This window comes from Plantactinospora endophytica, from assembly GCF_016862915.1.
In the GTDB taxonomy this organism is placed as follows: domain Bacteria; phylum Actinomycetota; class Actinomycetes; order Mycobacteriales; family Micromonosporaceae; genus Plantactinospora; species Plantactinospora endophytica.
Genome location: NZ_BONW01000022.1, coordinates 55,170 through 170,512, shown reverse-complemented (window position 1 = coordinate 170,512; position 115,343 = coordinate 55,170). Strand labels below are relative to the sequence as shown.

The window sequence follows — 115,343 nt, the reverse complement described above, 5'->3', positions numbered from 1 at the left end:
CTGTACGCCGGCACAGGCGGCGCTGGCCTGGCTGCTCGCCCAGGGCGACGACGTCCTGCCGATTCCCGGCACCAAGCGGGTCCGCTATCTGGAGGAGAACGCCGCCGCCGAGGAGCTGCGGCTGACCGGCGACCAGGTGGCCCGACTCTCGGCCGCGGTGCCGCCCGGGGCGGCGGCCGGAGAACGGTACCCGGAACAATCAATGCGATTTCTCGGCAAATAAGGGATGAAGAGAATGAAACGCCCAGGCAGCGCGTGATCGGGCGTTGCGTCATGATCGGACCTGCGGCACGATGACGCCGTGGATCACGGTCCGTTACTGCAACTCGGGTTCCTCGACGACTGGACGGACCGGTTGCGCAGGATGCCCGGCCCGCCCGTCGTGGCGGTGCTGCTGCGCGGCAGCTATGCCCGGGGCGCCGCCACCGCGTACAGCGACGTGGACATCGATGTCCTGGTCAGCGGTGGCCCGTACGCCGCGTACCCGGCCTATCTGGTGGAGGCCGGCGACCGGCTCGCCCACCTGTCGGTGGCGGTACGGGACGTCCGATCCTGGCTCGACCGGCTCGACCGGCCCGCCGAGTGGTCCTTCGGGCTGCCGGTCGTCGCACCGGCACGGTTACTCTGGGCACACGGCGCCTGGCGCTCGTCCGTCGACCTGACCGAGATCCGCCAGCGTCCCGCCGACCCGGATCTGGAGGAACTGGTCGCCGCGCTCGGCAAGGTGGGCGGGGCGTGCACGGCCGGCGCCGAGTACGACGCCCGGCTCGCCGCCGCCGAACTGGCCCGGCGCTGCCCGTCGGTGCTCCGGCTGGCGAACCGGGCGGTCACGGTCGCCAGCCGGCGGGACGCGCTGGCCGCCGCGCTGAACCTGCCGGTCGCGCCGGACGGCTACCGCGACGACATGCTCACCTGCCTCGGGCTGCGCCCCGACTCCCTGCCCCGGCTGCACGCCGCCGCGCACCGCCTGGTGGCCGGGGCGGTGGCGCTGGCCCGCCCGTACGCCGACGAGCTCGCCGGGGTGGTCGGCGCCGACCTCGCCACCGCCCTGCACGACGGTCGGCTGGACCGCTACGTCGACCAGCTCGCCCGTCCCGACCGGCCCGAGGCGTCCACCCCGCCCCGCCCCGCCGCCCGGCCGGCCGGCCCCGCCGACCGGGACGCCGAGCCGATCGACCGGGACCCCGAGCCGATCGGCCGGGAAACCGAGCCGGCCGAGCCGATCGACCGGCGGGTCGGGACGGAGGCCAGCGGCAGGCGGGAGCCAACGATCGGCGGCGGGCCGGATCGGGCGACCGGCGGCGGCCAGGAGCCGACGATCGGCGGCGGGCCCGACCATGCGGTCGGTGGCGGGCTGGACCGGGCGATCGGTGGGAGGCAGGAGCCGGACGGCGGCGTGGCGCGGGCCACTTCGGCGGGCGGAGGCGGGGACGGGGCGACGGTACCGGTGCCGCGTGCGAAAGAATCGGGAACTATGCCCGTACCCGATCTCTCCCCGGCCGCCCCGGCGACCGCGCCCGGGCCCGATCCGGCCGGCCCCGCCCGGCCCACGGCCCTCGATCCGGCGATCGCCGCGCGGCTGCGCCGCACCCCCGACGGACTCGTCGCCGCCGTGGTCCGGGCGCACGACTCCGGCGACGTGCTGATGGTCGCCTGGATGGACGACGAGGCGCTGCACCGGACCCTCACCACCGGCCGGGCCACCTACTGGTCGCGCAGCCGGCGGGAATACTGGGTCAAGGGCGAGACCTCCGGGCACCACCAGTACGTCCGGGCGGTGGCGCTGGACTGCGACGGCGACGCCGTGCTGGTCAGCGTCGACCAGGTGGGCGTGGCCTGCCACACCGGAAGCTGGACCTGTTTCTCCGACGAACTGCCGGTCACCGGGGCCAGTGCCGGCTCCGCCGGGCCGGCGTCATGACCGAAGCTGGAGCGGTGACCCGATGACGACCGGTGCGGTGAGTCCGGACGAGGCGACCTTCCGTGAACTGGCCCGCACGAGGCGGGTGGTGCCGGTGGTCCGGCGGCTGCTCGCCGACGGGGAGACCCCGGTGGGGGTCTACCGGAAACTGGCCGGCGGGCCGGGGACGTTCCTGTTGGAGTCGGCGGAGCAGGGTGCCGGCGCGGCCGGGATCGCCTGGTCGCGCTACTCCTTCGTCGGGGTACGCAGCAGCGCCACCCTGGTCGAGCGGGGCGGCCAGGCGCACTGGCTCGGTACCCCGCCCGCCGGCCTGCCGACCGGTGGCGACCCGATGACGGCGCTGCGGGCCACCGTGGCCGCGCTGACCGGCCCGGCCGCCGTCGGCCCGCTCGGCACCGATCGGGACTCCCTGCCACCACTGCTCGGCGGCATGGTCGGCTACCTCGGCTACGACGTCGTACGCCGGTTCGAGCGGCTGCCGTCGCTGACCGAGGACGACCTGCGGCTGCCCGAACTGGGCATGATGCTCGCCACCGACCTGGTCGTGCTGGACCACTTCGAGGGCTCCGCCATCCTGGTGGCGAACGCCCTGCTGCCGGCACCGACGCACGCCGACGGGGACGCGTCGACTGCCGACGCGGGCGCCACCGGTGCCGGGACGGCGGGAGACGACCCGGAGCGGGCGGCCCAGGTGACGGCGGCGTACCACCAGGCGGTGGGCCGGCTGGACGCGATGACGACCGCGCTGTCCCGGCCGATCCCGCCGATGATCGCCACCGTCGACCGGCCGTCTCCCGGCGAGGTGTTCAGCCGGACCGCCGAGGGGGAGTACCCGAAGGCGGTCGAGGAGGCGAAGGAGGCGATCCGGGCCGGCGAGTGCTTCCAGATCGTGCTGGCCCAGCGCTTCGAGCGGGAGACCCCGGCCGACCCGCTGGACGTCTACCGGGTGCTTCGGGCCACCAACCCCAGCCCGTACATGTACCTGCTCCGGTTCGACGACTTCGACATCGTCGGCTCGTCCCCGGAGGCGCACCTCAAGGTCAGCGCGGGTGCCGACGGCGAGCGCCGGGCGATGCTGCACCCGATCGCCGGCACCCGGCCCCGGGGCAGCAGCCCGGCCGACGACGGTCGGCTGGCCGCCGAGCTGATCACCGACCCCAAGGAGCGGGCCGAGCACGTGATGCTGGTCGACCTCGGCCGCAACGACCTGGGCCGGGTCTGCCGGCCGGGCACGGTCGAGGTGCCGGAGTTCGCCACCATCGAGCGGTACAGCCACGTGATGCACATCGTCTCGACCGTGGTCGGGACACTCCGCGACGACCAGACCGCGTTCGACGCGCTGGCCGCCACCTTTCCGGCCGGCACGCTCTCCGGCGCACCCAAGGTACGCGCGATGGAGATCATCGAGGAGTTGGAGCCGACCCGGCGCGGCCTGTACGGCGGTACGGTCGGCTACTTCGGCTTCGGTGGCGACCTGGACATGGCGATCGCGATCCGGACCGCGCTGATCCGGGGCGGGCGGGCGTACGTGCAGGCCGGTGCCGGGATCGTCGCCGACTCCGACCCGGCCGCCGAGGACCGGGAGACCAGGAGCAAGGCGGCTGCCGTACTCGCCGCGATCGCGGCTGCCGAAACACTACGGCCGGCCCGGTGAGTACCGACGGCACACCCGGCCCGTCGCCCGTCGACCCGGCACGGTCGGCGGGTCGGCGGGAGTTGACGTACGCCGTGTTGTGCTGCCTGCTCGGCGCCGGCCTGGCGGTCTTCGCGGCGACCCGGACGTGGTCGGTCGAGTTGACCGCCCGTCCGGCGCCGCTGCCGCCGGACCGGGTCACCCGGACCGGCGGCGACCTGTTGCCCTGGCTGCCGGCGCTGGCCCTGGTCGGGTTGGCCGCCGCCGGAGCGGTGCTCGGCACCCGGGGGGTCGGGCGCCGGCTGGTCGGCGGGCTGCTGGCGGCCTGCGGCATCGGGGTGGCGGTCGGCGCCGGGTACGCCGGGTTCGGCACCGGCGACGAGGTGGGTCCCGGCTGGCCGCTGCTCTGTGTGCTCGGCGGCCTGCTGGCCGGGGCGGCCGGCGGGTTCACGGCGCTGCGCGGCGGCGGATGGCCGGTGATGGGTGCCCGCTACGAGCGGTCCCGGCCGGTGCCGGCGGGCCGGGAGACAACGGCGCTCGCCCCCGACGGCCGGCTCGACGGCCGGCGGACGACGGCCGCCTGGGACGCGCTGGACCGGGGCGAGGATCCGACGGCCGGCTGACGTCCCGACAGGGTCAGTTGACGATCGGCGGGATCAGTCGACGCCCCGACGGTCGGCTGAGAACCCGACCGGGCGAGTTTACGAACCGACCGTTGGCCGACGACCTGGCCTGGTGAGTTGAAACCCGGCCGGATGAGTTGACAACCCGGCCGTTGGTTGACGACCCGACAGGTCAGCCGACCGGTTGCCGCGCGTCGGCGGTGCCGGGGCGGACAACCTCTGTGGTGCTGCGGCCGACCTCGGCGCTGCCGTGGGCGATCTTGGTGGTGCCGGGGCCGACCTCCGGGGCCGGCGGCGGGGCGACGGCGAGCGCTGCCACCAGGGCGCGGATCTCGTCGCGCCGCAGTGCCCGGTCCCGGTCGGCGCAGATCGCCTCCCAGGCGTTGCCCCGGGCGGTCCGGATCCGGGCGTCGCCGATCATCGCCCGCTCCACGCTCTGCACCACGCCGACGGCGACGGAGAGTACGGCCCGGGGGATGGTGGTCAGGTCGATGGTCGAGCCAGGCTTCGCAGCGCTCATGGTCTTCCCCGCACGGAAATCGATCCGACTGGTCGGCGGCGGCCCCGCGACCAGTGTGCCCGACGTTGATGGTGCCCACCCGGTGTTTCCGGTGGGTGACCCCCGGATCAACGTTCATCCCGGGCCCGTTCACCATCCGGGACAACCCTCGCCGGCCGACGGTACTTCCTTGACCTCCGTCACAGCCGTACCGTTCCGGACGCCCGGCGGAGGCGGTCGGCAGCGCTCCCGCAGGTCGGAGCCGGCGTACCGGCGCCGCCCCGGCAGCCGATGGCGGAGCGTGATATTTCCCTCACCGGGCCGGGCATTATGCCGCAGCCCATTCCGTGAAGCACGCCATACCCCCGAGGGCGTCCCGTCCCGTGGCGACGCCTAGCATCGGCCCATGACACCCGGAGAGGGGAGTCCGTTGGTGACTGCTGAGCATCCGCACGCCGCGGGGGACGAAGCCGGATCGGCCCCGTCCGCCAACGTGCTCGACGAGATTCTCGCCGGAGTCCGCGAGGACGTCGCACGCCGGCAAGAAGAGGTCTCGCTCGAGAAGATCAAGCAACTCGCGGCGGCAGCCGCACCACCCCGGGACGCGTACGCGGCACTGCGCCGCCCGGGCGTCGGGGTGATCGCCGAGGTGAAGCGCTCCTCGCCGTCCAAGGGGCAGCTCGCCGAGATCGCCGACCCGGCCGACCTGGCCGGTGAATACGCCGCCGGTGGGGCACGCTGCATCAGCGTACTCACCGAGGGGCGGTGGTTCGGCGGCTCGCTGGACGACCTGGCGGCGGTCCGGAGCGCGGTGGACATCCCCGTGCTGCGCAAGGACTTCGTCGTCTCCAGCTACCAGGTGCACGAGGCCCGGGCGCACGGCGCCGACCTGGTCCTGCTGATCGTCGCCGCACTCGAACAGAACGTGCTGGTCGGCCTGCTGGAGCGGATCGAGTCGCTGGGCATGACCGCACTGGTCGAGGTGCACGACGAGGAGGAGGCGGACCGCGCCCTGGAGGCCGGTGCCCGGGTGATCGGGGTGAACGCCCGCAACCTGCGCACCCTGGAGGTCGACCGGTCGGTCTTCGAACGGATCGCCCCCGGCCTGCCGAACAAGGTGGTCAAGATCGCCGAGTCCGGGGTACGCGGCCCGCACGACCTGATCCGGTACGCCTCCGCCGGCGCCGACGCCGTACTCGTCGGCGAGGGGCTGGTCACCCAGAAGAGTCCCCGGGAGGCGGTGGCCGAGCTGGTCAACGCCGGCAACCACCCCGCCACCCCCCGGCCGGTCCGATGAGCCACCCGGCCGTTCCGACGAGCGCGAGGAGTGAGCCGATGTCGCGAGCCCCGCAGTTCCGCGTCGGTGGGAGCACGGCATGAGCGCCCCCACCCTGCCGGACAGCTCCGCCCAGATGCCGGACGGTGCCGGCCACTTCGGCCCGTACGGCGGCCGGTTCGTTCCCGAGGCCCTGGTGGCGGCATTGGACGAGCTGGACGCGGCGTACCGGAAGGCGCTCTCCGACGAGTCCTTCCAGTCCGACCTCGCCCGGATGATGTCCGAGTACGCCAACACCCCGTCCCGGCTCTACCCGGCCGAGCGACTCTCCGCCCGGGTCGGGGCGCGGATCCTGCTCAAGCGGGAGGACCTGAACCACACCGGCGCGCACAAGGTCCGCAACGTACTCGGCCAGGCGCTGCTGACCAAGCGGATGGGCAAGCCCCGGGTGATCGCCGAGACCGGTGCCGGTCAGCACGGCGTGGCCAGCGCGACCGCCGCCGCCTACCTCGACCTCGAGTGCGTGGTCTACATGGGCGAGGTGGACACCGCGCGGCAGGCGCTGAACGTGGCCCGGATGCGGATGCTCGGCGCCACCGTCGTACCGGTCACCTCCGGCTCCCGCACCCTCAAGGACGCCTTGAACGAGGCGCTGCGGGACTGGGTCGCCAACGTGGACCGGACGCACTACATCATCGGCACCACCGCCGGCCCGGCCCCGTTCCCGGAGATGGTCCGGGAGTTCGTCCGGGGCATCGGGGTGGAGGCCCGGCAGCAGTGCCTGGACGCCACCGGCGCGTTGCCGGACGCCGTCACCGCCTGCGTCGGCGGCGGCTCCAACGCGCTCGGCATCTTCCACGCCTTCGTTCCCGACACCGACGTCCGGCTCTACGGCTTCGAGGCCGGCGGCGACGGGATCGAGACCGGCCGGCACGCCTCCAGCATCACCGGCGGCTCGTCCGGGGTGTTGCACGGCACCCGCACCTACGTGCTCCAGGACGAGGACGGCCAGACCGTCGAGTCGCACTCGATCTCGGCCGGGCTGGACTATCCCGGGGTCGGCCCCGAGCACGCCTGGCTCAACGACATCGGCCGGGCCCGATACTCGCCGGTCACCGACGCGGAGGCGATGGACGCGTTCCAGTTGCTCTGCCGGACCGAGGGGATCATCCCGGCGATCGAGAGCGCGCACGCGCTCGCCGGGACACTCAAGATCATCCCCGAGCTGGCCGCCGAACTCGGGCGCGAACCCACCATCGTGGTCAACCTCTCCGGCCGGGGTGACAAGGACGTGCACACCGCCGGGGAATACTTCGGAATCCTCGACGGGGAGCGGTGATGAGCGAGACAGCGGGGGCTGCCGACCGGAGCATCGGGGTCGCGTTCGAGAAGGCGAAGGCCGAGGGGCGGGCACTGCTGATCGGCTGCATGCCGGCCGGCTTCCCGACCGTGCCCGGCAGCATCGCCGCGATGCGGGCGATGGTGGACGCCGGGGTCGACGTGATCGAGGTCGAGATCCCGTACTCCGACCCGGTGATGGACGGGCCGGTGATCCAGCGGGCCAGCGACATCGCCCTGGCCGGCGGCGTACGGGTCGCCGACACGTTGCGGATCATCGAGGCGGTGGCCGCGACCGGCGCCCCGGTGGTCACCATGACCTACTGGAACCCGATCGAGCGCTACGGCGTCGACGCCTTCGCCCGGGACCTGGCCGCCGCCGGCGGCACCGGCCTGATCACTCCGGACCTGATTCCGGAGGAGGCCGGTGAGTGGCTGGCCGCCTCCGACGCGTACGGGCTGGACCGGACGTTCCTGGTCGCGCCCTCGTCGACCGACCGGCGGCTGGCGATGACCGTCGCGCACTGCCGGGGCTTCGTCTACGCCACCGCCCTGATGGGGGTGACCGGCGCCCGGACGAAGACGTCGGAGGCGGCACCGACCCTGGTCGGCCGGGTCCGGGCGGTCAGCGGGCTGCCCGTCGGGGTCGGCCTCGGCGTCGGCACCGGAGCACAGGCCGCCGAGGTCGGCAGGTACGCCGACGGGGTGATCGTGGGCAGCGCGCTGATCCGTTGCGTGCTGGAGGCCGCCGACGAGACGGCCGGCCTGGCCGCGCTCGGTACCCTCAGCACCGAACTCGCCGAGGGTGTCCGCAGCGTCCGCCGCTGACCCACCAGCCTCGCCCCGCTGACCCCGCCCCGCCACGGTGGGCCGCCCGATCTCGCGCTGCCGACCGCACGCGTCGCCGGCGGGCGGGCGGGCCTTCCGGGCCTACCGGAAAACGGTCGGCGGGGCGCTTCGGCGTGTCCAGCGGGACGATCCGGCCGGAAATCACCTGTGGTCGACAACCGGACCGGGGTGCCGCCGGCCGGGGTAACGACGGTAGCCTGTGCACCCGTGACCCTCGCCTCGCTCTCTCCTCAGGCGGCCCTGCCGAGCCCCGCCACCGCCGTGTGGCAGCTCGGGCCGGTGCCGGTCCGGGCCTACGCGCTCTGCATCGTGCTCGGAATCGTGGTCGCCTGCGTGGTGACCGAGCTGCGACTGCGCCGCCGGGGCGTCGCCCCGTGGGCGGTGCTGGACATCGCGGTCTGGGCGGTGCCGTTCGGCATCGTCGGTGCCCGGATATACCACGTGATCACCTCACCCGGCGCCTACTTCGGCGAGGGCGGTGACCCGGTCCGGGCTCTCTACATCTGGGAGGGCGGGCTCGGCGTCTGGGGCGCCATCGCGGGCGGCGCGGTCGGTGCCTGGCTGGCCGTCCGGCAACTCGGCCTGCCGCTGACCGCGGTGGCCGACGCTGCTGCCCCGGGCCTGCCGCTGGCCCAGGCGGTCGGCCGGATCGGCAACTGGTTCAACAACGAGCTGTTCGGCGGGCCGACCACGCTGCCCTGGGGCCTGGAGATCCACCGGATGGATCCGGCGAACCCGGGGCACGCGCTCCGCGACGACAGCGGCAACCCCATCCTCGAACAGGGGCTGTTCCACCCGACCTTCCTCTACGAGGCGCTCTGGAACGTCGGCGTCGCCGGCCTGGTGCTGCTGCTCGACCGGCGGTTCAAATTCGGTCGGGGCCGCGCCTTCGCGCTCTACGTGATGGGCTACACCGCCGGCCGGTTCTGGATCGAGATGATGCGTACCGACGAGGCGAACGAGATCCTCGGCACCCGGTTGAACGTCTGGACTGCCGCCCTCGTCTTCCTCGGCGCGCTGGTCTACTTCGTCCGGGTGCGCGGCCCGCAGGAGTTCCTGGTGCCGGTCGGTGGCGTGGCCGCCCCGCTGGCCGGGGGCGGGGCCGCCGGTGGTGACGTGTCCCAGGTCGACGTCTCCCGGGAGCCGGCCGCGGTCGGGATACCCAGCGCGTACCAGGTGGTGACCGAGGAGGAGTTCCGGCGCTACCGGGAGACCGGCGAGGTGCCGCCCGCACCGGCTCCGGCCGGACAGCTCGACCCGGACGACGACTCCGACGGCGACGACGACGATCGGACCGGCGTCGACGGCGAGCCCGTGCCGGCCAGTGCGGCAGCGTCGCCGGAGAGCGCCGGGGAACCGGCCGGTGCCGGGCAGCCGGCCGACCGGGACGGCGAGCCGGCCGACGCCGGGGCCGCCCCGGGAACCGCCGACCGGGATCGTTGAGCGGGGGAGCCGGCCCGATGCGTACGGCTGTGGTGGTGGGCGCCGGAATCGGCGGGCTGGCGACCGCAGGCGCGCTGGCCCGGTCCGGATGGCAGGTGACCCTGCTCGAACGGGACGACCGGGTCCGCGCCGGGCGTACCGCGCTGGTGCTCTGGCCCAACGGGGTACGCGCGCTGCGTGCTCTCGGCCTCGGGGAGGGGCTGGCCGCGATCGCGACTCCGCTGCCGGACGTCGGGGTCCGGCGCCCCGACGGGCAGTGGCTGGTCCAGCCGCGCCCCGGGCTCGGCGAGCGCGCACCTGTGGTCGTACACCGGGAGGACCTGCACGACGCGCTGGTCGCCGGCCTCGGCGACCGGGTGGAGATCCGGACCGGGGTCGAGGTCCGGACGGTGCGGGCCGAGGACGGCGAGCGTCCCGCGGTCGGCGACGGGCGCGGCAGCTACGAGGCCGACCTGGTGGTCGCGGCCGACGGCATCGACAGCGCGGTACGCCGCCGGCTCGCGCCGGAGGCCACCGTGGTCAGCTCCGGCTGCGCCGCCTGGCGGGCGGTCATCCCCTGGTACCGGGCACCCCAGCTCCCGGCCGACCGGCCGGTGGACGGCGAGACCCTCGGCGCCGGTTACCGGTTCGTCGCGGCCTCGCTCGGCGACCGGGGCGCGTCCGGCGGCTCCACCCGGGGCGGCATCTACTGGGTGGCGACGGCGGCCGGCGCGTCCCGCCCCGAGTCGCCGGCCACCCAGCTCAGCCTGCTCCGGCGCTGGTTCGCGAACTGGCCGGCCCCGATCGGCGACCTGCTCGCCGCCACCGAGCCGGAGGACCTGGTCCAGCAGGAGGTACGCGAGCTGCGCCCGCTGCCCCGCACCTACGGCTTCCCGATCGGCACCGGTGGGGTGGTGCTGCTCGGCGACTCCGCGCACGCCATGCCGCACCACCTGGGTCAGGGCGCCTGCCTCGCGCTCGAGGACGCCGCCACGCTGCGCTCGGTGGTCCGGGAGGCGATTCCCGGTCCGGCGCTGCGGGAGGCGGTCGAGGCGTACAGCCGGCAGCGTCGTCCCCGGACCGTCACCGTGGTCCGGCAGACCCGGCGGATGTCGGCGGTGTTGCAGGCCCGGGGCCGGCTGGCGCTGCGGGCCCGGGACGCCGCCCTCGGCACCATCACGCCCCGGCTGCTGGGCAGCGCGGCCAGCGTCGCGGCCCAGTGGCGGCCACCGGAGTGATCGACCGGGGGTCGGCCGCCGGGTGACCCCCGGCGGATCTTCGGATGCCGGAGCCGGACCCGGTCGACGGGGCGGTGTCCGAATCGAACCTGGCCGCTGCCCGAGCGGATCCCGCCGGACCGTCCGGTTCGTCGGCTAACCGACCGGTCGGGAGGATGCCCCGCACGCCGCCGCGTCGCGCACACTACCCGGGAGCGAAGGTGAGGGCTCCCAGTTGCGGCACAGCGTGCCTGATCAACATGCCAGGACCGAGCGGTGGCAGGCCGCCCGGGGCGGAGTACGGCTGCTCGGGCCGGTCCGACTGGTCGGACCCCGGGGGCCGGTCGCGCTGCCGGACGGCGCGGCGGCACTGCTCGGCCTGCTCGCCCTGCGGCCGAACGAGCCCGTACCGGAAGCCGAACTGCTGGCCGCACTCGCCGGCCGGGACGCGCTGGCCCGGGCCGGTGCCCGTCCCCTGGACCGGCCGGCCGCACTGCTGGCGACCACGCTGGCCGGCTGCGGTGCACCGGGCACGCTGGAGATCCGGCCCACCGGATACCTGCTCCGGATGCCCAGCGGTCGGATCGACGCGACCCGGTTCACCCGGCTGCTCGGCCGGGCCCGGCGTCGCATGGCGGCCGGTGAGCTGCGTGCCGCCGGCCGGCTGTTCCGGGCCGCCCTGGCCGTCTGGCCCGACCCGGTGGCACCCGCCCGGCACGTCCCGGCCGGGACACCGGAGCCGCTGGCCGCCGCTCGCGTCCAGTCCGCTGCCGGAGCGGCCCCGGACGCGCTGCACCGGGTGCCGATGGTCGAGGGCGGGCGGCCGGCGGTGGAGGCTGCGGTCCAGCGGGTATCGGCGGTCGAGGACGGGCTGCCGGCGGTGGAGGCTGCGGTGCGCCGGGTGTCGGCGGTCGAGGGCGGGCGGCCGGGGGCGGAGGCCGGTGCCGGATCCTGCGACCTCTTCCGGCTCTGTCCCTCGGGATGGGCCGAGGTCGAGTTGGCTCGGCTGCGGCAGGCCCGGGTCGACGCCTTCGAGGAGCGTTGGGAGTGCGCGCTGCGGCTCGCCGTGACCGCGCACACCGCCGCCGGTGGCCCGGTCGCGGACCGGGCCGTGGTGGCCGCCGGGGCGACCGCCGCCCGGGTGGCCCGGGCCGGGGTCGCCGAGCTGACCTCGGCGGTGGCCGTGCACCCGCTGCGGGCCCGGCTGTGGGAGCTGCTGCTCGTCGCCGCGTACCTGGACGGCGGGCGCCGGGCCGCCGCCGAGGTGTACGGGCGGGCCCGGGAGGTCTTCCTGGAGCAGTTGGGCGTCGAGCCGGCCGGCCGGGTGTGCGTACTCGCGGCGGCGGTGCGCGGTGGCGAGCTGCCCGAGGACTGGGCGACGGCGTCCCGGCCGGCAGCCGTCCCGGAGGTTGCCGCCGGCCCGCCGGTGTCCCGGCCGCGTCCGGCCGCCCGGCTGCCGGTACCGCTGACCGCCCTGCTCGGCCGCGACGAACTGCTCGACGTCGTCGCCGAGCGTCTGCGCGGGCACCGCCTCGTCACGCTCACCGGCACCGGCGGGGCGGGCAAGACCCGGTTGGCGGTCGCGGCGGCGGGCGCGGTCACCGACCGGCCGGTCTGGTTCGTCGACCTGACCTCGGTGGAGAGCCCGGTACGGGTGCCGCAGGCGGTGGCGGCGGCGCTCGGCGTACCGGACGTGGGGCGGGACCTCGTCGACGCGCTCGCCACCGACCTCGGCCCGGTCCGGGCACTGCTGGTGCTGGACAACTGCGAACACCTGGTCACCGGCTGTGCGGAGCTGGTGGACCGGCTGCTGTCCCGCTGTCCGGAGCTGCGGGTGCTGGCGACCAGTCGGGTGGCGCTGCGGCTGCCCGCCGAGTCGCGGGTCCGGGTACCGACGCTCGCCGTACCCGAGGCGGACGGCGGGCACAGTCTTGCGGCACTGGCCGCCCATCCGGCCACCCGGCTCTTCCTCGAACGGGCCCGGGAGTTCGCCGGTCGGCCGATCCCGGAGGGCAGTGCCGACGCGGTTGCCCGGCTCTGTGTCGACCTGGACGGGCTGCCGTTGGCGATCGAGCTGGCCGCGGCCCGTACGCCGATGCTGACGGTGCACGAGATCATCGCCCGGCTGCACACCGACGTACGGCTGCTGCGCAGCCCCGACCCGAGACCACCGGACCGGCACCGCAGCGTCGCCGAGGCGGTCGAGTCCAGTCTGGCCCTGTTGGACGCCGACGCCTGCCGGCTGTTCGACCGGCTCTCGGTCTGCCTGGGCGGATTCGACGCCGAGGCGGCTCGGGCGATCGGTGGCCCGTCGGCGTCGGCCGCCCTGGCCGCGCTCGTCGAGGCGTCCCTGGTGGAACCAGTACCGCCGGGTCCGGCGGAGCCGCGCGATCCGACCGATCCGACGGACCCGACCGACCCGACCGATCCGACCAACCCGACCGATCCGACCGGATCGGCCACGCCAGCAGCTCCGCCCAAAACAACGGCTTCGGTCCTGCCGGCGGGTTCGGTCGGTCTGCCGGAGCGGGGTGGTCAGTCGGGTTCGGTCGCGCCGCCGGGGCAGACCGGGACGATCGAGCCGGCCGGCCGGACCCGTTACCGGATGCTGGCGCCGATCCGGCGGCACGCGTTGGCCCGGCTGGTCGCCTCCGGTGCCGAGGTGGGCGCCCGGCAGGCGCTGGCGACGTACTGCCTGAACCTGGCGGCGCGGGCCGACGCCCGGCTGCGTGGCGCCGCCCGGGACTGGTGGCTGGCCCGGCTGCGTGCCGAGGAGCCGAACCTGCGGTCCGCGATGGTCTGGCTGGCCGAGGCCGGTGCCGGCGGGCCCGCGCACGGCGACCTGCGGCTGGCCGCCGCGCTGTCGATGTACTGCCGGCTGGAGGGGAACTACCGGGAGGGGCACGGCTGGCTGGCCGCCGCGCTGGCCCGGCATCCGGACGCCCCGGCCGCGCTGCGGGTCCGGGCCGGTATCGGTGCGGCCATGCTGGCGATGCTGGCCTGCGACTATCCGGCCGCGACCCGGCACGCCGAGCTGGCCCGGGCGGCCTGCCAACTCACCCGGAACCGGCGGGCCGAGGCGCAGGTGGAGCAGATTCTCGGCTCGGTGGCCCGGGAGCAGGGCCGGTACGCCGAGTCCGCCTCCCACCTGGCCGTCGCCGGTGCCATCTTCGCCGACTGCGACGACGAGTGGGGCGAGGCGCAGATCACCGAACTGCGCGGCTTCACCGCCTGGCTCGCGGGTGACCTGGACCGGGCCGACTCGCGGCTGTGGGCGAGCCTGCGCCGGCACGAGCGGCTCGGTGACGCGCTGGCCGCCGCGAGCGCGCTGATGAACCTCGGTGCGGTCGCGCTCTACCGGGGCGACGTCGACCGGGCGTCGGCACTGCTGGACGTGGCCCTGAACCGGTACTCCGCGATCGGCTTCCCGGAGGGGGTCGGCTGGGCGCACAACCTGCGTGGCCTGGTCGACCTGCGTGGTGGGCGTACCCGGCGGGCCGCCCGGCACCTGCGGCTCAGCCTGGCCGCGCACCGCCAGGTCGGCGACCGGTGGCGTACCGCCAGTGTGCTGGAGGCGCTCGCCGAGGTGGCCCGGCAGGACGGCGACCCGGTGCGCGGTGCCCGGCTGCTCGGTGCGGCCGACCGGATCCGGGAGGAGATCGGTGCGCCGGTACCGGCCTGCGAGCGGGCGGACACCGAGGCGACCGAGCGGGCCCTGCGGGCCCAGTTGGACGCCCCGCCCCACCAGCTTCTGGTACCCGGTGGCGGCGGCTTCGCCCTGGCGCACCGGTACGGCCGGGAGGCGCCGCTGGACGCCGTACTGGCCGGTGGTGCCGGGGCCGGTCGGCGGTCGGGTCAGTGGCCGGAGTCGGCGTTCGGGTCGTAGGTGGTCGGCAGCTTGCCGAGCACTCCGTTGACGATGTGGATCCGCCCGCCGGCGACCCGGTAGTCGGCACAGACGCTCTGCACCTGCTCGCCGATCCGGGCCATCGTGCCGGCCGCGCTGACCGGCACCGTGCTGCCGTCGAGGGTACGCAGGGTGCCGTCGGAGACCAGGTCGGCCAGTGGGCGCGCGCCGGCCACCAGGTGTGCCCGGACCAGTTCGCGCAGCTCGTCTTTGCGGTGGATCATCAGGTCGTCGAGGTTCTCCTCGGAGAACTTCTTTCCGAACGCGTCGTCGGTGGGGGCCAGGATGGTCACCCCGCCGGGGGCGCGCAGTTCGGCGCCGAGGTCCGCCGCGCGTACCGCCGCCTCGAAGCGGGTGAGCACCGGGATCCACTGCAACGCCACGTCGCCGGGCTGGTCGGCCAGCGCGTCCGGGTTGCCCGGGTCGGTGCCGGACGGCAGCGCCGCGCAGAGCGGGCCGCTGACCCCGGAGCCGGCCGCCGCCGCGTCCGGGCTGTCCGGGCCGTCGTCGGTGCAGCCGGCGACAGTGCCGGCCAGCAGCGCGGTCGCGGCCAGCGCCAGCGCCGCCCGGGACCGGGTCCGGCCGATCCGGGTACGCCCGGCCGCACGCCGTCCGGCGGAGCCGGCTGCCGGAGTCGACGGGATGGACGGCTCGGACACGACAACCTCCACGACGGACGGACGGATCGACGGCTGGACGGATGCCGTACCGGTGGGCCGGGCGTCGGCGGCCCGACCCACCGGTACGGCGGGTGGTGCGTGGTTCTTCCGTTACACGCCGCTGGTCACGGCGCACACCGGAGCACGGCGCCGCTGGTCACAGCGTCGCGCACTGGCCCGACTTCGGGCCGTTCACCGAGTTGGCGACTCCGACGTTGGTGGGCGTCGGGCTGTTCGCCGCACAGCTGAGCGGACCGCTCACCGAGTTGCCGGCGATCAGGGCCGGGTCGCTGCCGGTGTTGTTCGCTGCCACCGAGACCGGGCCGGAGATCGTGTTGCCGACCAGCGAGACCGCGCCGGTGGTGCCGGAGATCGACACCGGGCCGCGTACGGTGCTGTCGCCGAGGAAGACGCCGGTGGCGCCGGCCGCGCTGACCGGGCCGCTGATCGTCGTACCGGTGGCGATGAAGGTGGCGCCGGGCCGGATGGTGACCGGTCCGTTCACCGTCGCGTCCTCCAGACAGGCGAAGCCACTGATGGTCAGCGGCCCGTTGTGCCGGCCGGTACGGGTCGGGTAGACCCGGGTGCCGTCCACCCACTCCTCGGCGCCCTGGGCGTCGAGCAGCAGCGGGATCAGGCCCCGCTCCGGCTGGGCCAGCGGCACGTAGTACCCGTCGCTGCCCTTGACGACCTTCCAGCCGTGCGCGGCGATCCGCTGCGCCACGGTGGCACCGACGTCGTTCGGACCGTCGGTACGCGCCCCGTTGTACTGCTCCTCGGTGAGCTTGTACGCACACGGCGCGTCGTCCAGGATCATCTCCGGCTCGGGCAGGTCGTCGCGCGGGCCCGCCTCACCGGGGTGCGGTGCCGGGTGCAGCGGGATCGGCCGGGAGCCCCGGAAGACGAGCCGCCCCTCGTTCGACGCCTGGAACTCGATCGCCTCGCCCCGGGCCTTCTTGATCGCCGGCAGGTTGGCCCGGTGGTAGTCGAGGAACTGGCTGAACGTCCAGAGCGCCGAGTACGTCTTGCGGCGCCGGTTGTTCGCCGAGTTGCCCTCGTCCGGCCGGGTCTGCCCGCCGGAGCTGCGCAGCTCCAGCAGCGAGTTGACGGTGTTCTTCAGGCCGAGCGTGTTGCGCAGGATGGTCTCCTCGCTCAGCCCGACGCTGCTGCCGCCCTGGCAGCCGTACGGGCAGGCCCACCAGCCGTCCTTGGCGCCCTCGACGTACATGTGACCCTCGATCATGTCCATCGACTCGTCGAAGATCTGCTTCGCCACGTTCTGGTGCCGGGGCGGAAGCATCGGCAGGTCACCGGCGGTGGAGTTGCCGTACTCGTGCCCGTCGTAGCCGGCCACCGGCCGGTAGTCGCGCAGCATCCGGACGTACGCCGCGGTCTCCGGCTGACGGATCAGCGAGTAGTCGCGGTTGAGGTCCTGCCCGGTCGAGTTGCCCCGGGTGTTGGCGGCCCGGCCGTCGCCGTTGATGGTCGGCACGATCAGCACGGTGGTGTGCTTGAGCAGGTCGACCGTCTTGGCGTCGGTGCCGAAGGCCAGCTTGCGGGCCAGCACCAGGCAGGCTTCCCGGTCACCGGGCTCGTTGCCGTGCACGTTGCAGTTGACCGCCAGCGGCGAGGTCGCGGCGACCGCCGCCGGGGTGGCCGGCGGTGCCGGGTAGCCGATCACCAGCATGTTGATCGGCCGGTCCAGCACGGTACGGCCGATCTCCACCACCCGGACCCGGTCGCTGAGCCGGTCGATCTCGGCGGTGTAGGCGTACTCGTTGACGTCGCTGGTGTACTGCGCCGCCTTGGTGGTCTCCCACTGGGTACGCAGGTTCTCGCCGGGGACGGCCGGGTTGCCCCACGGCACCAGCGTGGTGCCGGTGACCGGTGCCGAGTACGGCTGCTCGGCGGTGCCGATCCGGGCCCGTACCCGCCACTGGAACCGCAGGCCGGGGTCGAAGCCGGCGTCGGCGAAGGTCGGCGACTCGTTGTTGATCTGACGGTTCGGCCGCCAGACGCCGACCACCACCGCCGGGCCGGTCGCCACGTCCGAGGCGTCGACCGGGGTGCGCTCGATCTGGTAGTCGGTGGCACCGGGCACCGGGGTCCAGGCGACGGTGGCGTACCCGTCGGCCTGGGTGACGCGCAGCCCGGTGACCTGGTTGGGCTCCGCCGCCGTCGTGCCGGGTACCGCCGTGCTCGGCTGGCCGAGCGCCACCGAGGGCGCCGTGACGGCGCCGAGGCTGGCAGCCAGCAATGTGGACAGTACGACGACCGTCGGTTTCCTTATTCGCATCTGAACTCCGAGGGGGAGGAGTTGGGGGGACAGCATTCGGGGTCATCATGATCCCCGACGTGCGACGATGCAATGATCTTGAGGATGTCTTGAGCATCCTCGACCGTCCCCGCCAGCGCCTTCCGCCGAAAGTCCCGCCCCGACTCCTCCGGGGAGTTGGGCAGTCCGCCGGGTCAGCCCACCGGAGCGGGCTCGGCGATGCAGGCGGTGCCGATCCGGCGGAACCCGACCCGCAGGTAGACCCGGGCGATCTCCTCGCTGCCGGCGGAGAGGAAGATCAGGTTAGTACCGTCGTCGAGCAGCCGGCGGGCCAGCGCGGCGGTGACCGCAGCGCCCAGGCCCCGGCGCCGCGCCGTGGGCAGGGTGGCGATGCCGGCGATCTCGGCGACCTCCGCCACCCGCAGCGCCATCCCGCTGGCCACCGCGCCCTGGCCGGGCAGCTCGACCACGGCGGAGATCCGCCGGCCGGCCGCCGTCCGGGTGCGCTCCTCGTCCAGCGAGTCCACCGGCAGCTCGACCAGGGCGGTGTCCCGGGCGGCCGGACCGGCGGTGCCGACCTCGGTGCCGGGTGCGGCGAAGCCGACCGCCGCGACCGCGCGCCGGGCCGCCACGTCGGCGGCGAACGTCGGCGCCTGCGGGTCGAGGATCCGCACCGGTGTCGTGGTGGCGAAGTCGCCGGGCGGGGGCAGGGCGGCCGGGTCGAGCACCATCAGCGGCGCCTCCAGCACCGCCAACCCCGCCGACCGGGCCACCGCGAGCAGGTCCGGGTGGTTCTCGTGTACCCACTCGAACGCCTCCGGCAGGCCCAGGTCGCGCTGGCGCTGCCGGACCGCCGTCACGTCGGCGGCCGACGGCGGATCCGTGGCGTCCAGCCTCGGTCGGGCGTAGAATGGCCATCCCGCCCCGTCGCGGACGAAGAGAACCAGTCCGCCGAAGTCCTCGGTGTGTGCCCCGTCACGCGGCACCGCATCGTAAAAGCGTTCCAACCGGTCAAACGGCTCGTCTCGTACAGATGCCACCGGGGGAGCGTACACGTACGGGATCCCGGACATGTGATCAATTCCGCTGCCTGTGATCGGTCGAACTGGTGGACCCCGACGACCCCTGCCGTAGTATCGAGAGACCCAGCAGGGCCGACGTCGTCCCGACCTAATGATTGAACGTGAGTGACGACAGGAGCCCCGGTGGCCTTTCCGTACCCCCAGGAACCGCACCTCTCCTCGTCGGCGGGTGCCGACTCCGCGTCGACCGGCCCCGCCCGCGTCCCGGAGCACACCGGCCCGACAGCCCGGCCGCCGGAGCCGCAGGGGCTCTACGACCCGGCTGCGGAGCGGGACGCCTGCGGGGTGGCCTTCGTCGCCGACCTGCACGGTCGCCGCTCCCACGACGTCGTCGCGAAGGGCCTCGCCGCGCTCTGCCGGCTGGACCACCGGGGTGCCCGGGGCGCCGAGCAGAACACCGGCGACGGCGCCGGGATCATGCTCCAGGTGCCGGACGAGTTCCTCCGGCAGGTCGTCGACTTCCCGCTCCCGCCCGCCGGCCAGTACGCGACAGGTCTGGTCTTCCTGCCCACCGACCCGGACGACGAGGCCCGGGCCAGGACCGTGCTGGAGAAGTACGCCCTGGTCGAGGGGGCCGAGATCCTGGGCTGGCGGGACGTACCGGTCCGCGCGGGTGACCTCGGCGAGACCGCCCTGGCCGCCCGACCGGTGATCCGGCAGGTCTTCCTCGCCGCGCACCGGCTGACCGGTTCGGTGGCCGGCCGGGCCGGCGCCCCGCTGACCGGCCTCGACCTGGACCGGGTGGCGTTCTGCGTCCGCAAGCAGGCCGAACGGGAGACCGCCGAGCGGGGCGTACCGGCGTACTTCCCGTCGCTGTCCGCCCGGACCATGGTCTACAAGGGCATGCTCACCCCGGACCAGCTTCCGGAGTTCTTCCCGGACCTGACCGATCCCCGGGTGGCCAGCGCGATCGCGCTGGTTCATTCACGTTTCTCCACCAACACCTTCCCGTCCTGGCCGCTGGCCCACCCCTACCGGTTCATCGCGCACAACGGCGAGATCAACACCATCCGGGGCAACAAGAACTGGATGCAGGCCCGGGAGGCGTTGCTGGCCAGCCCGGACATCCCCGGCAACCTGAAGCGGCTCTTCCCGATCTGCACCCCGGCCGCCTCCGACTCGGCCAACTTCGACGAGGTGCTCGAACTGCTGCACCTGGCCGGTCGCAGCCTGCCGCACGCGGTGCTGATGATGATTCCGGAAGCCTGGGAGAACGACCCCGACATGGCTCCGGCCAAGCGGGCGTTCTACCGCTTCCACGCCAGCCTGATGGAGCCGTGGGACGGCCCCGCCTCGGTCGCCTTCACCGACGGCTCGCTGGTCGGCGCGGTGCTGGACCGCAACGGGCTGCGCCCGGGCCGCTGGTGGCTCACCTCGGACGGGCTGGTGGTGCTCGGCAGCGAGGCGGGGGTACTCGACCTCGATCCGGCGAGCGTGGTCGCCAAGGGGCGGCTCCAGCCGGGCCGGATGTTCCTGGTCGACACCGTCGCCGGCCGGATCGTGCTGGACGACGAGATCAAGTCCGCGCTCGCCGCCGAGCACCCGTACGACGACTGGCTGCACGCCGGCCTGATCGACCTGGCCGATCTGCCGCCGCGCCGGCACACCGTCTACGGCCACCAGTCCGTCCGGCGCCGCCAGCAGACCTTCGGCTACACCGAGGAGGAGCTGAAGATCCTGCTCGGGCCGATGGCCCGGGCCGGTGCCGAGCCGGTCGGCTCGATGGGCACCGACACCCCGATCTCGCCGCTCTCCACCCGGCCCCGGCTGCTCTACGACTACTTCCACCAGCTCTTCGCCCAGGTCACCAACCCGCCGCTGGACGCCATCCGGGAGGAGTTGGTGACCAGCCTCCAGGCGACCATCGGGCCGGAGGGGAACCTGCTCGACCCGACCCCGGCGAGCTGCCGGCAGGTCGTGCTGCCCTACCCGGTGATCGACAACGACGAGCTGGCCAAGATCCTCAAGATCGACGCCGACGGCGACCTGCCCGGCTTCAAGGGAGTCCGGGTCTCCGGGCTCTACCGGGTCCGGGACGGCGCGGCCGGCCTGAAGGCCCGGCTGACCGAGATTTGCCGGCACGTCTCCGAGGCGATCGAGGACGGGGTACGCATCCTGGTCCTCTCCGACCGGGACTCCACCGCCGATCTGGCACCGATCCCGTCGCTGCTGCTCACCGCCGCCGTGCACCAGCACCTGGTGCGGGAGCAGACCCGTACCCAGGCCGCGCTGATCGTGGAGTCCGGCGACTGCCGGGAGGTGCACCACACCGCGCTGCTGATCGGGTACGGCGCCGCGGCGGTCAACCCGTACCTCGCCTTCGAGTCGGTCGAGGACCTGATCAGCACCGGTGCGCTGGTCGGCGTCGAGCCGGCGACGGCGGTACGCAACTACGTCAAGGCGCTCGGCAAGGGCGTACTCAAGATCATGTCGAAGATGGGCATCTCGACGGTCTCGTCGTACTGCGGCGCGCAGGTCTTCGAGGCGGTCGGGCTGGACAACCGGCTGCTCCAGCGCTACTTCGCCGGCACGCCCGGCAAGATCGGCGGAGTCGGGCTCACCGAGATCCACGCCGAGGTCGCCGCCCGGCACGCGCGGGCGTACGCCGAGAACACCGGCCAGCTCACCCACCGGCCGCTGGAGGTCGGCGGCGAATACCAGTGGCGCCGCGAAGGTGAACTGCACCTGTTCAACCCGGAGACGGTCTTCCTGCTCCAGCACGCCACCCGGTCCCGGCAGTACGACGTGTTCCGCGACTACACCGCCAAGGTCGACGCGCTGGCCGAGCAGGCCGGCTCGCTGCGCGGGCTGTTCCGGCTCCGCACCGGGGTACGCGAGCCGGTGCCGCTTTCCGAGGTCGAGCCGGCCAGCGAGATCGTCAAGCGGTTCGCCACCGGCGCCATGTCGTACGGGTCGATCTCGGCCGAGGCGCACGAGACCCTCGCGATCGCGATGAACCGGCTCGGCGGCAAGTCCAACACCGGCGAGGGCGGCGAGGACGTCGAACGGCTGCACGACCCGACCCGGCGCTCCGCCGTCAAGCAGGTGGCCAGCGGTCGCTTCGGCGTGACAAGTGAATATCTGGTCAACGCCGACGACATCCAGATCAAGATGGCCCAGGGCGCCAAGCCCGGCGAGGGCGGGCAGCTCCCCGGCAACAAGGTCTGGCCGTGGATCGCCCGCACCCGGCACGCCACCCCGGGCGTCGGACTGATCTCCCCGCCGCCGCACCACGACATCTACTCGATCGAGGACCTGGCCCAGCTCGTACACGACCTGAAGAGCGTGAACCCGGCCGCCCGGGTACACGTCAAGCTGGTCAGCGAGGTCGGGGTCGGCACCGTCGCGGCCGGCGTCGCCAAGCTCAAGGCCGACGTCATCCTGATCTCCGGGCACGACGGCGGCACCGGCGCCTCCCCGCTCAACTCCCTCAAGCACGCCGGCACGCCGTGGGAGCTGGGCCTGGCCGAGGCGCAGCAGACGCTGCTGCTCAACAAGCTCCGCGACCGGGTCACCGTGCAGGTCGACGGCCAGCTCAAGACCGGCCGGGACATCGTCGTCGCGGCGCTGCTCGGCGCCGAGGAGTACGGCTTCGCCACCGCACCGCTGATCGTCGCCGGCTGCGTGATGATGCGGGTCTGCCACCTGGACACCTGCCCGGTCGGCATCGCCACCCAGAACCCGGTACTCCGGGAGCGCTACACCGGCCGCCCCGAGTTCGTGGAGAACTTCTTCCTCTTCCTCGCCGAGGAGGTCCGGGGCTACCTCGCCGAGCTGGGCTTCCGGTCGCTGGAGGAGGCGATCGGCGCCACCGAGCTGCTCGACTTCGCCCCGGCGCTCGACCACTGGAAGGCGCACGGGCTCGACCTGCGACCGGTGCTGCACGTACCCGAGCTGCCGGCCGGAGCCGCCCGGCGCGGCGTACGGGCCCAGGACCACGGGCTGGACCGCTCGCTCGACAACGAACTCCTCGCCCTGGCCGAGCCGGCGTTGACCGACGGCACTCCGGTCCGGGCGGCGGTGGCGGTACGCAACGAGCACCGCAGCGTCGGCGCGATGCTCGGCGGCGCGGTCACCCGGCGGTACGGCGGTGCCGGGCTGCCGGCCGACACCATCGAGTTCGACCTCACCGGCACCGCCGGCCAGTCGTTCGGCGCCTTCCTGCCCAGCGGCGTGACGCTGCGGCTGGCCGGTGACGCCAACGACTACGTCGGCAAGGGACTCTCCGGTGGCCGGATCGTGGTCCGTCCCGATCCGGCGGCACCCTTCGCCGGCGGCCTGGACGCGCCCGCCGGCCCGAACGGCCGGGCCGAGGACCAGATCATCGCCGGCAACACCATCCTGTACGGCGCCACCGGCGGCGAACTCTTCCTCCGTGGCCGGGTCGGCGAGCGCTTCGCGGTACGCAACTCGGGCGCGGTGACCGTGGTCGAGGGGTTGGGCGACCACGGCTGCGAGTACATGACCGGCGGCGTCGTGGTGGTGCTCGGCGGGACCGGGCGGAACTTCGCCGCCGGCATGTCCGGCGGTACGGCCTTCGTCTGGCAACTCGACAGCCGTCGGGTCAACCCCGAACTGGTCGACCTGGCCCCGCTCACCGACGACGAGCGGGTCACCCTCTACGACCTGGTGCAGCGGCACTTCGCCGAGACCGACTCCTCGGTCGCGGAGGGGCTGCTCAAGCGCTGGCCGGAGGCGGTACGCGAGTTCACCGCCGTGGTACCCCGGGACTACAAGCGGGTCATGGAGATCATGCGGATTGCCCAGGCCGAGGGGCGGGACGTGGACGAGGCGGTGATGGGCGCGCTGGCCACACCCGGCGTACCGGCCCAGGCCGCCGCCGCCACACCGCCGCCGGTCCCGCCCACGTCCCCGGTCCGACCGGTCGGCACCGGGTCGCGCCCGTCCCAGGAGGTGGCTCGTGCCTGACCCGAGTGGATTCCTCAAGCACGACCGGAAGCTGCCGGCCCGCCGGCCCGTGCCGGTGCGGATCTCCGACTGGCGCGAGGTCTACCCGTCCGCCGACGACGGCCTGATCCGCGACCAGGCCACCCGGTGCATGGACTGCGGCATCCCGTTCTGCCACGACGGCTGCCCGCTGGGCAATCGCATCCCGGACTGGAACGACCTGGTCCGGACCGGCAACTGGGCGACCGCGATCGAGTCGCTGCACGCCACCAACAACTTCCCGGAGTTCACCGGGCGGCTCTGCCCGGCGCCGTGCGAGGCGGCCTGCGTACTCGGGATCAACGGTGGGGCACCGGTGACCATCAAGCAGGTCGAGGTCGAGATCGTCAACCGCGCCTTCGACCTGGACCTGGTGATCCCGCAGGAGCCGCCGGCACCGACGGGCCGCTCCGTCGCGGTGGTCGGCTCCGGCCCGGCCGGACTCGCCGCCGCGCAGCAGCTCGTCCGGGCCGGGCACGCGGTGACGGTGTACGAGCGCGACGACGCGATCGGCGGCCTGCTCCGGTACGGCATCCCCGACTTCAAGCTGGAGAAGGAGCACGTCGACCGGCGGTTGGCCCAGCTCACCGCCGAGGGGGTGCGGTTCCGGACCGGCGTCAACGTCGGGGTCGACGTCACCGCCGAGCAGCTCCGGGCCGAGCACGACGCCGTACTGCTCGCCTGCGGTGCGCTTGCCGGCCGGGACACCCCGGCGACCCCGGGCCGCTCGCTGCGCGGCGTGCACCAGGCGATGGAGCACCTGGTGGCGGCGAACATCGCGGTCGCTTCGGCGGCCGGCGGCCAGCCCAGTGTCAGCGGCCGGGAGTCGACGACCCCGATCGACGCGGCCGGCAAGCACGTGGTGATCATCGGTGGTGGCGACACCGCCGCCGACTGCCTGGGCGTGGCGCACCGGCAGGGCACGGCCGGCGTACACCAGCTCGACCTCTATCCGCGACCGCCGCAGGAGCGCGACGAGGCCCGCGACCCGTGGCCGACCTGGCCGTGGATCCTCCGCGAGTACCCGGCGCACGAGGAGGGCGGCGAGCGGGTCTTCGCGGTCGCCGTCCAGGAGTTCGTCGACGACGGCACCGGCCAGGTACGCGCGGTCCGGATCGCCGAGGTGACCGTCGAGAAGCGGGACGGCCAGCGGATCCTGACCGTGCTGCCCGGCTCCGAGCGGGAGCTGCCGGCCGACCTGGTACTGCTGGCGATCGGCTTCGAGGGCACCGAGGAGCAGCCGCTGCTCGACCAGCTCGGCGTGGTACGCAACCGGCGCGGCGCGATCGACGCCGACCCGGAGTGGCAGGCCGGTACCCCGGGCGTCTTCGTCGCCGGTGACATGCACCGGGGCGCCTCGCTGATCGTCTGGGCGATCGCCGAGGGCCGGGCCGCCGCCGCCGCGATCCACCGCTACCTGGGCGGCGGCAGCGAACTGCCGGCCCCGGTGGCGTCGTCAACACAACCGCTGGCCGTCCCGGCCCGCTGACGGTCCTGGCCAGGGTCTCCGGGCGGGAACGCTACCCCGCCCGGACCCGCCGGCCGGTCATCGCGCGCTGGCCGGCCGCCGACCTGGGGTCGGGTTCCGGTGCGGAGCTGCGGCCCTCAGCGTCGGCACACGATCTCGCCGTGCAGCACGACGAACCAGCCGTCCGGGGCGGCGGCCCACCGTAGCCACCCCTGCGAGATCCGGTCCAGGTCGTCCTCGGTGGCCATGCCCGCCGTCACCACCTGCCGGGCCAGGTCGGACCGTCGGATCCGCTCCGCCCACATCCCGCCCCACCACTGTCGGTCCTCGGGGCTGGCGAAGCACCAGGTGCTCGCCGTCGCCGCCACGTCGGTGAACCCGGCGGCGTGCGCCCAGGACAGCAGGCGCCGGCCGGCGTCCGGCTCGCCGCCGTTGGCGCGGGCGGCCCGGCGGTACAGGGCGAGCCACTCGTCCAGTTCGGGAACCTGGGGAAACCAGGTGAAGCCGGCGTAGTCGCTGTCCCGGGCGGCGACGATGCCACCGGGCCGGCAGACCCGGCGCATCTCGCGCAGCGCCAGCACCGGGTCGGCGACGTGCTGGAGCACCTGGTGGGCGTGGACCACGTCGAAGGCGTCGTCCGGGAGGTCGAGCGCGTGTACGTCGGCGACGGCGAAGTCGACGTTCTCCCGCCGACGTGTCCGTGCCTCCGTCCGGGCGAGTTGCAGCGCGTCGTCGGTGATCTCGACGGCGGTGACCCGGCCGGGCAGCACCCGGGCGGCCAGGTCGACGGTGATCGTGCCCGGTCCGCAGCCGACGTCGAGCAGGGACATCCCCGGGGTGAGGTGCGCAAGCAGATGCCCGGCCGAGTTCTCGGCGGTACGCCACCGGTGCGATCGCAGTACGGACTCGTGGTGCCCGTGGGTGTAGACGTTCCGGGCTCGCGTCATCTCGTTCCACCCCCGAACGGCCGTCCGGCCGACGGTCCGAGCCTAGAATACGTGTCCAATATATAGAACATATGTCCCGTATAATGAGAGCGCCTGGTGGTGTCCGGTGTCGCGCCGGTCGGGTCGGTGTCGCGCCAGTTCGGGTCGGGTCGGGTCGGTCGGTTCGGTCACCGGCGGTTCCCGCCTGCGCCGTCGTCGACCCGGGCCGGGTGACGTGGCCGCATGATGAGGGCCGCCACGTGGTACGTGCACGGTGTTGGTCCGGGGTTGGCATAGCCGTGGATCACGTCGGCCGCGAAGTAGACCGAGTCCCCGGCGGAGAGTTCGACGGTCTCGTCGCCGACCGTCAGGCGCAGTTCCCCCGAGTCGACCGCCACGAACTCGTGCGAGCCGGGGGCGTACCCGGGATAGCTGCCGGCGTCACAGCCGGGCGGCAGGGTGGAGCGGATCCACTCGAAGTTGACCCCCGGAACGACCGGCGTGAGGATGACCCGCCGCCATCCGCCTGGTTCGTCGGCGATGTCCTGGTCGGCGGCGCGTCGCACGACGAGGCGTTGGTCGCGGGTCGGGGCGACCAGCGTGCTCAGGGGCACGCCGAGGCCCTCGGCGATGCGGGCCAGCACCACGACGGTCGGCGCCTTCAGGCCGCGTTCGACCGAGGACAGCATGCTCACGCTCACCGAGGCGGCGTCGGCCAGCGACTGGAGCGTCAGCTGGCGGTCGGATCGCAGTTGCTGGATGCGGCGGCCGAACTCGACGAGATCCATGTTTGCTATAGTAGCGTTCATATTCCCTATAGAGAAACCGGGGTCCGGGATGACGACCGATGGGGTGACCATCTGCTCGGCGACGGCCGCCGACGCTCCGGCGATCGCCGGCATTTTCGGGTACTACGTGATCAACAGCGTCGCGACGTTCGAGGAGACGCCGCCGACGGCGGCCGACTGGTGGCGCAGACTCGACGCCCTGACCGCACGCGGACTGCCGTTCCTGGCGGCGAAGACCGGCGACGAGGTGAACGGCTTCGCGTACGCGGCCCCGTGGCGACCGAAGCCGGCATACCGGCAGACGGTGGAGGACACCATCTACCTGGCGCCGGAGGTGACCGGCAAGGGCGTCGGTCGGGCACTGCTGGCCGCCCTGCTGCAACGCTGCCGGGAACGGGACGTCCGCCAGGTCGTCGCGGTCATCGCCGACACCGGAGATCCCGCGTCGACCGCTCTGCACCGCTCGGCCGGCTTCGCGCAGGTCGGCCGGCTCGTCTCCGTGGGCTACAAGCACGGCCGGTGGATCGACACCGTGCTGATGCAACGCGACCTCGCCGCCCCGGATCACGGCGGCAGGTGAGCCCCGACGAAGGTGAGCATCCGGGTGCCCGGTGGAACCGTCGGGGTGGCTCGGTCGGTGAACCGGTGAACCGGTCGGTGCGAACTCCGACATCGGCGTCCGGGGCGGAGCGCCTGCCTGTCGGCCGCTGTTCGGGTCAACCGGCGGCGGGCGCGTCCAGCACCTGACGCAGCGCGTTGTCGAGTGCGGTCCGGGTGCTCGGCGCGAGGTGTCCGAAGAGCTGTCGACCCACCTCCGCCGCGGTGCGCCGGGCCTGCGTGACCCGCTGCCGACCCTCGTCGGTCAGGTGGATGGCGTGGGCACGCCGGTCGCCCGGTACGGCCTTCCGCTCCGCCAGCCGCTGCCGTTCGAGGTCGTCGACGATCCGGCCCAGCGACGACTTGTCCAGGTCGAGCAGATCGCCGAGCTGACGTTGGGTCAGCGGCCCCACACCGTCGAGTACGGCCAGCGTGGCGAAGTGCCGTTCCTCGAACCCGAGCGGGCGGAGGGCGTCGTTGAGGAGCTTCTGCGCGTACCGGTGCACGGTGCTGATCTGCATGGCCGTGATGACGTCGGCCGGCAGGAAGTCGAGCCGGGACGCGTCGGCCTGGGATCGCACGGAACTCATCCCTGGATCCTAGGGCGGTGACCAGATACTCTCATCTGAGAAGTTCTCGGCGGGTCCTTTTTTCTGGACCGGCTGATCCTTTCCCTGGAGGAACCTTGACCCGGAATGCGGCCACCCTGCGCACGGCGACCGACCCCCGGCTGCGCATCACGATCGTGCTGACCTGGGTACTGGTGCTGGAGCACCTGTACGCACTGGTCACCCCGCCGTACCAGCTCGGCGTCGAACACGCCTTCCACCTCAGCTTCGGCATCGCGTACGCCTGGTTGGCGCTCCGGCTGCCCGCCGGTCGGCCCTGGCACCGGAACCTGTTGACGATCCTGCTCGCCGTGCAGTTCGTCGGCAGGTTCTTCGTCTTCGCCGCCATCCCCGACACCTGGATCAGGATCAGCCTGATCCCCGGCGCGCTGGTCACCCTGGTGCTGGTGACGCTGCTCTGGGTGGCTCGCCGACCGCCGGTCCCGGCGAGCACGGGATCGCGGTGATCGCGGGACTGTGGGATCGCGGTCATCGCGGTTCATCGCGATGACCGCGATGACCGTGGGGGATCGGCCCTCGACGCCCGGTGGGACTGCCTGATTCGGAGACTGTCGACCTGCCCCGCCTGTGCGCCCACCCGGTGCCGGGCCGGCCCTGCCGAGCCGCCTCGCTTCCGCCTGTGCCGCTTCGCTTCCGCCTGTGCCGCTTCGCTTCCGCCTGTGCCGCCTCGCTTCCGCCTGTGCCGGTTCCGCTTCCGCCTGTGGTCGGGCCTCGTTCCTGCCGCTGTGGCCTGGCCTCGCATGCCGGTTGCTGGCGGTGCCCCGTTTGTGCACCCAGGTCTACAGTCCGCACAGCAGACCCTGCCGGCCGGCACCGGCCAACCCTGGCGCCGACGGCACATGCCCGACAGCAGACGTCCGGCACCACGTGCGCGACACCACACGAGCAACGGCACCCGCCCGAGCCCGCCTCGGCCGCTCGCTCAGGTGGCGAGCACCGCCTGCATCTCGTGTCGGCGACCGGCGGCCAGCTCGGTCAGCAGCGTGGGCGCCTCGTCGAACGGCAGCACCGCCGAGACCAGATGCTCGCGTACCAGGTCGCCGTGCTCGCGGAGCAGGGCGACGGTCTCCGCCGACAGGCGGTCGCGGTCCCAGGTGGGGGCCAGCCCGCGCGGTACCCGGCCGATCTGCGCGCAGCGCAGCGACAGCCCGTTGTGGTGGAACTCCTCGCCCAGCCGCACCTGCTCCGCGCCGCCCTGGTAGAACGCGAGGTCGACGACCGTGCCCTGCGGGCGGAGCAGCCGCAGCGCCAGGTGCAGCGCCGACGCCTGGCCCCGGCACTGGAAGACCACGTCGGCGCCCCGGTCGTCGGCCGCGTGCCGCCACCGGGTCTTCAACACCACCGCCGGATCGTCGGCCGTCGGGTCGAGCGTCTCCAGGCCGAGCGCCTCGGCCACCGCCCGCCGCTGCGGCGTCGGATCGAGTACGACCACCGAGGCGGCACCGGCCCGGCGGGCGAACAGGCCGGTGAGCAGGGCCACCACTCCCGCCCCGGTGACCGCCACCCGGCGGCCCCGCACCCCGTCGCCGAGCTCCCGCACCGAGCTGCCGTACAGGTCGGCGGCGGCGTGCAGCAGCCCGTTGGCGCAGATCGGCCCCATGTGGGCCAGGTAGATCCCGAGCAGCGGATCCAGCTCGGCCGGTACCGGCACCACCCGGTCGACCAGCGGATCGCCCCGGTACGCCGTGCGGTGCCCGTACGTCATCGCCACCACCGCACCCTCGGCGACCGCCGACGTACGGCTGCCGGTGACCCGGCCGACCTCCATGTAACCGAGCCGGGTCACCGGGTACGGCGTGGCCGGCGCATCCTCGACGAACAGCCCGAGGGTGCCGTCCCAGCCGGCCGACAGGTACGGGTTGGTGCCCTTGACGTAGCTCAACTCGGTACCCGAGGAGATCCCGGTGAACAGGGTCTCGACCCGGAACGTGCCGTCGGTGAGCGGCTCCGGCTCCTCGTCCCGGAACAGCACCTCGTGCGGCCCGGTGACCACCACGTTCCGCTCCGGCGCCGAGTCCGGTCCCCGCTCAGACACCGGCCGGCTCCAGCGGCGGGATCCGGACCGGTCGACCGGTCACGGCCGACTCGGCGACCGCCAGCGCCAGCAGGTGGGTCCGGAGCCCCTCCGCGTACGGCACCCGGATGTCGGCGCCGATGCCCCGGACCGCGTCGACGAAGGCGCGGTCCACGCTCGTCCGGCCCTGCTCCAGGTCACCGGGCATCCGGCGTTCACCGTCGGCGTCGCGAACCAGCAGGCCGTCCTCGCCGACCGACAGGGCCAGGCCGTCGGCGTACACCTCAAGGCCGGCCCGGTGTTTCCAGCCCAGCGCGCAGGTGGTGCCGAGCGTGCCCACCGCGCCGGTCGCGAACCGCAGCGCGGCGGCGGTCGCGCCGTCCACGTCCGCGCCGTCCACGTCCGGCGGCGTGCCGTTTCCGACCGCCCACACCTCGGTCACCTCGCCGACGAGATACCGGGCCAGGTCGAGGACGTGCGCCGCCTGTTCCACGATCGGGCCGCCGGACCGGTCCCGGCGCGGCCACCAGCCGACCGGGGGCACCTTGTCCAGCCAGACGCCGCCGACCAGCCGGGCCGGGCGGTCGGCCAGGATCAGCCGGGCCTCGTCGACGGCGGCCAGATAACGCCAGTAGTGCCCGACCGCCGTCACCGCGCCGCGCTGCTCGACCAGCCGGTCGATCCGCGTCGCCGTCTCCCGGTCCAGCGCCAGCGGCTTCTCCACGAACAGGGCCGCCCCGGCGGCCAGCACGGCCTCCTCGGTCTCGCCGTGCGCGAACGGCGGCACACAGACGTACACCGCGTCCAGGTCCGCCGAGAGCAGCGCCGGGACGTCGGCGAAGACCCGGGCCTCCGTCGTACCGGCCAGCCGGGCCGCCGCCTCCGCGACCACGTCGGTGACCCCGACGATCCGTACGTCGTCGAAGCCCGCCAGCACCCGTGCGTGCCGCTGCGCGACCCCGCCCGCGCCGACCAGCCCCACCCGGCAGACCCGCATCTCCGACCTCCCGTCCCGACCCGGACCTACGCCTTCTCCGGACCCGACCGACGGGAAACCTCCGGCCGGCACCGGAAACGAATCGTTCACCGGGGCGGTGCGGGGGCGTCGTCAAACGGCGATCAAGCTGTTAGCCGGCACCGGGGTTCGCCCGACCTGCCGGGGGTAAAGGGTCGGTCGGTCCGGCCTTCCGGATCGCGACATTGGGGGGTGCGCCCGTGCGGCGTTCAGAAGCGACCGTTCCACCCATCGTAGAAGCGTGGACCACGTACCGTACCGAAAACTCGGCGAAGTGGACGGTGCGCCGGCTGCTGAAGATCAAGGGGGAGCAGCGGATCAGCGTGGTGCTGCCGGCCCGCAACGAGGAGGCCACCGTCGGGTCGATCGTCGGCACGCTGCGCCGGCAGCTGGTCGACCGGGCTCCGCTGATCGACGAGTTGATCGTGGTCGACTCCCGCTCCACGGACGCGACCGCGGCGGTGGCCGCCGCCGCCGGAGCCCGGGTGGTGAGCCAGGACGAGATGACCCGGGGACTGCCCCGGCTGGACGGCAAGGGCGACGCGCTCTGGTCCGGCCTGGCCGCCGCCACCGGCGACATCGTCGCGTTCGTCGACGCCGACCTGCGCCGCTTCTCGGCACGGTTCGTCACCGGGCTGGTCGGGCCGCTGCTCGCCGACCCGACCGTGGCATTCGTCAAAGGCTTCTACCACCGGCCGCTGGTCCGCGCCGCCACCGCCGGCCCAGCCGCCACCGCCACCGCCGGCCCAGCCGCCACCGCCACCGTCGGCACCGGCGCTCCCGGAGTCGTCGAGCCGGACGGCGGCGGTCGGGTCACCGAGCTGATGGCCCGGCCCCTGATCAGCATGTTCTGGCCCGAGCTGGCCGGCTTCGTCCAGCCGCTGGCCGGCGAGTACGCCGGTCGCCGGGAGATCCTCGAACAGATCCCGTTCGTCTCCGGGTACGGCGTCGAGATCGCGATGCTGATCGACCTGCTTGACCTGGTCGGGCTGGACGCCCTGGCGCAGGTCGACCTCGGCGAGCGGTTCCACCGGCACCAGGACGTCGAGGCGCTGGGCCGGATGTCGGCGCAGATCCTCTACACCGTCTGGTCCCGGCTGCACCGACGCGGACTGGTCGCCGAGCCGGTGCCGCCGGCCGCCGTACTCACCCAGTTCCGGCGCGGCTCCGACCGGGTACTGCCCAAGCTGGAGCGGGAGATCGTCGTCACCGACGTGGCGGTCGCCGAACGTCCACCGCTGGCCAGCCTGTCCCGGCGGGTACGGGCGGCCCGTGGTCGGGCCCGTCGACTGGCGGTGGCCGGCGGATGAGTCTCACCGTCCTGGTCAACGCCGGCCCGTGGCTGCCGGTGCCGCCGAACGGGTACGGCGGGATCGAGAACGTGATCGCCACCCTGGTACCCGAACTGCGCCGGCTCGGCGTACGGGTGCTGCTGGCCACCGTCGGCAGCAGCGAACTGCCGGTCGACGAGCAGCTCGCCGTCTTCCCCGACGGTCAGTTCGGCAGCCTGCAACGGCCGTACAACCAGGCGTGCGGGGTGGTGCAGAGCCACCTGCACGCGGTGGTCCGGACACTGCGGGAGCGGGACGACGTCGACCTGGTGCACGACCACGTGGAGGCGGCCGGCCTGGCCACCCTGGCCGCGCTCGGCCCGGACGCCCCGCCGGTGCTGCACACCCTGCACTGGGACCTGACCAAGCACCCCGAGCTGTACGGCGGCTTCGACGGCGGCGACCGGGTACGCGTCAACGGCGTCTCCGCCGACCAGCTCTCCCGGGCTCCGGAGGCGCTCCGGGCGCACTCGGTCGGGCACGTGCACCTGGCCACCCCGCTGGCGGACGGGGCGGACCGGCGCCGCCCGGCGGAGAAGTCCGGCCACGTCGTCGTACTCGGCCGGATCAACCCGGGCAAGGGGCAGGATCTCGCCGCCCGGCTGGCCCACCGGGCCGGCTTCGACCTGGTGCTCGCCGGGCCGGTCGGCCCGTACCGGCAGCCGGCGGAGCTGGCCGCCGCCGAGCACGATCCGGTGGCGGCGGCCAACCCCGACGTCCGGTACTGGCGGGAGCGGGTCGCCCCGCACGTGGACGGGGTACGGGTGCGCTGGGTCGGCACCGTCGCCGGCCGGCAGCGCGACGAACTGGTCGCCACCGCCCGGGCGTCGCTCTTTCCGCTGCGCTGGGCCGAGCCGGGCGGTACCGCCGTCGTCGAGTCGCTGGCCCTCGGCACTCCGGTCGTCGCGCTGGCCGAGGGCTGCCTGCCGGAGCTGGTCCGGCACGGCGACACCGGGCTGCTCACCTCCGACGAGGACGAACTCGCGGATCTCGTGCACGCCGCCGGCCAGATCGATCCGCGCCGATGTGCGGTCGAGGCGGCCCGGCGCTTCACCCCGGCGGCGATGGCCCGCTCGTACCTGACCCTCTACGACCGGGTACGCCGGCCGGATCTCCCGGCGTCATCCGGTTCGGACGGTCGATCCGGCGCCATCCCGGACGTGTCGACCCGCCGGCCCGGTGTTCTCGGCGGGCCGGCCGCAGATCCGCTTCCGGCGGTGCGCCCGGCGCGCGCCAGCCGCGCCTCTTCCGGGTTAGTGTTCGGTGACCGTGCGGCCCGTCCCGTCGATCCGGGGGAGCCTGTGGTGCCGCACGGCCGGTGACCACAGAGGCTGAAGGCGGGTTGGGGGCAGGGTGGGACTCGCAGCCACATTCGGGCGGGCGGTGGCCGCCCACCGGCAGGCCCGGGCGCACCTGGACGCGGCCCGGCACGGGCTGGCCCGGTTCCAACCGCCGCCCGACTCCGGCGAGAGCGCCGACATCGTGGCCCGGCTGCGCCGGGTCGGCGAGGCGGTCGGCGGCGAGCCGGAGCCGGCCCGGTTCTTCGCCGGCCCGCTGCCGGTACGGCTCGGCGTGGCGAGCACCGTGGACGGTGACTTTCCGGCCGTCGTGCCGCTCAGTGGCGGTACCCATCTGGCGATCGACGCCGACGCCCGGGACGGCCGGGTCGCCGCGCTGCTGCGTACCCTGGTGGTCCGGTTGTTGGCTGCGGCGCCGCCCGGTTCGGTGCGGGTGTCCGCCCTGGACAGCGCCGCGCTCGGGGCGACCTTCCTGCCGTTGCAGGTGCTTGTCGACGCCGGGGCGGTGCCGCCGCCGGCCACCACCGAGGCGGAGATCGGCACCGCGCTCGACGCCGCCGAACGGCACGCCCGGGCCGCCCAGCAGGCCACCACGGGTACCCCGGAACTGCTGCTCCTGGTCGCCGCCTCGCTGCCGGAGGGCCGGGCGCTCGGCCGGCTCGCCGCGCTGACCCACGCCGGCCCGACCGCCGGGGTGTGCGTGATCGTCGGCGGATATCCGTCCCGGACGGTCGGCGCGGCCCCACCGCCGCTGGGCGGCACCACACACGTCCGACTCGACCCGCAGGGGTACGCCTGGATCGGCGACCCGCCCGGCCATCCGTTCAGTTCGGACGGCACCGGCCTGGCCGCCCCGGTACGCCTCGACGGCGAGCCGCCGGCCGGTGCGGTCGCGGCCCTCGCCGACCGGCTCGGTGAGATCTACCGGCGCGAGTCGAGTTTCGGGTTCACCGACCTGCTGCCGGCCCGGCCGTGGGCCGAGTCGTCCGGCAACGGGCTGCGTGCGGTGGTCGGCCGCGCCGGTCGGGAGCCGGTGATCTGCGCCTTCGACGACCAGACCCCGCACTGGCTGGTCGGCGGCCGGACCGGTGCCGGCAAGACGGTCTTCCTGCTCGACGTCCTCTACGGGCTCGCCGCCCGCTACTCGCCGGACGAACTGTCGCTCTACCTGCTCGACTTCAAGGAGGGCGTCAGCTTCACCGAGTTCGTCCCGACCGGCCGCGACCCGTCGTGGATCCCGCACGCCCGGGCGGTCGGCATCGAGTCCGACCGGGAGTACGGCGTCGCCGTCCTCCGCGAGCTGCGCCGGGAGCTGAACCGGCGGGCGTCGGCGCTGAAGCGGCACGGCGTGACGAAGCTGGCCGACCTGCCCCGGGACGGCAAACCGGTGCCCCGGGTCGTGGCGGTGATCGACGAGTTCCACGTGCTCTTCGCCGGCAACGACGCGGTGGCCAGGGAGGCGGTGGCGCTGCTGGAGGAGCTGGCCCGCAAGGGCCGTTCCTACGGCATCCACCTGGTGCTGGCCAGCCAGAGCATGACCGGGATCGAGGCGCTCTACGGAAAGGCCGACTCGATCTTCGGGCAGTTCCCGCTCCGGGTCGCCCTGCCTGGCGGCGGCGGAGTGCTGGACACCCTCAACGACGCCGCCGGCCCGCTGCCGATCGGCTCCGCGATCGTCAACCCGGCCGCCGGGCTGGCCGCCGCGAACACCGTGGTCCGGTTCCCGGACGCGCACGCCAGCGCCGCCGAGGTGGCCCAGCTCCGGCACGAGCTGTGGCAGGCCCGCAAGCCGGGCTCGCGACCACCGGCGGTCTTCAAGGGGTACGAGTCGGCGCAGGTCGAGGACGATCCGACGTACCGGGGACTGGTCCCGGGTGGACGGCGGCCGTTGGCGCTGGTCGGGCGTACCGTCGACGTGGACCTGACCTCGGCGCTGTTTCCGCTGGACGCCACCCCCGGGCGGCACCTGGCGGTGGTCGGCACCTCGCCGGTCGGGGCGAGCGTGCTGCACGCCGCCACGATCAGCCTGGCCCGGCAGCACGCGCCGGGCAGCGCCCGGTTCCTGGTCGCCCCGCTGGTCGCGGTCGCCGACGAGATCGCCGAGGAGACGATCGCCGGGCTGGCCGGGGCCGGTCATCCGGTGGACCGGCTCGACGCCGCCGGCCTCCGCGAGGAACTGCGCAAACTCGCCGTCCAGCCGGCCGACGGCCCGCCGGCCCGGACCTTCCTGATCGGGTACGGCATGGACGGCGCCAGCGGCGTCCTCGGCGCCCGGGACGAGAACTACCGGTCCGGGCTGGACGACCTCCAGGCGACGCTCCGGCAGGGCCCGGCGTACGGGGTGCACCTGCTCGGCTGGTGGCGTGGGCTGCGCCGGCTCTCCGACGACATCGGCGGGTCGAGCAACCGGGACGACGTCGCCTGCCTGGTGGCGCTGAACGTGCCCGGATCCGAGCTGAGCATGTATCTCGGCCAGCACGACCTCTCCTACACCCCGAGGGCCAACCGGGCACTGCTGGTGGACCGGCACGACCAGCGGGTACGCCTGATCGTGCCGTTCACCCGGGACGGGTACGAGGCCGACGAGGAGGGACACTGAGGTGGCGAGCTTCGCCGAGTACGCGGCCCTGGCCCGGCACCTGCACGAGCTGCGGCGCAGTGGTGAGCAGACCGCCGCCCAGCTCGCCGAGGCGCGTGGCGCGACCGGTGCCGCCGTCGACCGGCTCGACCAGCGGCTGGCGGTACAGCAGCAGCGGTTGACCGCCCTCGGCCAGATGATCGGCAAGTCGATGCCGTCGGCCCCGTCGTCCGCCCCGCCGATGCCCGGCCCACCGATGCCCGGTCCGCCGCCTCCGGGAGCCGGCTACTATCCGCCGCCTGGTTCACCCGGCCATCCCACCGTGCCGGCCCAGTACGCCGGGCCGGACCAGGTCGAGCCGCCGGAGCCACCACCACCGGCCGGGCACGTCTACCGGCCGGCCGGACTCGACAATCCGTCAGGCGCCCCGGGTGCTGCGGGCGCGTCGGCTTCCCCGGGCGCATGGGGATCTCCGGGCGCGTCCGGGTCTCCGGGCTCGCCAGGTTTTCCAGGTTCGTCAGCCTCTTCGGGCTCCCCAGCTTCTCCGGGCTCCCCAGCTTCTTCGGGTTCGCCGGGTTCTTCGGGGTCGCGAGCTTCTTCGGGCGATCCGGGGAGCGGGGCGGATCCGGCGGCCGGTGCGGCGTACCCGGAACTGCCGGCCGGTCCGGCGCGGCGGGCGCTGCCGGCGACCCCGGCCGGCGGCCCGGTGCCCGGCCCGCGACTGCCCCCGGACGTGGCACCGACGGGTGTCGGCCCGGTCTCCGCCGCAGGCGGCCCGGGGCTGCCGCCGGCCCCGCCGGTCGATCCGCTGCGCGAACTGGACCTGGCCCGGCAGTCGGCGGACGGTGCCGACGTTCTGATCGTGCAGACCGAGACGATGGCCCAACAGGCGCCACTGTTCCCGTCGATGTCACCGCTGGCCCGGGCGACGACTGTCTACCTGATCTGCGCCGGGCTGCTCACCGTGATCATCTGGATCGTGCTCACCGTCGCCGAGGTGCAGGGCACGAAGGGCCTCAACGCCAGCACCTTCGCGGTCTTCTCGTGGAGCTGCGCCGGGCTGCCGACGATGGTCTTCTTCCTCGGCTATCTCGCACTCAGCGTCTGGGGCAAGCCTCGGATGATCGTCGGCCGACCCGCCCGGTACGCCAAGCTCGGCTTCGGAATCTGCTTCCTGGCCGCACCGTTCGCCTTCCTCACCTACTACCTGGTCTGAGGCTTGTTCCGCCTGCTGGTCTGAGGCTTGTGCCGTCTCCTGGTGCGGGGCGTGTGTCGGCTGTCCTGGCTCGATGCCGGGGCTGGGCTGGGGCTGACCTCGGCAGGTGTCCCGGGTCAGGGCCGGGGCGCGGGCTGACGTCGGCGCGGCAGCGCGGCGAGGGCGGAGAGCATCACCAGGACGGTGATGCCGAGCGCCGCCGGATAGCCGGTACCGGCGGCGACGAGACCGAACCCGGCCGCGCCGAGGCCGATTCCGGCATCGAAGGCCAGGTTCCAGACCGCGCTGACCGTGCCGTAGCCGGCCGTCGACACCTGCCGCAGCATGCCGGTCAGACTGGCGCACTGCGCGACGCCGAAGCCCGCACCGAAGAGCAGCATCCCGACGACGACCGTGACAGGGTGCCCCGTGACGGCGAGGATCGCGACCCCCGACGCTGAGACGACCACGCCGTAGGCGAGCAGCGGAGTGTCCGGGTGCCGGTCCAGGTACCGGCCGGCCCACCAGCGGGTCAACGGTGTGGTGACCGCCTGCGCGAGCAGGGCGAACGCGATCAGGTTCACCGACGCGTCGGTGAGTACGGACGGCAGGAAGGTGACGACGATGCCGGAGGCGAGGGCCACTCCGGCGAACGCCGTTGCCGGTCGGGTGAGCGCCGGGTTGCGCAGTCCGGCCAGCATTCCCAACGGCTGCTCCGGTTCGGCGCGGCGGCCGGGTAGCCCGGTCGCGGCGGCGAGCCCGGCGAGTGCAGCCAGGGTGCTGAGGACGAAGACGCTGGGATAGCCGACCCGGTCGACCAGCCACACCCCCACCGGAAGACCGATGATGCCGGGTATCCCGACGACGACGCCGTACAGGCCGAGGGCCTCGCCGCGCCGCTGTGCCGGGGCCAGCTCCGCGACCAGCGCGCTGCCCAGCACGACCGTGACCGCAAACCCGAGGCCCCGGACGAAGCAGACCAGCAGGATCGCCGGCAGACCGGTGGCGACCAGCAGCAGCAGTGCGGGTGCGCCGAGTAACAGCAGACCGGCGAGCAGGACGCTCCGCTGCCCGAACCTGGCGGCCAGCCGGGGGATGGCCAGCTCGGCCAGTACGGTGGAGAGCATCAGTGTCCCGGTGACCAGGCCGGCACCGACGTCACCGGCACCGGTCGAGGTGGCGTAGAGCGGTACGACGGTCAGCAGCAGGTAGAAACTCACCATGGCGCCGGCGCTGGCCACGAAGGCCAGCAGCAGCGGCCTGGTCACCAGCGGCGGCCTGGCGCTTCCGCCTGTGATCGTCAGGGCTGTGGTGCTGGAGGTCGTGCTGCTCATGTCGTCGACCCTAGGAGGGGGAACCGGCCCGCGCTAAGGTCCAATTCCATGGTGGTTGAGTGGGCCGGTTCGGGTCCGGAGCTGCTCGTGCCGTTGGACCGGGACAGCCGCGAACCGCTGCGCGCACAGTTGGAGGGCGCACTCCGGGACGCGATCCGCTGCGGTCGGCTCCGGGCCGGCGAGCGGCTGCCGTCCTCCCGTGAACTCGCCCGGCAACTCGGCGTCAGCCGGGGTCTGGTCCAGGACTGCTACGGCCAACTGCACGCCGAGGGCTATCTGAGCACCCGTACCGGATCCGCCACCCGGGTCGCCCCGCTCCCCGCCGGGACGTTGGCTCCGGTCGCGGCGCCGGCCGCGGTGACCCGGCCGTTGCGCGCCGACTTCGCCGCAGGCGTACCCGATCTCGCCAGCTTTCCGCGCGCGGAGTGGCTGGCGGCGCAGCGCGAGGCGTGCCGGCTCGCCCCGAACGCCGCCTTCGGCTACGGCGACTCCGGCGGCAACCCGACCTTCCGGGAGACGATCGCCGGCTACCTGCGCCGGGTCCGGGCGGCGCACGCCGACCCCGACAACGTCGTCGCCTGCGGCGGCTTCGCCCAGGGCCTCAACCTGGCCCTCGGCGTCCTGCGGCAGGCCGGTCACCGACGGGTCGCGTTCGAGGATCCCGGGTACGGCGACGACAGCGCCCTGGCCGCCACCGCCCGCGCCGGCCTACGAGCCGTACCGGTACCGGTCGACGCCGACGGGATCGACGTCGACGCGCTTGCCGGCAGCGGGGTGCGCGCCGTGGTGGTCACCCCGGCCCACCAGTGGCCGACCGGGGTGGTGATGGCGCCGGAGCGGAGACGGGCGCTGGTCGCCTGGGCGATCCGGCACGACGCAATCATCGTGGAGGACGACTACGACGCCGAGTTCCGCTACGACCGGGAACCTGTCGGCAGCCTCCAGGGTCTCGCCCCCGACCATGTGATCACGATCGGCACGGTCAGCAAGACGCTCGCCCCGGCGATCCGGCTCGGCTGGATGCTCTGCCCGCCGGCTCTGAACAGCGCGATCGTCGACGACAAGCGGCTCGCCGACCGGGGATCGTCGCTGCTGGACCAGCTCACCGTCGCCACGCTGATCAATTCCGGCCGCTACGACCGGCACCTGCGCCGGATGCGCAGCCGGTACGCCGCCCGCCGCCAGGCCCTCGTCTCCGCCCTCGCGGCGTACGCCCCGACCGTCACGCTGACCGGGCTGGCGGCGGGTTTCCACGCCGTGGCCCACCTGCCGGTGGATGTCGACGAGCGGACGGTCATCGAGCGGGCGCGGGCGCAGCGGATCGGCCTGTACGGGATGAGCGGCTACCGGGCCGACGGGTCGAGTACGCCACCGCAACTCGTACTCGGCTTCGGGAACCTGACCGAGGACATGATCCAGGATGCCGTGCGGACGATCGGCACGCTCCTCTAGGCGTCGGATCGGGCGGGCGTGTCCGGCTCGGTACCGTCCTCGTCGGTTTCGCCCGGCGCGTCGGTTGCTGCGTGGCTCGTTGCGTCTTGCCTTACGTCGTTCGTCGTCTCATTCGGCGCGTCGTCCAGCGGGTCAGCGGTTACGTCGTCCGTCACGTCGCCTTCGGCGTCGGCGAGGAAGCGGTCGAGTTCGGCGCGGGACAGGCCCTCGTCATCGAGAAGGCCGATGAGCAGCAGCGTCTGCGCCGTGTGCGTCTGTGAGTGCAACGGCTCCGGTGTTGGTTCGCCGGCCAGGGTCGCCCAGAGCAGCGACTCGGCCAGCCTCGGATCGAGGTCGTAGCCGGTGTGATGGTAGCGCTCCCGCACGCTCGCCACGAACCGGATCACCGGGGCGCGATCCTGCCCGTCGGGCCGGAAACGCCGGTGCGCGGCGAGCCGGAACGCGGTGTCGACGAGGAGGCCGTAACGGTGCCAGTCCGGCTCGTCGAACCGGTCGATCCGGTGCTGGTGGTCGCGTACCTTGCCGATGGCGAGGTCGCGCAGCCCGGCGGCGTAGCGGCTCACCACAGGGGGCTCCGATGGTGGTCGAGTTGGCGTTGTCGGCGTAGCCGGGCGAGCAAGCCCCGCCAACCGGTCCATGGGTGCAAGGTGAGCAGCACGGCTCCGGCCGTCCTCGCCCCGGCCGCGATGACCATGGGTGGAACGGCGACGGTTGTTGCCGGTCGGAGTTCCGCTGCTGGTCGAAGCGCCTGGCTGGGATTGGCGAGCGCGGCGGCGTACCGGTCAATGGCTCGGGCGCCGATCGCCAGCCGGGCGGTGACCAGATCGAGGCGGGCGGCGGCTGTGCGCCACCGGTCGGCGGCGAGCAGGGCCGGCCGGTCGGCGCTGGTCCGGCGGAGCCGGTCCTCGGCGGCGGCGAGCTGGCGTCGAACCCGCCCGGCCGCCTCCCCGGCCCGCGCGGCGTCCGCCCGGGCCGCCGCCAATCCGTCGAGCACGTCCCGGACGTTCGTAGGGATGGCGTCGGGCAGCTTCCGGGCCTCGGCGATGCCGGAATAGACCAGCCCGAGCGCCGACCAGGCATCGGTGAGCGCGTCGCCCCAACGTGCCAGCCCGGCGGACGGGAGCGGATGCTCGACTCCGGAGAGTTGCCGGCCGGCCCGGTCGAGCGCGGACTCGACGGCCAGGCAGGCGGCCCGCAACTCGTCGGCGGGGAGCGGGGCGCTCACGTCTCCGGTCATCATCGGGAGCTGCCGGTGGCCGTAGTGGTGCGGCCGTTGGTTCGTCGTCCGCTGCGTGTGGTGGGCCAGCGTCCGCCGGGCGGCGACCAGGGTCGCGCACGGCCCGGGCCGCCCACACCCCAGACACACCCCCGTGTACGCGCAGACGGCGTGCCCGAGCACCACCCGCCGCGCCTCCGCCATCCGGGCACGCGCAAAGGCCGCGTACGCGGTCCGGGATAGGGCGGTCACGAGGTGGTCCCGGGGTGGGGGATGGGATCCATTGGTGCCTCCCGTCTGGCCGGAGAGAGCCGAGTAAGGGCAGGTGGGGGCACCCGGCCGGCCCGGGAGAGTAGGCCGGCCGGGCTCTGCGCGATGGAACAAACCAGCCCGTGGGTTGCAGACCTGGGAGCCGGTCGAAGGGAAGCATATATAACAGGTGATGTACGCGCAAGCATTGGGCTGCTATTGCTTGCTATATAAGGTTCGGCGTGATCAAATGGCGGTGCAGACCTGGGAGTCACTATGCCCGCCAAGCCCAAATGGGCGCAGATCGTCGACAGCATCCGCGCCCAGATCGCCACCGGCGATCTTCGTCCCGGCGACAAGTTGCCGTCCACGAGTGAGCTGTGCAAACAGTACGACGTGTCAGCGATCGTGGTCCGTCAGGCGATCAACGCCCTCAAAGTCGAAGGCGTTGTTGAGGGTGTTGGCGGGGTCGGCGTGTTCGTGGTGGAGGACTCGGGTTCAGTCGGCTGAGCCAGGCTGTCTCGGGCGGTCCGTTCAACCGGGCAGGTTGGGACATGCCGACCTATATAGGCTCGGTCAGATGCCGGTAGCGTGGTTCTTGGTCGACTCGACAGCCCCTGGCTGAGGGACGCAGCCTCGTGTAGTCCTTGCCTTCACTTTTCAACGGTCGCCATCGTCGGCACCCTCCACGTTATAACCGGCTGCGGCCCCGTCGACCGTATCGAATCCGCCATTGGCGGCCGGGATCGACGCCGCAGGTCAGCCGTCAAGATTCTTGGAGATTTATGGCTCGCAGCGAGCCATAAATCTCCAAGAATCTTGGGACTTGCCGCGTTACTGGCGCGCTACCGGTCCAAAGTCGTCGCGTGGACCCGTCAACGCTCGATATAGGTCTGGGTCGGCGTGGATCTCGGCGGTATGCCGCCACTCGACTAGCAGTTGCGACACCGGTGTGGTGTTACCGACCGCTGCGGCGGCCTCCGTCGTAGCCACGAACTCATCGGACATCGTGTCGACGTCGGCGGTCGGCAGGAACCGGACCCAGGGCAGCGCGGAGGGTAGTACCTTGCGTACGAGATCTGGATTGCGGCGGGCGATGCCCGGCAAGCAGCCTGGCGGTCACATCGATTACTTCGGCTTCGGCTTCGGCGCGGTCGGCCGACATCAGTACCAGGTCAGCCGCATCGCGCCGACGCAGGCGCACGGCTCGGGCGCGGGTTAGTCGGTCGGTGGTCTCTGCAGGCTGCCGCAACAGCTCGGAGAAGGGCACCGACTCCAGCGGAGCAGCAGACACACATCAACACTGATTTAGAATTAGCTCGTCCACCTAGCGATCGGCCCGCAACGGTCCGTGATGACCGCGCCCCCGGTTACCCGAGCTTGCAGGTCTTCTCGATCTCGTCGTTGATGGGGCGCATGTGTGCGGTGTGGTACTCCGCTGGATCGGGCGCCGCCGCGCCGTCGTCCATCCGCTTGGCCCACCCTTCGATCGCGGTCCGCAGGGTGCCATCCGCAGCCTGCGGCGCCAGCTCCCGCAGTTTCGTCGCGGCGGTCGTGTAGAGAGGCCGCAGCCGTTGACCGAACTCCGCAGGGGTGATCTGCCCGCTGCTCATCTCCTTGGCGTCACGGAGGGCGGCACCGCTGAATCCGCCGATGGCAGCAACCACCTGCATGCACACCGCCAGCGAAGCCTCCTCGACGTTCAACGATGGTCCCGCCGACGCGGCCGGCGTGCCCGATGGCGACTGATCCGTGCTGTCGCCGCTCTGACAGGCGGCCGATACTCCGGCGACGCGACGAGGAGGCTCGCAGCCAGCAGGCGCTTGGTGGTGTCAGCGAATCGCCTCACAACATCTCCGTCCGTCGACATGACGCACAATCTCCGTGGCATTGATGCCGCCTCGCCGCACCGTCCAAGCGCGCCGATTCGGTACCCGCACCGGCCTCTCGGTACCCAAGGGATCGCACTACCGGGCCCGGACCGTGTTGCTTGCCCAGATCACCTTGGCGTCGCTCACTCGGTAGAGCACCAGGTTCCCGTCGTGTTGCATGATCAGCCGGGCCGGGCCGCTGCCGCCCGTACCGGTGGGCCAGACAACGGTGCCGTCCGCCCGCCGGAGCACCACGTTGCCGTCGGGCTGGTTGACCAGTGCCACGCCGTCCCGGGTACCGGTGGCCCAGTAGGCCGCACCGTGCTGCTGGTACATGACGAGGTTTCCGTCGTCCTGCAAGGAGAGCTGGTAGCGGTGCGGGTAGCCGGTGACCACTTCGGAGAGCAGGTTGGCCCATCGGCGCATGGTCTGGCCGCTTTCCAGTACTGGCCGCCACTGCTCGCTCAGCGCGTCGCGCAGGTCCGGGAACAGGATGTCCTTCTCGGTGAAGTCCCGGTTCACCACACCGAAGTTGCATTCCGGATCGGCGCTGTCCGTGCAGGCGTCCCGGTACGAGAACAGGAACAGCGGGCCGGTGTAAGTCAGTGACCGCCACAGGTGGACGCCCTGCACCACGTGATCGCGGAGGGTGGCCCGGGGAATCACCGTGGTGCCCGCCGTCGGGTAGCCCCACTCCGTACCCCAGATCTTCTTCGCGCCGTCGCCCCACTTGACCATGATCGAGCGGACGTACGCGAGTTCGCCGCAGGCGGGGGACTCGCCGGGTGGCCCGAACTGGTTCCACCATCGGGTACGGCACTCCGGTCGAGCCGGCCCGAAGCCGACGCTCCAGGCCGGGTACGGATGGTGTGTCACCGCGTCGAAGTAGCCGCCGTACCCGTTGGCGTACGCCCAGTCCAGCCAGGCGCCGGACTCTCTCGGGTTGCTGGTCTCGGTGTTCGGGGTGCCGTTGCCGGACGCACCGGCCAGCACCACGCACGACTCGCACGCCGCGTGAATCCGCTGGTAGGCGAGCTTGGCCAACTGCCAGTAGCGCAGCCGGGCGTCACCGTCGTAGTTGCCGTACCCGGAGTGGGTGCTGGTAGCGGCGTTGTTCGGCTCGTTCCACACCTCGTACGCGAAGACCCTGCCGGCGTACCGTTCGACCGTCCGGTCGACGATCGCGGTCCAGTCGGCGTCGCTAGTCGGGAACCACTTGTCGTCGGCGTGCCCGCCGTTCGCCCACGGCGGCGCGTACGCCAGCACCACCAGGACCCGGATGCCCCGGGCGGTGGCGGCGTCGACCAGCGTGTCGAGCTTGTCCCAGCGCAGCGCGCAGGTCCGGCACTCCTGCACGTACCACCAGTTCAGGTCCACCCGCACCATCGGCGATCGGCCGGGCAGGTAGGCCACCATCCCGTCGAGCCGGCGGCCCAGGTCGCCGTCGACCACCCCGTGCCCCTCGGCGAAGCCGACATCGGCCGACGTGTACGTGACGGCCGCCGCGCGGCCGTCGACGGCGACGGGCACCGAGACGGAGGCCCATCCGGCGGCGGAGGCCGGTCCGGCAGCCACCGGTGCGGTCGGCGCCAGCGTCGCCGCCGACGCCAAACAGGCCACCAGCAAACGGTACGTGAACCCGACCGACCACGATGGACGGACAGCACGACGGCGCAACGGCATGGCGAATTCCTACCACCACCGGCCCGATCCGCGCCGCCCCACCGACAGAATCCCACCGGCACAACCCCACCGACACAACCCGCGATACAGCCCCATTGATACAGCCCCACCCATACAGCTCCGCGACACAGTCTCAGCGACGCAATCCGCGACCAGCGAGCCGACTCAGTCGTCGTCGTGGAACGTCAGGCCGCAGTGCCGGCACCTTCGTCCCCACCACTCCGTCTCCCAGTCGTGGTTCTGGTCGAGTCGGGCGATGTCGCCGCAGACCACGCAGAGAAAGGCGTACTGGCAGTCGGCGGTGTCGTAGCCCCTGCGGCGGTGTGCCGGTATCTCCCGGATCGGCACGGTACGCACGCCCGGCGTCGTGTGCGAGAGCCACCGCTTTTCGTGTCCGTACCGAAGGCAGACCCTGACCCGCTCGCAGAGCCGATCCCCGTCGCCGGCCTCGCCGTACTCGTGCTCGATCTCGGCGGGCAGGAGCTTACGTCCGCAGTCGCAGCGCGGCTGTCGACGGCACGGGTTGGCGGGGTCGACGGCGGTCAGGTGCGGCATCTCCGGCTGGAAGTGCAGGGTGATCAGGCACATCATCCGGCGGAACGATCCGACGGACCGAACCAGCGGTGCAGGTGAGCTCATCGGCCACCTCCCGACCGACCGTCCACTTCAGAAGGACTGTCGCCACCGTATGTCGACCGAGCGCGTCGGGGCAGGTGCGAACGGTGACGGCCAGGTGTACCGATCCGGAACGGCTGCCGACGTACCCGATGACCGGGTGCCTGACCACCGACGGACGCCGATGCGACCCCGGGACGGACGACGGCGCACGGCGGGGGATCCGCCGTGCGCCGTCCAACACTGTCGAACGGTAGACAAGAGGCCCGGTCAGTTCCAGGGGTTGCCCGCCTGGTCGTTGATGTGCGCCCAGAACCGGGTGTTGGTGGGCAGGGTGCCGTGTCCCCAGAGGTTCCAACCGCTGCGCAGCCGCAGCGGCGGGATCGGGCCGGGGAAGGGGCGCCGGAGGAAGTAGTACCCGTCGTGGAATTCGGCCATCTTCCAGCCGCCGCCGAAGGTGCTCGCGCAGATCCAGTCGGCCTCGGCCGGGCTGGTCAGCCGGGTACCGGAGACCGGCGCGGTGAGCGCCATCGAGCCGCCGGACCACCCGTTGTACTGGTCGGGGGTGATCCCGGCCGGGATCGGGGCGTCCCACTGTGCCAGGCACAGGATCGGCAGGGTGGCGCTGGCCGGGGTGTCTCCCTGGTAGGGGTTGGTCTGCTCGTCGGAGCCGACCAGCAGCACGTTGTCGCCCCGCTGCTCCTTGACCCGCCAGGTCATCGCCGAGTGCGTGCCGGGGCTGTTGGCGAAGAGCAGCCGGTTCGGCGAGCCACGGAGGTCGGAGATCACGTTCGGGGTGGCGGTGTCGGTGAGCCAGGCGGAGACTTCGGCCGGCGCGGCGTTCGGGTGCCGCTCCAGGTAGAGGGCGGCGGCGCCGGCCACGTGCGGGCTGGCCATCGAGGTGCCGCTGGCCACCTGGGCGGCGCCGTCCGAGGCGATGCCGGCGGAGAGGATGTCCGAGCCGGGGGCGAACAGGGCCACGCACTGGCCGAAGTTCGAGAACCAGCTACGGGCGTCGCCGGAGTCGCTGGCGGCGACGGTGACGACGTTCGGCAGGTACGCGGGAGACGAGCCGCAGGCGTCGACGGCGTCGTTGCCGGCGGCGACGACGTACGTCACGCCGGACGCGATCGAGTTGCTGACCGCCGCGTCCAGGGCCGGCTGCGGCGGCCCGCCGAGGCTCATGTTCGCCACCGACGGGCCGGTGCGGTTGGCGGTGACCCAGTCGACCCCGGCGATCACCGTCGCCGTGCTGGCGTACGGCGAGCAGCCGAAGACCCGTACCGGCACCAGCCGTACTCCCTTGGCCACCCCCCAGGCGGCGGAGCCGACCGTGCCGGCGACGTGCGTGCCGTGCCCGTGGCAGTCGTTGGTACCCCAGCCGTCGTTGACCGCGGTGAACCCGGCGGCCACCCGCCCGCCGAACTCGGCGTGGCTGGCCCTGATGCCGCTGTCGATGACGTAGACGGTGACGCCGGCACCGGCCCGGAGGTACTCGTAGGTGTTGTTCAGTGGCCGGTGGTGCTGGTCGACCCGGTCCAGGCCCCAGGTGACCGGAGTCTGGGTGATGTCGAGACTTACCTGCTGGTCGGCGGCGACGTAGGCCACCTCGGGGTCGTTGCGCAGCGCGTCGACCTGGGCCGGGGTCAGTTTGGCGGAGAAGCCGTTGAGCGCGCTCCGGTAGCGGTGTTCCACGGTCGCGCCGAGTGCCGTCGCCCGGGACACGGCGCTGGCGCTGCGCGCGGCGGCGGCCGACCCCGGCTTTCCGTTCAGTACGACGACGTAGCTTCCGGCCACCGCTTTGCCGGTCGCGGCGTGCAGTGGGGCGGGTCCGCCCGGCCGGGTGGGCGCGGCGCCGGCCGCCGCGCCGGGCGCGACGAGGCTTCCGGCCAGCAGCGCGAGGACGGCGGCGGTGGCCGTGACGCCGCCCCGTCGGTGCCAGGTCGGCGTTGCTCCGGCGCGGTCTGGCACCGATCGTCGGCTCCGGACCGAGCCGGGCAGGCGAACAGGATCGTCTGACATGGACAGTCTCCCTTCCCGCAGAACACCGTCCGGGCCACCCCGGGGGCGGAGCACCGGAGGGGGACCGGGTGGCGGACAAGGTGCGACGTCGTCGTCGCGTCGCCGCCACACCTCCGGGAGATCCGACCGGCAGCACCGGGCCGTACCCGGCGATGGTGGCGGATCGACGGGCGTAGTGATCCGTATTCCGGACAGGAGCAGAAATCGACAGACAACTGTTGATCACTTAACGCCGCGCACTAGGCTTCGACCGTTGGCGGAGACCGGGGGGTCCCAGCACGATGGCGCACCGCTCGACCGGGCCGGTCTTCGACCTGCCGCCACTGGACGTGTCCGGGGTACGCACCCTGCCCGACCTGGCCACGGTGCTGCGGGCACTGCGCCGCAGGCACGCCCGGCAGCGTCGGGACGGCGAGTTGACGTACCGCGAGCTGGCCGCCAGGACCGGCTGGTCGACGGCGGCGGTCGCAGAGTATTTGACCGGCAAGACCCTGCCGCCGACCGACCGGTTCGACATCCTGGTCGGGCTGCTCGGCGCCACTCCGGTCGAGCAGGGGATGCTGGCCACCGCCCGGGACCGGGTCGCCGAACAGCACCGGCGTGCCCCGCGCCGCTCGCCGGCCAGGTCGGGCCAACGGTCGGTACCCCGGCAGTTGCCGGCCGACGTCTTCGCCTTCATGGGCCGGGGCGACCAGCTCGCCCACCTCGACGCCATGCTGGCCGGCCCGGCGCCGACCGCAGTGGTGATCTCGGCCGTCTCCGGTACCGCCGGAGTCGGCAAGACCGCGCTGGCCGTGCACTGGGCGCACCGGGTCGCCGACCGCTTCCCCGACGGCCAGCTCTACGTGAACCTGCGCGGGTACGACCCGGAGCAGCCGATGCCGCCGACCGACGCGCTGGCCCGACTGCTCACCTCGTTGCGGGTGACCGGGGCGGAGATCCCGATCGACGTCGAGGACCGGGCCGCCCGCTACCGCACCCAGTTGGCCGGCCGCCGGATGCTCATCGTGCTGGACAACGCGGCAACGGTGGAGCAGGTCCGTCCGCTGCTGCCCGGTACCCCCTCCTGCGCGGTCGTGGTGACCAGCCGGGACCGGCTCGCCGGCCTGGTGGCCCGGGACGGCGCCCGCCGGGTCGACCTCGACCTGCTGCCGCTGCCCGACGCGGTGGCGCTGCTGCGCCACCTGGTCGGGGCGCGGGCCGAGGCCGAACCCGAGGCGGTCGCCACCCTGGCACACCTGTGCGCGCGGCTGCCGCTGGCGCTCCGGGTCGCCGCCGAGCGGGCCGCCGCCCACCCGGCCGCCACGCTGGCGGAGCTGACCGCCGAGCTGGCCGACCGGCAGCGCCGGCTGGAGCTGATGGACGCCGACGGAGACCCGAGAGCGGCGGTCACCGCCGTCTTCTCCTGGTCGGTGCAACACCTGCCGCCGTCGGCGGCCCGCACCTTCCGGATGCTGGGCCTGCATCCCGGCACGGACTTCGACGAGTACGCTGCCGCCGCCCTGTCCGGCACCGATCCGGCCGCCGCCCGGGCCGACCTGGACGTGCTGGCCCGGGCACACCTGCTGCATCCCGTCGCCACCGGCCGGTACGCCATGCACGACCTGCTGCGCGCCTACGCCAGCCACCTCGCCGCCACCCACGAGTCCGACGCCGGTCGACATGCCGCGCTGGGCCGGCTCTTCGACACCTACCTCGGTACCGTGCACACCGCGACGGAGCTGCTCGACCTGACCGACCCCCGCCGTCCGCCCCGGGCCGGCACCCCGGCGGTCCCCGGCCGACCGCTGTTCAACCCGGAGACCGCCCGGGCCTGGCTGGACGCCGAGCTGCCCAACCTGGCCGCCGTCGTCACGCACACCGGAGCCGAGGGCTGGCCGGCGCACACCATCGACCTGTCGGCCCTGCTGTACCGCTATCTCGACGGCGGGCACTACGCCACCGCGCTGACCATCCACACCCAGGCGTACCAGGCCGCCGAGTTGACCGGTGACCAGTCCGGGCAGGCGCATGCGCTGCTCGGCATCGGCGTCACCCACCTGCACCTGTGCCAGTACGAGCGGGCCGTCGACCATCTCCGGCGGGCCCTGGCGGTGGCGGAGCGGGTCGACGACCGTACCCAGCGGGCGCGGGTGTTGACCGTCCTCGGCAACCTCGAACGGCTGCGGGGACGGCCCGAACCGGCCGCCGACTACCTACGGCGGGCGATGGACCTCGCCGAGGCGACCGACGACGACGCCCAGCAGGCCCTCGCACTGAGCAACCTCGGTACCGTCGACGCGCAGCAGGGCCGCTACGAGCCGGCGGCCGAGCACTTCGCCCGGGCCGCCGAACTGGCCAACCGGGCCGGCAACCGGCTCGGCGAGGCGACCGCGTTGACCAATCTCGGGCTCGCCGAGCAGCGGTTGGAGCGGCACCGGTCGGCCGCCGACCACCTCCGGCAGGCGCTGGCCGTGTTCCGGCAGCTCGGGCACCGGCAGGGGCAGGCCAACTCGCTGGACAACCTCGGCAGCGTGCACCTGAGCCTCGGTCAGCCGCACCAGGCCGTCGAGTACTTCACCGAGGCGCTCGGGCTGTGCCGCGAGATCGACGACCGGGAGGTACGCGCCTGGGTGCTGAACGGGCTCGGTGAGGCCGCCCGCGCCACCGGCCGGCCCGCCGACGCCGTCGCACACCACACCGAGGCGCTCGGCATCGCGGCCGAGATCGGCGCCCGGGAGCCGCAGGCCCGCGCGCACACCGGCCTCGGGTACGCCCACCGGGAACTCGGTGACCTGGCTCGGGCACGGCAGCACTTCGCGCACGCCCTCACCGGCTACACCGAACTCGACTCGCTGGAGGCCGAGAACGTCCGTACCGTGCTCGCCACGCTGCCCGCCACCGAGGACGGCTGACCGGACCGTCAACCGAGGACGGCTGACCGGACTGCACCGAGGACGGCTGACCGGACCGCCACAGCCGGGGAGTTGACCTCGACCGTGGTGGAGGTGCTGGAATCGGCGGGTGAATCTGCACGGACTGCGGGTCGTCGTCACCGGGGCGGGCCGGGGCACCGGACGTACCCTGGCACTGGCCTTCGCCGAACGCGGCGCGCACGTCGTCGTCTCGGCCCGGGACCAGGCGGCGGCCGGACGCACCGCGGAGCTGGTCGCCGCAGGCGGTTCCGGCTCCGCCGAGGCGCACCGCTGCGACCTGGCCGACCCCGACTCGGTACGCGGCTTCGCGGCGGCGCTGGCCGACCGGACCGACCGGATCGACGTACTGGTCAACAACGGCGCCAACTACCTGCCCGGGGCCGGCCTGGACGACGCCTCCGACGACGACATCGTCGCCACCATCGCCGGTGCGGCGACCGGCACGGTGCTGCTCACCCGGCACCTGCTGCCGCTGCTCCGCGCCTCGGACCGGCCGGACGTCGTCAACCTAATCTCCGCCTGCGGCGAGCCGGGCCACCACCGGTCGGAGGCGCATCCGGCCTACTACGCGGCCAAACACGCCCAGGCCGGGTTCGCCGACATCCTGTCGCACCGGCTCCGGGCCGAGGGAATCCGCGTCATCTCGCTGTATCCGCCGGACTTCGTCCAGGACGGGCCGCGCGGCGCGGGCGACCCGCTGACTGCCCGGTCGGTGGTGGAGTGTGTGCTGTTCGCGGTCGGCCAGCCCCGGGACTGCTTCATCCAGGAGTTCCACTTCGAACAGGTGTGACGTGCCGGTGGATCGGTTCCCTGCCTCGTGACTCGGCAGGTCCGGCGAATCGGTCCCGGGGCCGACCCAGTCCAGCGGGGCGGAACGGATCATGGCCTGGGCGTGCTCCTCGGCGTCAGGGGGCGTTCGGGCCGGCCTGCGGGTCCGGGGCGTAGAACTGGCTGGTGTTGGCGACCATCGCCGCCACCGCGTCCGGGTGGTCGCCGTCGGCCACCGCCGCCGCGCCCCACGCGTTGCTGCTCAGCGTCATGAACTCCCGCGCCTCCCGCGACTCGCCCCAGACCTCCGGGTCGGTGACGGGGCTGCCGCCCAGATAGAGGCCCAGGCCGAGCAGGGACAGGTCCCAGCCGACACCGGCCGCGCCGGGGCCGTACTCGGCCCACCGCTCCGGGTCGATGACGGCGACGTGTTCGAGTTCGAGGGTGGCCCGCTCGGCGTCCGCGCCCTCCGCTGGCGAGAGCCGTACCTCGACCTCGCTGAATCCGCCTTCGACCGGCTCGCCGAAGATCCAGGTCAGCCGGAACAGCCGGGGCGGTTCGCAGCGGATGATCTCGCCGCCCGCGTTCCCCTGGACCTGGTACCGGCCGCCGAGGGTGAGGTCACCGCTGACCGGCGCGAACCACCGGGGCAGCCGTTCGGGGTTGGTGACCGCGTCCCAGAGGTCGTCCACGGACGTGTCGTACGTCCGGCGGAGCAGCACGGTACGCGCCTCGCCGGCCGGCGTCTCCACCCGCCCGACCGTCCGGTGGATCGCATTGATCTCGTCGACGATGTCCACCTGTCACTCCTTCACCCTGGCCGCCCGAGTCGGAACGGGTGGCAGCGTATCAGGAGCAACTTATATAAGCGAACTCTGTGTCAGGTCGGCGTGGCCGTCGTGCCCGACCGCCGGTCGTGCCCGCCGCCCCTACCGCACTCCGACCACGAACTCGGTGTCCCGGCTGACGCCCCGATAGCTGACCGTCGCGGTGACCGTGGCGACCCCGATCGACACCGCCCGGATCGCACCCGACCCGTCCACCGCCACCACCTGCGGGCGGTTGCTCCGGTACCGCACGGTCGCGCCGGCCGGCAGCGGCGTGCTGGCGCCCTCGGCGCGGTAGCCGTACCGGGTGTCGTCGGTCATCGCGATCGTCAGCTTCGGGGACAGGACGGTGCCGGGGGAGACCAGGGTCGGCGCGGTCGCGGTGACGACCGACAACGCCGGGCGCAGGGCACCGCCGACGGTCACCGTCGCCCGCAGCCGCCGGTCGGTGTCCGCGCTGGACCGGCCGACCTGGAAGGAGTACGTCCCCGCGTCGACCACCCACCGCCCGGCCCGCTCGTCGAAGAAGGCGAGGTCGGCGACGGGTACCCGGAATGCGACCCGTCGGGTCTGCCCCGGCCGCAGGGTCACCTTCTCGAACCCGGCCAGCCGTTTCGCCGGACGTTCCTTTGCGGCCGGTGCGCCCGGCGTACCCGCGTAGAGCTGGACCACCTCGGCACCCGGCCGCCGGCCGGTGTTGGTGACGTCGACGCTGATCCGGACCGTACCGTTCGCGTCCACCGACCGCCGGTCCACCCGCAGCGTCGCGTAGCCGAACTCGCTGTAGCCGAGCCCGTGGCCGAACGGGTACGACACCTCGCCGTCGAAGTACATGTACGTCCGCCCGGGACGACCGTCCCCGCCCCGGATCGCGTAGTCGTCGATCGGCGGGAGCTGCCCCGCGTCGCGGTACCAGGTGAACGGCAGGCGCCCGCTCGGGTTGCGCGCCCCGAGCAGGACGTCGGCGAGCGCCTCGCCCTTGCGCTGCCCGTTGTGGGAACTCCACAGGATCGCCGGCACCGCACCCTCGAACGCGGTCACGTCGACCTGGCCGACCGTCTCCAGGTAGACGATCGTGTTCGGGTTCCGGGCCGCCACCTGGCTGATCAGGGACTCCTGTGCGCCGGGCAACTCCAGGTCGCGCCGGTCGACGTCCTCCCGGGAGTGCCGCTCGTCGGTGCCGGCGTACACGATCACCGCGTCGTAGTCGGCGGCGGCGGCCACCGAGGCCGGGTCCACCTCGGCCAGGCTGTTCCGGGTGACCCCGGGCAGGTGGTCGACGACCGCGCCCGGGTTGATCCGCTGGATCGCCGCCTTCAGCCCCTGGTACCCGTTGACCTCGTTGGCCTGCCCGGCACTGGCCTGGATGCTGGAGTAGCCGCCGAGGTACATGCTCGGCGGGTTGGCGTAGTGCCCGAGCACCGCCACCCGGTACGGCCCGGCGGCCGGCACCCGCAGCGGCAGCACCGGATTTCCTGCACCGGACCGGTTTCGCCGTGCCTCGTTCTTCAGCAGCACGATGCTCTCCGCGCCGACCTCGCGAGCCATCGCCAGCCGGTCCGGCGTCTGGGTGACCGCGCCGTTGGCGTCCGAGTTGGTCCAGGTGCCGGCCGCGACCCGGGACCGGGCTGCGGTCACCCACGGTACGTCCTCCGGCCGGTCGAACTCGCCGAGCCGGATCCGGGTGGTCAGCAGCCGGGCCAGCGAGGCGTCCACGTGCTCCTCGGTGTAGCGGCCGTACGGGGTGTCGATGCCGCGCGCGATCGCCTCCGGGAGGGTGTTGGCGTAGCTCCACTGGTCGTGGTAGCCCTGCTGGCAGTTCAGGTCCTCGCCGGCCGCGTTGGCGAAGGCGTGCCGTTCGACGTGGTCGAGCGGGGCCGGGTGCCCCGCCGGCTGCCAGCGGTGGCCGTGCTGGATTTCCCGGATCGAGTCGCAGTCCGAGGTGAAGAATCCGTCGAAGCCGAAGGTCTGCCGGGCCAGCTCGGCCATCAGATAGCCGCTGGCCGACGTCGGCACCCCGTTGACCCGGTTGTACGAGGTCATGATGGACGCCGGTGAGCTGCGCTCCACCACCTCCCGGAACTGCGCGGTGTAGTACTCGCGCAGCGTCCGGTCGTCCATCTCGGCGGTACCCCGGAGCCGGTCGAACTCGCTGTTGTTGGCGGCGTAGTGCTTGAGCGTGGTGCTGGTCTTCAGGTAGCCGCCGCTTTCCGGCCGCAGCCGGCCGGACCGGTCCTTGCCCTCCATGCCGTTCACGAACTGTGCGGCGAGCGCGGCGGTGAGCAGCGGGTCCTCGCTGAACGCCTCGTCGTTGCGGCCCCAGCGCGGGTCGCGGGCGAGGTTGACGGTGGGGGAGTAGAAGTTCAGGTCGAGCCGGTTGTCCCGGACCACCTCGCGGGCCTCGTCCGAGATCAGCGTCGCCTGCCGGTGGACCAGGTCGGGGTTCCAGGTGGCGCCGAGCGACAGGTCGACCGGGTAGGACGTGGTGTTGACCAGGGTCGGCGGGTTGGCGTCGTGCAGGGTGCCTTCCCGGGCGACGCCGTGCGCGGCCTCGTTCCACCAGCCGTAAGCGGTGATGCCGAGGCGGGGCAGCGCCGCCGACTGGCTGCTGACCAGCTGGGCGACCTTCTCGGCCAGCGTCATCCGGGAGACCAGGTCGACCGCGCGCTCCTGCGGCGAGTACGACCGGTCGAGGTAGATGGCCCGGCCGTCGCCGCTGGTCCCGGTGGGGACCGCCGCCTCCGGCTCGTCCGTGCAACCGCTGCCGCTCACGAGTACGACGGCCACGGCCGCCGCCGCCCAGGCACGCGCTCGCATCCCGTTGTCCCCCTCCGCCGGCACGGTGCACCCCGGGCGAAGGTAGGACTCGTATCGATGCACGTCAAGGTGCGTGTAGGTCGGGGTGTAGGTGGTGGTCGACCGGTGCCGCCGCGTGGTACCGATCGGCACCACGCGGCGGGGAACCAACCGGTCAGACTCCCAGTGCGCGGAGTCGGGGTAGCCCGGACAGGGCTGCGGGACGGCTGGTGTTGCGGGTGGCGGCGTACTCCGCCTCGGCGCGGACGGGTTCGGCCGGGGCGGTGACCCACCCGGACTGGCCCCAGTCGCCGTTGTAGGCGGTGCACTCCCACCACTTCTCGCGCGGGGACCCCGGTTCCTTGTTCCCCTTCTTCACACAGTTCGTCGGGGTGAGCTTGGCGACGACCGCCTCGTAGCTGCGGATCTGGTCCTGGATGATCAGGTTGATGCCGTTGGGCAGGTTGGCCCGACCACGGGCGGCGATCACGATGGCGAACAGCGAGGGCAGTACGTGGCCGATGTTGTCGACCGCCTGCGGGGTCTGCACGGTGTTGACGTACGCGGTCGCCAGCGTCGCGCACGCCGTGGCGTTCTGTGCCCAGATCTGCCGCACCGTGTTCGACATGTTCTCGATGTCGGAGAACTCGATCGTGTGCTGCCGGGCGCAGGCCTGCACGTCGGCGGCGGCGATCGCGTCGGTGTGCGCGATGATGTCGTTCTTCGCGGACTCGACGGCGGCGACGATCTCCTGGACGGCCGCCCGCAGCGCGGAGTCGTCGGAGCCGCCGCCGGACAGCAGGTGCCCGGCGACCGTGACCACCAGGCTGACCCAGTCGAACGCCATCACCTGCATGCCTTCGGTACGCGGTGCCGCCTGGGCCGGTGCGGCGGCGGGTACCGCCGTGACCGTCACCGCGACGGCCAGGCCGGCTGCTACCAGGGAATTGCGCAGTCGTTTTCTCACGTTGCCCTCCTACTGTCCCTGTCCGGCGAGGATGTGTCTGGCCGCCGCCCAGCTCGAGTTCTTGGCGGCTTCGAGCTTGAGGTTGTCCAGGTTGACCGGCCCGCTGTGCCAGGTGTCGCCGACCTTGTGGTCGATGGCGACGGCCGTCTCGCCGTTGGCCGCCGTGCACTCGTGCCGGACGTAGATCCGCCCGGGAATGGGCTCGGGGTCGCTGACCCGGGTGCACGTCGGTTCCAGGTCGGCCACGATCCGCTGGTTGAGCCGGCGGTAGTCGGCATCGAACTCGTCGAGCCCCCCGGTCCAGTCGATGTCGGTACGCACGGCCAGGTTGACCGGGTAGAGCACCTGCGCGCCGAGACCGATCTGGTCCTTGGCCTTCCGCCCGACCGCCCCGTACTTGTGGTACGCGTTCTCCGCGTAGCGGGCGACGGCCATGGCGAACACTTCCACCGTGATCTCGTTGTCCCGCATGTTGTGGTAGTTGAGCATTTCCTTCCGGACCAGGCTGGCGTGCGAGAGCACCTCTTTCGCCTCAAGGCCGTCGATGTGGTCCTTCACCTCGTTCTCCAGGTCGCCGAGCGCGCCGGTCACGATCCGGACGAACTCGACGATCTGTTCTGGAGTCGCGCTGCCGGACCGGTAGATGGCCCAGCCGATCAGGGCGGCGTCCACGATCGGGCTGCTGATGCCGTCGGCGTTGGCCCGGGCCGGATGTGCCGGCCCGGTCAGCAGCATCGCGAGCGCGACGGCAGGGGCCGCGATGCCACGTATGAGCTTCCTCCACATGGCGGACAGTTTTTCGGCACCGTGTGTGGTGCGTCTTCGTGAGCGGTGCGCAAGCCTGCGGTGACGTTTGTCAATCCGCGTAGTGGTCCACGGCGAGGGTCCGCGCTACCGTCGCACTCAACAACCGCACCCCGACGGTCGACCCGGGATCGATGCCGGTGACCCCGCGTACCCGGCGCAGCCGGTAGTCCAGCGTGCGCGGATGGATGTGCAGCGCGGCGGCGGTACTCGTCCGGTTCATGTCGTGGACGTAGTAGGCGCGCAGCGTCGCGACCAGGTCCGGGCCGGCGGCCAGCGCCTTCGCGTAGCTGCGTAACCATCCGTCGACTGCCGGTGTGCGGGCCAGCGCCATCTCCACGAAGAGGTCCGCGACCTCCGGCAGCCGCTCCGGACGGTCCTGCGGCGGGGCCACCCGGCTCGCCTCCCGGGCCCACGCCAGCGTCTCGGCCAGTCGACCCACCGCACCCTCCGCCGAGCCCACACCGCACGGCTGCCCGATCAGCGCGGTCGCCTGGCGTACCCGTTGCAGGATCTTGGGCTTCGGATCGTTGGCGGGGGTGAGCACGGCGACCTCGTCGGCGCCGAGCCAGGTCACCGGAATCCGGTCCCCGGCGAACGCGGCGACCACCTCGGCCTGCGTCTCCGCAGCCACCGGCCGTGCCATCGTCAGGACCGAGACGTGGTACCGCCCGGCGAGGCGCAGGTCGGCGACGAACGGCTCCACCGACTCGTCGGCGAGCAGGGCACGGGCCAGGATCTCCAGCCGGGTCGACAACATCCGCGCCGTACCCACGCCACGGGTGTAACCGCGCAGGTAGGCGCTCCGGGCCCGGACGCCCTGGGCACCGAGCCAGCCGACCAACCGCAGCAGGTCGGCGACGTCCTCGGGACGGGCCAGATCGTGCACCTCGCGCACCATCATCGCGGTGTGCAGGCCGAGTACCTGCTGCTGCGAGGGGACCGACAGTCCCACCTCGGCCCGCTGACGGCCGACCGAGGCGATGCCGGCCAGATCCTCCTCGCTCAGCGGCACCCCCGCCGAGGCGAGGTCGAGCGACCGGCGCCGGATGAACACCGCGAAGTCGTACATCCCGATGCGGTCGTCGACGCCGGGAACCATCGCCTGGTATTCGCTGACCTCGTTCGTGTACGTCTCGACCGCATGCCGCGCGTTGACCTCGATCCGCTCGCGCAACCTGTTGAACAGTGCACTCATCGATGCGGCTCCTCCCCGTCCCAGACGCTTCGGAGCGATGACGGTTACGGATGGGTCGATACGGCGTCGACCGTAACAGATATCTCCTGCCTTCCTGACTGGCTGTGTAGACCCTTCCTGTCAGTGGTTCTCGATGTTTGATCCATTCGTCCGGGCCTGGCCTGGTCACGGTGCAGAGCCCGGGTCAGCGAGGCACTTCGCCTCGCCAGCGGGATTACGAGTCGCGCTGGCGGGTTCAGCGGCGACGCGGTACCCAGTAGAGGATCTGGCCGGCGAGCGCCGCCGGATGGACGTCGGGACGTTCCTCCAACGCTCGGGCGAGATGGGCGGCGAGGTACACCATCAGGCCCACCCGGTTACGCCGGAACGAGGTCACCAGCGCGAGTCGTGCCTGGTGGCAGGGCCAGGGACTGCCGCACGACCGGCAGGCGTACGACGGGTGCGCGGGGACGTGCACGAGCCAGCGCTCCTGCGGCCCGATCACGGCTACACCCGACCGGCTCGTTCGGCGGGGGAGTGCCACTCCTCGAACCGGCCCCGGTTGCGCATCCGTGGCGTGGACGATGTCGGCGGGGGTGGCTTGGGTGCCTCCGGGCAGCTCCAGCGACGACCGCATCGGCAGTACCGCCACAGCCGCCGCCAGTCCCGTCGATGAGGTCGTTGTCCCCGCCTTTTCAACATCATCGGGTCACCTTCCGGTCTCGGGGGAGATGTGGAAGACGGGGACCGCCAGTGCCTCTGAATCGGTCCCCGTCTCCGACGAAGGTCGACAACTGCCACCGGGAGCGGATCTGCGGGACGTACTTCCGGCATGTCGATCGGCCGTTGTTATGGCACCTTCGTCTGCCCTCCACCCTGGACTGGCAACCACCTGGAGCGGAATATAAATAGGCGAGAGTATTGAAGGATACTGGCTAATTGATCTGGAGTCGGGTGGAGTACGTGACTGACCTTCGGGAGATTCTCAGAGAGCAGCGGACACGAGCCAAGCGGACCCGCGATCAAGTCGGGGCGGCTGTTGGTCTCAGTGGGGCATCGATCGCGGCATTCGAGCAGGGCCGCATGATCCCCCAGCCTGACACCGCAGAACGCCTTGACGAGCATTTCAAGACCGGTGACAAGATTCGTCGTGCAGCCAAGGAAGCCCAGGAGGATGCCCGGCCGACCTGGCTGCGTCCCTGGACAGAGCACGAGCAGCGCGCGACCATGCTCCGCTGTTTCGAGCACAGCCTGATTCCGGGGTTGTTACAGACCGAGGATTACACCCGCGCGTTGCTGCAAAGCGGCAGGTTGCCGGACGAGGTGATCGATCGGACGGTTCAGGTTCGGCGTGACCGGCAGGCCGCCACCATCGATCGGCCGAAGCCACCGATGCTGTCCGCCGTCATCGGCGAAGTGGCGCTGACCTATGGACCGGCCGACGTCCTCAAAGGGCAGTTGGCGCATCTGGTCGAGGCGAGCCTCCGGCCCCAGGTACAAATCCTGATTGTGCCCCGAGCCGCTGGCCTGCACCCTGGCTTGGCGGGTGCATTCGTTCTGGCGACGCTCCCGTCCCGGATGCGGGCCGTCTATCTTGACGATCAACTTCGCGGACGTACGGTAAGTGAGGGTGCGGACGTGGACGAACTAGAGCGGTCGTGGGAGATCGTTCAGGGTTTGGCCCTGCCCGTAAGCTTGTCACGAGACCTGATCACTAAGGCGGTCAACGACCATGACTGAGCTGAACTGGCGCAAGAGCAGCCGCAGCAGCACCAACCAAGGCAACTGTGTCGAGGTGGCCGACAACCTCCCGGGCCGCGTGCTCGTACGGGACACCAAGGATCGCGAAGGTGGCACCCTGACGTTCAGGTCTGCCTCCTGGCAGGCGTTTATCGAGCTCGCGAAGCGGCCTGGTTTGGTCGGCTGAGCGTTACGGCAGAGTCGAGGAGGCGACCAGCGATCATGACTGAACTGACGCCGGCCTGACGCAAGAGCAGCCGCAGCAGCGGCAACCAAGGCAACTGTGTCGAGGTGGCCGACAACCTCCCCGGCCGCGTGCTCGTACGGGACACGAAGGATCGCGACGGCGCCACCCTGACGTTCGGGCCCGCCGTCTGGCAGGCGTTTATCAACTCGACGAAGAGGACCGGCTCGATCGGCTGAACGCCATGGCAGAGTGAGGAGGCGACCGATCATCATGACTGACCTGACGCCGATCTGGCGCAAAAGCAGCCGTAGTGGCACCAACCAGGGCAACTGTGTGGAGGTGGCCGACAACCTTCCCGGCCGTGTGCTGGTGCGGGACACCAAGGATCGTGATGGCGGGACCCTGATCTTCGAGGCGGCGGGCTGGCAGGCATTCGTCGATCTGGCGAGAGTGATCGGTCCCGCCGGCTGACCTGCCAGAACTGTTGCGACAGAAGAAGCCCTCAGCCTTTGTGCTGAGGGCTTCTTTCGTATCTTCAGGACAGCACGCGGTAGGTCACGTGGGTGACCAGGCTTGCCGAGTGCGACTTCACCTGTTCGAGCTTGAGCGGCGGCACGCCCTCGAACAGTCGCGTACCGGCGCCGAGCGTGAGCGGCACGATGTGCAGCCGCAGTTCGTCGATCAGGCCGGCGGCCAGGTACTGGTTGATAGTGGTCGCGCCGCCCATGATCGCGACATCGCCGTCGCCGGCCGCCTCGCGCGCCCGGGTCAGGGCGGATTCGATCCCGTCGGTGACGAAGTGGAAGGTGGTGCCGCCCTCCATTGGCTGCGGCTCGCGGGCGTGGTGGGTGAGCACGAAGACCGGTGCGTGGTACGGCGGATTGTCGCCCCACCAGCCGATCCACGGCCGATCCCACTCGCCGCGTACCGGGCCGAACATGTTGCGTCCCATGATGAACGCCTTGGCGGCGAGGATTTGGTCGATCTCCTCCCGGTTCTCCTCGGACGACTCGGAGTACCAGGCGTGCAGCTTGTCAGCCCAGCCGTCGCCGCCGTCGTCCCCAAACGGCCGCTCCTCGGTCTGGTTGAGCCCGGCCGAGTACCCGTCGGCCGAGATCGTGAGGTTGCAGATCACCCTGCCGTTATCTCTGCGGTCCCTGTTCATCGCGTCGTCCCCTTGCTCACGGTCGTGCTCCCAAGCGGCATCTCGTCGCACCGGCCCACGATGTGGAACAGCCGTCAGGAATCTTGGCAAGTTGTGGCTCGCTCCGAACCACAACTCGCCAAGAATCTTGGGACCCACCGGTGCAGGTGCTGCACGTTCGTTCGGGATCAGCATGGGGCGGATCTGGTATGACGTCCAATGCCAATCGAGCACCGAAAGCATTGATAACGTTGATGAATGCTGAACATGGTGCAGCTCAGAGTGCTGGCTACGGTGGCTCGACACGGGTCGGTGACCGAGGCGGCGAGGGAGCTGCACTACTCGCAGCCGTCGGTGAGCCACCACCTGTCGCGGCTGGAAGCGGCGACCGGGGTCAGGCTCGTGCAGCGGGTCGGCCGTGGGATCCGACTGACGCCGGAAGGGCGGCTGCTGGCCAACCGGGCAGCCGAGATCGTGGGACGGGTCGACGCGGCGACCAACGAGCTCGCGGCACAGGTCGGCTTGCAGGCGGGACGGGTGAGGCTGGCCGCCAACGCGTCGGCGCTGAGCACGATCGTGCCCACGGCGGCGGCCACGCTGGCGCAGGCGTACCCGGGACTTGAGCTGAGCCTGGTCGAGCGGCATCCGGTCGAGGCGCTACAGATGCTGCGACACGGCGAGATCGACGTCGCGCTCGTCTTCCGGCACGCCGACGCGTCGGTCGAGGACGAGGGATTCCGCCTCCTCCACATCGGAGACGACTCGATCTACCTCGTCAGCCGGCGACCCGACGACAGCCTGGCGAACCACCGCCACTCTGCCTGGATCGGCGGTTGCGAACGGTGTCAGGAGGAGTTGCTCGCCGCCTGCCGGCGCGAAGGATTCGCACCCCGCATCGGCTCGCTGAGCGACGACATGATCGTCGTGCAGTCGCTGGTCGCCGCCGGCATCGGTGTCGCCATCCTGCCCGGCCTCGCGCTCCAGGCGCATCACCGGCCCGGCGTGCACGCCAGCGAACTTCCCGACTTCCGGCGCCGGATCTACGCCGCCACCTACGGCGACCCACCCGACCCGCCCGCCGTCGCCGCCGTACTCGCGGCACTCGCCGAGGCGACCACGACGAGGGGTTCCCGGGATCTCGCGGAGCTTCCGGGAACCCCTCCGCCGCCGCTTACTGGGTCAGCTCGGCCACCTGTTCGGCGGTGAGCCGGCCCCGGGACTCGTCGGGCGCGGGCGCCGCCAGCGTGCCCCGGGCGGACCGGGCCGCCGCCACGGCAGGCGGGTCGGCCGGTCGCCGCCAGTGCCAGTCGGTGACCTCCTGGTACGCGGCCACCACCGACAACAACCTTTCCTCGCCGTACGGCAGCCCCCCGAGGATGGTGCCGATCGGCACTCCGGCGGCGGTGAAGCCGATCGGGAAGCCGATCTCGGGCAGGCCGAGGATGTCGAACGGCACCGGACCGGTCTGCACCACCACGTCGCAGACGTCGAAGAGCTGGTCGAGTACCCGTTCCAGGAAGAGCAGCTTGGCCCGCTGCCCGGTGATGAACTCGTTACCGCCGAGCAGCGCCCCCTGCAACCAGCTCGTCACCGAGACCCCGAACCCGCGCAGGTCGGTACGCAGGTACGGCATGAACGGCTCGCTGCGCTCCGGCAGCCGGATGTTGTTGAAGGTGTTGCCGCCGAGCCGGTCCCAGTCCTCCGGCAGGGTCACGTCGACCAGGGTCACGCCGGGGATCTTCGCCAGCTCGGCCAGGAACGCCTGTCGGGCCAGCGCGCTCGCCGAGGTGCCGGTGGCGTAACCGGGAAGTACTCCGATCCGGGTCTTCCAGCGCAGTTTGACCTGCTTGCCGGCGTACACCGGGGTGGCCGCCTCGATCAGCCGGGGGACCGGCGGCAGGCCCTGGCTGCGCGGGTCGGCCGGGTCCTCGCCGGCCATCGCGGTCAGCATGATCGCGGCGTCCCTGGCGTCCCGGGCCAGCGGGCCGGGGTGGTCCCGGGTGTAGCTGAGCGGGATGATCCCGTTCAGCGAGACCCGGCCCATGGTCGGCTTGAGCCCGGTCAGGTTCTGTGCGTTCGACGGTGCGGTGATCGAGCCGCCGGTCTGGGTGCCGATGCCGGAGCTGGCCAGCCGGCCGGCGACCGCCGTGGCGGTACCGGTCGACGAGCCGCCCGGGTCGGTGTTCGGGTTCGTCGGCGTCCAGGCGTTGACCGTCGTCACGATCCCGGCCGGGGTGGTGGCCCGGGTGGTGGCCAGCGGACCCATCTGGGTCTTGCCGAGCACGATCCCGCCGGCCGCCTTCAGCCTGGCCACCGCCGTCGCGTCGAACGGCGGCACGAAGTCCTGGAACAGGTAGGAGTTGGCGGTGGTCGGTACCCCGGCGGTGTAGTAGTTGTCCTTGATCGCCAACGGAATGCCGTGTAGTGCACCGGAGTGCGGTCGCCGGCCGGCGCTGCGGGCGGCGGCCCGCGCCGCGTCGGCGAGTACCAGGTTGAACGCCTGGTAGGTCCCGTCGTGCGCCCCGATCCGGGCCAGGTACGCCTCGACCAGCTCCTCCGGGCTGAGTCGGCGGGCCCGGATCAGCCAGGCCGCCTCGGCGATGGTCAGCTCGGTCGGGTCGGCCAGCGCCTCGGGCCGGGGCCGCCGGTACGCCTCCGGCCGGTCCAGGGCCGGGTTCGGTTTGCCGGAGCCGCCGCCGTGTCCGGCCGGGCCGGTGGCGTCGGGGGAGAAGGCGCCGGCCACCTCGGGCAGTGCGACGGCACCGCCGACCGCCCCGGCGGCAGCCAGCGCGGCGGCGCGGGCGAGGAAGGCCCGCCGGTCGACGGCAGTGTCCTGGGGTGCGAAGTCCATGGTCATCACCGCCGCCATTGAGTGCTGATCGAGGGGTAGAGCATCGGCGCCGGCTGCTGGGACAGCGCCTTGGCCAGCGCCGGGTCCGTGCCGGCCGGGGCCGGCATCTGGTACGCGGCCAGCTCGGCCACGGTGCCCCGGACGAACGAGCGCAGCGAGGCGAGTACGGAGTCCCGGCCCGGCGATCCGGTCTCCGGGTCGGCGGTGGTGCCGGGCGGTAGCTGGTCGAGATCGATGCCCAGGCTGGCGAGCCGGGCCCGGATCAGGGTGTTGAGTTCGGCGTCGGTGGGCGGGGTCGGTGCCATGGCGCTCCTCGCGACGATCGGTGTGACTCGGGCGGTGAAGTGGTAACTCGGGCGGTGAAGTTATGACTCGGGCGGTGACGTGGTGACTCGGGGGGCGATGCGTCGACCGGGCGGTCCGGTGCCGAACGTCAGAAGTTCCGGAGGGCTCCGTCGGAGGTTCGGCAGGAGTTCGTCAGGAGTTCCGGGAGAAGTCGACGACCAGCGGGTTCCGGTTGTTGATCAACTACATCGCGCACTGACTGTCGGCGCGCACGATATCGGGGTGATAACGGCAAGATCACGTCGCGGTGAACTGACTGCCGGCGGCGTACAATTTTTCCTCGGGCGTCGCAGGTCGACCGCGCTTGGACCCGGACCATCCATGGCCGGGAGCACGTGGGTAGCGCGGCGGGAGTAGGCTCGGCGCCGCGCGGTCGCTGACGCCCGCCAACCACGTCCCGGTGTGACGACCCGCCGGTCACTTCCCAGCCGCGTGACGTTGGCCAATACTTCGGCATCCCGAGGGTCCGGCGGGCCGATCCGAGAGAGAGACTAGCCTGATGGCCGTGACACGCCGCGCGAAGATCGTCTGCACGCTTGGTCCCGCGACCTCCTCACCGGAGCGCATCCGCGGACTCGTCGAGGCGGGCATGGACGTAGCCCGGCTCAACTTCAGCCACGGCAGCCATGCCGACCACGAGCAGGTCTACCACCTGGTCCGCGAGGCCGCCCGGACCACCGGTCGCGCCGTCGCCGTCCTCGCCGACCTGCAAGGCCCCAAGATCCGGCTCGGCCGGTTCGCCGACGGCCCGCACGAGTGGCGGACCGGCGACTCGGTGGTGATCACCGGGGACGACATCCTCGGCACCCGGGACCGGGTCTCCTGCACCTACGAGAAGCTGCCGGCCGAGGTGAAGCCGGGCGACCGGCTGCTGATCGACGACGGCCGGGTCGCGGTCGAGGTCAGCGACGTGCAGGGCAACGACATCCGGGTACTCGTCACCGAGGGTGGCGCGGTCTCCAACAACAAGGGCGTCTCGCTGCCCAACGTCGCGGTCAGCGTGCCGGCGATGTCGGACAAGGACACCGAGGACCTGCGCTTCGCGCTCGGGCTCGGCGTCGACATGGTGGCGATGTCCTTCGTCCGCTCGCCCGACGACATCAAGCTGGCGCACAGCATCATGCACGAGGTCGGGGTGCACCGGCCGGTGATGGCGAAGGTGGAGAAGCCCGAGGCGGTGATCCACCTGGAGGCGATCGTCAACGCCTTCGACGGCATCATGGTGGCCCGCGGCGACCTCGGTGTCGAGCTGCCGCTCGACCAGGTGCCGCTGGTGCAGAAGCGGGCCGTGCAGCTCTGCCGGGAGAACGCCAAGCCGGTCATCGTGGCCACCCAGATGCTCGACTCCATGATCGAGAACTCCCGGCCGACCCGCGCGGAGGCGTCCGACGTCGCCAACGCGGTGCTGGACGGCGCGGACGCGGTGATGCTCTCCGGCGAGACCAGCGTCGGGAAATATCCGGTGCTCACGGTCAGCACCATGGCCAAGATCGTTACCACCACCGAGTCCGGCTCGATCGGGGTGCCCCGGCTCCAGCACGACCCGCGTACCCACGGTGGGGCGCTGACCGTCGCCGCCTCGCAGATCGCCAAGGCGATCGGGGCCAAGGCACTGGTCGCGTTCTCGCAGACCGGTGACACCGTGCGTCGGCTCTCCCGGCTGCACTGCGACCTGCCGCTGCTGGCCTTCACCCCGGTACCCGAGGTCCGCGACCTGCTCGCCCTCTCCTGGGGCGTGCAGACCTTCCTGATGCCGTTCGTGCAGCACACCGACGACATGTTCCGGCAGGTCGACCAGGCGCTGATCGGGCTCAGCCACGCCAACCCGGGCGACTACGTGGTGATCGTCGCCGGTACCCCGTCCGGCACCCCCGGTTCCACCAACACCCTGCGGGTGCACCAGCTCGGCTCGCTGGTCGACCCGGCTACGGTGGCCCGGGCCGGGCAGTGACCTCGGGCGGCACCGGCGAGGCGGTCGTCGGGCAGGCGGCGGTCGACCAGCTTCTGGACGTACTCGACCTCCGCCAGCTCGACGAGATGACCTTCCGGGGGATGAGCCCGCCGGTCGGCCCGCAGCGGGTGTACGGCGGCCAGGTCGCCGGCCAGGCCCTGGTCGCCGCCGGCCGGACGGTCGACCCGAGCCGGTTCGTGCACTCGCTGCACGGCTACTTCGTCCGGCCCGGCGATCCGGCCGAGCCGATCGAATACCAGGTGGAGAACATCCGGGACGGCCGCTCCTTCTCGGTACGCCGCTCCGTCGCCCTCCAGCACGGCAAGACGATCTTCTTCATGTCCGCCTCCTTCCACCGGGAGGAGGAGGGGCTGGACCACCACGCCCCGGTGCCGGTCGACGTGCCGGCACCGGAGGCGCTGCCGACCATGACCGACCGGCTGGCCCGCTATCCGGAACGGCTCGGCATCTGGGCGATGATCCCGCGCCCGATCGACGTCCGCTACGTCGGCGAGCCCGGCTGGGTACGCCCCGGCGACCGCCCGGCCGACCCGCACCAGCGGGTCTGGATGCGGATCGACGGCAAGTTGCCGGACGACCCGCTGCTGCATGCCTGCGCGCTCACCTACGCCTCCGACCTGACCCTGCTCGACTCGGTGCTCTCGGTGCACGGCGAGGTGTGGGGTCCGGGTGGCCTGGTCGGGGCGAGCCTCGACCACGCGCTCTGGTTCCACCGCCGGTTCCGGGCCGACGAGTGGTTCCTCTACGACTGCTGGAGCCCGTCCGCCTCCGGCGGGCGGGGGCTGGCGACGGGCCGGATGTTCACGGTCGACGGGCGGCAGATCGCGAGCGCGGTGCAGGAAGGGCTGCTCCGCCGGGTCGGCGCCTGAGCGGGCCGGATAATCTTTCGGACATGCGTCTCTCCGCCCGGGTCGACTATGCGCTGCGTGCCGTTGCCGAGATCGCCGCACGGGCGGAGGCGGGCGGGCCGGATCCGCGCTCGGCGGCGGGTGGCCGGTCCCGCCCGACCGGCGGGGCCGGTGACGGCGCCGTGGCCGAGCCGAACCCGCGCCCGGCGCCGCTGACCGCCGAGCAGATCGCCCGGGCCCAGGACATCCCGCCGAAGTTCCTGGAGAGCATCCTGCTGCAACTGCGTCGGGGCGGCATCGTGCACGCCCAGCGGGGCCCGGAGGGCGGCTACTGGCTGGCCCGGCCGGCGACGGAGGTCTCGCTCGCCGAGGTGATCCGGGTGATCGACGGTCCGCTGGCCAACGTCCGGGGGCACCGCCCGGAGGACCTCGGCTACGCCGGTGCGGCCCGCGCTCTCCAGGAGGTCTGGATCGCGCTGCGGGCCAGCGAGCGGGAGATCCTCGAACTGGTCACCATCGCCGACGTGGCGAACGGCAAGCTGCCGGACCGGGTACGGGAGTTGGTGGCCGACCCGGCCGCCTGGACCTGACCCCTCCCGCCTCCCGCCTCCCGCCTTCTGCTTTCCGCTTTCCGTCTCCCGCTGCTCCTTCCTGCCTTCTGTTCCTTTTCTCCGGCCGTCGGCGGCACCGGGCCGCCGGAATAATCGGCTTGAGTCTCCAGCGGCTGGAAGGTTGATGCTCTTCCCGTGAACGACCGCACCGAGCTGTTCACCATCGGACAGCTCGCCCGACGTACCGGCCTGCCGGTCAAGACCATCCGCTTCTGGTCGGACATCGACGTCATCCCGCCGACCGGCCGGTCGACGGGCGGCTACCGGCTGTACGACGCCGAGGCGGTGGCCCGGCTGGAACTGGTCCGGACCCTGCGCGACCTCGGGCTCGACCTGGCGACCGTGCAACGGATCCTGGCCCGGCAGAGCACGCTGGCCGACGTCGCCCGGGTACACGTACGCGCCCTGGACACGGAGATCCGCACGCTCCAGTTGCGTCGGGCCGTGCTGCGGTCGATCGCCCGACGGAACAGCACGACCGAGGAGATGAGCGTGATGAACAGGTTGGCCCGGCTCTCCGCCCGGGAGCGGCAGGCGATGATCGACGACTTCGTGGACCGTGCGTTCGCGGGCATCGAGCCGTACGAGGCCGGGGCGAGGATCGCCGAGGGGATGCGGCAGTTGCCTGCCGAACTGCCCGACGATCCCCGTCCGGAGCAGGTGGACGCCTGGCTCGAACTCGCCGAACTCGTCGCCGATCCGGACTTCTCCGAGCGGGTCCGGCAGATGGCGGTGGCCGGTGCCCAGCCGGCCGGTGAGCGGGCCGGGCCGCCGCCGTACGACCCGGCGGCGGTGATCGAGCACGCCGGCCGCGCGCTCGACGGCGGCGTCGCCCCGGATTCGGCCGAGGGCCGGGCGGTCCTGGACCGGATCGTGCCGCCGGAACTGACCGCCGCCGAGCGGGTCCGGCTCGCCGACGACGTGGCGGTCTTCAGCGACGCCCGGGTCGAGCGGTACTGGCACCTGCTGGGTGTGCTCAACGACCGGCCGCCGTTCCCGCCCCAGGTGCCGACGTTCGAGTGGTTCATGGCCGCACTGCGCGCCTCCGCCTGAGCCGCCCCCGCCCGGGTGCCGAGCGCGTCCCGACGGGGTGCCGAGCGCGTCCAGATCGGGTGGCGGGCGCATCAAGGTTGGGTGGCGAGCGCGGCCCGACCGGGTGGCGGTTCTGGAACCGGAACCGCCACCCGGCGAGGGCTCAGGAGGGCCGGCTCGGCAGTGCCGCCGCCGTGTCGCCGATCAGCCGCCAGGTCTGCGCCACGTGCTCCTCCCGGGTGTACGGCGAACCGACCACCAGCCGGAGCGTGTACCGGCCGCCGACCCGGGTGTGCGTCAGGTACGCCCGCCCGGTCGCGTTGACCCGGGACAGCAGTTCGGCGTTTGCCACGTCGTCGGCGTCGTCGTCCCCGGTGGGCCGCAGCCGGAAGCAGACCAGGGCGAACGGATGCGCCCCGACCACCTCGAACCGCTCGTCGGCGCGTACCCAGGCGGCGAACCGGTCGGCCAGCGCGACCGCCTCCCGGATGTGTGCGCGCAGCCCTTCGGCGCCGTACCAGCGCAGCACGAACCAGAGTTTCAGGGCCCGGAACCGTCGGCCGAGCGACACCTGCCAGTCCCGGTAGTCGAGTACCGCACCGGACTCGGTGGCCGCGTTGCGCAGGTACTCCGGCAGCACGGTCAGCGCCGCCACCAGTTCGGCCCGGTCCGCCACCCAGAACGCGTCGCAGTCGAAGCCGGTGAGCAGCCACTTGTGCGGGTCGAAGCAGTACGAGTCGGCGTACTCCAGCCCGGCGTGTGACCAGCGCAGCTCGGGGCAGACGGCGGCGGAGCCGGCGTACGCGGCGTCGACGTGCAGCCAGAGCCCGTACTCCCGGCACAGCTCGCCGATCGCCGGGATCGGGTCGATCGCGTTGGTGGAGGTGGTGCCGATCGTCGCCACCACGGCGGCCGGTACCAGCCCGGCGGCCAGGTCCGCCTCGATCGCCGTACGCAGTGCCGCCGGGTCCAGCGCCAGCGTCTCCGGGTCGACCGCGACCGTACGTAGTCCCGCGTCGCCGAGCCCGGCGATCCGGACCGCCTTCTCGATCGCCGAGTGGCCCTGGGTGGAGGTGTAGACCCGGTACGCCCGCTCCACCCCGTGCCCCCGCCAGCGCCCGCCACCGGCCCGGTGCAGCGCCGCCAGTATTGCGATCAGGATCGCCGACGACGCGGAGTCCTGGATGACCCCGCCGCCGGGGCCGGTGGACCGGAACCGGGCCGGCAGGTCGAGCAGTTCCGCCAGCCAGTCCAGCACCACCGTCTCCACCTCGGTACACGCCGGACTGGTCGACCACAACATCCCCTGTACGCCGAGACCGGCGCTCAGCAGGTCGCCGAGCACGCTCGGCCCGGAGGTGTTCGCCGGGAAGTAGCCGAAGAACCGGGGATGCTGCCAGTGGGTGAGGCCGGGGGCGATCACCGTGTCCAGGTCGGCGAGCAGCCGGTCGAACGGTTCGCCCTGTTCGGGCGGGCCGGCCGGCAACCGGGCGGCGACGGTGCCGGGCGGGTCGGCGGAGGTGACCGGCCGCTGGTCCAGTGTGGACCAGTAGTCGGCGATCCAGTCGACGACCGCGTACCCGTGTCGCCGGAACTCGTCCGGGGTCATGTGTGTGGCCATGACCCCGAGTCGACCAGTCCGAACGGCGTCGATCAAGGAGCGCGGGAAGGCCGCTGCCCATGCCGGAGTGCCCCCCTCCCACGGTCGGGAGGCCGCCGGTCAGGAGTGCAGGACCTGCGGCGCGGGTGCGGTGCTGGCCCGGACGGTCAGCCGGGGCGGCAGCAGGGTGCCCTCGGGTACCGGCTCGTCCTCCAGCTTGCGCATCAGCAGCGACACCGCCTGCCGGCCCACCTCCTCGGCCGGGATCAGCACCGAGGTCAGCGCCGGACTGGCCCGTTCGGCGACCTCGTCCGGGCAGATCGCCACCACCGACATGTCGTCCGGTACCCGCCGGCCGAGCGCCGGCAGCGCGGCCAGCACCTGGCCGACCGCCGCCTCGTTGTGCACCACCAGCGCCGACAGGTCCGGCTGGCGGTCCAGCAGCCCGGCCAGTTCCCGGGCGACCGCGTCGAGGTTCTCCTCGCAGGGCTGTGCGGTCGCCTCGATGCCGTGCCGGTGCGCGGTCTCGGCGAACCCGGCCCGGGTGCGGTGGGCGAAACCGGTGTCCCGGTCGTAGACCACCGCCGGGGCGCCGAGCAGCGCGATCCGGCGGTGGCCGAGTCCGGCCAGGTGCTCGACGCACGCCTGACCGGCCCGGTAGAAGTCCAGGTCAACGCAGGTCAGCCCGGCCGGGTCGGCGGGGAAGCCGATCAGCACGCTGGGCCGCTCCAGGTCGCGGAGCAGCGGTACCCGGGCGTCGTGCATCTCGACGTCCATCAGCACGATGCCGTCGACCATCGCGCTGGCGGCGATCCGGCGCAGCCCCGTCGGCCCCTCGTCGGCGGTCATCAGCAGTACGTCGTGGTCGAACTGCCGGGCCGTGGTCACCACGGCGGTGGCGAACTGCATCAGCACCGGCAGGTGCATGCCGGAGCGCAGCGGCAGCACGAGCGCGATCACGTTGGCCCGTTTGCTGGCCAGGGCGCGGGCCCCGGCGTTCGGGTGGTAGCCGAGGCTGCGCACGCTGGCGAGTACCCGTTCCCGGGTGGACGCCGAGATGGCCCGCTTGCCGCTGAGCACGTACGACACCGTGCTGACCGCGACTCCGGCGTGCCGGGCCACGTCGGCGATGGTCACCATGTCCGCCCGCTTGGCGGGTCCGGCGGGGAACTGCCGGGGCGCCGGTCGCGAGGTGGGGCGCGACGATTCGGACACTAGGCGCCTCCAGTTCCCGTCCCGGTACGCTCGCCGTCCGCCCCAGCTTCGAAGGTCAGCCAACTCACCGTAGCGCCCGGGGCGTCGAACAGCAGATAAAGATCGCGTACCCCGGTCGCCCCGCCGTGCCAGCGACCGGTCACCTCCCGGGTCGGCTCGTGGTCCGGCGACGCCGCGTCGGTGTGGGTGCCGGTGCCGGGCTCGGGATCACCGGTACGGGTGGCCGGGATGGTGACCGTGCCGGCGACCGGGCCACGTACCGGGTCGTCCAGCCGGAGCACGAGTTCGGCCCCGTCCGGTAGCGGCCGTCGGTTGCCCACCCGGGCGGCCACGCCCCGGATTCCGGCACCGAAGTCCACTCCGGAGAACCGGATCCAGCCGCCGGCCTCCCGGGCGACCACGGCGGCACCGTCCGGGCCGTCCGGCAGCGACTCGGTGTCGGCGTACTCGTCGTGGTCGGCCGCCCACAGTGGACCGTCCAGTGCCTGGCGGGGGCGGACCGGCTCGCCGTGCACCGCCAGGGTGGCGGTCAGCGCGAAGTCGGCGCTGGACCGGCCGACCGCGACGGTGTGCCGGGCGTCCTCCACCACGTACCGGCCCCGGCTCACGTCCCAGTGCGCGAGTTCGGCGGCGCGGAGCCGAAGTCGTACCGTGGTGTACGCGCCCGGGGCCAGGCTGACCCGGGCGAAGCCACGGAGCTGGCGCAGCGGCTGCTTGACCCGGGAACGCCGCTGCCGGGTGTAGAGCTGGACCACCTCGTCGCCCGGTCGCGAACCGACGTTGGTCACCCGCACGCTGACCTCGATCTCTCCGGCCGCGTCCACCTCGTCCGCGCTCAGCCGCAGGTCAGAGTAGGCGAAGTCGGCGTAACTCAGCCCGTGGCCGAACGGGTAGAGCGGGGTGCCCCGATGGTAGAGGTACGTAGTGTCGGTGGCTATCACGTCGTAGTCGAACAGGTCGGGCAGCTCGGCCGCGTCGCGGTACCAGGTCTGGGTCAACCGGCCACCGGGGTCGGCGTCCCCGGCGAGTACGGCGGCCAGCGCGGCGCCGTACTCCTGGCCGCCGTGCGCCGACCAGACGATTGCCGGCAGGTGCTCGTCGGCCCAGTTCAGCGCGTACGGGTAGCTGCTGCTGACCACCAGCACGGTACGCGGGTTCGCCTCGTACACCGCCCGGAGCAGGTTCTCCTGGGCTGCCGGCAGGGCCAGGTCGGCCCGGTCCTCGGTTTCCCGGCCGCAGACCATCGGGTGGTTGCCGAGCACCACCACGGCCACGTCGGCGTCCCGGGCCAGCGCCGCCGCCTCGGCCGCACCGTCGCCGACCAGCTCGACGGTGAAGCCGGTGCCGTCGGCGGGGTCGTCCGCGTCGGCCCGGAGCGCACCGTCCGGGCCGACCCGGACGTACCGGTCGCTGGCCAGGTGGTGCAGCACCCGGTCGCCGGCCGCCCGGTCGACCAGCCGGAACGTCTCCCGGACGATCCAGCCGCCCGGGCCGGGCCGGTCGTTGACCAGCAGCCCGTCGTCGTCGGCGCCGACGTGCCGGCCGTTGGCGACGCTGCGCAGCGCGAGGACGTCCTGGCCCCAGTCGAAGACCTCGAACCAGCCCTCCGCCGGGACCGCCTCCGTGTCCCCCTCGGCCGTGCCGTGCAGGCGCAGGGCGGCACCCTCCGGATCGGCGGCGGCCCGGACGTGGCCGTCGGCGGTACGCAGCACGATCCGGTCCGCACCGCAGTGCTGCACCGTGCGCGCCGGGGCGAACCGGGCGGCCAGCCCGTCCCGGGCGGTGATCGCGTACGGCAGGGTGCCGCTGTACCAGTCCTCGTAGAGCGTGTCGGCCAACGGACCGAGTACGGCCAGCCGGGTGATCCGGCTCGGATCCAGCGGGAGCAGCGCCCCGACACCGGGCCGGGCCACGTTGCGGAGCAGCACGACGGACTGCCGGGCCGCCTCCCGGGCCAGATCCTGGTGTGCCGGGCAGTTGATCACGTCAGCGGTGGTCGCCGCGTACGGGTTCCGCTCCGGTGGGTCGAGGTCACCGAGCCGGAACCGTACGGCGAGGATCCGTCGGACGGCGGTGTCCAGGTCGGACTCGTCCAGCAGCCCGCGTCGCAGCGCCTCGGTCAGCCGCTCGACGGTGGGCCCGGAGTCCTCGCTGTCCTCGGTGAAGCTGTCGATGCCGGCCCGCAGCGCGGCGGCGTAACCGCTCGGGTGGTCGGGGTGGTAGCCCTGCGCACCGGCGATGTTGGAGACGGCTCCGGCGTCGCTGACCACCAGCACCTCGTCACTGGTCCACCGGCGCAGTTCGGTGCCGATCAGCGGACTCAGGTGCGCCGGCCGCCCGTTGACCAGGTTGTACGACGCCATCACCGCCACCGCCGCACCGGTGGCGATGGGTGCCCGGAAGGCGGGCAGCTCGTACTCGTACAGCACCCGGGGCGGCAGGTTGCTGGAGGTGGTGCAGCGGTCGGTCTCGTTGTTGTAGCCGAGGAAGTGCTTCAGGGTCGGTGCCGTCTTCAGGTAGTCGGGGTGGTCGCCGCGCAGTCCCCGGGCGTAAGCGGTGCCGAGCCAACTGGTCAGCCACGGGTCCTCGGCGTAGCCCTCCTCGTTGCGTCCCCAGCGTGGATCGCGCAGCGGGTTGACCACCGGGGCCCAGACGTTCAGCCCGACCCGGGTGGGGTCCTTCTGGTGCAGCCCGCGCACCTCGTCGCCGACCGCCGACCCGACGGCCCGGATCAGGTCGGGATTCCAGGTGCTGCCCAGCCCGAGCGCCTGCGGGAAGACGGTGGCCGGGCCGAGCCAGGCCAGGCCGTGCAGCGCCTCGGTACCGGTGCGGAAGGCCGGCATCCCGAGCCGGGGTACGGCGGCCTGGTGCTGGTGCAGCAGCGCGATCTTCTCTGCCCGGGTGAGCTGGCCGAGCAGATTCGCCACCCGTACGTCGAGTGGCTGTTCGGGGTCGCGGAACGGGGCGTCGCCCATGGTCGGTCACCTTCCATGATCTTCGACTGGCGCTGCGTGCGGCGGTGGAGACCGGGGTGGTGGCGACAGTCGAAGCGCTTCGAATCCGGCGGGGGATGGAGCGGCAGCGGGTGCCCCGGCCGACAGCCCGGGAAGCTCGAAGCGCTTCGACGGCCGGGGAAAAGACGCTCCACCGTGGATAGCGGTTTCCCGCAGGTTACGGGGGAGCATTTCGAGGCTTCCACCAGCCGTCGTACGGGTCAAGAGGTTGCGCCGAACGGATTGGCGTACGTCGGTCTCCACCGGTACCGCCAGCCCTGGTCGCGGCGACAGTCCCGGCTGGTCAGTGGCCGGCGGCCGGCGCGAGACTGCTCGACCTGCGGTGCCTACCCGGCCCGTGCGGTCTGGTCGGTCAGTGGTGTCCGGCCGGGAGCGGGGGCGCGTCGGCGGGCGGTGTGGTCGGAGTGGCGGTCGCGTCCGGGTCGGCGGCGGTGGCGTCGGTGGTCGGGTCCGGTTCCGGGTCGCTGGGCGAGGTGCTCGACCGGGTGGGTGACTTCCGGGAGACCCGGGCGGACGGGCCGGGATCGCGGGCGACGGCGCGGTCCGGGTCGCGCAGCGGCAGCCGGCCCGCATCGACGGTCTCCAGGGTCCGGGCCGCCCCGCCGGCCGCCGCCGCGCCGGTGCCGAGTGCCGAGGCGAGCAGCCGGGCACCGCCGGCCTCCGGGGCCAGCGTCCGGGCCAGCAGTTCGGTCTCGGCGGCGGGCAGCAGCCAGGGCGCCAGCGTGGCGAAGTAACCGCCCAGCAGCACCACCTCGGGATTGACCAGGTTGGCCAGCAGTGCCACGCCCTGGCCCAGGTGCCGGCCGATCTCGGCGAGCGCGTCGAGAGTGGGGCGGTCGCCCCGGCGGGCCTGGGCCCGGATCCGGTCGACCTCCGGGGCGAAGTCGGTGACCGGACCGTCCTCGGCCACGTCCGGCAGGGCCCGGCGGATCAGCGCCGGGATGCCGGCCACCACCTCCAGACAGCCGCGCCGGCCGCAGGGGCAGACGGGACCGTCCGATACGACCGGTACGTGCCCCAGTTCACCGGCGAATCCGCGCCCGCCGCGCAGCAGCCGGCCGTCGGCCACCACCCCCGCGCCGAGCCCGGCACCGCCGGTCAGGTGCACCAGGTTGGCGGTGCCGGCGTACGGGCCGTGCCGGTATTCGGCCAGGGCGGCCAGGTTGGCGTCGTTGTCCACCACCACGTCGTAGCCGGGATCACGCAGGGCACGCCGCAGGTCGGCGCCGAGCGGGAGGTCGCGCCAGCCGAGCGTGCTGGCGAGCCGGACGGTTCCGCCCGCGTCCACCAGCCCCGGCACCGCGACGGTGAGGCCGAGCACCTGCCGCTGCTGGTTGCCGACCCGGTTGACCGCGCGGCCGGCGAGCGCCGCGATCGCGCTGACCGCCCGGCCGGGGGAGGCGGCGGAGGCGTCGAAGGCCCGTCGCCAGGAGAGCAGCTCGGTGCCGGCGAGGTCGACGGCGACCACGGTCAGCTCGTCGATGCTCACCTCGATGCCGATCGCCGCGTACGGGGCGCCGTCGACGACCAGCATCGTCGCCGGCCGGCCGATCCGGTTCTCGGCCAGCCCGGTCTCCCGGACCAGGCGCCGCTCCAGCAACTCGGCCACCAGGCTGGAGACGGTCGCCTTGTTCAGCCCCGTGGAGGCGGCGATGTCGGCCCGGGAGCAGGGCGCGTTGGCCCGGACGAAGCGCAGGACGACGGCGAGATTCGTGGCCCGTACGTCGGCGAGGTCGGCCGGCTGTGGCCCGGTCTGCGTCGTGAACAAGATCAGCCCCGCTCCCCGCGTGTCGGTCTCCGGGCCCGGTGTCGCGCCGTTGCCGACGATGCGGCCATCATGCCGCACCGCCTCGCGCCGGGCCACGCTCGCCCGCCGCGCCGTGCTTCCGGTGTCTTGTGGCACCGATCACCGTCGATTACCTTTGTTTAGTCAACCGACTAACTAACTCTACCCCATACCCACCCAGCAACCGAACGGGTTTGTCTCCCGCGTGCCGTGCGGGCGCCGGCCGTTCGGCGATATCGAAGGGAGCGCCCCGTGGAACCAACCGGCCCGGGCAGCGCCACCAACCGTAGGAACTTCCTGAGCCTGGTGGGCCTCGGTGCCGCGGCCACCGTCGGCAGCGGCCTGCTCGCCGGCTGCGGCGGCGAGGTGGCCTCCACCAGCGACGCGCAGAACCTGGACCGGCTCGCCGGCCTGCTGCCGAACCAGAAGGACCTGCCGCCGGGCATTCCCAAGCCGAGCATCGTCGGCACCCGCCCGGTGCCGGACGGTTACACCGAGTTCCCGAGCAGCCTGGTCGACGCCATCACCGAGAAGCCCGGCGCCGGCGGCCAGCAGATCAGCGCGATGACCCCGGCCTGGGGGCCGGCGCCGCCCGGACTCGGCCAGAGCCAGTACCTGGCGGCCGTCAACGCGGAACTGGGCGTCGAGGTCAACTTCAGCGTCCAGGACGGCAACACGTACGCCGACAAGCTCAACGCGATGCTCGGCGCCCGCGACGTGCCGGACCTGCTCTGCGTACCGGAGTGGGAGGTCTCCAAGCTGCCCCGGTTCGCCGACGCGACCGCCGCGCTCTTCGAGGACCTCACCGACCACCTCAAGGGCGCCGGCATCGACCCGTACCCGATGCTGGCCACCTTCCCGGCCGGGGCCTGGCGGAACGCCTTCTGGAACGAGCGGCTGATGGCGGTGCCCTGCCCGAAGGACGGTCCGTTCCCGTGGGCGCTCTTCTACCGCAAGGACCTGCTGGACGCGGCCGGCGCGACCTACCCGAAGACGATCGACGAACTCTTCGAGGTCGGCAAGAAGGTGACCGACCCCGCCAAGGGGGTCTGGGCGTTCAACGACATCTTCGCGATGGTCCAGATGTTCCACAAGGTGCCGGGCACCGACGACGGCTGGCGGCTGAAGCCGGACGGCACCCCGGAGTTCAAGTACGAGACCCCGGAATACAAGCAGTCCGTCGAGTTCATGGCCAAGGTCTACCAGGCCGGTCTGGTCCACCCGGACCTGGTCGCCAGCAAGGGCGCCGACTCCAAACAGTTGATCGCGGGCGGGAAGATCCTGTTCTTCCAGGACGGTCCCGGCGCCTGGCAGACGATGCAGGCCGAGCAGCAGCGGATCACCCCCGGGTTCAACATCCAGCCCGTACCGATCTTCTCGGCCACCGGTGGCGACCCGCTGGTCTGGGGCGACGACAACCCGATCTCGTACACCTTCGTCAAGAAGGGGCTGGGCAAGGCCCGGGTCGAGGAACTGCTGCGGGTGGTCAACTGGTGCTCCGCGCCGTTCGGCACCAGGGAGTTCGACCTGCGCGAGTACGGGGTGGAGGGCAAGCACCACAACCGCACCGCCACCGGCCCGGTGAAGACCGATCTCGGCTTCAAGGAGATCGTCAACCAGTACTTCTTCATCAGCGGGCGCAGCCCGGTGGTGCAGCCCTATCCGCAGACCCCGACCTACGTCCGGGACATGCTCGGCTACTCCAACGAGATGGTGAAGTTCCTGGAGAAGGATCCCTGGGCGGGACTGAAGCTGGAGATGCCGGCCCGGTACAAGGCGAGCCTCGTCCCGACCGACGACAAGGTCACCGACCTGCTCCGGGGACGGCGACCGATCTCCGACCTCGACACGATCATCAGCGAGTGGCGTAACGGCGGGGGCGACGAGGCCCGCGAGTTCCGCGCCAAGGCGTTGGCCGACGCCGGACGATGAGTACCCGCGAAACGACCCGGGCGGGTGGCACCGGCGACGACCGAAGCCGCCCGCCGGGCGGGTACCCGTCGGCGACGGTCGGTGCCGACCGGCTGGCCGCCCCCGGCAGCGGGCCGGACCGGGGGACCGCCGGGGTGGGCCGGACCGACCGCGACTCCGCGCCGGTCCGGCACGGACGGTTCCGGCGGCGGCGCGGCCGGGCCGGCCGGGCGCCGTTGCGGGCCCGGCTGCGCCGGGACTGGCCGCTGCTGGTGATGGTCGCCCCGGCCGGCCTGCTGCTGCTGGTCTTCCACTACCTGCCGACGCTCGGCAACGTGGTCGCCTTTCAGGACTACAACCCGTACGCCGGGGACACCCCGCTGGCCGCGTTCCTGCACAGCCCGTGGATCGGGACCACCCACTTCGAGACGCTCTTCGGCGACCCGGCGTTCTGGGACGCGCTTCGCAACACCCTGGCGATCACCGCGTTCCAGCTCGTCTTCTACTTCCCGCTGCCGATCGTGCTGGCGATCATGCTGCACAACATCCTCTCGCCGAGGCTGCGCGGCTTCGTGCAGACCGTCGTCTACCTGCCGCACTTCTTCAGTTGGGTACTGGTGGTCACGTTCTTCGTGCAGATGTTCGGCGGGGCGGGGCTGCTCGCCCAGGAGATGCGCGACGTCGGGCTCGAACCGTGGAACATCATGTCCAACCCGGACACCTTCATCGTGCTGGTCACCGCCGAGACGGTCTGGAAGGACGTCGGCTGGGGCACCATCGTCTTCCTGGCCGCGCTCTCCACCATCGACCCGCACCTCTACGAGGCGTCGGCGGTCGACGGGGCGAGCCGGTGGAAACGGCTCTGGCACGTGACGCTGCCCGGGTTGCGGCCGGTGATCGTACTGCTGCTGATCCTCCGGCTCGGTGACGCGCTCTCGGTCGGCTTCGAGCAGTTCATGCTGCAACGCGACGCGGTGGGGCGGCAGGCCGCCGAGGTGCTGGACACCTTCGTCTACTACAACTCCATCACCACCGGCAACTACGGCTACGGCGCGGCGGCCGGGCTGTTCAAGGCGGTGGTCGGGCTGGTGCTGATCCTGGCCGCGAACCGGTTCGCCCACGCCCTCGGCGAGCGGGGAGTGTACTCACGATCATGACTGTGACAGATCCGCTGCGAACGGCTCCGCCGCACCGGCGTCGGGGGCGCAACCGCCGCCCGGCCTGGGAGGAGCCGCCGAGCACTGCCGGCCAGGTCTTCCGGGGCGGCGTACTCACCGGCGTGGTGTTGGCGGTGCTGGTCCCGCTCTGGGTGGTACTGGTGACCAGCCTGGCGTCCCGGCAGACCATCAACGAGGCCGGCGGCCTGGTACTCGTGCCGAGGGAGATCGACTTCTCGGCGTACCGGGCGATCTTCGCGGGTGGGCTGGTCACCCAGGCGCTCTGGATCAGCACCCTGATCACCGTGGCGGGTACGGCGGTGAGCCTGGTGCTGACCGTGCTGGCCGCGTACGGGCTGTCCCGGCCAGGCTCGGTGGCGCACCGGGGGCTGCTGTTCTACTTCCTGCTGACGTTCCTGATCTATCCCGGCATGGTGCCGAGCTATCTGGTGGTCACCGGGCTCGGCCTGAAGAACGAGATCTGGGCGCTGGTCCTGCCCACCGCGATCAGCGTCTTCAACCTGGTGGTGGTCCGGGCGTTCTTTCAGAACATCCCGGCGGAGCTGCTGGACAGTGCCCGGATCGACGGTGCCGGCGAGTTCCGGATCCTGGCCCGGATCGTGCTGCCGCTGTCCCGGGCGGTGATCGCGGTGGTGGGGCTCTTCTACGCGGTCGGCTACTGGAACGTCTGGTTCAACGCCCTGCTCTACATCGACGACAACTCGAAGTTCCCGATCCAGCGGGTGTTGCAGAGCTTCATCCTGGCCGGCCAGTCGCCGAACAACGCCGGCACGCTCGGCGTCTCGATGCCGCCGACGCTGGCGATCAAGATGGCCGTGGTGGTGGTCACGGTCTCGCCGATCGTCCTGGTCTATCCGTTCGTGCAGCGGCACTTCGTGAAGGGCGTGATCATCGGCGCGGTGAAGGGCTGAGCGATTGCCACTGATTTCGACTGGTTGTAGATAATCCGTTACGGATCGGATTGGTAGACTGGTCGGCATGACCGCCATGGCGCCGACCCGTACCGTCCCGGACGTCTCGTTCCTGCTGGACCGCACCAGCCACGTGCTGCGTACCAGGATGGCGGCGGCGCTGGCCGAGATCGGTCTGACCGCCCGGATGCACTGCGTGCTGGTGCATGCCCTGGAGGAGGAGCGGACCCAGGCCCAGCTCGCCGAGATCGGCGACATGGACAAGACGACGATGGTGGTCACGGTCGACGCCCTGGAGGCGGCCGGTCTCGCGCAGCGGCGGCCGTCGAGCACGGACCGGCGGGCCAGGATCATCGCGGTCAGCCCCGAGGGGGCCCGGGTGGCGGCGCAGAGCCAGGAAATCGTGGACCGGGTACACGCGGAGGTGCTGGCGGCGCTCGGCGAGCGGGACCGGGAGGTCTTCCTCCGGGTGATGGCGAGCCTGGTCACCGGCCACCTGGCCGAGCCGGTCGAGACACCGGGACCGGTACGCCGGGCGCGTCAGCGGGAGAGCTGACCAGCGGGCGGCGCGAAAGCTAGTTCACAGACAGATAGTCCGCAACAAAACTATCTGCTACGGTCACTCCTGTCGGTGCTACCTGACAGGAGGACGGCGTGTCCGAAACTTCCACTTCCACCATCCCTGCCGCTGCCGCATCAGAGGCGGCCGAGCCGCCGGCCGGCGGCGGGCCGGCGAACCGACGGCGGTGGGTCGCCCTCGGAGTGATCGCCTCGGGGACGCTGATGACCATCCTCGACGGCAGCATCGTGACCGTGGCGATGCCGGCCATCCAACGCGACCTGGGCTTCTCCGCCGCCGGCCTGAGCTGGGTGGTCAACGCCTACCTGCTCGCCTTCGGCAGCCTGCTGCTGCTCGCCGGCCGGCTCGGCGACCTGTTCGGCCGTCGGCGGATGTTCCTGGCCGGCACGGCGGTGTTCACCGGCGCCTCGGTGCTGGCCGGGGTGGCCGGCTCCCCGGCCGTGCTGATCGCCGCCCGCTTCCTCCAGGGCGTCGGCAGCGCGGCGGCGACCGCGGTCGCGCTGGGCATCCTGGTCACCCTCTTCGTCGAGCCGAGAGAGCGGGCCAGGGCTATCGCGGTGTTCAGCTTCACCGGAGCCGCCGGGGCCTCGCTCGGCCAGGTGCTCGGCGGCGTACTCACCGACGCGTTGAGCTGGCACTGGATCTTCTTCATCAACCTGCCGATCGGGCTGGTGGCGCTGGCAGTCGCCCGGTCCGTACTGCCGGTGGATCGGGGACTCGGCCGGGCGGCCGGAGCCGACGTCCTCGGTGCACTGCTGGTCACCGCAGGGCTCGGGCTGGGCCTGCACACCGTGGTCAGCGTCGAGTCGCGCGGCTGGACCTCGCCGGCCACCCTGGGCTTCGGCGGACTCGCCGTACTGCTGCTGGCCGGCTTCGTCGCCCGGCAGGCCACCGCGGCCACCCCGCTGATGCCGTTGCGGATTCTCCGCTCCCGAAACGTCGCCGGAGCCAACCTGGTGCAGTTGCTGATGGTCGCGGCCTGCTTCGCGTTCCAGATCCTGGTCGCCCTCTACCTCCAGCAGGTACGCGGCTACGGCGCCGCCGAGACCGGCCTGGCGATGCTGCCGGCGGCGGTGACCATCGGCGCCGTGTCGCTCGGCATCTCCGCCCGGCTCAACGCCCGGTACGGCGAGCGGAACGTCCTGCTGGCCGGACTGGTACTCCTCGCCGCGCTGTTCGGGCTGCTCGCCCGGCTGCCGGTGCACGCCGACTACGTCACCGACCTGCTGCCGGTGCTGCTGCTGACCGCCGGTTTCGGGCTGGCCCTGCCGGCGCTGACCGGTCTGGGCATGTCCGGGGCGAGGGCCGACGACGCCGGGCTCGCCTCCGGGCTGTTCAACACCACCCAGCAACTCGGAATGGCGATCGGCATCGCGGTGCTGGCCACCCTCGCCGCCGGGCGTACCGGAGAACTGCTGGCGGGCGGCGCGAGCCAGCCGGCGGCGCTGACCGGTGGGTTCCGGCTCGCCTTGGTGGTGGCCGCCGGGCTACTCGTGGCCGCCTTCGCGGTCGCCTGCACGGTGCTCCGCCAACCGGCCCGCCACTGACCCGCCCGCTCCGACCTCGAAGGGGGACGGGGCGCCCCCCACCTGGGCACCCCGCCCCGACCTTCAACCCCGCACGGTGGGTAGTCCGTCCAGCGTTCCCGCGACCGTGGCGGAGCCGTCCAGCAGCAGCCGCCTAGGCGGCCGGGCGCCGTCGACCGGGGCGAGGGCGAGGCCGGTAACCGCGAGCGGTCCGTCGACCTCCACCCGGAACTCGTCCCCCGACCGGGCGGCCCGGATCGTGGTGTCGCCGTCGACGTCGTGCACCACCGCGCTGGCGTCGGTGGCCCCGAAGCTCAGCACGGTGACGTCGGTGAACGGGCCGTCGCCGACCCGGTCGGCCGGCGGCGCCACCGGGATCAGCGCGCCGTACCGGACGAAGAGCGGGAACCGGTCCAGCGGCCGGTGCACCCGCAGGTGCCGACCGCCGGCGTGCACCTCGCCGGTCCAGAAGTCCACCCAGTCCCCGGCCGGCAGATAGACGTGCCGCCGGTTCTCCGGACCGGTCATTGGCGCCACCAGCAGGTCCGGGCCGAGCCGGTACTCCAGCTCCGCCGTCCACGCGGCCGGGTCGTCGGGGGAGTCGACCAGCAGGGCGCGCATCATCGGCGCCCCGGTCCGGGCCGCCGCCACCGCCGCCGAGTAGAGGTACGGCATCAGCCGGTAGCGCAGCCGCAGCGCCTCGACCGCCAGCCGTTCGGCCTCGGCCGGGAAGTCCCAGGGCAGCCGGCTGGTGGTGCCGTGGAACCGGACCAGCGGAGAGAACGCCCCGAACTGCGCCCAGCGTACGTAGAGGTCCGGCGTCGGCGTGCCGTGGAACCCGCCGCTGTCGTGGCTCCAGAACGGCACCCCGGACAGCCCGTGGCTCAACCCGCCGCGCAACGTGCTCGCCAGCGCCGGGTACGTCGCGTTGACGTCGCCGCTCCACTGTGCCGAGTGCCGCTGCCCACCGAGGTACGACGACCGGGCCCAGACCAGGTCGTGCCCGGCGACCTCCCGGGTGACCGTCGAGACGACGTCGTTGAAGAGCAGCGAGTAGACGTTGTGCAGCTCGACCCCGGTCATCCCGTTGTGTGCCACCGCGTCCGCCGGCACGCCCTCGGCGAAGTCGGTCTTGAAGACGGCGGCGCCCTGTTCGAGCAGCGGCCGGAGCAGCCCGGCGAACCAGTCGACCGCGGCCGGGTTGGTGAAGTCGACGATCCCGCCGGCCGGGTGGCTGCCGTGCCAGGTGTCGGCGACGTAGACCGAGCCGTCGGCCCGGCGCAGGAAGTAGCCGGCCTCGGCCGCCTCGCCGAACAGCGGGCTGCCGGTCATCACGTACGGGTTCATCCAGAGGCTGACCCGGAAGCCCTGTTCGGTCAGGGTCGCCAGCATCCCGGCCGGGTCGGGGAACTGTTCGGCGTCCCAGCGCAGGTCCGACCAGGCCCCGGCGACCTGCCAGTAGCAGTCCAGGTGCAGCACGTCGCAGGGGATGCCACGCTCCCGGATCCGCCGGGCCCGCTCCAGCACCCGGTCCTGGCTGTCCCGGAAGAACCCGGACGACATCCAGGCCCCGAACGCCCACTTCGGCGGCAGCGCCGGCCGGCTGGTCAGCCGGTCGTACCGGTCCAGGATGCGGGCCGGGGTCGGGCCGGCGATCACGTAGTAGTCGATCAGGTCGTCCGGTACCAGGATCTGCACGCAACTGTGCGTGGACTGGCAGACGTCGAACTCGACCGGCATTCCGCTGTCGACCAGTACGCCGTAGCCCCGGTTCGACAGGTAGAGCGGGATGTTCTTGTGCGAGCGGTCCGACTCGCTGCCGAAGGCGTCGAAGTTCCACATCAGCGCCCGCTGGCCGCGCTTGTCCAACGGGGTGAACTTCTCGCCGAGCCCGACGAACCGCTCGTCGCCGGGGGCGACGAAACTCTCGTGGTACGCGGCGACGGCGCCGTCGACAAGCGACCGGCCGAACGGCAGGGTGCGAAGTCGACCGCTGATGTCCTGCTCGCCCCGGCTCTGGCTGACCAGTACCGTGCCGGTCGGGTCGACGAAACGCAGGTGCCACGGGTCGAGGCTCAGTTCGGCGACGACCGCGCCGGCGTCGACGCGTACCCGGTCGCCGTCGACGCGTACCTCGGCCTGGTAGGGCTGCGGGTGCACCAGGGACAGTGCGCGGGTGGCCCGGCCCTTGGCCAGCGGGTCCTCGCTGAGGCGTACCCGGATGACGCCCTCGGCGGCGGCGGTGATCCGGACCGCGAGCGAACCGCCGTCCGAGGTGCCCGCCTTGAGGGTGACGCCCTGGCCGTCCGTGCTCAGCACCTCGGCCCGGGCCAGCGCGGAGAGCCCGTGCTCGCCCGGCGCCCGGACCGGCAGCTCGGGCGGGTCGGCGACGAACGTCTCGTGCGGCACCAGGGGCGGGCGGTACGGCATACGGTCTCCTCGGCTCCCGGGACGCGGATCCCGCGCGCCGCCGACGGTGCCGGCCGGCGCGGTGGACTCCCTTTAGTTTCTTTGGTAACCCAACAAACTGTCAACGGCGCGACCGCAGTCGATACGTCCGGCCGGCGGCCAGCTCGACCCGGACCGGGGTGTTCCCGGGCAGCTCGACGGTGACCACCCGGTCGGCCGGGGAGAGCAGAAAAGCTTCGACCTCGGTCGATGTCCAGGTGAGTCGGGTGACCGTCACCGGCCCCCGGGCGAGCAACCCGGTGACCTGACCACGCGGCCAGGCCCGGGGCACCGCCGGCAACAGGCCGAGCCGAACCGCCGGCTCCGGCCGCACACCCGGCCGCGCGCCCCCGCCCGTCGGTCGCGTTCTCTCGACCCCCAGCCGCGTTCCCTCGTCCGTCGGTCGCGTTTCCTCGTCCGCCGGCCGTGCCGTTTCCGCCGGTCCGTCGGCCGGGACAAGGCTGCTGCGCAGCAGCATCGCGGCGACCACCGCCGGCAGGCCGCCGCAGACGTCGACGTTGAAGATGGCGTCCCGGTTGTGCGTGGAGACCAGGTTCGGTCGCCAGTACCGGCCGGCCATCAGCAGCACCGTCTGGTACGCCTCCTCGGCCAGGCCGAGCCCGGCCGCCGCCAGGCCGAGCTGCGCCAGCCCGTACCCCATCTCGTCCGACTCCGCGCCCCGCCACCAGGCCAGCCGACGCCGCACCGTCAGCGCCGCCGCCCGGCGCAGCGCCGGATCGGCGGTGAAGGCCGGATCCGGCTCGTACCAGAGCGGGTAGAGGTGCGAGGCGTGCCGGTGCGCGTGGTTGTCGACCAGGTCCGGTGCGATCCACTCGGCCAACTCCCCGGTCGGCGCGATCCGGTACGGCGGCAGCGCTGCCAGCAGCGCCCGCCAGCGCGGCTCGGCCCGGTCGGGCTCGCCCAGGGCAGCGGTTTCGGCCAGCAGGTTGCGCAGCAGGTCGGCAACGGCGGCGACGTCCATGGTGGCGTCCAGGCACGCCTGCGAGTCGGTGTTCGCCGGGGTGTTCTCCGGCGAGTACGACGGCGCGAACCGGGCCCGCCCGTCCGGGCCGATCGTCACGTAGTCCAGGTAGAACTCGGCGGCCCGGCGCAGGAACGGCAGTGCCCGGTACCGCAGGAACGCCCGGTCCCCGGTGTGGCACCAGTGGTCGTGGTAGAACCGGGCCAGCCAGGCCGCCCCGGCGGTCCAGAACGTCTGGCACCAGACCGGACCGAAGTGGTTCTGTCGGCCGTGGCTGGTCAGGTGCGCGGGGACGAGGATGCCACCCGTGCCGTACAGCCGGCGGGCGTTGTCCCGCAGGTCGTCGGTGACCGAGTCGAGCAGGTCGAACAGCGGGGTGGTCAGCTCCGGCGTTCCGGTGACCGCCAGTGCGGCCAGTGCGGCCGGCAGGTTGCCGTTCACCGTGTAGGCGCCGCTCCAGGCCGGTCGGTAGGTCCCGCTCCACACCCCGAGCAGCGTCGGCGGCAGGTCGCCGCAGGCGGAGACGATCGCGTACCGGCCGGCCGCGAAGAGCCGCTCCACCAGCGCGGCGCTGTTCGGGGTGCCGGCGGTGGCCGCGCCCGGCCGGAACGGCCGTAGCAACTCCTCGGTGGTCGCCGACCGGGCGGCCGGCGCGGCACCGAGGTCCAACCGCACCCGACCGACCAGATCACCGTGTACGGCGACGTGCGCGGCCAGCAGCGCGTCGAAGTCCGCCGGCAGGTCCGCCAGGTCCGGCCCCGGCGACGGTACGCCGTCCACAGTGGTACGCAGCAGCAGGAGCCGCCCGTCGACCAGCCGGCCCGTCACGGTGTACCCGGTGACCTGCCCGGCGGTGGCGGTGGGGAAGTCCACCCGCAGCCCCAGCCCGTCCGGCGCGACCCGAATCTCCATCGGCACCGGCGGCTCCTCGTCGAGCGGGCCGAGCCCGACCCGCCAACCCGTCGGCCCGGCCAACTGCACCACCAGCACGTCATGCGGGCGGGAGACGAACGCGGCCACCTCGACCTCGCCCCCGGCCACCTCGATGTCGTCCCCGGCTGCGCCGGCCTCGCCTTCGGCTGCATCGGCCTCGCCTTCGGTCAGTCGCCAGTACTGGCGGACCAGGCCGGTGTCGAAGTCGGTGCTGCGTCGGTACCCGGTTGCCGGGCCGGCGGCCGTCGGTGTGCAGGTGAGGGTGGCGGCGCCGACCAGCGGGTCGACCCAGCGGGTCTCGGCGTACCCGGGATCCTGCTCGGCGGCGAACTCCACCACCCGGGCGGCGGCCCGCCGGTACTCGCCGGCCGCGAGCAGCGCCCGCAGCTCGTCCAGGATCCGGGCGGTCGGCGGCGGGTCCAGCGGCGGGTTCAGGGGCAGGAAGAGCCGCTCGTGCGAGACGGTGATCCGGACGCCGGTCGGGCCGCCGTAGCAGAGTGCGCCCTGTCGGCCGTTGCCGCTGACCAGGGCCGCCTCCCAGTCGTCGGTCCGGGTGGTGGAGACGAGGCCGTTGACAGCGAGATCCACCCCGCCTACTTTGGCGGGAGCCCAAACAAAGGTCAACGGCAACGGTTGCGGGACGCCGGGAAGGGCGGGCGGGGTGCACTGGCCGAAGGGTCTGACCGGGCTCTGCTACGGCGGGGACTACAACCCCGAGCAGTGGCCGGCGGAGGTCTGGCCGACCGACGTCGAGCTGATGCGCCGGGCCCGGGTCAACCTGGTCACCGTCGGAGTCTTCGCCTGGTCCCGGCTCGAACCGCAGCCCGGCCGGTACGACTTCGACTGGCTGGACCGGGTGCTCGACCTGCTGCACGACGGCGGCATCCGGGTGGCGCTGGCCACCCCGACCGCCTCCCCGCCACCGTGGTTCTCGGTGCGACACCCGGACGCGCTGCCGGTCACCGCCGACGGGGTACGGCTCAGCCACGGCAGCCGGGACACCTACTGCGCCAGCGCTCCGGCGTACCGGGCGGCGGCCCGGGAGATCGCCGCCGCACTGGCCGCCCGGTACCGCGACCATCCGGCGCTGGCGCTCTGGCACGTACACAACGAGTACGGCACCACCTGCTACTGCGAGCACGTCGCGATCGCGTTCCGGGCCTGGTTGCGGGCCCGCTACGGCGACCTCGACCGGCTCGACGAGGCGTGGACCGGCAGCTTCTGGAGCCAGCACTACTCGGGTTGGGAGCAGATCCGGCCACCCCGGGCCACCCAGTATCTCGGCAATCCCAGCCACCTGCTGGACTTCCGCCGGTTCCTCTCCGACGAACTGCTCGGCGCGTACGTCGAGCAGCGGGACCTGCTCCGGGCCGCCACCCCGGACGTACCGGTGACCACCAACTACGTGCTCGGCGGCTGGGTACCGGTGGACCACGCCCGGTGGTCCGCCGAGGTGGACCTGGTGGCGATCGACCACTATCCGGGGGAGGTCGGGCCGGGCGCGGAGGAGCAGACCGCGTTCGCCGCCGACCTGGCCCGGTCCTGGGCCCGGCACGGCCAGCGGCGCACCGGCGGGGCGGGTCGGACCGCCGCCGGTCCGGCACACCGGGACGAGTCCGGTGGACCGGCCTGGCTGCTGATGGAGAGCGCGCCGAACCTGATCCTCACCCCCGGCCGGATGCACGCCAAGGAGCCGGGCCGGATGACCCGGCACAGCCTGACGCATATCGCCCGGGGCTCCCGGGGTGCGATGTTCTTCCAGTGGCGGGCCTCCCGGGGCGGCGCCGAGGTGTTTCACTCGGCGCTGGTGCCGCATGCCGGCCCGGACAGCCGGGCGTTCCGCGAGGCGGTGTCGCTGGGCGCGCTGCTCGACCGCTTGTCCGAAATGGACGCCGGTGGGGTGGAGGCGCCGGTCGCGGTCGCCTGGGACGCCGCGAGCTGGTGGGCGATGCAGGGCACCGTGCTGCCCTCGGCACAGCTCGACTATTCCGCCGAGGTGGCGGCGGCACACCGGGCGCTGCTCCGGGCCGGCCGGACCGTCGACTTCGTCACCGACGGCGACGACCTCTTCGGGTATGCCCTGCTGGTGCTTCCGGCGCGCTACCTGGTCTCCGACCGGTACGCGGCGCGGATCCGCGACTACGTGGCAGCCGGCGGGCACCTGCTGGTCAGCTACCTCAGCGGGGTTGCCGACGAACACGCCCGGGTCCGGGTCGGCGGCTATCCGGGAGCACTGCGCGACCTGCTCGGGATCCGGGTGGAGGAGTTCCATCCGCTCGACCCGGCGACCCGGCTGCCGCTCTCCGACGGCAGCACCGGCCGGCTCTGGGCCGAGACCGTACGCCTGACCGGTGCGACACCGTCGGTCAGCTACACCGGAGGACTCCTCGACGGCCAGCCGGCGTTGACCCGGCACGGCTACGGCGACGGGGTGGCCTGGTACCTCTCCACCCGGCTCGACGACGACGCGTACCGCGACCTGCTGGCCGGGCTGGCGGAGGAGGCGGGAGCCGAGCCGACCTGTCCGGCGGCGCCAGCCGGGGTGGAGGCGGTACGCCGGTCCACCGCCGACACGAGCTGGCTGTTCCTGCTCAACCACACCGACTCGACACAGACCGTGCCGGTGTCCGGAGTGGACCTGCTGACCGGCGCCCGGGTCGAATCGGTGTCGCTGCCGTCCGGCGGCTGCGCCGTACTGCGGGAGGGTTGACGGCCGGGCGGCCCGGGGTACGGCCCCGCACCGGCTGTGCCACTATGCACCGATGGCCTACCCCTCGATCCCGCCGCCCGGCATGGCGCTCGCCGCGTACCCCCATCCGGTGCAACTGCCGCCGGGCTGGGGCGCGCTGATCGTCTCGGCCAACCGGGGGCCCTATCTCGTACCCGCGCCCACCACCTGCAAGCTGAAGATCGACGGGCGCGAGGTCTCCGGTATGGCGGAGGGGACCTTCCACATCGCCGTGCCGGCCGGGGAACACGAGGTCAAGTACACCGACCTGTTCGGCATTCCGATGATCACGACCAGGGTGGTGGTGCACCCGGGCACCGCCCAGCAGGTGTCGTTCCGGTTCGGCGGCTGGCGCAACCGGGTCCACGACGGCCAGGGCGCCGACATCACGAGGTTCGGCATGTGGTCGAACTACAGCATCCTGCTGATCACCCTGGCGGTGGTCGGGGCCTGCTGCGGCGGACTGGTGCTGATCCCGATGCTGGCCGGCGCGAACGGAAGCTGACCCCTCGACCGTCGGACCGCTTAGCGGTTCAGCGGCGGTCGAGGCTGTCGGGCCGGTCGGCGGTTCAGCGGCGGTCGAGGGTTGTCTGACCGACCGACGGTTCAGCGGTGGTCGGGGTTGTCGGGTCGGTCGGCGGTTCAGAAGTAGTCGAGCAGTTCGGCTCGGGGGCCGGCGCCGAGCAAATCCAGCGCGGCCGGATCGGTGCCGGCGGGGCAGCGCAGCAGGCCGGCCTCGGCAACCGCGTACCCGTCGGCGACGCCGGTGTAGAGCAGCGCGAAGCCGCGTACCGAGAGCTGGATCGCCGGCTCGTCCGGGATCCGGCGCAGCTCGGCGGCGCCACCGTCGACCTCCAGCCGCCAGGTACCGGAGTTCCACGGTGCGATCTCGTCGGCGAGCGCGAAGTCCACCCGGCCGCGTACGTGTGCCGGCCAGCCCCGGTCGGCCACCGCCCGGACCACGTCCACCGGCCGGTGCATCCAGATCCGCTCCTCGTGCTGGCAAGCCTGCTCCAGCGGCAGGTGTGCGGCAACCGCGTCGGAGGCCAGTGGCCACAGTCGGAGGGTCGGGGTCACGCTCTGCCAACTGGCCAGTACCCCGACCAGTTCCCGGGCCGCCTCGGCGCTGTCGGCGAGCACCTTCTGCACGGTCAGTACGGCGTGCTCGTCGTAGCCGTGACCGCGCTGCCAGCTCGCGTACCCGATCAGCCGGCCGTCCCGCTCGACCAGGGTGAGCCCGTCGACCCCGTCCGGCAGGGCGCTCGGCGGCTCGGCCGGCGCGAACCCGCCGCCCCGGTGGTCGAGCAGGCCGCAGCGGTGCCGGGCGATCCGTTCGTAGAGTTCGGCGGTGGCATCGAGGTCGCCGGGTCCGCCGGGCCGGACGGTCAGGTCCGGTGCCGGCCGGTGCCGGGGCAGCGCGAGGGTCGGCAGGTCGACGGCGCGCAGGGCGCCGGCCACCTCCCAGCCCGCCCGCCGGTACGGTCCGGTCACCGTCGGATAGAGCGCGCTGATCGCGGCACCCCGCTCGTGGGCGCCGCGCAGCAGTTCGCGCAGGAGCGCCAGGGCCACGCCCCGGCCACGCGCCTCGGGCAGTACCGCGACGCCGGCGACGTCCGCCGCGGCCACCCGGCGGCCGGCCCACCACTGGTCGTGGTGCAGGTCGATCGCCTTGCCGACGAGCCGGCCGTCCTGGTCGAAGGCGCCGTAGCCGGTGCGGCCCGGCCGGGGCTCCTGAGACGGCGGTGCGGTGGACGGCGCGGAGCCGAAGGCGAGCCGGCCCAACTCGCCGGCCTGGGCCAGGTCGTCGGCTTCGAGCTTCCGGATCAGGGTGGTCGCTGGCACCGGGCGAGCCTAACCAGCACGCCGAGGCGGCCGTCGACGGGTTCGCCGGAACTCGGTAAAGGCGGTGCGGTTTCCGACGATCAGATAGTCCCGTTCGCTGCACGCAGCCGAGGCGCGAGTCGAGATGCCAGTCGAGGCGGGGGGCGAGGCGGGGGTCGAGGAGCCGGCCGAGGTGCCGGGCAGTGGACGCGTCGGTGGCGTACACGGTCAGGGTGAGCGGCTACGGATGCCGGACGCGGTTCTGAAACCTTTAAAGCGAGCGTGCTCGATGTTGTGCGGGGGAAAGCGGTTGCCCTAGCATTCAGGTGCGCAGGAAGCCGTACCCCCGTTGTCGGGTTGCCGTTGAACTGTTCCATTTCGGCCACCCTCCGCGGTCCGAGTCCGGCCGGCCCCGGGCAGGGTCGGCGCGGCGCCGCCACCCCGGCCGCGCTGGCGATCCCCGGTACCGCGCTCCCCGCCCCCAACGGAGTTGATCATGCGCTTATCACGACGTCGCCGTACCCTGCTCGCCGCGACCGCGGCAGCCACCCTGACCGCGACCGGCACCTTCACGGTGGTCGCCTCGGCCGCCGCCGCCGGCTGTCGGGTCGACTACCAGGTGGCCAGCGAGTGGCAGGGCGGCTTCGGCGCCAACGTCAGCCTCACCAATCTCGGCGACCCGATCACGAACTGGACCCTGACCTGGACGTACGGCGCCGGGCAGCAGGTCACCCAGGCCTGGAACGCCACGGTCAGCCAGAGCGGCAGCCAGGTGACCGCCAGCAACGTCAGCTACAACGGCGCGCTCGGCACCAACGCCAGCGCCACCTTCGGCTTCAACGGATCGTGGACCGGCAGCAACCCGGTGCCGACCGCCTTCGCGATGAACGGCACCACCTGCACCGGCGCGGTGGCCCCGACCACCCCGGGCGGACCGCCGACCGGCACACCTCCGGCGACCACCCCGCCCGCCACCACCCCGCCACCCACGCCGCCGGTGACCACCCCGCCGCCGGGTAACCCGCCGGCCGGGGCGAAGCAGGTGGAGGACCTGGACCGAGGGCTGGTCAGCGTCCGCTCCGGTAGTGCCAACCTGGTCTCCTGGCGGCTGCTCGGCACCGAGACCTCCGGCGTGTCGTTCAACCTCTACCGGGGCTCGACCCGGGTCAACCCGTCCCCGATCACCGGAGCCACCAACTACCTGGACTCCGGTGCCGCCGCCGGGTCGGCGTACACGGTGCGGGCGGTGGTGAACGGGACCGAGCAGGCGGCCTCGGCACCGGCGCTCCAGTTCGGCAGCGGCTACCTCGACGTACGGCTCCAGGTGCCGCCGGGCGGCACGACACCGTCCGGTGAGGCGTACACCTACGCGGCGAACGACGCCTCCGTCGGCGACCTGGACGGCGACGGCCGGTACGAGATCGTGCTCAAGTGGGATCCGAGCAATGCCAAGGACAACTCGCAGTCCGGTTACACCGGCAACGTCTACGTCGACGCGTACACCCTGACCGGCACCCGGTTGTGGCGGATCGACCTGGGCCGCAACATCCGGGCCGGCGCGCACTACACCCAGTTCCAGGTGTACGACTACGACGGCGACGGCCGCGCCGAGGTGGCGATGAAGACCGCCGACGGCAGCCGCTCCGGCACCGGCCAGGTGATCGGCTCGTCCTCGGCGGACCACCGCAACTCCAGCGGCTACGTGCTGGCCGGGCCGGAATACCTGACCATGTTCAACGGCCAGACCGGCGCCGTGCTGTCGACGGTCAACTACGAGCCGGCCCGGGGTACGGTCTCGTCCTGGGGCGACAACTACGGCAACCGGGTGGACCGCTTCCTCGCCGGTACGGCGTACCTGGACGGGCAGCGGCCCTCGCTGATCATGGCGCGCGGCTACTACACCCGGAGCGTGATCGTCGCCTGGGACTTCCGCAACGGCTCGCTGACCCGGCGTTGGACCTTCGACTCCAACTCCGCCGGCTCACAGTACGCCGGCCAGGGCAACCACTCGCTGACCGTCGGCGACGTGGACGCCGACGGCCGGGACGAGATCGTCTACGGCGCGATGACGGTCAACGACAACGGTTCGGCGCTCTGGAACACCGGGCACGGGCACGGCGACGCGGCCCACCTCGGCGACCTCGACCCGAGCCGGTCCGGGCTGGAGTACTTCAAGGTCAGCGAGGACTCCTCGAAGCCGTCGTCCTGGTTCGCCAACGCGCGTACCGGGCAGGTCTACTGGTCCACTGCGGCGGCCGGGGACAACGGCCGGGGCGTGGCCGGCGACATCTACGCCGGCAGCGCCGGGGCGGAGTCCTGGTCCTCGGCGGTCGACGGACTGCGCAGCCCCGGCGGGTCGAACGTCGGCCGCAAGCCGTCGTCGGCGAACTTCCTGATCTGGTGGGACGGCGACCCGGTACGGGAACTGCTGGACCAGACCCGGATCGACAAGTACGGCACCAGCTCGGACACCCGGCTGCTCACCGGTAGCGGGGTCGCCTCGAACAACGGCACCAAGGCCACGCCGTCGCTCTCGGCGGACATCCTCGGCGACTGGCGCGAGGAGGTGATCTGGCGGACGAGTGACAACTCCGCGCTGCGGATCTACAGCACTCCGACCCAGACCAGCACCCGGATCCACACCCTGATGCACGACCCGATGTACCGGGTGGCGATCGCCTGGCAGAACACCGCCTACAACCAGCCGCCGCATCCGAGCTTCTTCATCGGGAACGGCATGTCCACCCCGCCCGCCCCGTCGATCTACCTCCGGTAGCCGGAATCGACAACGAACTCGGTCGACAAAGTTGGTCGGCAACGAAGTCGGTCGACAACGAAGTCGGTCGGCGTCGGAATCGATCGACAACGGGATCGGTTGACGGCGATATCGTTGACGTCGGTATCGGTTGGCGGCGGAAACGCGAAGCCGCACCGGCCCGCAGGGTCGCTCATCTCCCTGCGTGCCGGTGCGGCACACACCGCGACATCACGCGACCCGTCCCGATCGCGCTTGTCGAACCACCACCGGTAAGAACATTAGGCGCCTTCCGGTGCGCGTCGATGACAGCACGGTGAAGAGTGTGTTTCGGGCCCACCGGGCGGCGTGACCCCGGTCACGTCGTACGGCAGGCCGGTCAGTCCTGCCGGCGCAGCCCGCCGACGACCTTGTCCGCGATCAGCTCGTACGAGCGCACCCGGTCGGCGATGTCGTAGACCAGGGTGGTGAGCATCAGCTCGTCGGCCTCGGTCCGGGCCAGCAGCTCGGTCAGTTGCCGGCGCACCGTCTCCGGGGAGCCGAGCGCCTGCCCCTCCCGCCGTTCGAGGACGAACTGCCGCTCCAACTCGGTGTACGGGTACACCGCCGCCTCCTCCGGCGTGGCCAGCGGGGCTGGCCGGCCGGTACGCAGGCGCAGGAAGGACAGCGACGCCGGGCCGGAGAGCCACGCCGCCCGTTCGTCGTCCTCGGCGCAGACCGCGTTCACCGCCACCATCGCGTACGGCCGGTCCAGCCAGCGCGACGGGCGGAAGCTCTGCCGGTAGAGGGCCAGCGCCGGCAGGGTGTTCGCCGCGCTGAAGTGGTGTGCGAAGGAGAACGGCAGGCCGAGCAGCCCGGCCAGCCGGGCGCTGAACCCGCTGGAGCCGAGCAGCCAGATCGCCGGCCGGTCGCCCCGGCCCGGGGTGGCGGTGATCGGGCCCGGCCGCTCGGCGGTGAAGTAGTTGACCAGGTCGTCCAGTTCCTGCGGGAAGTTCTCGGCGGAGAGGCCCTCCATGGTGCGGCGCAGGGCCAGCGCGGTCGGCTGGTCGGTGCCGGGCGCCCGGCCGATGCCCAGGTCGATCCGGCCCGGGTGCAGCGCCTCCAGCGTGCCGAACTGCTCGGCCACCACCAGTGGGGCGTGGTTGGGCAGCATCACCCCGCCGGAACCGACCCGGATGGTCGAGGTTGCCGCCGCCACGTGGGCGATCAACACGGCCGGGGCGGAACTCGCGATCGCCGGCATGTTGTGGTGTTCGGCTACCCAGAATCGGTGATAACCGAGTTCTTCGGTGCGCCGGGCCAGCTCGGTGGTGTGCCGCAGGGCCGCGCCGACGGTGGTGCCGGCGGCGACCGGTGCGAGGTCAAGGACAGACAACGGTACGTCGATCACAAACGCGGCAACCGGCGACGAGCCGGATTTCTTCCAGGTGGCCGGCTTTCTTCGAGGTGACCGGCGTCGGCGCGGAGTCCCGCCGCGTCGACCGCGACGGGTTTCCCCGGCCCCGCTCCCGGGACCGGCGGCCCGTGGTATTCCTCGGGCAGGGAACGGCGGTTCCCCGGCGATCGACACAGAGGTGGGGAAAACGGACGTCGGATGGTACTCGGTGGCGGGGCGGAACTGCTGCGAAGAGAGGAAAGTTCGCCACGGGCGACCTTCCTGGAGCTCTTCCTGGACCTGGTCTACGTCTTCGCCCTGACCCGGGTGTCGCAGCGGCTGGTGCAGGACTTCACCCAACTCGACCACGAGGTCTTCCTGGAGGCGCTGCGCGCCCTGGTACTGCTGCTGACCCTCTGGCTGCTCTGGTCGATGACCACCCTGATGACCAGCCGGTTCGATCCGGAGCGCCCGCTGGTCCAGGCGATCGTGGTGGTCACCATGTTCGGCTCCATGGTGATGGCGGTGGCCGTACCCCGGGCGTTCGGCGGGCACGGGCTGATGTTCGCGCTCGCCTACGTACTGCTCCAGTTCGGCCGGCCGTTCATGCTGGGACTGACCCTGCGCGGCGATCCCCGGCAGCGGATCTCCGTACGGCTGGTGTTCTGGGTGCTCTGCACCGCCCCGTTCTGGATCACGGGGGCACTCGTCACCGGTAACCTCCGGCTGCTGTTCTGGGGTCTGGCGCTGGCCGGCGACTACCTGGGACACCTGCTGCGCTGGCCGACTCCCCGGCTGGGCTCGTCGGCGAGTCAGGAGTGGGTGTTCGCCGGCGAGCACATCGCCGAGCGGTACCAGCAGTTCTTCCTGATCGCCCTCGGCGAGTCGATCCTGGTCACCGGGTTCGCGTTCAGCGGCGGCGACTTCACCCTCGCCCAGTCGGCCGCGTTCCTGATCGCCTTCACCACCACCGTGCTGCTCTGGCGGATCTACTTCTTCCAGGCCGGGTTCCTGCTGGCCGAGGCGTTCAGCAGCGCCCGGGACCCGACCCGGTTCACCTGGTCGGCCACCTACACCCACCTGGCGATGGTGGCCGGCGTGGTCACCGCCGCCGTCGGGTACGAACTGGTGGTGGTCCGCCCGCTCGGGCACACCGACGGCGCCTGGGTCGGGGTCATCGTCGGCGGCCCGGCGCTGTTCCTGGCCGGTCGGGCCCGGTTCGGGTACGAGGTCTTCGGCGCGCTGCTCCGGTCCCGGGTGGTCGGGATCGCCCTGCTGGTCGCGGTCGCGCCCGGGATGCTCTTCGTGCCGCCGCTGGTCGTGGCCGGCACCGTCAGCACCATCCTGCTCGGCATCACCGTGCACGACCTGGCCCGGGTCCGGGGTCGCCGGACGAAGCCGCCCGCCTCGCCACTCTGACCGGACGTTCCCGGCCTCGGCGCGTCCGGCGGCGGGAGGGGTCCAGGCTCAGCGGGCCGTGCGGCGGGCGCGTCCCGGCGGCGGGCCGTGCGGCGGGTGTGGTCCAGGCTCAGCGGGCCGTGGGGCGGGCCCGGACGTGCAGGCGTTCGCCCTGCGGGCCGAAGAGCGACAGCACCTCCGTGACCCCCGGGCCGGGGTTCGAGATGGCGTGCGGAACACGCGTATCGAACTCGGCGACCTCACCCGGGGTCAGGATCAGGTCGTGCTCGCCGAGCCGCAGGCGCAGCCGCCCGGAGAGCACGTAGAGCCACTCGTAGCCCTCGTGGGTCTGCTGCTCCGCCTCCGCGCTCGGGGTGTGCGGCGGCAGGATCTGCTTGAACGCCTGTAGACCGCCCGGCCGGCGGGTAAGCGGCAGGAACGTGACGCCGTGCCGGACGATCGGCCGGGGATGCACCCGGGGGTCGGCGGTGGCGGGCGCGTCGACCAGCTCGTCGAGGGAGACCTGGAAGGCCCGGGCCAGCGGCAGCAGCAGCTCCAGGGTCGGCTTCCGGCCGCCGGACTCCAGCCGGGACAGGGTACTCACGGAGATGCCGGTGACCTCGGCGAGCTGGGTCAGCGTCGTGCCACGCTGCGTGCGCAGTGCCCGCAGCCGGGGGCCGACCGAGGTCAGCGCGAACTCGTCGTTTGCCATACCGGCAAGGATAGTTGCCATACAGCCGGCAGCGCCGCACCGTGGACCCGGAGAACGACGAAGGGGAGTGTGGCGTGGACAGGACGTACGACGTGGTGGTGGTGGGCGGCGGCGCGGCCGGGCTGGCCGGAGCACTGGCCCTGGCCCGGGCCCGGCGCTCGGTGCTGGTGGTGGACTCCGGGGAGCCGCGCAACGCCCCGGCCGACCTGGTGCACAACTACCTGGGCCGGGAGGGCACGCCTGCGGCGGAGCTGGTGGCGGACGGCCGGGCCGAGGTGGCCCGGTACGGTGGCGAGTTCCTCGCCGGTCGGGTCGAGGCCGCGACCCGGGACGGCGACGGGTTCCGGCTCACCCTGGACGGCGGGGCCGAGGTGAGCGCCCGCCGGCTGCTGGTGACGACCGGCCTGGTCGACGAACTGCCCGAGCTGCCCGGACTGGCCCAGCGGTGGGGGCGCGACGTGCTGCACTGCCCGTACTGCCACGGCTGGGAGGTGCGGGACCGGCGGATCGGCGTACTGGTGACCGGGCCGGTGGCAACGGCGATGCACCAGGTGAACCTGTGGCGGCAGTGGAGCCCGCAGGTGATGCTGCTGACGCATGGCGCCCCGGCGCTGGAGCCGGAGGATGCCGAGCAACTCGCCGCCCGGGCCATCCCGGTGGTACCCGGCCGGGTCGCCGCGCTGGAGGTGGCCGACGACACCCTCACCGGGGTACGGCTGGACTCCGGCGAGGTCGTCGCGCTCGACGCGGTGGTGGTCGCGCCCCGGTTCACCGCCCGGGCCGGCGTGCTGGAGACGCTCGGCATCAAGCCGGTCGACGTGGAGATGGGCGGGCACGTCGTCGGCAGCCAGGTCCCGGCCGATCCGACCGGGCTGGCGGCCCCGGGGGTCTGGGTCGCCGGCAACGTCGCCGACGGACGCGCCCAGGTGATCGCGTCCGCCGCGTCCGGCCTGCTCGCCGGTGCGGCGATCAACGGCGACCTGGTGGCCGAGGAGACCCGCGAGGCGGTGGCGGCGTACCGGCACCAGGTGCGGACGATCTTCGAGCAGGACGGCTGGGAGGAGCGGTACCGGGCCCGGCCGGCGATCTGGAGTGGTCGCCCCAACCCGCAACTCGTCGCCGAGGTGACCGGGCTGGCCCCGGGCCGGGCGCTCGACGTGGGCAGCGGCGAGGGCGCCGACGCCATCTGGCTCGCCGAGCAGGGCTGGCAGGTGAGCGGCGTCGACATCTCGACCGTCGCGCTCGGCCGGGCCGCCGCACACGCGGAGTCGGCCGGGGCGCAGGTCGCCGCCCGGATCGAGTGGCAGCACGCCGACCTGCGCGAACGCCCACCCGCCGAGGGCCGGTACGACCTGGTCTCCGCGCAGTACATGCACCTGCCCGGCCAGGCCCGGCGGGAACTCTTCGCCCGGCTGGCCGCTGCGGTGGCACCGGGCGGCACCCTGCTGATCGTCGGGCACCACCCGTCGGACCTGCACACCTCGACCCACCGGATGCACTTCCCGGACATGATGTACACCGCCGAGGAGGTCGCGTCCGGGCTCGACCCGGAGACCTGGACGGTGCTGGTCACCGAGTCCCGACCCCGGTCGGTGCGGGATCCGGAGGGACACGAGGTGAACATCGCCGACGCCGTACTGGTGGCGCGTCGACGGTAGCCCTGGACGGGCCGGCGCCGGGTGCGCGCGGCGCGGCCGGTCAGCTTGCCAGGGCGACCGGGGCGGGCCGCAGGCGTACCCGGACCGGGGTGCCCGGGGTCAGGTCGGCCAGCCGGTCGCTGCCGACCTGGGCGACCACCGGGGTGCCGTCCGGCAGCGTGACGCTGACCCGGCTGATCGGGCCGAGGAAGCTGGCGGCGAGTACCCGGGCGTCGCCGTCCGGCGCGGGCAGCAGGTCCACCGCCTCGGGCCGGACCAGGGCGGTGACCGGCGCGTCCGGTGTGCCCGGCGCGGCATCCGGCGCCACCAGCGGCAGGGTCTGGCCGAGCACCCGGATCGTGCCGTCCGGCCCGCTCCGGCCCGGAATCCGGTTGCTGAGCCCGACGAAGTCGGCGACGAACGCGGTCGCCGGGCGCAGGTAGATCTCCGCCGGAGTCGCCAACTGCTCCAGCCGGCCGCCGCGCATCACGCCGACCCGGTCGGCGACGGCGAGCGCCTCCTCCTGGTCGTGCGTGACGAACAGCGTGGTGGTGCCGACCTCCAGTTGGATCCGGCGGATCTCGTCGCGCAACTGCACGCGTACCTTGGCGTCGAGGGCGGAGAGCGGCTCGTCGAGCAGCAGTACCCGGGGCTCGATCGCCAGCGCCCGGGCCAGCGCGACCCGCTGCTGCTGGCCGCCGGAGAGCTGGTGCGGGAAGCGGTGGCCGTGCGCGGCGATGCCGACCAGTTCCAGCATCTCCTCGGCGCGCTGCCGGCGCCGCGCACCGGGCCGGCCGCGCAGCCGCAAGCCGAACTCGACGTTCTCCCGGGCGGTCAGGTGCGGAAAGAGGCTGTACGCCTGGAAGACCATCCCCATGCCACGCCGGTTGACCGGCCGGTCGGTGACGTCCTCGCCGTCCACCAGCACCCGGCCGGCGTCGGCCTCCTCCAGGCCGGCGAGCACCCGCAGCGCGGTGGTCTTGCCGCAGCCGGACGGGCCGAGCAGGGCGACCAGTTCACCCGGGGCGAGGTCCAGGTCGAGCCCGTCCAGCGCGTGTGTGGTGCCGAAGCTGCGGCGCAGCCCCGCCAGGCGTACCGGGACGCCGTGCCGGGCCGCCGCTCCGACCGGTTCGGCGGCGACGGGGGACGCGGTCACGAGATCTCCTTCTTCAGGGTCCGGCGCCGGCCGTCACCGACGAGGGAGAGCAGCAGCAACAGGACGAAGGCGAGCAGCAGCGCCGCCAGCGAGACCGCCACCGACATCGTCGCGCTGCTCTTGCCGAGCAGGTTCACCGCGACCTGGAGGTTGGTCCGGTTCAGCAGCGAGGCGATGGTGAACTCGCCGAGTACCAGGGCCACGGTGAGGAAGGCGGCGGAGAGCACCGCGGAGCGGATGTTCGGCAGCACCACCCGCCAGATCACCGTCGGCCAGCCGGCGCCGAGACTCCGGGCCGCCTCGGCCAGGGTACGGACGTCGATCGCCGACAGCCCCGCGTCGACGGACCGGTACGCGTACGGCAGCACCAGCACCGTGTACGCGAAGGTGAGGGTGAGCGGCGAACCGCCGAGGAAGTAGGTGACCCAGGCGTAGACCGGGGCCAGCCCGACCACCAGCACGATCGCCGGGATGGTCAGCGGCAGCAGGCAGAGGAACTCCACCAGCCGGCGCAGCCGGGGCAGCCGCAGCCGTACCCAGATCACGGTCGGCACCAGCAGCACCAGGGTGAGCGCCACGGTGAGCAGTACCAGCCCGAAGGAGGCCCGGATCCCGGTGGAGAGGTCGGGGTAGGTCTCGGTCAGCTTCGGCCAGTCGACCAGCAGTCGCCAGGTGTGGGCGCTGAAACCGCCGCCCGCGCCCCGGGTGGTGAATTCCAGCATCGCGACCAGCGGCAGCAGGAAGAAGATCCCGAGCACGGTGAGCACGACCCAGCGGAACAGCCGTTGCCGCCGCGCCCGGCGCCGGATCACCCCAGCCATGCCGTCAGCCCAGCCATGCCGTTCCCCCGGTCGTCGTCGGCCTGGCCGCGCACCCCTCGCTCGTCGTCAGCCCAGCCATTTCGCACTCCGTTTCTGGAGCAGGGCGTAGAGCCACATCACCAGGGCGACCACCACGATCATGCCGAGCGCCATCGCCTTGCCGAGGTTCTGCTGGCCGAGTACCACCTCGCTGGTGAGTGCGCCCCGGATCTGCAACGGCACGATCGGGCTGCCCTGGCTGACCAGCGCCGCCGCGGTCGCGTACGCCGAGAAGGCGTTGGCGAACAGCAGCAGCGTGCCGCCGAGGAACGGCGGGGCGAGCAGCGGCATCCCGACCAGTCGCCAGTACTGCCAGGTCGAGCCGCCGAGGCTGGCCGCCGCCTCCCGCCACTGTGGACGGATGCCGTCCAGCGCCGGCAGGAACACGATCACCATCAGCGGGATCTGGAAGTAGGCGTAGACCAGCAGCAGGCCGGGCAGTTCGAACAGCCAGACGCCGGAGGCGTAGATGTCGATCCCGACCCGGTCCCGCAGGAACTCGGTGACGAAGCCGCTCAGCCCGATCGTGGCGATGAAGGCGAAGGCCAGGGTCACCCCGCCGAACTGGGCGAGTACCCCGGAGGCGGCGGTCACCGCCCGGCGCAGCAGGCCGTCCGGCCGGGCGGTCACCAGGGCGTACCCGAGCAGGGCGCCGAGCACCGCGCCGAGCAGCGCGGTGACCGCGGAGAGCAGGATGCTGCGCCCGAACGCCGCCAGGACGTACGAGTCGCCGAGCCGCGCGAGGTTGTCCAGCGTGAAGCCGCCGTCGTCGCCGGTCACGGCGCCGACCGCGACCACCAGGGTCGGCACGGCGAGGAAGATCCCGACGTACCCGAAGAACGGCACGACGCCGAGCAGCCTGACCCGACGCCGGGCCGGGTGGGGCCGGACCCCGGGAGCCTGCGCTCCGGGGTCCGGCATGGTTGTCACGACCGCCATCGTCGGGTCAGCCGACTGCCTTGGCCCAGTTGGCCGTCAGCGTCTCCTTCGCCTTGGCGGTCTGCGCCTCGGTGAGGAAGACCGGCTCGCCGGTGGTGGCCGGCAGGGTCTCGTACGCGGTCTTGTCGATCGTGCCGGCCTTCGCCATCGCCTCGGCCCGGACCGGCCGGGCGCCACCCTTCAGCCAGAGGTTCTGCCCCTCGTCGGAGTAGAGGAACTCCTGCCAGAGCCGGGCCGCCGCCGGGTGCGGCGCGTCTTTGTTGATCGCCTGTACGTAGTACGAGCCGACCACCGCGCCCTGCGGCACCACGGTCTTCCAGTCCGCCTTGCCCTGGAGCTTGGCGCCCTGCGCGACGTTCAGGTAGTCCCAATCGATCACGACCGGGGTCTGCCCGGACTCGATGGTGGCCGGGGTCGGGTCGACCGGCAGGAAGTTGCCGGCCTTCTTGAGCTGGGCGAAGAAGTCGACACCCTTGCCGATGTCGTCGGCCGAGCCGCCGTTGCCGAGCGCCGCCATCACCACTCCGCTGAACGCCGCACCGGCCTGGGTCGGGTCGCCGTTCAGCGCCACCTTGCCCTTGTACTCGGGCTTCAGCAGGTCGGTCAGGCTCTGTGGGGCGGGTACCTTGCCGGCGTCGAAGCCGATCGACATGTAGCCGCCGTAGTCGTTGACCCAGGCGCCGTCGGTCGCCTTGAGCGCGGCCGGGATCTCGTCGAAGGTCTGCACCTTGTACGGCGCGAACATCGGCACGTTCGCCCGGGCCACCGCGTCGCCGAGGTCGAAGACGTCCGGGGCGACGCTCTGCCCCTTGAGCTGGTTCGCCGCGTTGATCTCGTCCTGGCTGGCGGCGTCCGGCTGGGCGGAGTTGACCTTGATGCCGTACTTCTCGCCGAAGGTCTTGATGATCTCGCCGTAGTTGGCCCAGTCCGGCGGCAGCGCGATGACGTTGAGCTGCCCTTCCTTCCTGGCCGCCTCGACGAGCTTGTCGAACCCGCCCAGGTCTGCGGCGCTGGTGGCGGTGGCCGCGCCGCTTCCCGTCTCCGCGCCCGCCTTCTCCGGCGGCGCGCAGGCGGCCATGCTTACCAGCCCGACCGACGCCGCGAGCACCGCGACCGTACGGGCAACCGCGTATCGCACTTTTCTCTCCTTAGACATACCCGGTCGGTGCCCGGCCGGTGGAGCTCCGCCAATGCGGGTCCTCCCCGGCGGCACCCGGCGGCCATCATGCCCGGGCCCGGTGCTCTGGCCAGGGGAAAAGGCGACGCGTGGGTGAACGGTCGGCGCTGTCCCGGCGAAAGGTCGCTACGAAAGCCGTACCCGGGCGGACACCGGGCCGGCGGACCCGCACAAGATCAGCACTGCCCTGGCTGGTCGACGCCGTACCCGTACCCGGCCGTCGGAGGATCGGTCGCGGACCGCTGCCGCGACAAGGACAGGCAGCGGAAACAATCGGTGGCCGAATGTCGGCAATCCCGGCGATCGCCGGTTGGTGGTGCCCCCGGTGGGATTCGAACCCACACTGTCGATCTTTTGAGAATCGCGCCTCTGCCGTTGGGCTACAGGGGCCTGGCGTCGATAAGACTACCCACTACGCTGAGGGCGGCGACACCCGGCTGGGCGGGTGTCGGGAATGTAGTTGGGGGTAGGGGCTCGTGGCCGACAGTCAGGCTGGTACCGAGCGTAGGCGGGTGTTGATCGCCGAGGACGAGGCGCTCATCCGGCTGGACCTGGCCGAGATGCTGGTCGAGGAGGGCTACGACGTGGTGGGGGAGGCGGGCGACGGCGAGACCGCGGTGCGCCTCGCCGAGGAGTTGAAACCCGACCTCGTCATCCTCGACATCAAGATGCCCATCATGGATGGGTTGGCCGCCGCGGAGCGGATCGCCGGTGGGCGGATCGCCCCGGTGGTCATCCTCACCGCGTTCAGCCAGCGGGACCTGGTCGAGCGGGCCCGGGCGGCCGGCGCGATGGCGTACCTGGTCAAGCCGTTCCAGAAGAGCGACCTGGTGCCGGCGATCGAGATCGCCCTCTCGCGCTACTCGGAGATCGCCGCGCTGGAGGCCGAGGTGGCCGGCCTGACCGACCGCCTGGAGATCCGCAAGACCGTGGAGCGGGCCAAGGGCGCGCTGATGACCACCTACGGGATGACGGAGCCGCAGGCATTCAAGTGGATCCAGCGCACCGCGATGGACCACCGGATGACGATGCGCGAGGTGGCCGAGCGGATCCTGGCCGAGGGAACCGGGGCGGAACCCGCCGAGGCGGGCTGACTTCCGCGCGGGGCCGGGCGGGCACACGCACCGGAGTCGATCGAGGGGTCCTCGGTGTCGTCCTCCGGGCTTACACTCGGCCGATGTTCCCCGGACGACGTGGCATCGGCGCCACGCTGCTCGCGGCCGTGCTGCTCACCGCCGGCTGCCAGGACCCCGGGCCGGAGCCGGCGCCCGAGCCGGTCCGGCCGCAGTGGCAGCGGCTGGCCCTGCCCGCGCCGGCCGGCACCCCCGGCCGACCCATGGTCCGGGACGTGACCGGCTGCGACGGCCGGTGGTACGTGGTCGGCGGCGTCGGTGCCGGCGCGGGTGAGACCCGGCCGGCGGCCTGGACCAGCACCGACGGGACGACCTGGACGGCGATGTCGCTGGAGCCGAAGGGCTACTACGGGCGGCGCAGCGTGCTCTACTCGGCGGCCTGCCGGGACGGCCGGGTCGCGATCCTCGGCGACAAGCCGGGCGGCGCGCACGGCAACCCCCGGGCGAGCAGTTGGCGGCAGCGTCCGGACGGCTCCCTGGTCGAGGTCGAGGCCCGGTTCGAGCTGTACGGCGGCCCGACGGCGGTCAACGTCGCCCGGCTGGCCTCGGGTGACCGGGGCTACCTGATCACCGGTAACCGGTCCAGCGGGGTGGCGTCCTGGGTCTCCCCGGACGCGGCGGAGTTCGAGATCATGGAGGGCGTGCCGGAACTGGCCACCGACGGCCGGGGTACGACCTGGGGCTTCGACGCCACGGCCACCGCGCAGGGCTGGCTGATGGTCGGCGGGATCCTGCCGACCGGTGGCCGAATCGACCGGGACCCGCTCGCCTGGACCTCGCCGGACGGCCGCACCTGGCAGCGGGAGACGGTGCCGGCGACCGGCGACTACGAGGAACTCCAGCGGGTCGTGGTGTGGGACGGCACACCGGTGGCGGTGGGGCTGCGGGGGCGCGAGTTCGGGGTGTGGCGGCGCGGTGCGGACGGCTGGGAGCGGGTCGGCGGGTTCGGCGCGCACGGTTCCGCCGGTGCTCCGGCGGTCGGCGCACTGACCGTGGCCGGTGACCGGCTGCTCGCCGTCGTCTCGGACGGCGCGACGTACTCCCTCTGGTCCGGCACCGACGGCGGCCGGAGCTGGCGGCCGGTGACCACGCCCACGCCGGTACCGGCCGGCGCGGACCGGGACGTCAGTGTCCTCGCCGTCGGCGACCGGGTGCTGCTGACCGTCGACGACGGCCGCGAGGGTGCGGTCTGGGCGACCCGGCTGACCTCCGGGACGTGACTCCGGCCCACCGTTCCGAGGCCGTCGACCAAGATCGGACAGCAGGTCGGATAAGGGGCGTAGCCGGACTCACTTGTTACGGCTGTGGTCAAAGGCGTGCACGTGTTCGTAACGGTTTGGCAAGCCCGGCCCCCAGACCTTTCCTGACCGAATAAGCCTCGGTACGCTCCGCCATCACGAGCCGTAACGCAGGTGGGCGGTATCCGTCCGGCGGTGGGTGCGCCGTTCCCCGGCACACCCGTCACCAGGACATCGTCGCCTGTATCTTGAGGAGGTCAAGGAGCCGTGAGGCGTAAGTATGTACGGGCGCTGAGCACCACCGCCCTGGCGGCGGTCATGGTTGCCGCGGCCGGCTGCCAGGACGCGGGTGACGGTGGCAGCACCGAGGCTGAGGCCTGTGGCGGCAAGATCGCGATCTTCGGCGCGTTCACCGGCGACAACGCGGGCCTGGTGATCCCGTCGCTGAACGGCGCCAAGCTCGCCGTCAAGCAGCACAACGCGGCGAAGCCGGACTGCAAGGTCACCCTGCAGGAGTTCGACACCCAGGGCGACCCCGCCGTTGCCACCCCGTTCGCCAGCCAGATCGCCGGCGACGCGTCGTTCCTCGGCGTGATCGGCGGGCACTTCTCCGGTGAGAGCGACGCGACGATGCCGGTCTACCAGGCCGCCGGCCTGGCGATGGTGAGCCCCTCGGCCACCCGGATCGACCTGACCCAGAAGGGCAACACGTCCTTCTTCCGGGTCGTCGGTCACGACGGCACCCAGGCCGCCGCGGTGGCGACCTACCTCAAGGCCCAGAGCGCGCAGAAGGTCTTCGTCGTCGACGACGGCAGCGCGTACGGCGCGGGCATCACCGCCGAGCTGGGCAAGGCGCTCGGCCCGCTGGTGGTGGCTACCGACAAGATCCAGGAGCGGCAGTCGCAGTTCGACGCCACCGTCTCCAAGATCAAGAGCAGCAGCGCCGACTACCTGTTCTACGGCGGCTACACCCGTGAGGCCGCTCCGCTGGTCCGGCAGATGCGCGCCGCAGGCGTGACCGCCAAGTTCATCGGCCCGGACGGTCTCTACGACCCGGCCTTCCCCGAGGGTGCGGCGGGCGGTGCCGAGGGCGCCATCATCACCTGCCCGTGCCTTCCGGCCGACAAGGCCGGCGGCACCTTCGCGGCGGACTACCAGAAGGAATACAACATCGCGCCGGGTTCGTACGGCGCGGAGGGCTACGACGGTGCCAAGGTCTACCTGGACGCGTTCGACGCCGGCAAGCAGACCCGGGCCGACATCCTGGCGTTCGTGAAGTCCTACGACAAGCAGGGCGTGTCGAAGTACATCAAGTTCGACGCCAAGGGTGACGTCGACCCGACCAAGGTCGTGATCTGGGCGTACGAGGTGAAGAACAAGCAGATCACCGCGTTGCAGGAGCTCAAAGTCAGCTGACCTGGTTCTTTGAGGGCGGCCGGGGGTGATCCCCCCGGCCGCGCTCGATGCAAGGAGCTTTTGTGAACTTCGACGAACTATTCGGCCACTTCGGCCAGCACACCGTCGACGGTCTCTCCAAGGGCGCGATCTACGCGTTGATCGCCCTCGGTTACACCCTGGTCTACGGCGTACTCCGGCTGATCAACTTCGCCCACTCCGAGGTCTTCGTGGTGGGCACCTTCGCGGTCCTCGGCGCGTGGACCGCGTTCGGGTTGCAGGACAACCCCGGCGCCGGGCAGGCGATCCTCTTCCTGCTCATCGGCCTGGTCGCCGCTGCGGTCGCCTCCGGCGGCACCGCGCTGGCACTCGAACGCATCGCGTACAAACCGCTGCGTAAGCGCAACGCGCCGCCACTGGTCTTCCTGATCACGGCGATCGGGCTGTCGCTGGTGCTGGTGGAGATCCTCGGTCTGCTGCTGCCGCGCCTCGTCGGCGGTGTCTTCCCGACGCTGTTCGGGCGGGAGCGCCAGATCGTCGGCATGCCGACGCTGATCGAGCAGAAGGCGCTGATCACCATCGGCGACACGGCGATCACCAACGTACAGGCGATCGTCTTCGTCTCCGCCCTGCTGATGATGGCCGCGCTGGACTGGTTCATCAACCGCACCCGGTACGGCCGCGGTGTCCGCGCGGTGGCCCAGAACCCGGAGACGGCCGCCCTGATGGGGGTGAACCAGGACCGGGTCATCATGCTCATCTTCGTGCTTGGCGGGGTGATGGCCGGCGCCGCGGCGCTGCTCTGGAGCGTCCGCTTCGGCTTCACCCAGAGCAGTCTCGGCTTCGTCCTCGGCCTCAAGGCGTTCACCGCCGCGGTGCTGGGTGGCATCGGCAACCTCCGGGGCGCCCTGCTCGGCGGCCTCTTCCTCGGCCTGGTCGAGGTCTACGCCGCCACGCTCTACACCTCGGCCTGGGAGGACGTGGTGGCGTTCGTGGTGCTCATCGTCGTGCTGATGTTCCGGCCGACCGGTCTGCTCGGCGAGTCGCTGGGGAGGGCCCGCGCATGATGGACAAGGTCCGGGCCACCGAGGCCCGTCGCCGTGCCGCGCTGAACGGGATCGCCGACCGCTGGGCCGCACTGCCGCCCTGGCAGCGGCTGATCGGTGTGGCCGCGTTCATCGCGTTCCTCTACTACCTTCCCCTGCTGGGCATCCCCGGTCTGACCTGGCTGCGCACCGACTCGATCGATGGTGGCAACAGCTGGGCCGGTGTGCTCTTCACCTGCGCCATCTACGTACTGGTCGCGATCGGCCTGAACGTGGTGGTCGGGCTGGCCGGCCTGCTCGACCTGGGCTACATCGGCTTCTTCGCGATCGGCGCCTACAGCGTGGCGCTGTTCGGCTCGACGAACTCGCCGGTGGTCAAGTGGATGCAGCGGACCTTCGACCTGGAGCCCACCTGGGCCGTGGCATGGGCGATCTGCATTCCGCTGGCGATCGCGCTCAGCCTCACCTCCGGGGTGATCCTCGGCTGGCCGACGCTGCGGCTGCGCGGCGACTACCTGGCCATCGTCACGCTCGGCTTCGGTGAGATCATCCGGATCGTCGCCCGTAACCTCACCGGGGTCACCAACGGCGCCGCCGGGATCTCCGCGATCCCCGGGCCGGAGGGGGCGCCGTCGGCGGACAACAAGATCTTCGGCCTCCAGGACCTCAAGCCCTGGTACTGGCTGGCGATCACCGTCGTACTGCTGATGGTCTTCGCCGTCCGCCGGCTGGAGAACAGCCGGGTCGGCCGTTCCTGGCTGGCGATCCGGGAGGACGAGGACGCCGCTGCGGTGATGGGCGTGAACGGCTTCAAGTTCAAGCTCTGGGCCTTCGCCATCGGCGCGGCGCTCGGCGGCCTCTCCGGCTTCCTCTTCGCCAGCCGGAACGCCTTCATCGACCCGAGCCAGTTCAACGCCACCCTTTCGATCCTCTTCGTCGCGATGGTGGTGGTCGGCGGTTCGGGCAACATGGTCGGGGTCGCGTTCGGCGCGGTGCTGCTCGCGTACCTGCCGGAGCGGTTCCGGTTCGTCAGCGACTACCGGTGGGTGGCGTTCGGCTTCGCGATGGTGGTGGTGATGGTGCTGCGTCCGCAGGGCCTGATCCCGAGCCGGCGGCGCGCCCGCGAACTACAGGACCGGGCGAAGGAGGCGAAGGTCAGTGTCTGAGACGAGTTCAACCGAGGCTCGGGAGCCGTCGATTCCCCGTCAGCCCGGGGCACGCCGGACGCTGCTCGAGGTCGATCAGGTCGTGCTCCGCTTCGGCGGCGTGGTCGCGCTCAACGACGTCAGCTTCCAGATCCACGAGGGCGAGATCCTCGGGCTGATCGGGCCGAACGGCGCGGGCAAGACGACCACCTTCAACGTCATGACCGGGGTGTTCAAGCCGACGTCGGGCCAGGTGCGGTTCGACGGGGCCCGGGTCAGCGGGCGGAAGCCGCCGGAGATCAGCCGGATGGGCATCTCGCGTACCTTCCAGAACATCCGGCTCTTCCCGGAGATGACCGCGCTGGAAAACGTCATGGTCGGGACGGACTCCCGGCACAAGACGAGCGTGCCCGGGGCGCTCTTCCGGCTCTACCGGGTCAGGCCCAAGCCGGAGGAGTTGCCACAGGTCACCTCCGACGTTCCGCTGCTGCGCATTTGGCAGCAGGTACGCCGGACCTGTGCCCAGATCTTCGGGCTCTCCCGGCACATCCTGGAGGAGCGGGCGGCGGAGAAGAAGTCGCTGGAACTGCTCCAGTTCGTCGGCATCGAGGGCCGGGCGAACGAGGTGGCCCGGAACCTCCCGTACGGCGACCAGCGCCGGCTCGAGATCGCCCGGGCGCTGGCCACCGAGCCGAAGCTGCTCTGTCTGGACGAGCCGGCCGCCGGGTTCAACCCGGCGGAGAAGGAGCAACTGCTCACGCTCATCCGGCAGATCCGCGACCGGGGGCACACCGTGCTGCTGATCGAGCACGACATGCGGCTGGTCATGGGCGTCACCGACCGGGTCGTGGTGCTGGAGTTCGGCACCAAGATCGCCGACGGGTCGCCGGACGAGGTCAGCCGAGACCCGCGGGTGATCGCCGCGTACCTGGGGGAGTCCGTCGATGCTGCTTGAACTCGACAACGTCACGGTGGCGTACGGCCGGATCGAAGCGCTGCACGGGATCAGCCTGCACGTCGACGAGGGCGAGATCGTGGCCCTGATCGGGGCCAACGGCGCCGGCAAGACCACCACGATGCGGGCCATCTCCGGCATCCGGGCGCTGGCCGGCGGATCGATCCGGTTCAACGGTGAGGACATCAGCCGGCTCCGGGCCGACCTGCGGGTGGGCCGGGGGCTCTGCCAGTCCCCGGAGGGGCGGCAGATCTTCCCCGGCATGACGGTGCTGGAGAACCTGGACATGGGGGCGTACACCCGGCGGGACGCGGCCGGTATCGCCGCCGACCTGGAGCGGGTGTTCGGGTTGTTCCCCCGGCTGGCCGAGCGGCGCAAGCAGGCCGGCGGCACGCTCTCCGGCGGTGAGCAGCAGATGCTGGCGGTGGGGCGGGCCCTGATGAGCCGGCCGAAGCTGCTGCTGCTGGACGAGCCGTCGATGGGGCTGGCCCCGCTGGTGATCAAGCAGATCTTCGACATCGTGACGGAGATCAACCAGCAGGGCACCACGGTCCTGCTGGTGGAGCAGAACGCCCAGCAGGCGCTCTCCCGGGCACACCGGGGTTACGTGCTGGAGACCGGCCGGATCGTCAAGGAGGGTACCGGTCAGGAACTGCTGCACGACCCCGCGGTCAAGGAGGCCTATCTCGGGGTCGCCTGATCCCGACGCCCGGAAGCCCCGGTCCGCCCGCGCGGCCCGGGGCTTCCGCGTCCCCGGGGAGTCGACCGGCCGGCGGCCCGGCGGTGGGTACGGTGTCGGGGGTTCGGACTAGAGTCGCCTATCGTGACAGCCTCTACGCCGCGCCTGCTGCTGCTCGACGGTCATTCGCTCGCATACCGGGCGTTCTTCGCCCTGCCGGTGGAAAACTTCTCCACCACGACCGGGCAGCCGACCAACGCGGTCTACGGCTTCACCTCGATGCTGATCAACGTGCTCCGCGACGAGCGCCCCACGCACATCGTGGTGGCCTTCGACGTCTCCCGACGGTCCTTCCGCACCGAGCGCTACGCCGAATACAAGGCCGGCCGTTCCGAGACGCCGGGCGAGTTCGCCGGCCAGGTCAGCCTGGTCAAGGAGGTGCTCGCCGCGCTCCGGGTGCCGACGGTGGAGATGCCGGGCTACGAGGCCGACGACGTGCTCGCCACGCTCGCCTTCCAGGGTCGGGACGCCGGCATGGAGGTGCTGATCTGCACCGGTGACCGGGACGCCTTCCAACTCGTCGGCGACCAGGTCACGGTGCTCTATCCGCGCAAGGGCGTCTCCGACCTGGCCCGGATGGACCGGGCGGCGGTCACCGAGCGCTACGGCGTCGGCCCCGAGCAGTACCGCGACCTGGCGGCACTTGTCGGCGAGACCAGCGACAACCTTCCCGGCGTGCCGGGGGTGGGCCCGAAGACGGCCGCGAAGTGGATCCTCCAGTACGGCGGCGTCGAGGGGGTGATCGCCCGGGCCGACGAGATCAAGGGAAAGGCCGGCGACAGCCTGCGCGAGCGGCTTTCCGACGTGATCCGCAACTACGACATCAACTGCCTGGTCTCGGACCTGGAGCTGCCGTTGCGGGCCGAGGAGACCCGCTGGCAGGGCTGGGACCGGGAGGCCGTGCACCAGGTCTTCGACACCCTCGAGTTCCGCATCCTGCGGGACCGGCTCTACCAGTACCTGGACGCGGTCGAGCCGGAGGCCGAGGCCGGCTTCGACCTGGCCGGCAAGGTGCTCTCCACCGGCGAGGTGGCCGGCTGGCTGGCCGAGCACGTGCCGCCGACGACCCCGGTCGGGATCGCCGTCGCCGGCTCGTTCGGCCGGGGCACCGGTGCGCTGACCGGTGTCGCCCTGGCCACCGCGACCGGAGTGGCGGGCTGGTTCGACCCGGCCGGCCTGACCGCCGAGGACGAGACCGCGGTGGCCGGCTGGCTGGCCGATCCGGAGCGCCCGAAGGTGCTGCACGACAGCAAGCCGGCGCTGCTGGCCTTCGCCGCGCACGGCTGGACGCTGCGCGGCGTGCAGCGGGACACTGCGCTCGCCGCCTACCTGGCCCGCCCCGACCAGCGCTCCTACGACCTGACCGACCTGGCCCTGCGCTACCTGCACCGGGAGCTGAAGGTCGACGCGCCGGAGACCGGCCAGCTCACCTTCGACGGCCTCGGCAACGAGGGCGAGGTCGAGCAGAACCTGATGCTCCGGGCCCGGGCCACCCTGGACCTGGCCGACGCCATCGCCGCCGAGCTGTCCCGGGACGGCGAGCAGTCGGCCAGGCTGCTCGCCGAGGTGGAGCAGCCGCTGGTCGACGTGCTCGGCGCGATGGAGCGGATCGGCATCGCCGCCGACACCGACTACCTGTCGGAGCTGGAGGCGCACTTCGCCGGGGAGGTGAAGGCGGTCGCCCAGGCGGCGTACGAGGTGATCGGGCGGGAGTTCAACCTCGGCTCGCCCAAGCAGTTGCAGGAGATCCTCTTCACCGAGCTGGGCCTGCCCAAGACCAAGAAGATCAAGACGGGTTACACCACCGACGCCGACGCCCTGCAGTGGCTCTACGCGCAGCAGCCGCATCCACTGCTGGAGCACCTGCTCCGGCACCGCGACGTGGCCCGGCTCAAGTCCACGGTCGACGGCCTGCTGAAGTCGGTCTCCGACGACGGCCGGATCCACACCACCTTCCACCAGACGGTGGCGGCTACCGGTCGGCTCTCCTCGACCGACCCCAACCTGCAGAACATCCCGATCCGCACCGAGGAGGGTCGGCGGATCCGCCGGGCCTTCGTGGTCGGGCCGGGCTACGACTGCCTGCTCACCGCCGACTACAGCCAGATCGAGATGCGGATCATGGCGCACCTCTCCGGCGACACCGCCCTGATCGAGGCGTTCAACTCCGGGGCCGACTTCCACGCCGCGACCGCCTCCTCGGTCTTCGGGGTCGCGGTGGGCGAGGTCACCCCGGACCAGCGGCGCAAGATCAAGGCAATGAACTACGGCCTGGCGTACGGGCTGAGCGCGTTCGGCCTCGGCCAGCAGCTCGGCATCGCCGCCGACGAGGCACGGGCCCTGATGGAGGAATACTTCAGCCGCTTCGGCGGGGTCCGGGACTACCTCCAGTCGGTGGTGAAGAAGGCGGTCAAGGACGGCTACACCGAGACCATCCTCGGCCGTCGGCGCTACCTGCCCGACCTGGTCAGCGACAACCGGCAGCGCCGGGAGATGGCCGAGCGGATGGCGCTGAACGCCCCGATCCAGGGTTCGGCCGCCGACATCATCAAGGTGGCGATGCTGCACGTCGACACCGCGCTGCGCGCCGCCGACCTGCGGTCCCGGATGCTGCTCCAGGTGCACGACGAACTGGTCTTCGAGGTGGCACCCGGCGAGCGGGCCGACCTCGAGGCGCTGGTCCGGCGCGAGATGGGTGCGGCCTATCCGCTGGCGGTGCCGCTGGAGGTCTCGGTCGGCGTCGGTACGGACTGGAACAGCGCCGACCACTGACCGCGCGACACGTCGGTCCGTCCCGGCGCCCGCCTCGACGTCAGCCGGTCGGAGCGTCGCCGTTCCGGCGTGGTCCGGGCGTCTCGCCCCGGATCGGCAGCCAGTAGAACGGGATGAACGCGGCGATCACCACCACACCCGCCACGGGCACGAAGCCGCCGATGGCGGCGCCGGCACCGATCCAGAACAGCGCCAGCCGAAATCGGCGGCCGACGGACCGGGCTCCGGCGTCGTCGACGTCGTCCCGGAACAGGTGGCGGCGGTGGCGGGCGTACTCCCAGGTGATGTTGAACAGGATCGCGGCGAGGCCCAGGGTGAGGCCGTAGAACAGTACGGCTCCGCGCTGCCCCTGACCGACCCGGAAGGATTCGGACAGCACCGACGCGGCGAACGGCAGGAAGGCGACATCCATCAGCAGGACCGTGTTCGTGAAGAGCACGAACCGGTCCACCGAGACGATGTGGTCGAACATGACATGGTGGTTGACCCAGATCTGCCCGATCTGCAGGAACGTGATCACGTAGGCCATGTACGACGGCCAGAGCGCCCCCAGCGAGGAGAACAGCGCGCGGAAGTCGTTCGGCGGATGGATCTCCAGTACCAGCAGGGTGACCGCGATGGCGAAGACCGCGTCGCTGAACGCGACCAGCCTGGTGGTGTCCCGGGCCGCGCCGAAGCCACCTCCGACCCGCCCGGTCTCCCCGGTCTCTCCCGTCGAGGCACGCCCCGATGACAGCGACCACCTGGGCCGCCACCAGCCCGGCCGCGACCAGTTCGGCCGGAGCGCCACGCCAGGTCAGGCCCGCTGCGGGCTCGGCACCGAGCGCAGGCTCACCGGGAGCGGACTCACCGGGTGCGCTGGTTCCGGCCCGAGGAGCGTTCGGCCTCCCGGTGCCGCTGCTGGGCCTTGCGGGACGGGCCGCCGACCGCTGGCAGGGGTGCCTTGAGCGGGTCGTGTCCCCAGTTCATCAGGGAGTAACGCCACCTGGTGTTGCGTACGTCGCCGGACGGTCGTTGCGCCATGTGCCGCCGGACGTACCCGACGACCTTCCGCATGTGCGCGAAGTCCCGGTCGGTGAACTGGTTGGCGCGCTTGCGCAGCAGGTCGATGATCTTCCGTCCGGACTCGTGTCCGACCGACTCGCCGCCGCCCTTGCCGCCCTTGCGCCAGCCCACCGTCTTCGAGTCGTCGGTGTCCAGCCACTTGCCCAGCTCGCCGGGATTCATGTTCACCGCGTCCCGGAACTCCCGCACGGTGTCCCGGCCGTCGTCGGCGCGACTACTCATCGAACAACGCCTCCGGCTTGTGTACCGCGTCCCGCCCCTCGTCGGTACGGACCCGGTACTGCGGATCCTCCTTCGACG

The 115,343-nt window shown here is 72.3% G+C and carries 89 protein-coding genes, 1 tRNA gene and 3 pseudogenes (2 of these 93 cut by a window edge); 51 read left to right on the top strand and 42 right to left on the bottom strand.

Going from position 1 to position 115,343, the window contains the following annotated elements; all coding sequences use genetic code 11:
* The 5 genes and pseudogenes from Pen02_RS24450 to Pen02_RS24430 all read left to right on the top strand — a co-directional run.
* Nucleotides 1-223, top strand: the 3' portion of a protein-coding gene (locus Pen02_RS24450) for an aldo/keto reductase (protein WP_203868407.1). 779 nt of this gene lie to the left of the window's left edge; only the last 223 of its 1,002 coding nucleotides appear in the window; its start codon lies off the left edge, out of view; its stop codon occupies nt 221-223.
* A 141-nt stretch (nt 224-364) separates the two neighbouring features.
* A pseudogene (locus Pen02_RS42850) lies at nt 365-979 on the top strand (nucleotidyltransferase domain-containing protein); the annotation flags it as partial.
* Between the two features lie 495 nt (nt 980-1,474).
* Nucleotides 1,475-1,921 carry a phosphoribosyl-AMP cyclohydrolase gene (gene hisI / locus Pen02_RS42845; protein ID WP_203868522.1) on the top strand — a complete coding sequence of 149 codons (447 nt, stop codon included), beginning with the start codon at nt 1,475-1,477 and terminating at the stop codon, nt 1,919-1,921.
* 22 nt (nt 1,922-1,943) lie between these two features.
* Nucleotides 1,944-3,575, top strand: coding sequence for an anthranilate synthase component I (locus tag Pen02_RS24435; protein WP_203868406.1), 1,632 nt, complete (start codon nt 1,944-1,946; stop codon nt 3,573-3,575).
* Nucleotides 3,572-4,177, top strand: coding sequence for a Trp biosynthesis-associated membrane protein (locus Pen02_RS24430; RefSeq protein WP_203868405.1), 606 nt, complete (start codon nt 3,572-3,574; stop codon nt 4,175-4,177). Before Pen02_RS24435 ends, Pen02_RS24430 begins: the two co-directional genes overlap by 4 nt.
* 283 nt (nt 4,178-4,460) lie before the next feature.
* Here Pen02_RS24430 and Pen02_RS24425 read toward each other — a convergent pair.
* A pseudogene (locus Pen02_RS24425) lies at nt 4,461-4,697 on the bottom strand (hypothetical protein); the annotation flags it as partial.
* A 472-nt stretch (nt 4,698-5,169) separates the two neighbouring features.
* On the opposite strand from Pen02_RS24425, the gene trpC reads away from it, so the two are divergent.
* The 6 genes from trpC to Pen02_RS24395 all read left to right on the top strand — a co-directional run bounded on the left by trpC (nt 5,170) and on the right by Pen02_RS24395 (nt 14,664).
* Nucleotides 5,170-5,973, top strand: coding sequence for an indole-3-glycerol phosphate synthase TrpC (gene trpC, locus Pen02_RS24420; protein WP_203868521.1), 804 nt, complete (start codon nt 5,170-5,172; stop codon nt 5,971-5,973).
* Between the two features lie 79 nt (nt 5,974-6,052).
* Nucleotides 6,053-7,291, top strand: coding sequence for a tryptophan synthase subunit beta (gene trpB, locus Pen02_RS24415; protein WP_203868404.1), 1,239 nt, complete (start codon nt 6,053-6,055; stop codon nt 7,289-7,291).
* Complete coding sequence (trpA, locus tag Pen02_RS24410) at nt 7,291-8,118, top strand: tryptophan synthase subunit alpha (RefSeq protein ID WP_203868403.1); 828 nt, start codon at nt 7,291-7,293, stop codon at nt 8,116-8,118. The genes trpB and trpA overlap by 1 nt, the downstream gene beginning before the upstream one ends.
* Nucleotides 8,119-8,346: 228 nt before the next feature.
* Entirely contained in the window at nt 8,347-9,582 is a 1,236-nt protein-coding gene (gene lgt, locus Pen02_RS24405; RefSeq protein ID WP_203868402.1) for a prolipoprotein diacylglyceryl transferase, read from the top strand.
* A gap of 17 nt (nt 9,583-9,599) precedes the next feature.
* Nucleotides 9,600-10,799 (top strand): FAD-dependent oxidoreductase, encoded by a 1,200-nt coding sequence (locus Pen02_RS24400; protein ID WP_203868401.1) that lies wholly within the window; start codon nt 9,600-9,602, stop codon nt 10,797-10,799.
* Nucleotides 10,800-11,025: 226 nt separating this feature from the next.
* On the top strand, nt 11,026-14,664 hold the full coding sequence (locus Pen02_RS24395; RefSeq protein WP_203868400.1) for an AfsR/SARP family transcriptional regulator: 3,639 nt from the start codon (nt 11,026-11,028) through the stop codon (nt 14,662-14,664).
* On the opposite strand, the gene Pen02_RS24390 is transcribed toward Pen02_RS24395, so the two are convergent.
* From Pen02_RS24390 to Pen02_RS24380, 3 genes are all read right to left on the bottom strand, one after another.
* Nucleotides 14,634-15,344, bottom strand: coding sequence for a fasciclin domain-containing protein (locus tag Pen02_RS24390; protein WP_203868399.1), 711 nt, complete (start codon nt 15,342-15,344; stop codon nt 14,634-14,636). The two genes, Pen02_RS24395 and Pen02_RS24390, sit on opposite strands and share 31 nt — an antisense overlap.
* A 157-nt stretch (nt 15,345-15,501) precedes the next feature.
* Nucleotides 15,502-17,640 carry a M14 family zinc carboxypeptidase gene (locus Pen02_RS24385; protein ID WP_203868398.1) on the bottom strand — a complete coding sequence of 713 codons (2,139 nt, stop codon included), beginning with the start codon at nt 17,638-17,640 and terminating at the stop codon, nt 15,502-15,504.
* 173 nt (nt 17,641-17,813) lie between these two features.
* On the bottom strand, nt 17,814-18,659 hold the full coding sequence (locus Pen02_RS24380) for a GNAT family N-acetyltransferase (RefSeq protein WP_239141206.1): 846 nt from the start codon (nt 18,657-18,659) through the stop codon (nt 17,814-17,816).
* A gap of 165 nt (nt 18,660-18,824) precedes the next feature.
* Between Pen02_RS24380 and gltB the strand changes: the two genes are divergently transcribed.
* Both gltB and Pen02_RS24370 read left to right on the top strand, forming a co-directional pair.
* Nucleotides 18,825-23,630, top strand: a complete 4,806-nt coding sequence (gltB, locus tag Pen02_RS24375) for a glutamate synthase large subunit (protein ID WP_203868396.1) — start codon at nt 18,825-18,827, stop codon at nt 23,628-23,630.
* A complete protein-coding gene (locus Pen02_RS24370) occupies nt 23,623-25,137 on the top strand; it encodes a glutamate synthase subunit beta (RefSeq protein ID WP_203868395.1) in 1,515 nt (504 codons plus the stop codon). The genes gltB and Pen02_RS24370 overlap by 8 nt, the downstream gene beginning before the upstream one ends.
* A gap of 116 nt (nt 25,138-25,253) precedes the next feature.
* Here the strand turns inward: Pen02_RS24370 and Pen02_RS24365 are convergent, their stop codons facing one another.
* A complete protein-coding gene (locus tag Pen02_RS24365) occupies nt 25,254-26,063 on the bottom strand; it encodes a class I SAM-dependent methyltransferase (RefSeq protein WP_203868394.1) in 810 nt (269 codons plus the stop codon).
* 167 nt (nt 26,064-26,230) lie between these two features.
* The gene (locus tag Pen02_RS24360; protein ID WP_203868393.1) at nt 26,231-26,830 is read right to left on the bottom strand and encodes a helix-turn-helix domain-containing protein; all 600 of its coding nucleotides are present in this window, start codon (nt 26,828-26,830) and stop codon (nt 26,231-26,233) included.
* A gap of 49 nt (nt 26,831-26,879) precedes the next feature.
* On the opposite strand from Pen02_RS24360, the gene Pen02_RS24355 reads away from it, so the two are divergent.
* The gene (locus Pen02_RS24355; RefSeq protein ID WP_203868392.1) at nt 26,880-27,410 is read left to right on the top strand and encodes a GNAT family N-acetyltransferase; all 531 of its coding nucleotides are present in this window, start codon (nt 26,880-26,882) and stop codon (nt 27,408-27,410) included.
* A 136-nt stretch (nt 27,411-27,546) separates the two neighbouring features.
* Here the strand turns inward: Pen02_RS24355 and Pen02_RS24350 are convergent, their stop codons facing one another.
* On the bottom strand, nt 27,547-28,017 hold the full coding sequence (locus Pen02_RS24350; RefSeq protein ID WP_203868391.1) for a MarR family winged helix-turn-helix transcriptional regulator: 471 nt from the start codon (nt 28,015-28,017) through the stop codon (nt 27,547-27,549).
* A gap of 95 nt (nt 28,018-28,112) precedes the next feature.
* Between Pen02_RS24350 and Pen02_RS24345 the strand changes: the two genes are divergently transcribed.
* On the top strand, nt 28,113-28,502 hold the full coding sequence (locus Pen02_RS24345; RefSeq protein WP_203868390.1) for a hypothetical protein: 390 nt from the start codon (nt 28,113-28,115) through the stop codon (nt 28,500-28,502).
* A 476-nt stretch (nt 28,503-28,978) separates the two neighbouring features.
* On the opposite strand, the gene Pen02_RS24340 is transcribed toward Pen02_RS24345, so the two are convergent.
* Both Pen02_RS24340 and Pen02_RS24335 read right to left on the bottom strand, forming a co-directional pair.
* A complete protein-coding gene (locus tag Pen02_RS24340; RefSeq protein WP_239141205.1) occupies nt 28,979-30,091 on the bottom strand; it encodes a zinc-dependent alcohol dehydrogenase in 1,113 nt (370 codons plus the stop codon).
* Complete coding sequence (locus Pen02_RS24335; protein ID WP_203868389.1) at nt 30,084-31,067, bottom strand: Gfo/Idh/MocA family protein; 984 nt, start codon at nt 31,065-31,067, stop codon at nt 30,084-30,086. The genes Pen02_RS24340 and Pen02_RS24335 overlap by 8 nt, the downstream gene beginning before the upstream one ends.
* Before the next feature lie 311 nt (nt 31,068-31,378).
* Between Pen02_RS24335 and Pen02_RS24330 the strand changes: the two genes are divergently transcribed.
* Genes Pen02_RS24330 through Pen02_RS41970 form a run of 4 tightly spaced genes read left to right on the top strand, consistent with a single transcriptional unit; the run spans nt 31,379 to nt 37,508 of the window.
* A complete protein-coding gene (locus tag Pen02_RS24330; RefSeq protein ID WP_203868519.1) occupies nt 31,379-32,395 on the top strand; it encodes a glucosyl-3-phosphoglycerate synthase in 1,017 nt (338 codons plus the stop codon).
* Nucleotides 32,392-33,738, top strand: coding sequence for a glycosyltransferase (locus Pen02_RS24325; RefSeq protein ID WP_203868388.1), 1,347 nt, complete (start codon nt 32,392-32,394; stop codon nt 33,736-33,738). The genes Pen02_RS24330 and Pen02_RS24325 overlap by 4 nt, the downstream gene beginning before the upstream one ends.
* A gap of 31 nt (nt 33,739-33,769) precedes the next feature.
* Nucleotides 33,770-36,313 (top strand): FtsK/SpoIIIE domain-containing protein, encoded by a 2,544-nt coding sequence (locus tag Pen02_RS24320; protein ID WP_203868387.1) that lies wholly within the window; start codon nt 33,770-33,772, stop codon nt 36,311-36,313.
* Between the two features lies 1 nt (nt 36,314).
* Nucleotides 36,315-37,508 (top strand): hypothetical protein, encoded by a 1,194-nt coding sequence (locus Pen02_RS41970; RefSeq protein WP_239141204.1) that lies wholly within the window; start codon nt 36,315-36,317, stop codon nt 37,506-37,508.
* Between the two features lie 116 nt (nt 37,509-37,624).
* On the opposite strand, the gene Pen02_RS24310 is transcribed toward Pen02_RS41970, so the two are convergent.
* Nucleotides 37,625-38,821 (bottom strand): MFS transporter, encoded by a 1,197-nt coding sequence (locus Pen02_RS24310; RefSeq protein ID WP_203868386.1) that lies wholly within the window; start codon nt 38,819-38,821, stop codon nt 37,625-37,627.
* 48 nt (nt 38,822-38,869) lie between these two features.
* Between Pen02_RS24310 and pdxR the strand changes: the two genes are divergently transcribed.
* The gene (pdxR, locus tag Pen02_RS24305; protein WP_203868385.1) at nt 38,870-40,273 is read left to right on the top strand and encodes a MocR-like pyridoxine biosynthesis transcription factor PdxR; all 1,404 of its coding nucleotides are present in this window, start codon (nt 38,870-38,872) and stop codon (nt 40,271-40,273) included.
* Here the strand turns inward: pdxR and Pen02_RS24300 are convergent.
* Complete coding sequence (locus tag Pen02_RS24300; RefSeq protein WP_203868384.1) at nt 40,270-40,836, bottom strand: hypothetical protein; 567 nt, start codon at nt 40,834-40,836, stop codon at nt 40,270-40,272. The genes pdxR and Pen02_RS24300 overlap by 4 nt on opposite strands.
* Entirely contained in the window at nt 40,833-41,741 is a 909-nt protein-coding gene (locus tag Pen02_RS24295) for a hypothetical protein (RefSeq protein WP_203868383.1), read from the bottom strand. The genes Pen02_RS24300 and Pen02_RS24295 overlap by 4 nt, the downstream gene beginning before the upstream one ends.
* Nucleotides 41,742-42,014: 273 nt before the next feature.
* On the opposite strand from Pen02_RS24295, the gene Pen02_RS24290 reads away from it, so the two are divergent.
* Nucleotides 42,015-42,248 carry a winged helix-turn-helix domain-containing protein gene (locus tag Pen02_RS24290; protein WP_203868382.1) on the top strand — a complete coding sequence of 78 codons (234 nt, stop codon included), beginning with the start codon at nt 42,015-42,017 and terminating at the stop codon, nt 42,246-42,248.
* A gap of 586 nt (nt 42,249-42,834) precedes the next feature.
* Nucleotides 42,835-42,960 (top strand): hypothetical protein, encoded by a 126-nt coding sequence (locus Pen02_RS42615; RefSeq protein WP_275413602.1) that lies wholly within the window; start codon nt 42,835-42,837, stop codon nt 42,958-42,960.
* Between the two features lie 148 nt (nt 42,961-43,108).
* On the opposite strand, the gene Pen02_RS24285 is transcribed toward Pen02_RS42615, so the two are convergent.
* The 4 genes from Pen02_RS24285 to Pen02_RS24270 form a co-directional block, all read right to left on the bottom strand.
* Nucleotides 43,109-43,444 carry a hypothetical protein gene (locus Pen02_RS24285; RefSeq protein WP_203868381.1) on the bottom strand — a complete coding sequence of 112 codons (336 nt, stop codon included), beginning with the start codon at nt 43,442-43,444 and terminating at the stop codon, nt 43,109-43,111.
* Between the two features lie 261 nt (nt 43,445-43,705).
* Complete coding sequence (locus Pen02_RS24280; protein ID WP_203868380.1) at nt 43,706-45,229, bottom strand: hypothetical protein; 1,524 nt, start codon at nt 45,227-45,229, stop codon at nt 43,706-43,708.
* A gap of 228 nt (nt 45,230-45,457) precedes the next feature.
* Nucleotides 45,458-45,931 carry a hypothetical protein gene (locus tag Pen02_RS24275; RefSeq protein WP_203868379.1) on the bottom strand — a complete coding sequence of 158 codons (474 nt, stop codon included), beginning with the start codon at nt 45,929-45,931 and terminating at the stop codon, nt 45,458-45,460.
* A 246-nt stretch (nt 45,932-46,177) separates the two neighbouring features.
* Entirely contained in the window at nt 46,178-47,878 is a 1,701-nt protein-coding gene (locus Pen02_RS24270; RefSeq protein WP_239141203.1) for a S8 family peptidase, read from the bottom strand.
* 332 nt (nt 47,879-48,210) lie between these two features.
* Here Pen02_RS24270 and Pen02_RS42610 point away from each other — a divergent pair, with 332 nt between their 5' ends.
* Entirely contained in the window at nt 48,211-50,823 is a 2,613-nt protein-coding gene (locus tag Pen02_RS42610; RefSeq protein WP_203868377.1) for an ATP-binding protein, read from the top strand.
* A gap of 109 nt (nt 50,824-50,932) precedes the next feature.
* Nucleotides 50,933-51,634, top strand: coding sequence for an SDR family oxidoreductase (locus Pen02_RS24260; RefSeq protein WP_203868376.1), 702 nt, complete (start codon nt 50,933-50,935; stop codon nt 51,632-51,634).
* 115 nt (nt 51,635-51,749) lie between these two features.
* Here Pen02_RS24260 and Pen02_RS24255 read toward each other — a convergent pair whose 3' ends face one another.
* The 6 genes from Pen02_RS24255 to Pen02_RS24230 form a co-directional block, all read right to left on the bottom strand.
* Nucleotides 51,750-52,412 (bottom strand): SRPBCC family protein, encoded by a 663-nt coding sequence (locus Pen02_RS24255; protein ID WP_203868375.1) that lies wholly within the window; start codon nt 52,410-52,412, stop codon nt 51,750-51,752.
* Nucleotides 52,413-52,541: 129 nt separating this feature from the next.
* A complete protein-coding gene (locus Pen02_RS24250) occupies nt 52,542-55,256 on the bottom strand; it encodes a glycoside hydrolase family 3 C-terminal domain-containing protein (protein ID WP_203868374.1) in 2,715 nt (904 codons plus the stop codon).
* A gap of 154 nt (nt 55,257-55,410) precedes the next feature.
* Nucleotides 55,411-56,202, bottom strand: coding sequence for a hypothetical protein (locus Pen02_RS24245; RefSeq protein ID WP_203868373.1), 792 nt, complete (start codon nt 56,200-56,202; stop codon nt 55,411-55,413).
* Between the two features lie 9 nt (nt 56,203-56,211).
* Nucleotides 56,212-56,988, bottom strand: a complete 777-nt coding sequence (locus tag Pen02_RS24240; RefSeq protein WP_203868372.1) for a hypothetical protein — start codon at nt 56,986-56,988, stop codon at nt 56,212-56,214.
* A gap of 70 nt (nt 56,989-57,058) precedes the next feature.
* Nucleotides 57,059-58,204: a PucR family transcriptional regulator gene (locus tag Pen02_RS24235; protein WP_203868371.1), complete on the bottom strand. Its 1,146-nt coding sequence runs from the start codon at nt 58,202-58,204 to the stop codon at nt 57,059-57,061.
* Between the two features lie 235 nt (nt 58,205-58,439).
* Nucleotides 58,440-58,688: a flavin reductase gene (locus Pen02_RS24230; protein ID WP_203868370.1), complete on the bottom strand. Its 249-nt coding sequence runs from the start codon at nt 58,686-58,688 to the stop codon at nt 58,440-58,442.
* Between the two features lie 449 nt (nt 58,689-59,137).
* On the opposite strand from Pen02_RS24230, the gene Pen02_RS24225 reads away from it, so the two are divergent.
* The 4 genes and pseudogenes from Pen02_RS24225 to Pen02_RS24210 all read left to right on the top strand — a co-directional run bounded on the left by Pen02_RS24225 (nt 59,138) and on the right by Pen02_RS24210 (nt 60,581).
* On the top strand, nt 59,138-59,923 hold the full coding sequence (locus tag Pen02_RS24225) for a helix-turn-helix domain-containing protein (RefSeq protein ID WP_203868369.1): 786 nt from the start codon (nt 59,138-59,140) through the stop codon (nt 59,921-59,923).
* The gene (locus Pen02_RS24220) at nt 59,916-60,110 is read left to right on the top strand and encodes a DUF397 domain-containing protein (RefSeq protein ID WP_203868368.1); all 195 of its coding nucleotides are present in this window, start codon (nt 59,916-59,918) and stop codon (nt 60,108-60,110) included. Before Pen02_RS24225 ends, Pen02_RS24220 begins: the two co-directional genes overlap by 8 nt.
* Nucleotides 60,111-60,169: 59 nt before the next feature.
* Nucleotides 60,170-60,346: pseudogene (locus tag Pen02_RS24215) on the top strand (DUF397 domain-containing protein); the annotation flags it as partial.
* A 34-nt stretch (nt 60,347-60,380) separates the two neighbouring features.
* Entirely contained in the window at nt 60,381-60,581 is a 201-nt protein-coding gene (locus Pen02_RS24210) for a DUF397 domain-containing protein (RefSeq protein ID WP_203868367.1), read from the top strand.
* 64 nt (nt 60,582-60,645) lie between these two features.
* Here Pen02_RS24210 and Pen02_RS24205 read toward each other — a convergent pair whose 3' ends face one another.
* The gene (locus Pen02_RS24205) at nt 60,646-61,449 is read right to left on the bottom strand and encodes a dihydrofolate reductase family protein (protein WP_239141201.1); all 804 of its coding nucleotides are present in this window, start codon (nt 61,447-61,449) and stop codon (nt 60,646-60,648) included.
* A 63-nt stretch (nt 61,450-61,512) separates the two neighbouring features.
* Here Pen02_RS24205 and Pen02_RS24200 point away from each other — a divergent pair, with 63 nt between their 5' ends.
* Nucleotides 61,513-62,460, top strand: coding sequence for a LysR family transcriptional regulator (locus tag Pen02_RS24200; RefSeq protein ID WP_203868366.1), 948 nt, complete (start codon nt 61,513-61,515; stop codon nt 62,458-62,460).
* Here Pen02_RS24200 and Pen02_RS24195 read toward each other — a convergent pair.
* Together Pen02_RS24195 and Pen02_RS24190 are read right to left on the bottom strand one after the other, a co-directional pair.
* Nucleotides 62,426-64,105 (bottom strand): amidase, encoded by a 1,680-nt coding sequence (locus Pen02_RS24195; RefSeq protein WP_203868365.1) that lies wholly within the window; start codon nt 64,103-64,105, stop codon nt 62,426-62,428. The two genes, Pen02_RS24200 and Pen02_RS24195, sit on opposite strands and share 35 nt — an antisense overlap.
* A 5-nt stretch (nt 64,106-64,110) precedes the next feature.
* Nucleotides 64,111-64,410 carry a hypothetical protein gene (locus tag Pen02_RS24190; protein WP_203868364.1) on the bottom strand — a complete coding sequence of 100 codons (300 nt, stop codon included), beginning with the start codon at nt 64,408-64,410 and terminating at the stop codon, nt 64,111-64,113.
* Between the two features lie 539 nt (nt 64,411-64,949).
* Between Pen02_RS24190 and pyk the strand changes: the two genes are divergently transcribed.
* From pyk to Pen02_RS24170, 4 genes are all read left to right on the top strand, one after another.
* Entirely contained in the window at nt 64,950-66,401 is a 1,452-nt protein-coding gene (gene pyk / locus Pen02_RS24185) for a pyruvate kinase (RefSeq protein WP_203868363.1), read from the top strand.
* Entirely contained in the window at nt 66,398-67,291 is an 894-nt protein-coding gene (locus Pen02_RS24180) for an acyl-CoA thioesterase (RefSeq protein ID WP_203868362.1), read from the top strand. The genes pyk and Pen02_RS24180 overlap by 4 nt, the downstream gene beginning before the upstream one ends.
* A 23-nt stretch (nt 67,292-67,314) precedes the next feature.
* On the top strand, nt 67,315-67,860 hold the full coding sequence (locus tag Pen02_RS24175) for an RrF2 family transcriptional regulator (RefSeq protein WP_203868361.1): 546 nt from the start codon (nt 67,315-67,317) through the stop codon (nt 67,858-67,860).
* Nucleotides 67,861-68,016: 156 nt separating this feature from the next.
* Nucleotides 68,017-68,934: a helix-turn-helix domain-containing protein gene (locus tag Pen02_RS24170; RefSeq protein WP_203868360.1), complete on the top strand. Its 918-nt coding sequence runs from the start codon at nt 68,017-68,019 to the stop codon at nt 68,932-68,934.
* A 142-nt stretch (nt 68,935-69,076) separates the two neighbouring features.
* Here Pen02_RS24170 and Pen02_RS24165 read toward each other — a convergent pair whose 3' ends face one another.
* The 4 genes from Pen02_RS24165 to Pen02_RS24150 form a co-directional block, all read right to left on the bottom strand.
* The gene (locus Pen02_RS24165; RefSeq protein ID WP_239141199.1) at nt 69,077-70,534 is read right to left on the bottom strand and encodes a pyridoxal-dependent decarboxylase; all 1,458 of its coding nucleotides are present in this window, start codon (nt 70,532-70,534) and stop codon (nt 69,077-69,079) included.
* A 99-nt stretch (nt 70,535-70,633) separates the two neighbouring features.
* Nucleotides 70,634-71,728 (bottom strand): LacI family DNA-binding transcriptional regulator, encoded by a 1,095-nt coding sequence (locus tag Pen02_RS24160; protein ID WP_239141197.1) that lies wholly within the window; start codon nt 71,726-71,728, stop codon nt 70,634-70,636.
* Nucleotides 71,728-74,703 carry a glycoside hydrolase family 3 protein gene (locus Pen02_RS24155; RefSeq protein ID WP_203868359.1) on the bottom strand — a complete coding sequence of 992 codons (2,976 nt, stop codon included), beginning with the start codon at nt 74,701-74,703 and terminating at the stop codon, nt 71,728-71,730. Before Pen02_RS24155 ends, Pen02_RS24160 begins: the two co-directional genes overlap by 1 nt.
* A gap of 391 nt (nt 74,704-75,094) precedes the next feature.
* Entirely contained in the window at nt 75,095-76,510 is a 1,416-nt protein-coding gene (locus Pen02_RS24150; protein ID WP_203868358.1) for an ROK family transcriptional regulator, read from the bottom strand.
* A gap of 270 nt (nt 76,511-76,780) precedes the next feature.
* Here Pen02_RS24150 and Pen02_RS24145 point away from each other — a divergent pair, with 270 nt between their 5' ends.
* The 5 genes from Pen02_RS24145 (at nt 76,781) to Pen02_RS24125 (ending at nt 82,655) form a co-directional block, all read left to right on the top strand.
* The gene (locus Pen02_RS24145; protein ID WP_203868357.1) at nt 76,781-78,460 is read left to right on the top strand and encodes an extracellular solute-binding protein; all 1,680 of its coding nucleotides are present in this window, start codon (nt 76,781-76,783) and stop codon (nt 78,458-78,460) included.
* On the top strand, nt 78,457-79,596 hold the full coding sequence (locus tag Pen02_RS24140; RefSeq protein ID WP_239141195.1) for an ABC transporter permease: 1,140 nt from the start codon (nt 78,457-78,459) through the stop codon (nt 79,594-79,596). Before Pen02_RS24145 ends, Pen02_RS24140 begins: the two co-directional genes overlap by 4 nt.
* Nucleotides 79,593-80,528, top strand: a complete 936-nt coding sequence (locus Pen02_RS24135; RefSeq protein WP_203868356.1) for a carbohydrate ABC transporter permease — start codon at nt 79,593-79,595, stop codon at nt 80,526-80,528. Before Pen02_RS24140 ends, Pen02_RS24135 begins: the two co-directional genes overlap by 4 nt.
* Before the next feature lie 67 nt (nt 80,529-80,595).
* A complete protein-coding gene (locus Pen02_RS24130) occupies nt 80,596-81,084 on the top strand; it encodes a MarR family winged helix-turn-helix transcriptional regulator (RefSeq protein ID WP_203868355.1) in 489 nt (162 codons plus the stop codon).
* A gap of 98 nt (nt 81,085-81,182) precedes the next feature.
* Nucleotides 81,183-82,655, top strand: a complete 1,473-nt coding sequence (locus Pen02_RS24125; RefSeq protein ID WP_239141193.1) for a DHA2 family efflux MFS transporter permease subunit — start codon at nt 81,183-81,185, stop codon at nt 82,653-82,655.
* A 63-nt stretch (nt 82,656-82,718) separates the two neighbouring features.
* Here the strand turns inward: Pen02_RS24125 and Pen02_RS24120 are convergent, their stop codons facing one another.
* Together Pen02_RS24120 and Pen02_RS42605 are read right to left on the bottom strand one after the other, a co-directional pair.
* The gene (locus Pen02_RS24120; protein ID WP_203868354.1) at nt 82,719-85,064 is read right to left on the bottom strand and encodes a TIM-barrel domain-containing protein; all 2,346 of its coding nucleotides are present in this window, start codon (nt 85,062-85,064) and stop codon (nt 82,719-82,721) included.
* A 100-nt stretch (nt 85,065-85,164) separates the two neighbouring features.
* Nucleotides 85,165-87,585: a glycosyl hydrolase family 95 catalytic domain-containing protein gene (locus Pen02_RS42605; RefSeq protein ID WP_203868353.1), complete on the bottom strand. Its 2,421-nt coding sequence runs from the start codon at nt 87,583-87,585 to the stop codon at nt 85,165-85,167.
* A gap of 73 nt (nt 87,586-87,658) precedes the next feature.
* Between Pen02_RS42605 and Pen02_RS24110 the strand changes: the two genes are divergently transcribed.
* Together Pen02_RS24110 and Pen02_RS24105 are read left to right on the top strand one after the other, a co-directional pair.
* Complete coding sequence (locus Pen02_RS24110; protein WP_239141191.1) at nt 87,659-89,707, top strand: beta-galactosidase; 2,049 nt, start codon at nt 87,659-87,661, stop codon at nt 89,705-89,707.
* Between the two features lie 52 nt (nt 89,708-89,759).
* Complete coding sequence (locus Pen02_RS24105) at nt 89,760-90,230, top strand: hypothetical protein (protein ID WP_203868352.1); 471 nt, start codon at nt 89,760-89,762, stop codon at nt 90,228-90,230.
* A gap of 137 nt (nt 90,231-90,367) precedes the next feature.
* Here Pen02_RS24105 and Pen02_RS24100 read toward each other — a convergent pair whose 3' ends face one another.
* Nucleotides 90,368-91,567, bottom strand: coding sequence for a GNAT family N-acetyltransferase (locus Pen02_RS24100; RefSeq protein ID WP_203868351.1), 1,200 nt, complete (start codon nt 91,565-91,567; stop codon nt 90,368-90,370).
* A 475-nt stretch (nt 91,568-92,042) separates the two neighbouring features.
* On the opposite strand from Pen02_RS24100, the gene Pen02_RS24095 reads away from it, so the two are divergent.
* The gene (locus Pen02_RS24095; protein ID WP_203868350.1) at nt 92,043-94,322 is read left to right on the top strand and encodes a rhamnogalacturonan lyase family protein; all 2,280 of its coding nucleotides are present in this window, start codon (nt 92,043-92,045) and stop codon (nt 94,320-94,322) included.
* A 358-nt stretch (nt 94,323-94,680) separates the two neighbouring features.
* Here the strand turns inward: Pen02_RS24095 and Pen02_RS24090 are convergent, their stop codons facing one another.
* On the bottom strand, nt 94,681-95,676 hold the full coding sequence (locus tag Pen02_RS24090; protein WP_239141189.1) for an LLM class flavin-dependent oxidoreductase: 996 nt from the start codon (nt 95,674-95,676) through the stop codon (nt 94,681-94,683).
* Between the two features lie 219 nt (nt 95,677-95,895).
* Between Pen02_RS24090 and Pen02_RS24085 the strand changes: the two genes are divergently transcribed.
* The gene (locus Pen02_RS24085; protein WP_203868348.1) at nt 95,896-97,095 is read left to right on the top strand and encodes a low temperature requirement protein A; all 1,200 of its coding nucleotides are present in this window, start codon (nt 95,896-95,898) and stop codon (nt 97,093-97,095) included.
* Between the two features lie 109 nt (nt 97,096-97,204).
* Here the strand turns inward: Pen02_RS24085 and Pen02_RS24080 are convergent, their stop codons facing one another.
* Nucleotides 97,205-97,786 (bottom strand): helix-turn-helix domain-containing protein, encoded by a 582-nt coding sequence (locus tag Pen02_RS24080; RefSeq protein WP_203868347.1) that lies wholly within the window; start codon nt 97,784-97,786, stop codon nt 97,205-97,207.
* Nucleotides 97,787-97,860: 74 nt separating this feature from the next.
* On the opposite strand from Pen02_RS24080, the gene Pen02_RS24075 reads away from it, so the two are divergent.
* On the top strand, nt 97,861-99,444 hold the full coding sequence (locus Pen02_RS24075) for a methyltransferase domain-containing protein (RefSeq protein WP_203868346.1): 1,584 nt from the start codon (nt 97,861-97,863) through the stop codon (nt 99,442-99,444).
* Nucleotides 99,445-99,484: 40 nt separating this feature from the next.
* Here the strand turns inward: Pen02_RS24075 and Pen02_RS24070 are convergent, their stop codons facing one another.
* From Pen02_RS24070 to Pen02_RS24050, 5 genes are all read right to left on the bottom strand, one after another.
* Nucleotides 99,485-100,579, bottom strand: coding sequence for an ABC transporter ATP-binding protein (locus Pen02_RS24070; RefSeq protein ID WP_203868345.1), 1,095 nt, complete (start codon nt 100,577-100,579; stop codon nt 99,485-99,487).
* Nucleotides 100,576-101,400, bottom strand: coding sequence for an ABC transporter permease (locus Pen02_RS24065; protein ID WP_203868344.1), 825 nt, complete (start codon nt 101,398-101,400; stop codon nt 100,576-100,578). Before Pen02_RS24065 ends, Pen02_RS24070 begins: the two co-directional genes overlap by 4 nt.
* Before the next feature lie 66 nt (nt 101,401-101,466).
* Nucleotides 101,467-102,360, bottom strand: coding sequence for an ABC transporter permease (locus Pen02_RS24060; protein WP_203868512.1), 894 nt, complete (start codon nt 102,358-102,360; stop codon nt 101,467-101,469).
* A 25-nt stretch (nt 102,361-102,385) separates the two neighbouring features.
* Nucleotides 102,386-103,516 (bottom strand): ABC transporter substrate-binding protein, encoded by a 1,131-nt coding sequence (locus Pen02_RS24055; RefSeq protein ID WP_239141187.1) that lies wholly within the window; start codon nt 103,514-103,516, stop codon nt 102,386-102,388.
* A gap of 353 nt (nt 103,517-103,869) precedes the next feature.
* A tRNA-Leu gene (locus tag Pen02_RS24050) sits at nt 103,870-103,945 on the bottom strand.
* 86 nt (nt 103,946-104,031) lie between these two features.
* Here Pen02_RS24050 and Pen02_RS24045 point away from each other — a divergent pair.
* From Pen02_RS24045 to polA, 8 genes are all read left to right on the top strand, one after another.
* Nucleotides 104,032-104,649: an ANTAR domain-containing response regulator gene (locus Pen02_RS24045; protein ID WP_203868343.1), complete on the top strand. Its 618-nt coding sequence runs from the start codon at nt 104,032-104,034 to the stop codon at nt 104,647-104,649.
* An 83-nt stretch (nt 104,650-104,732) separates the two neighbouring features.
* The gene (locus Pen02_RS24040; RefSeq protein WP_203868342.1) at nt 104,733-105,908 is read left to right on the top strand and encodes a beta propeller repeat protein; all 1,176 of its coding nucleotides are present in this window, start codon (nt 104,733-104,735) and stop codon (nt 105,906-105,908) included.
* A gap of 285 nt (nt 105,909-106,193) precedes the next feature.
* On the top strand, nt 106,194-107,342 hold the full coding sequence (locus tag Pen02_RS24035) for a branched-chain amino acid ABC transporter substrate-binding protein (RefSeq protein ID WP_203868341.1): 1,149 nt from the start codon (nt 106,194-106,196) through the stop codon (nt 107,340-107,342).
* A 62-nt stretch (nt 107,343-107,404) separates the two neighbouring features.
* Entirely contained in the window at nt 107,405-108,388 is a 984-nt protein-coding gene (locus tag Pen02_RS24030) for a branched-chain amino acid ABC transporter permease (protein WP_203868340.1), read from the top strand.
* Nucleotides 108,388-109,533, top strand: a complete 1,146-nt coding sequence (locus tag Pen02_RS24025; protein WP_372445658.1) for a branched-chain amino acid ABC transporter permease — start codon at nt 108,388-108,390, stop codon at nt 109,531-109,533. The genes Pen02_RS24030 and Pen02_RS24025 overlap by 1 nt, the downstream gene beginning before the upstream one ends.
* A 31-nt stretch (nt 109,534-109,564) precedes the next feature.
* Complete coding sequence (locus tag Pen02_RS24020; RefSeq protein WP_203868510.1) at nt 109,565-110,467, top strand: ABC transporter ATP-binding protein; 903 nt, start codon at nt 109,565-109,567, stop codon at nt 110,465-110,467.
* Nucleotides 110,457-111,167 (top strand): ABC transporter ATP-binding protein, encoded by a 711-nt coding sequence (locus Pen02_RS24015; protein WP_203868338.1) that lies wholly within the window; start codon nt 110,457-110,459, stop codon nt 111,165-111,167. Before Pen02_RS24020 ends, Pen02_RS24015 begins: the two co-directional genes overlap by 11 nt.
* A 123-nt stretch (nt 111,168-111,290) precedes the next feature.
* Entirely contained in the window at nt 111,291-113,978 is a 2,688-nt protein-coding gene (polA, locus tag Pen02_RS24010) for a DNA polymerase I (RefSeq protein WP_203868337.1), read from the top strand.
* A 40-nt stretch (nt 113,979-114,018) separates the two neighbouring features.
* On the opposite strand, the gene Pen02_RS24005 is transcribed toward polA, so the two are convergent.
* The 3 genes in view from Pen02_RS24005 to Pen02_RS23995 are tightly spaced (at most 56 nt apart) and all read right to left on the bottom strand, a layout consistent with a single transcriptional unit that may run on beyond the window.
* Nucleotides 114,019-114,768, bottom strand: a complete 750-nt coding sequence (locus tag Pen02_RS24005; protein WP_239141186.1) for a TMEM175 family protein — start codon at nt 114,766-114,768, stop codon at nt 114,019-114,021.
* Between the two features lie 56 nt (nt 114,769-114,824).
* A complete protein-coding gene (locus tag Pen02_RS24000; RefSeq protein WP_203868336.1) occupies nt 114,825-115,265 on the bottom strand; it encodes a DUF3140 domain-containing protein in 441 nt (146 codons plus the stop codon).
* Nucleotides 115,258-115,343, bottom strand: the 3' portion of a protein-coding gene (locus Pen02_RS23995) for a hypervirulence associated TUDOR domain-containing protein (RefSeq protein WP_307837728.1). The gene runs 91 nt beyond the window's last position; only the last 86 of its 177 coding nucleotides appear in the window; its start codon lies off the right edge, out of view; the stop codon is at nt 115,258-115,260. Before Pen02_RS23995 ends, Pen02_RS24000 begins: the two co-directional genes overlap by 8 nt.

What these genes read in the sequence shown, in the direction of transcription:
- hisI (WP_203868522.1), top strand. Translation starts at nt 1,475, where the DNA reads ATGCCCGTACCCGATCTCTCCCCGGCCGCCCCGGCGACCGCGCCCGGG.
- Pen02_RS24435 (WP_203868406.1), top strand. Translation starts at nt 1,944, where the DNA reads ATGACGACCGGTGCGGTGAGTCCGGACGAGGCGACCTTCCGTGAACTG.
- trpB (WP_203868404.1), top strand. Translation starts at nt 6,053, where the DNA reads ATGAGCGCCCCCACCCTGCCGGACAGCTCCGCCCAGATGCCGGACGGT.
- trpA (WP_203868403.1), top strand. Translation starts at nt 7,291, where the DNA reads ATGAGCGAGACAGCGGGGGCTGCCGACCGGAGCATCGGGGTCGCGTTC.
- Pen02_RS24400 (WP_203868401.1), top strand. Translation starts at nt 9,600, where the DNA reads ATGCGTACGGCTGTGGTGGTGGGCGCCGGAATCGGCGGGCTGGCGACC.
- Pen02_RS24385 (WP_203868398.1), bottom strand. Translation starts at nt 17,640, where the DNA reads ATGCGAATAAGGAAACCGACGGTCGTCGTACTGTCCACATTGCTGGCT.
- Pen02_RS24365 (WP_203868394.1), bottom strand. Translation starts at nt 26,063, where the DNA reads ATGACGCGAGCCCGGAACGTCTACACCCACGGGCACCACGAGTCCGTA.
- Pen02_RS24360 (WP_203868393.1), bottom strand. Translation starts at nt 26,830, where the DNA reads ATGGATCTCGTCGAGTTCGGCCGCCGCATCCAGCAACTGCGATCCGAC.
- Pen02_RS24355 (WP_203868392.1), top strand. Translation starts at nt 26,880, where the DNA reads ATGACGACCGATGGGGTGACCATCTGCTCGGCGACGGCCGCCGACGCT.
- Pen02_RS24350 (WP_203868391.1), bottom strand. Translation starts at nt 28,017, where the DNA reads ATGAGTTCCGTGCGATCCCAGGCCGACGCGTCCCGGCTCGACTTCCTG.
- Pen02_RS24335 (WP_203868389.1), bottom strand. Translation starts at nt 31,067, where the DNA reads ATGCGGGTCTGCCGGGTGGGGCTGGTCGGCGCGGGCGGGGTCGCGCAG.
- Pen02_RS24325 (WP_203868388.1), top strand. Translation starts at nt 32,392, where the DNA reads ATGAGTCTCACCGTCCTGGTCAACGCCGGCCCGTGGCTGCCGGTGCCG.
- Pen02_RS24310 (WP_203868386.1), bottom strand. Translation starts at nt 38,821, where the DNA reads ATGAGCAGCACGACCTCCAGCACCACAGCCCTGACGATCACAGGCGGA.
- pdxR (WP_203868385.1), top strand. Translation starts at nt 38,870, where the DNA reads ATGGTGGTTGAGTGGGCCGGTTCGGGTCCGGAGCTGCTCGTGCCGTTG.
- Pen02_RS24290 (WP_203868382.1), top strand. Translation starts at nt 42,015, where the DNA reads ATGCCCGCCAAGCCCAAATGGGCGCAGATCGTCGACAGCATCCGCGCC.
- Pen02_RS42615 (WP_275413602.1), top strand. Translation starts at nt 42,835, where the DNA reads ATGCCCGGCAAGCAGCCTGGCGGTCACATCGATTACTTCGGCTTCGGC.
- Pen02_RS24275 (WP_203868379.1), bottom strand. Translation starts at nt 45,931, where the DNA reads ATGAGCTCACCTGCACCGCTGGTTCGGTCCGTCGGATCGTTCCGCCGG.
- Pen02_RS42610 (WP_203868377.1), top strand. Translation starts at nt 48,211, where the DNA reads ATGGCGCACCGCTCGACCGGGCCGGTCTTCGACCTGCCGCCACTGGAC.
- Pen02_RS24250 (WP_203868374.1), bottom strand. Translation starts at nt 55,256, where the DNA reads ATGCGAGCGCGTGCCTGGGCGGCGGCGGCCGTGGCCGTCGTACTCGTG.
- Pen02_RS24240 (WP_203868372.1), bottom strand. Translation starts at nt 56,988, where the DNA reads ATGTGGAGGAAGCTCATACGTGGCATCGCGGCCCCTGCCGTCGCGCTC.
- Pen02_RS24235 (WP_203868371.1), bottom strand. Translation starts at nt 58,204, where the DNA reads ATGAGTGCACTGTTCAACAGGTTGCGCGAGCGGATCGAGGTCAACGCG.
- Pen02_RS24220 (WP_203868368.1), top strand. Translation starts at nt 59,916, where the DNA reads ATGACTGAGCTGAACTGGCGCAAGAGCAGCCGCAGCAGCACCAACCAA.
- Pen02_RS24210 (WP_203868367.1), top strand. Translation starts at nt 60,381, where the DNA reads ATGACTGACCTGACGCCGATCTGGCGCAAAAGCAGCCGTAGTGGCACC.
- Pen02_RS24205 (WP_239141201.1), bottom strand. Translation starts at nt 61,449, where the DNA reads ATGCTGATCCCGAACGAACGTGCAGCACCTGCACCGGTGGGTCCCAAG.
- Pen02_RS24200 (WP_203868366.1), top strand. Translation starts at nt 61,513, where the DNA reads ATGCTGAACATGGTGCAGCTCAGAGTGCTGGCTACGGTGGCTCGACAC.
- Pen02_RS24195 (WP_203868365.1), bottom strand. Translation starts at nt 64,105, where the DNA reads ATGGACTTCGCACCCCAGGACACTGCCGTCGACCGGCGGGCCTTCCTC.
- Pen02_RS24190 (WP_203868364.1), bottom strand. Translation starts at nt 64,410, where the DNA reads ATGGCACCGACCCCGCCCACCGACGCCGAACTCAACACCCTGATCCGG.
- pyk (WP_203868363.1), top strand. Translation starts at nt 64,950, where the DNA reads ATGGCCGTGACACGCCGCGCGAAGATCGTCTGCACGCTTGGTCCCGCG.
- Pen02_RS24175 (WP_203868361.1), top strand. Translation starts at nt 67,315, where the DNA reads ATGCGTCTCTCCGCCCGGGTCGACTATGCGCTGCGTGCCGTTGCCGAG.
- Pen02_RS24165 (WP_239141199.1), bottom strand. Translation starts at nt 70,534, where the DNA reads ATGGCCACACACATGACCCCGGACGAGTTCCGGCGACACGGGTACGCG.
- Pen02_RS24155 (WP_203868359.1), bottom strand. Translation starts at nt 74,703, where the DNA reads ATGGGCGACGCCCCGTTCCGCGACCCCGAACAGCCACTCGACGTACGG.
- Pen02_RS24140 (WP_239141195.1), top strand. Translation starts at nt 78,457, where the DNA reads ATGAGTACCCGCGAAACGACCCGGGCGGGTGGCACCGGCGACGACCGA.
- Pen02_RS24135 (WP_203868356.1), top strand. Translation starts at nt 79,593, where the DNA reads ATGACTGTGACAGATCCGCTGCGAACGGCTCCGCCGCACCGGCGTCGG.
- Pen02_RS24130 (WP_203868355.1), top strand. Translation starts at nt 80,596, where the DNA reads ATGACCGCCATGGCGCCGACCCGTACCGTCCCGGACGTCTCGTTCCTG.
- Pen02_RS24120 (WP_203868354.1), bottom strand. Translation starts at nt 85,064, where the DNA reads ATGCCGTACCGCCCGCCCCTGGTGCCGCACGAGACGTTCGTCGCCGAC.
- Pen02_RS24105 (WP_203868352.1), top strand. Translation starts at nt 89,760, where the DNA reads ATGGCCTACCCCTCGATCCCGCCGCCCGGCATGGCGCTCGCCGCGTAC.
- Pen02_RS24095 (WP_203868350.1), top strand. Translation starts at nt 92,043, where the DNA reads ATGCGCTTATCACGACGTCGCCGTACCCTGCTCGCCGCGACCGCGGCA.
- Pen02_RS24085 (WP_203868348.1), top strand. Translation starts at nt 95,896, where the DNA reads ATGGTACTCGGTGGCGGGGCGGAACTGCTGCGAAGAGAGGAAAGTTCG.
- Pen02_RS24080 (WP_203868347.1), bottom strand. Translation starts at nt 97,786, where the DNA reads ATGGCAAACGACGAGTTCGCGCTGACCTCGGTCGGCCCCCGGCTGCGG.
- Pen02_RS24065 (WP_203868344.1), bottom strand. Translation starts at nt 101,400, where the DNA reads ATGGCTGGGGTGATCCGGCGCCGGGCGCGGCGGCAACGGCTGTTCCGC.
- Pen02_RS24060 (WP_203868512.1), bottom strand. Translation starts at nt 102,360, where the DNA reads ATGCCGGACCCCGGAGCGCAGGCTCCCGGGGTCCGGCCCCACCCGGCC.
- Pen02_RS24040 (WP_203868342.1), top strand. Translation starts at nt 104,733, where the DNA reads ATGTTCCCCGGACGACGTGGCATCGGCGCCACGCTGCTCGCGGCCGTG.
- Pen02_RS24025 (WP_372445658.1), top strand. Translation starts at nt 108,388, where the DNA reads ATGGACAAGGTCCGGGCCACCGAGGCCCGTCGCCGTGCCGCGCTGAAC.
- Pen02_RS24015 (WP_203868338.1), top strand. Translation starts at nt 110,457, where the DNA reads ATGCTGCTTGAACTCGACAACGTCACGGTGGCGTACGGCCGGATCGAA.
- Pen02_RS24000 (WP_203868336.1), bottom strand. Translation starts at nt 115,265, where the DNA reads ATGAGTAGTCGCGCCGACGACGGCCGGGACACCGTGCGGGAGTTCCGG.